Source organism: Streptomyces sp. NPDC030840, assembly GCF_055572015.1.
In genome coordinates this window covers 1-111,123 of sequence record NZ_JBVIEE010000014.1, presented here as the reverse complement: position 1 = coordinate 111,123, position 111,123 = coordinate 1, and the positions used below count along the sequence as shown (strand labels likewise).

At 71.6% G+C, this 111,123-nt stretch carries 103 protein-coding genes and 5 pseudogenes (1 of these 108 only partly in view); 49 read left to right on the top strand and 59 right to left on the bottom strand.

Going from position 1 to position 111,123, the window contains the following annotated elements; genetic code table 11:
• Both dnaK and ACZ49J_RS27720 read right to left on the bottom strand, forming a co-directional pair.
• Positions 1-1,846, bottom strand: partial view of a molecular chaperone DnaK gene (gene dnaK / locus ACZ49J_RS27725; RefSeq protein WP_467452401.1) — the 5' portion only. Its footprint begins 65 nt before the window's first position; the window shows 1,846 of its 1,911 coding nt (coding positions 1-1,846); its start codon is at positions 1,844-1,846; its stop codon lies beyond the left edge, outside the window.
• Positions 1,847-1,863: 17 nt separating this feature from the next.
• Positions 1,864-2,868 (bottom strand): LysR family transcriptional regulator, encoded by a 1,005-nt coding sequence (locus ACZ49J_RS27720; RefSeq protein WP_467452400.1) that lies wholly within the window; start codon positions 2,866-2,868, stop codon positions 1,864-1,866.
• Between the two features lie 84 nt (positions 2,869-2,952).
• Here ACZ49J_RS27720 and ACZ49J_RS27715 point away from each other — a divergent pair, with 84 nt between their 5' ends.
• The 7 genes from ACZ49J_RS27715 (at position 2,953) to ACZ49J_RS27685 (ending at position 9,014) form a co-directional block, all read left to right on the top strand.
• A complete protein-coding gene (locus ACZ49J_RS27715) occupies positions 2,953-3,717 on the top strand; it encodes a sulfite exporter TauE/SafE family protein (protein ID WP_467452399.1) in 765 nt (254 codons plus the stop codon).
• A gap of 339 nt (positions 3,718-4,056) precedes the next feature.
• Positions 4,057-4,542 (top strand): hypothetical protein, encoded by a 486-nt coding sequence (locus tag ACZ49J_RS27710; RefSeq protein WP_467452398.1) that lies wholly within the window; start codon positions 4,057-4,059, stop codon positions 4,540-4,542.
• An 88-nt stretch (positions 4,543-4,630) separates the two neighbouring features.
• Positions 4,631-5,227, top strand: a complete 597-nt coding sequence (locus ACZ49J_RS27705; RefSeq protein ID WP_467452397.1) for a copper resistance CopC family protein — start codon at positions 4,631-4,633, stop codon at positions 5,225-5,227.
• Positions 5,228-6,361: 1,134 nt separating this feature from the next.
• Entirely contained in the window at positions 6,362-7,015 is a 654-nt protein-coding gene (locus ACZ49J_RS27700; protein ID WP_467452396.1) for a DUF3105 domain-containing protein, read from the top strand.
• Positions 7,016-7,145: 130 nt separating this feature from the next.
• Positions 7,146-7,988 (top strand): phytanoyl-CoA dioxygenase family protein, encoded by an 843-nt coding sequence (locus ACZ49J_RS27695; protein WP_467452394.1) that lies wholly within the window; start codon positions 7,146-7,148, stop codon positions 7,986-7,988.
• Positions 7,985-8,269 carry a hypothetical protein gene (locus ACZ49J_RS27690; RefSeq protein WP_467452393.1) on the top strand — a complete coding sequence of 95 codons (285 nt, stop codon included), beginning with the start codon at positions 7,985-7,987 and terminating at the stop codon, positions 8,267-8,269. Before ACZ49J_RS27695 ends, ACZ49J_RS27690 begins: the two co-directional genes overlap by 4 nt.
• Before the next feature lie 43 nt (positions 8,270-8,312).
• Complete coding sequence (locus tag ACZ49J_RS27685) at positions 8,313-9,014, top strand: phosphotransferase family protein (protein WP_467452392.1); 702 nt, start codon at positions 8,313-8,315, stop codon at positions 9,012-9,014.
• A 178-nt stretch (positions 9,015-9,192) separates the two neighbouring features.
• Here the strand turns inward: ACZ49J_RS27685 and ACZ49J_RS27680 are convergent, their stop codons facing one another.
• From ACZ49J_RS27680 to ACZ49J_RS27665, 4 genes are all read right to left on the bottom strand, one after another.
• Positions 9,193-10,209 (bottom strand): LacI family DNA-binding transcriptional regulator, encoded by a 1,017-nt coding sequence (locus tag ACZ49J_RS27680; RefSeq protein ID WP_467452391.1) that lies wholly within the window; start codon positions 10,207-10,209, stop codon positions 9,193-9,195.
• A 659-nt stretch (positions 10,210-10,868) separates the two neighbouring features.
• On the bottom strand, positions 10,869-12,149 hold the full coding sequence (locus tag ACZ49J_RS27675; RefSeq protein WP_467452390.1) for a sugar ABC transporter permease: 1,281 nt from the start codon (positions 12,147-12,149) through the stop codon (positions 10,869-10,871).
• Positions 12,146-12,919, bottom strand: coding sequence for an ATP-binding cassette domain-containing protein (locus ACZ49J_RS27670; RefSeq protein WP_467452389.1), 774 nt, complete (start codon positions 12,917-12,919; stop codon positions 12,146-12,148). The genes ACZ49J_RS27675 and ACZ49J_RS27670 overlap by 4 nt, the downstream gene beginning before the upstream one ends.
• Before the next feature lie 327 nt (positions 12,920-13,246).
• Positions 13,247-14,335, bottom strand: a complete 1,089-nt coding sequence (locus ACZ49J_RS27665; RefSeq protein WP_467452388.1) for a substrate-binding domain-containing protein — start codon at positions 14,333-14,335, stop codon at positions 13,247-13,249.
• 327 nt (positions 14,336-14,662) lie between these two features.
• Here ACZ49J_RS27665 and ACZ49J_RS27660 point away from each other — a divergent pair, with 327 nt between their 5' ends.
• Both ACZ49J_RS27660 and ACZ49J_RS27655 read left to right on the top strand, forming a co-directional pair.
• Positions 14,663-14,881 carry a hypothetical protein gene (locus tag ACZ49J_RS27660; RefSeq protein WP_467452387.1) on the top strand — a complete coding sequence of 73 codons (219 nt, stop codon included), beginning with the start codon at positions 14,663-14,665 and terminating at the stop codon, positions 14,879-14,881.
• A 294-nt stretch (positions 14,882-15,175) separates the two neighbouring features.
• Positions 15,176-18,043 carry a type 1 periplasmic-binding domain-containing protein gene (locus ACZ49J_RS27655; protein WP_467452386.1) on the top strand — a complete coding sequence of 956 codons (2,868 nt, stop codon included), beginning with the start codon at positions 15,176-15,178 and terminating at the stop codon, positions 18,041-18,043.
• Between the two features lie 53 nt (positions 18,044-18,096).
• Here ACZ49J_RS27655 and ACZ49J_RS27650 read toward each other — a convergent pair whose 3' ends face one another.
• Positions 18,097-19,302 carry a GDSL-type esterase/lipase family protein gene (locus ACZ49J_RS27650; protein WP_467452385.1) on the bottom strand — a complete coding sequence of 402 codons (1,206 nt, stop codon included), beginning with the start codon at positions 19,300-19,302 and terminating at the stop codon, positions 18,097-18,099.
• Complete coding sequence (locus ACZ49J_RS27645; RefSeq protein ID WP_467452384.1) at positions 19,289-19,915, bottom strand: TetR/AcrR family transcriptional regulator; 627 nt, start codon at positions 19,913-19,915, stop codon at positions 19,289-19,291. The genes ACZ49J_RS27650 and ACZ49J_RS27645 overlap by 14 nt, the downstream gene beginning before the upstream one ends.
• A 155-nt stretch (positions 19,916-20,070) precedes the next feature.
• Between ACZ49J_RS27645 and ACZ49J_RS27640 the strand changes: the two genes are divergently transcribed.
• Entirely contained in the window at positions 20,071-21,030 is a 960-nt protein-coding gene (locus ACZ49J_RS27640) for a hypothetical protein (protein WP_467452383.1), read from the top strand.
• A 198-nt stretch (positions 21,031-21,228) separates the two neighbouring features.
• The gene (locus ACZ49J_RS27635) at positions 21,229-21,939 is read left to right on the top strand and encodes an alpha/beta fold hydrolase (RefSeq protein WP_467452382.1); all 711 of its coding nucleotides are present in this window, start codon (positions 21,229-21,231) and stop codon (positions 21,937-21,939) included.
• Positions 21,940-22,018: 79 nt separating this feature from the next.
• Here the strand turns inward: ACZ49J_RS27635 and ACZ49J_RS27630 are convergent, their stop codons facing one another.
• From ACZ49J_RS27630 to ACZ49J_RS27620, 3 genes are all read right to left on the bottom strand, one after another.
• A complete protein-coding gene (locus tag ACZ49J_RS27630) occupies positions 22,019-23,404 on the bottom strand; it encodes an LCP family protein (protein WP_467452381.1) in 1,386 nt (461 codons plus the stop codon).
• Positions 23,405-23,660: 256 nt separating this feature from the next.
• Complete coding sequence (locus tag ACZ49J_RS27625; RefSeq protein WP_467452379.1) at positions 23,661-24,611, bottom strand: M56 family metallopeptidase; 951 nt, start codon at positions 24,609-24,611, stop codon at positions 23,661-23,663.
• 6 nt (positions 24,612-24,617) lie between these two features.
• The gene (locus tag ACZ49J_RS27620; RefSeq protein ID WP_467452378.1) at positions 24,618-25,007 is read right to left on the bottom strand and encodes a BlaI/MecI/CopY family transcriptional regulator; all 390 of its coding nucleotides are present in this window, start codon (positions 25,005-25,007) and stop codon (positions 24,618-24,620) included.
• Between the two features lie 165 nt (positions 25,008-25,172).
• On the opposite strand from ACZ49J_RS27620, the gene ACZ49J_RS27615 reads away from it, so the two are divergent.
• Positions 25,173-25,475 carry a hypothetical protein gene (locus ACZ49J_RS27615; RefSeq protein WP_467452376.1) on the top strand — a complete coding sequence of 101 codons (303 nt, stop codon included), beginning with the start codon at positions 25,173-25,175 and terminating at the stop codon, positions 25,473-25,475.
• Between the two features lie 52 nt (positions 25,476-25,527).
• Here ACZ49J_RS27615 and ACZ49J_RS27610 read toward each other — a convergent pair whose 3' ends face one another.
• Both ACZ49J_RS27610 and ACZ49J_RS27605 read right to left on the bottom strand, forming a co-directional pair.
• Positions 25,528-27,021 (bottom strand): flavin-containing monooxygenase, encoded by a 1,494-nt coding sequence (locus ACZ49J_RS27610; protein ID WP_467452375.1) that lies wholly within the window; start codon positions 27,019-27,021, stop codon positions 25,528-25,530.
• A gap of 1 nt (position 27,022) precedes the next feature.
• Complete coding sequence (locus ACZ49J_RS27605; RefSeq protein ID WP_467452374.1) at positions 27,023-28,027, bottom strand: patatin-like phospholipase family protein; 1,005 nt, start codon at positions 28,025-28,027, stop codon at positions 27,023-27,025.
• 153 nt (positions 28,028-28,180) lie between these two features.
• Here ACZ49J_RS27605 and ACZ49J_RS27600 point away from each other — a divergent pair, with 153 nt between their 5' ends.
• Complete coding sequence (locus ACZ49J_RS27600) at positions 28,181-28,774, top strand: TetR/AcrR family transcriptional regulator (protein ID WP_467452372.1); 594 nt, start codon at positions 28,181-28,183, stop codon at positions 28,772-28,774.
• Between the two features lie 9 nt (positions 28,775-28,783).
• Here the strand turns inward: ACZ49J_RS27600 and ACZ49J_RS27595 are convergent, their stop codons facing one another.
• The 6 genes from ACZ49J_RS27595 to ACZ49J_RS27570 all read right to left on the bottom strand — a co-directional run bounded on the left by ACZ49J_RS27595 (position 28,784) and on the right by ACZ49J_RS27570 (position 37,160).
• Positions 28,784-29,467 carry a DUF2238 domain-containing protein gene (locus ACZ49J_RS27595; RefSeq protein WP_467452371.1) on the bottom strand — a complete coding sequence of 228 codons (684 nt, stop codon included), beginning with the start codon at positions 29,465-29,467 and terminating at the stop codon, positions 28,784-28,786.
• 103 nt (positions 29,468-29,570) lie between these two features.
• Complete coding sequence (locus tag ACZ49J_RS27590; protein WP_467452370.1) at positions 29,571-31,643, bottom strand: RICIN domain-containing protein; 2,073 nt, start codon at positions 31,641-31,643, stop codon at positions 29,571-29,573.
• A 108-nt stretch (positions 31,644-31,751) separates the two neighbouring features.
• On the bottom strand, positions 31,752-33,797 hold the full coding sequence (locus ACZ49J_RS27585) for a beta-galactosidase (protein ID WP_467452369.1): 2,046 nt from the start codon (positions 33,795-33,797) through the stop codon (positions 31,752-31,754).
• A 63-nt stretch (positions 33,798-33,860) separates the two neighbouring features.
• Positions 33,861-35,204: an ABC transporter substrate-binding protein gene (locus ACZ49J_RS27580; protein ID WP_467452367.1), complete on the bottom strand. Its 1,344-nt coding sequence runs from the start codon at positions 35,202-35,204 to the stop codon at positions 33,861-33,863.
• Positions 35,205-35,281: 77 nt separating this feature from the next.
• Positions 35,282-36,229 (bottom strand): carbohydrate ABC transporter permease, encoded by a 948-nt coding sequence (locus tag ACZ49J_RS27575; protein ID WP_467452366.1) that lies wholly within the window; start codon positions 36,227-36,229, stop codon positions 35,282-35,284.
• Positions 36,230-36,233: 4 nt separating this feature from the next.
• The gene (locus ACZ49J_RS27570) at positions 36,234-37,160 is read right to left on the bottom strand and encodes a carbohydrate ABC transporter permease (RefSeq protein WP_467452365.1); all 927 of its coding nucleotides are present in this window, start codon (positions 37,158-37,160) and stop codon (positions 36,234-36,236) included.
• Between the two features lie 244 nt (positions 37,161-37,404).
• Between ACZ49J_RS27570 and ACZ49J_RS27565 the strand changes: the two genes are divergently transcribed.
• On the top strand, positions 37,405-38,484 hold the full coding sequence (locus ACZ49J_RS27565; RefSeq protein WP_467452364.1) for a LacI family DNA-binding transcriptional regulator: 1,080 nt from the start codon (positions 37,405-37,407) through the stop codon (positions 38,482-38,484).
• Positions 38,485-39,073: 589 nt separating this feature from the next.
• On the opposite strand, the gene ACZ49J_RS27560 is transcribed toward ACZ49J_RS27565, so the two are convergent.
• From ACZ49J_RS27560 to ACZ49J_RS27550, 3 genes are all read right to left on the bottom strand, one after another.
• On the bottom strand, positions 39,074-40,030 hold the full coding sequence (locus ACZ49J_RS27560) for an MvdC/MvdD family ATP grasp protein (protein WP_467452363.1): 957 nt from the start codon (positions 40,028-40,030) through the stop codon (positions 39,074-39,076).
• 12 nt (positions 40,031-40,042) lie between these two features.
• Positions 40,043-40,234, bottom strand: a complete 192-nt coding sequence (gene tgmA / locus ACZ49J_RS27555) for a putative ATP-grasp-modified RiPP (protein ID WP_131566970.1) — start codon at positions 40,232-40,234, stop codon at positions 40,043-40,045.
• A 239-nt stretch (positions 40,235-40,473) separates the two neighbouring features.
• Complete coding sequence (locus ACZ49J_RS27550; RefSeq protein ID WP_467452362.1) at positions 40,474-40,680, bottom strand: hypothetical protein; 207 nt, start codon at positions 40,678-40,680, stop codon at positions 40,474-40,476.
• A 52-nt stretch (positions 40,681-40,732) separates the two neighbouring features.
• Between ACZ49J_RS27550 and ACZ49J_RS27545 the strand changes: the two genes are divergently transcribed.
• The 4 genes from ACZ49J_RS27545 to ACZ49J_RS27530 all read left to right on the top strand — a co-directional run bounded on the left by ACZ49J_RS27545 (position 40,733) and on the right by ACZ49J_RS27530 (position 43,846).
• A complete protein-coding gene (locus ACZ49J_RS27545) occupies positions 40,733-41,041 on the top strand; it encodes a hypothetical protein (RefSeq protein WP_467452361.1) in 309 nt (102 codons plus the stop codon).
• Positions 41,042-41,344: 303 nt separating this feature from the next.
• Complete coding sequence (locus ACZ49J_RS27540) at positions 41,345-41,473, top strand: hypothetical protein (protein ID WP_467452360.1); 129 nt, start codon at positions 41,345-41,347, stop codon at positions 41,471-41,473.
• Positions 41,474-41,571: 98 nt separating this feature from the next.
• Complete coding sequence (locus tag ACZ49J_RS27535) at positions 41,572-42,462, top strand: Gfo/Idh/MocA family protein (protein WP_467452359.1); 891 nt, start codon at positions 41,572-41,574, stop codon at positions 42,460-42,462.
• A gap of 187 nt (positions 42,463-42,649) precedes the next feature.
• Positions 42,650-43,846 carry a cytochrome P450 gene (locus ACZ49J_RS27530; RefSeq protein ID WP_467452358.1) on the top strand — a complete coding sequence of 399 codons (1,197 nt, stop codon included), beginning with the start codon at positions 42,650-42,652 and terminating at the stop codon, positions 43,844-43,846.
• 6 nt (positions 43,847-43,852) lie between these two features.
• Here ACZ49J_RS27530 and ACZ49J_RS27525 read toward each other — a convergent pair whose 3' ends face one another.
• Complete coding sequence (locus ACZ49J_RS27525) at positions 43,853-45,106, bottom strand: epoxide hydrolase family protein (protein WP_467452356.1); 1,254 nt, start codon at positions 45,104-45,106, stop codon at positions 43,853-43,855.
• 62 nt (positions 45,107-45,168) lie between these two features.
• On the opposite strand from ACZ49J_RS27525, the pseudogene ACZ49J_RS27520 reads away from it, so the two are divergent.
• Positions 45,169-46,158 (top strand): annotated as a pseudogene (locus ACZ49J_RS27520) (helix-turn-helix transcriptional regulator); the annotation flags it as partial.
• Here the strand turns inward: ACZ49J_RS27520 and ACZ49J_RS27515 are convergent.
• From ACZ49J_RS27515 to ACZ49J_RS27500, 4 genes and pseudogenes are all read right to left on the bottom strand, one after another.
• A complete protein-coding gene (locus tag ACZ49J_RS27515) occupies positions 46,147-46,707 on the bottom strand; it encodes an HAD domain-containing protein (RefSeq protein ID WP_467452354.1) in 561 nt (186 codons plus the stop codon). The pseudogene ACZ49J_RS27520 and the gene ACZ49J_RS27515 overlap by 12 nt on opposite strands.
• 195 nt (positions 46,708-46,902) lie before the next feature.
• On the bottom strand, positions 46,903-47,139 hold the full coding sequence (locus tag ACZ49J_RS27510; RefSeq protein WP_467452352.1) for a hypothetical protein: 237 nt from the start codon (positions 47,137-47,139) through the stop codon (positions 46,903-46,905).
• Between the two features lie 146 nt (positions 47,140-47,285).
• Positions 47,286-48,224, bottom strand: a complete 939-nt coding sequence (locus ACZ49J_RS27505) for an MMPL family transporter (protein WP_467452535.1) — start codon at positions 48,222-48,224, stop codon at positions 47,286-47,288.
• A 141-nt stretch (positions 48,225-48,365) separates the two neighbouring features.
• Positions 48,366-49,535 (bottom strand): annotated as a pseudogene (locus ACZ49J_RS27500) (MMPL family transporter); the annotation flags it as partial.
• A 259-nt stretch (positions 49,536-49,794) separates the two neighbouring features.
• Here ACZ49J_RS27500 and ACZ49J_RS27495 point away from each other — a divergent pair.
• Positions 49,795-50,946, top strand: coding sequence for a glycoside hydrolase family 64 protein (locus ACZ49J_RS27495; RefSeq protein WP_467452534.1), 1,152 nt, complete (start codon positions 49,795-49,797; stop codon positions 50,944-50,946).
• 53 nt (positions 50,947-50,999) lie between these two features.
• On the top strand, positions 51,000-51,455 hold the full coding sequence (locus tag ACZ49J_RS27490; RefSeq protein WP_467452351.1) for an RpiB/LacA/LacB family sugar-phosphate isomerase: 456 nt from the start codon (positions 51,000-51,002) through the stop codon (positions 51,453-51,455).
• Here ACZ49J_RS27490 and ACZ49J_RS27485 read toward each other — a convergent pair.
• The gene (locus ACZ49J_RS27485) at positions 51,452-52,132 is read right to left on the bottom strand and encodes a Clp protease N-terminal domain-containing protein (RefSeq protein WP_467452350.1); all 681 of its coding nucleotides are present in this window, start codon (positions 52,130-52,132) and stop codon (positions 51,452-51,454) included. The two genes, ACZ49J_RS27490 and ACZ49J_RS27485, sit on opposite strands and share 4 nt — an antisense overlap.
• 174 nt (positions 52,133-52,306) lie before the next feature.
• On the opposite strand from ACZ49J_RS27485, the gene ACZ49J_RS27480 reads away from it, so the two are divergent.
• Together ACZ49J_RS27480 and ACZ49J_RS27475 are read left to right on the top strand one after the other, a co-directional pair.
• Positions 52,307-52,738, top strand: a complete 432-nt coding sequence (locus ACZ49J_RS27480; RefSeq protein WP_467452349.1) for an effector-associated constant component EACC1 — start codon at positions 52,307-52,309, stop codon at positions 52,736-52,738.
• Positions 52,735-54,810, top strand: a complete 2,076-nt coding sequence (locus ACZ49J_RS27475) for a caspase, EACC1-associated type (protein WP_467452348.1) — start codon at positions 52,735-52,737, stop codon at positions 54,808-54,810. The genes ACZ49J_RS27480 and ACZ49J_RS27475 overlap by 4 nt, the downstream gene beginning before the upstream one ends.
• Here ACZ49J_RS27475 and ACZ49J_RS27470 read toward each other — a convergent pair.
• The 6 genes from ACZ49J_RS27470 to ACZ49J_RS27445 form a co-directional block, all read right to left on the bottom strand.
• Positions 54,792-55,373 (bottom strand): zinc ribbon domain-containing protein, encoded by a 582-nt coding sequence (locus tag ACZ49J_RS27470; protein ID WP_467452346.1) that lies wholly within the window; start codon positions 55,371-55,373, stop codon positions 54,792-54,794. The two genes, ACZ49J_RS27475 and ACZ49J_RS27470, sit on opposite strands and share 19 nt — an antisense overlap.
• Positions 55,370-56,323 carry a M48 family metallopeptidase gene (locus ACZ49J_RS27465; protein ID WP_467452345.1) on the bottom strand — a complete coding sequence of 318 codons (954 nt, stop codon included), beginning with the start codon at positions 56,321-56,323 and terminating at the stop codon, positions 55,370-55,372. The genes ACZ49J_RS27470 and ACZ49J_RS27465 overlap by 4 nt, the downstream gene beginning before the upstream one ends.
• Before the next feature lie 228 nt (positions 56,324-56,551).
• Positions 56,552-57,361 carry an SAM-dependent methyltransferase gene (locus ACZ49J_RS27460; RefSeq protein ID WP_467452343.1) on the bottom strand — a complete coding sequence of 270 codons (810 nt, stop codon included), beginning with the start codon at positions 57,359-57,361 and terminating at the stop codon, positions 56,552-56,554.
• A 74-nt stretch (positions 57,362-57,435) separates the two neighbouring features.
• The gene (locus tag ACZ49J_RS27455) at positions 57,436-57,921 is read right to left on the bottom strand and encodes a hypothetical protein (RefSeq protein ID WP_467452342.1); all 486 of its coding nucleotides are present in this window, start codon (positions 57,919-57,921) and stop codon (positions 57,436-57,438) included.
• Between the two features lie 270 nt (positions 57,922-58,191).
• The gene (locus ACZ49J_RS27450) at positions 58,192-58,437 is read right to left on the bottom strand and encodes a DUF397 domain-containing protein (protein WP_467452341.1); all 246 of its coding nucleotides are present in this window, start codon (positions 58,435-58,437) and stop codon (positions 58,192-58,194) included.
• A 1-nt stretch (position 58,438) separates the two neighbouring features.
• Entirely contained in the window at positions 58,439-59,260 is an 822-nt protein-coding gene (locus ACZ49J_RS27445) for a helix-turn-helix domain-containing protein (RefSeq protein WP_467452533.1), read from the bottom strand.
• 305 nt (positions 59,261-59,565) lie between these two features.
• Between ACZ49J_RS27445 and ACZ49J_RS27440 the strand changes: the two genes are divergently transcribed.
• Positions 59,566-60,993: a hypothetical protein gene (locus tag ACZ49J_RS27440; RefSeq protein ID WP_467452339.1), complete on the top strand. Its 1,428-nt coding sequence runs from the start codon at positions 59,566-59,568 to the stop codon at positions 60,991-60,993.
• 29 nt (positions 60,994-61,022) lie between these two features.
• On the opposite strand, the gene ACZ49J_RS27435 is transcribed toward ACZ49J_RS27440, so the two are convergent.
• A complete protein-coding gene (locus ACZ49J_RS27435; RefSeq protein ID WP_467452338.1) occupies positions 61,023-61,232 on the bottom strand; it encodes a hypothetical protein in 210 nt (69 codons plus the stop codon).
• A 279-nt stretch (positions 61,233-61,511) separates the two neighbouring features.
• Here ACZ49J_RS27435 and ACZ49J_RS27430 point away from each other — a divergent pair, with 279 nt between their 5' ends.
• The 3 genes from ACZ49J_RS27430 to ACZ49J_RS27420 all read left to right on the top strand — a co-directional run bounded on the left by ACZ49J_RS27430 (position 61,512) and on the right by ACZ49J_RS27420 (position 63,266).
• The gene (locus ACZ49J_RS27430; protein WP_467452337.1) at positions 61,512-61,934 is read left to right on the top strand and encodes an ATP-binding protein; all 423 of its coding nucleotides are present in this window, start codon (positions 61,512-61,514) and stop codon (positions 61,932-61,934) included.
• Between the two features lie 14 nt (positions 61,935-61,948).
• Entirely contained in the window at positions 61,949-62,485 is a 537-nt protein-coding gene (locus ACZ49J_RS27425) for a DUF6624 domain-containing protein (protein ID WP_467452336.1), read from the top strand.
• 67 nt (positions 62,486-62,552) lie between these two features.
• On the top strand, positions 62,553-63,266 hold the full coding sequence (locus ACZ49J_RS27420) for a hypothetical protein (protein ID WP_467452335.1): 714 nt from the start codon (positions 62,553-62,555) through the stop codon (positions 63,264-63,266).
• Between the two features lie 16 nt (positions 63,267-63,282).
• Here ACZ49J_RS27420 and ACZ49J_RS27415 read toward each other — a convergent pair whose 3' ends face one another.
• The 3 genes from ACZ49J_RS27415 to ACZ49J_RS27405 all read right to left on the bottom strand — a co-directional run bounded on the left by ACZ49J_RS27415 (position 63,283) and on the right by ACZ49J_RS27405 (position 66,443).
• Positions 63,283-64,245, bottom strand: coding sequence for an aldo/keto reductase (locus tag ACZ49J_RS27415; protein ID WP_467452532.1), 963 nt, complete (start codon positions 64,243-64,245; stop codon positions 63,283-63,285).
• A 127-nt stretch (positions 64,246-64,372) separates the two neighbouring features.
• Positions 64,373-65,722, bottom strand: a complete 1,350-nt coding sequence (locus tag ACZ49J_RS27410) for an MFS transporter (protein WP_467452334.1) — start codon at positions 65,720-65,722, stop codon at positions 64,373-64,375.
• Between the two features lie 115 nt (positions 65,723-65,837).
• Positions 65,838-66,443, bottom strand: a complete 606-nt coding sequence (locus ACZ49J_RS27405) for a TetR/AcrR family transcriptional regulator (protein WP_467452333.1) — start codon at positions 66,441-66,443, stop codon at positions 65,838-65,840.
• Positions 66,444-66,512: 69 nt separating this feature from the next.
• Between ACZ49J_RS27405 and ACZ49J_RS27400 the strand changes: the two genes are divergently transcribed.
• The gene (locus tag ACZ49J_RS27400) at positions 66,513-67,523 is read left to right on the top strand and encodes a DMT family transporter (RefSeq protein WP_467452332.1); all 1,011 of its coding nucleotides are present in this window, start codon (positions 66,513-66,515) and stop codon (positions 67,521-67,523) included.
• Here ACZ49J_RS27400 and ACZ49J_RS27395 read toward each other — a convergent pair.
• Entirely contained in the window at positions 67,423-68,034 is a 612-nt protein-coding gene (locus ACZ49J_RS27395) for a LysE/ArgO family amino acid transporter (protein ID WP_467452331.1), read from the bottom strand. The genes ACZ49J_RS27400 and ACZ49J_RS27395 overlap by 101 nt on opposite strands.
• Before the next feature lie 67 nt (positions 68,035-68,101).
• Here ACZ49J_RS27395 and ACZ49J_RS27390 point away from each other — a divergent pair, with 67 nt between their 5' ends.
• A complete protein-coding gene (locus ACZ49J_RS27390; RefSeq protein WP_467452330.1) occupies positions 68,102-69,010 on the top strand; it encodes a LysR family transcriptional regulator ArgP in 909 nt (302 codons plus the stop codon).
• Between the two features lie 42 nt (positions 69,011-69,052).
• Here ACZ49J_RS27390 and ACZ49J_RS27385 read toward each other — a convergent pair whose 3' ends face one another.
• Positions 69,053-69,727, bottom strand: coding sequence for an NUDIX domain-containing protein (locus ACZ49J_RS27385; RefSeq protein WP_467452329.1), 675 nt, complete (start codon positions 69,725-69,727; stop codon positions 69,053-69,055).
• A 276-nt stretch (positions 69,728-70,003) separates the two neighbouring features.
• On the opposite strand from ACZ49J_RS27385, the gene ACZ49J_RS27380 reads away from it, so the two are divergent.
• The gene (locus ACZ49J_RS27380; protein WP_467452328.1) at positions 70,004-70,681 is read left to right on the top strand and encodes an AIM24 family protein; all 678 of its coding nucleotides are present in this window, start codon (positions 70,004-70,006) and stop codon (positions 70,679-70,681) included.
• Positions 70,682-70,791: 110 nt separating this feature from the next.
• Positions 70,792-71,418 carry an alpha-ketoglutarate-dependent dioxygenase AlkB gene (locus ACZ49J_RS27375; RefSeq protein ID WP_467452327.1) on the top strand — a complete coding sequence of 209 codons (627 nt, stop codon included), beginning with the start codon at positions 70,792-70,794 and terminating at the stop codon, positions 71,416-71,418.
• A gap of 30 nt (positions 71,419-71,448) precedes the next feature.
• Here ACZ49J_RS27375 and ACZ49J_RS27370 read toward each other — a convergent pair whose 3' ends face one another.
• The 3 genes from ACZ49J_RS27370 to ACZ49J_RS27360 form a co-directional block, all read right to left on the bottom strand.
• Positions 71,449-72,660, bottom strand: coding sequence for an FAD-dependent monooxygenase (locus tag ACZ49J_RS27370; RefSeq protein ID WP_467452326.1), 1,212 nt, complete (start codon positions 72,658-72,660; stop codon positions 71,449-71,451).
• Positions 72,661-72,798: 138 nt separating this feature from the next.
• Positions 72,799-73,515, bottom strand: coding sequence for a ribonuclease H family protein (locus ACZ49J_RS27365; protein ID WP_467452325.1), 717 nt, complete (start codon positions 73,513-73,515; stop codon positions 72,799-72,801).
• Positions 73,516-73,578: 63 nt separating this feature from the next.
• The gene (locus ACZ49J_RS27360; protein ID WP_467452324.1) at positions 73,579-74,376 is read right to left on the bottom strand and encodes a VOC family protein; all 798 of its coding nucleotides are present in this window, start codon (positions 74,374-74,376) and stop codon (positions 73,579-73,581) included.
• 144 nt (positions 74,377-74,520) lie between these two features.
• On the opposite strand from ACZ49J_RS27360, the gene ACZ49J_RS27355 reads away from it, so the two are divergent.
• From ACZ49J_RS27355 to ACZ49J_RS27345, 3 genes are all read left to right on the top strand, one after another.
• The gene (locus ACZ49J_RS27355; protein WP_467452531.1) at positions 74,521-75,561 is read left to right on the top strand and encodes a zinc-binding alcohol dehydrogenase family protein; all 1,041 of its coding nucleotides are present in this window, start codon (positions 74,521-74,523) and stop codon (positions 75,559-75,561) included.
• Between the two features lie 197 nt (positions 75,562-75,758).
• A complete protein-coding gene (locus tag ACZ49J_RS27350) occupies positions 75,759-76,436 on the top strand; it encodes a response regulator transcription factor (protein ID WP_467452323.1) in 678 nt (225 codons plus the stop codon).
• A gap of 17 nt (positions 76,437-76,453) precedes the next feature.
• Positions 76,454-78,100, top strand: coding sequence for a hybrid sensor histidine kinase/response regulator (locus tag ACZ49J_RS27345; RefSeq protein ID WP_467452322.1), 1,647 nt, complete (start codon positions 76,454-76,456; stop codon positions 78,098-78,100).
• Positions 78,101-78,124: 24 nt separating this feature from the next.
• Here the strand turns inward: ACZ49J_RS27345 and ACZ49J_RS27340 are convergent.
• Positions 78,125-78,311, bottom strand: a pseudogene (locus ACZ49J_RS27340) (ATP-binding protein); the annotation flags it as partial.
• Between the two features lie 297 nt (positions 78,312-78,608).
• On the opposite strand from ACZ49J_RS27340, the gene ACZ49J_RS27335 reads away from it, so the two are divergent.
• From ACZ49J_RS27335 to ACZ49J_RS27325, 3 genes are all read left to right on the top strand, one after another.
• Entirely contained in the window at positions 78,609-79,076 is a 468-nt protein-coding gene (locus ACZ49J_RS27335) for a hypothetical protein (protein WP_467452321.1), read from the top strand.
• Positions 79,077-79,170: 94 nt separating this feature from the next.
• Positions 79,171-79,806, top strand: a complete 636-nt coding sequence (locus ACZ49J_RS27330; RefSeq protein WP_467452320.1) for a DUF3105 domain-containing protein — start codon at positions 79,171-79,173, stop codon at positions 79,804-79,806.
• A 133-nt stretch (positions 79,807-79,939) separates the two neighbouring features.
• On the top strand, positions 79,940-80,881 hold the full coding sequence (locus tag ACZ49J_RS27325; RefSeq protein ID WP_467452319.1) for an SGNH/GDSL hydrolase family protein: 942 nt from the start codon (positions 79,940-79,942) through the stop codon (positions 80,879-80,881).
• Here the strand turns inward: ACZ49J_RS27325 and ACZ49J_RS27320 are convergent.
• The 8 genes and pseudogenes from ACZ49J_RS27320 to ACZ49J_RS27285 all read right to left on the bottom strand — a co-directional run bounded on the left by ACZ49J_RS27320 (position 80,850) and on the right by ACZ49J_RS27285 (position 90,346).
• Positions 80,850-81,530, bottom strand: coding sequence for a TetR/AcrR family transcriptional regulator (locus tag ACZ49J_RS27320; protein ID WP_467452318.1), 681 nt, complete (start codon positions 81,528-81,530; stop codon positions 80,850-80,852). The two genes, ACZ49J_RS27325 and ACZ49J_RS27320, sit on opposite strands and share 32 nt — an antisense overlap.
• A complete protein-coding gene (locus tag ACZ49J_RS27315; protein WP_467452317.1) occupies positions 81,527-83,545 on the bottom strand; it encodes a CocE/NonD family hydrolase in 2,019 nt (672 codons plus the stop codon). Before ACZ49J_RS27315 ends, ACZ49J_RS27320 begins: the two co-directional genes overlap by 4 nt.
• Entirely contained in the window at positions 83,542-85,314 is a 1,773-nt protein-coding gene (locus tag ACZ49J_RS27310) for a dipeptide ABC transporter ATP-binding protein (RefSeq protein ID WP_467452316.1), read from the bottom strand. The genes ACZ49J_RS27315 and ACZ49J_RS27310 overlap by 4 nt, the downstream gene beginning before the upstream one ends.
• Positions 85,314-86,210, bottom strand: a complete 897-nt coding sequence (locus ACZ49J_RS27305) for an ABC transporter permease (protein WP_467452315.1) — start codon at positions 86,208-86,210, stop codon at positions 85,314-85,316. Before ACZ49J_RS27305 ends, ACZ49J_RS27310 begins: the two co-directional genes overlap by 1 nt.
• On the bottom strand, positions 86,210-87,163 hold the full coding sequence (locus ACZ49J_RS27300) for an ABC transporter permease (RefSeq protein ID WP_467452314.1): 954 nt from the start codon (positions 87,161-87,163) through the stop codon (positions 86,210-86,212). The genes ACZ49J_RS27305 and ACZ49J_RS27300 overlap by 1 nt, the downstream gene beginning before the upstream one ends.
• Before the next feature lie 2 nt (positions 87,164-87,165).
• Positions 87,166-88,749 (bottom strand): ABC transporter substrate-binding protein, encoded by a 1,584-nt coding sequence (locus ACZ49J_RS27295; protein ID WP_467452313.1) that lies wholly within the window; start codon positions 88,747-88,749, stop codon positions 87,166-87,168.
• Positions 88,750-89,136: 387 nt separating this feature from the next.
• A pseudogene (locus ACZ49J_RS27290) lies at positions 89,137-89,670 on the bottom strand (TerC family protein); the annotation flags it as partial.
• Positions 89,671-89,863: 193 nt separating this feature from the next.
• Positions 89,864-90,346, bottom strand: a complete 483-nt coding sequence (locus ACZ49J_RS27285) for a VOC family protein (RefSeq protein ID WP_467452312.1) — start codon at positions 90,344-90,346, stop codon at positions 89,864-89,866.
• A gap of 181 nt (positions 90,347-90,527) precedes the next feature.
• On the opposite strand from ACZ49J_RS27285, the gene ACZ49J_RS27280 reads away from it, so the two are divergent.
• The 3 genes from ACZ49J_RS27280 (at position 90,528) to ACZ49J_RS27270 (ending at position 93,221) form a co-directional block, all read left to right on the top strand.
• On the top strand, positions 90,528-91,748 hold the full coding sequence (locus ACZ49J_RS27280) for an epoxide hydrolase family protein (RefSeq protein WP_467452310.1): 1,221 nt from the start codon (positions 90,528-90,530) through the stop codon (positions 91,746-91,748).
• Between the two features lie 214 nt (positions 91,749-91,962).
• Positions 91,963-92,616 (top strand): ATP-dependent Clp protease proteolytic subunit, encoded by a 654-nt coding sequence (locus tag ACZ49J_RS27275; RefSeq protein ID WP_467452309.1) that lies wholly within the window; start codon positions 91,963-91,965, stop codon positions 92,614-92,616.
• A 2-nt stretch (positions 92,617-92,618) separates the two neighbouring features.
• Complete coding sequence (locus ACZ49J_RS27270; RefSeq protein ID WP_467452308.1) at positions 92,619-93,221, top strand: ClpP family protease; 603 nt, start codon at positions 92,619-92,621, stop codon at positions 93,219-93,221.
• A 28-nt stretch (positions 93,222-93,249) separates the two neighbouring features.
• Here the strand turns inward: ACZ49J_RS27270 and ACZ49J_RS27265 are convergent, their stop codons facing one another.
• Positions 93,250-93,714 (bottom strand): helix-turn-helix domain-containing protein, encoded by a 465-nt coding sequence (locus tag ACZ49J_RS27265; RefSeq protein WP_467452307.1) that lies wholly within the window; start codon positions 93,712-93,714, stop codon positions 93,250-93,252.
• Positions 93,715-94,004: 290 nt separating this feature from the next.
• A complete protein-coding gene (locus ACZ49J_RS27260) occupies positions 94,005-94,910 on the bottom strand; it encodes a MurR/RpiR family transcriptional regulator (RefSeq protein ID WP_467452306.1) in 906 nt (301 codons plus the stop codon).
• Positions 94,911-95,036: 126 nt separating this feature from the next.
• Between ACZ49J_RS27260 and ACZ49J_RS27255 the strand changes: the two genes are divergently transcribed.
• The 7 genes from ACZ49J_RS27255 to ACZ49J_RS27225 all read left to right on the top strand — a co-directional run bounded on the left by ACZ49J_RS27255 (position 95,037) and on the right by ACZ49J_RS27225 (position 103,128).
• Entirely contained in the window at positions 95,037-96,248 is a 1,212-nt protein-coding gene (locus tag ACZ49J_RS27255; protein WP_467452305.1) for a C45 family autoproteolytic acyltransferase/hydolase, read from the top strand.
• 25 nt (positions 96,249-96,273) lie between these two features.
• The gene (locus tag ACZ49J_RS27250; protein WP_467452530.1) at positions 96,274-97,926 is read left to right on the top strand and encodes an ABC transporter substrate-binding protein; all 1,653 of its coding nucleotides are present in this window, start codon (positions 96,274-96,276) and stop codon (positions 97,924-97,926) included.
• A 7-nt stretch (positions 97,927-97,933) separates the two neighbouring features.
• On the top strand, positions 97,934-98,899 hold the full coding sequence (locus ACZ49J_RS27245; RefSeq protein ID WP_467452303.1) for an ABC transporter permease: 966 nt from the start codon (positions 97,934-97,936) through the stop codon (positions 98,897-98,899).
• Complete coding sequence (locus ACZ49J_RS27240) at positions 98,896-99,738, top strand: ABC transporter permease (protein ID WP_467452301.1); 843 nt, start codon at positions 98,896-98,898, stop codon at positions 99,736-99,738. Before ACZ49J_RS27245 ends, ACZ49J_RS27240 begins: the two co-directional genes overlap by 4 nt.
• Complete coding sequence (locus tag ACZ49J_RS27235; RefSeq protein ID WP_467452300.1) at positions 99,738-100,694, top strand: ABC transporter ATP-binding protein; 957 nt, start codon at positions 99,738-99,740, stop codon at positions 100,692-100,694. Before ACZ49J_RS27240 ends, ACZ49J_RS27235 begins: the two co-directional genes overlap by 1 nt.
• A complete protein-coding gene (locus ACZ49J_RS27230; RefSeq protein ID WP_467452299.1) occupies positions 100,691-101,521 on the top strand; it encodes an ABC transporter ATP-binding protein in 831 nt (276 codons plus the stop codon). Before ACZ49J_RS27235 ends, ACZ49J_RS27230 begins: the two co-directional genes overlap by 4 nt.
• 137 nt (positions 101,522-101,658) lie before the next feature.
• Positions 101,659-103,128: an esterase gene (locus tag ACZ49J_RS27225; protein WP_467452297.1), complete on the top strand. Its 1,470-nt coding sequence runs from the start codon at positions 101,659-101,661 to the stop codon at positions 103,126-103,128.
• A 31-nt stretch (positions 103,129-103,159) separates the two neighbouring features.
• Here the strand turns inward: ACZ49J_RS27225 and ACZ49J_RS27220 are convergent, their stop codons facing one another.
• Entirely contained in the window at positions 103,160-104,401 is a 1,242-nt protein-coding gene (locus ACZ49J_RS27220; protein WP_467452296.1) for a DUF6777 domain-containing protein, read from the bottom strand.
• A gap of 212 nt (positions 104,402-104,613) precedes the next feature.
• On the opposite strand from ACZ49J_RS27220, the gene ACZ49J_RS27215 reads away from it, so the two are divergent.
• Positions 104,614-105,897 (top strand): streptophobe family protein, encoded by a 1,284-nt coding sequence (locus ACZ49J_RS27215; protein ID WP_467452294.1) that lies wholly within the window; start codon positions 104,614-104,616, stop codon positions 105,895-105,897.
• Between the two features lie 25 nt (positions 105,898-105,922).
• On the opposite strand, the gene ACZ49J_RS27210 is transcribed toward ACZ49J_RS27215, so the two are convergent.
• The 4 genes from ACZ49J_RS27210 to ACZ49J_RS27195 all read right to left on the bottom strand — a co-directional run bounded on the left by ACZ49J_RS27210 (position 105,923) and on the right by ACZ49J_RS27195 (position 110,435).
• Entirely contained in the window at positions 105,923-106,858 is a 936-nt protein-coding gene (locus ACZ49J_RS27210) for a serine/threonine-protein kinase (RefSeq protein ID WP_467452293.1), read from the bottom strand.
• The gene (locus ACZ49J_RS27205) at positions 106,851-107,582 is read right to left on the bottom strand and encodes a hypothetical protein (protein ID WP_467452292.1); all 732 of its coding nucleotides are present in this window, start codon (positions 107,580-107,582) and stop codon (positions 106,851-106,853) included. Before ACZ49J_RS27205 ends, ACZ49J_RS27210 begins: the two co-directional genes overlap by 8 nt.
• A complete protein-coding gene (locus ACZ49J_RS27200) occupies positions 107,582-109,921 on the bottom strand; it encodes an FHA domain-containing protein (RefSeq protein ID WP_467452291.1) in 2,340 nt (779 codons plus the stop codon). The genes ACZ49J_RS27205 and ACZ49J_RS27200 overlap by 1 nt, the downstream gene beginning before the upstream one ends.
• A 103-nt stretch (positions 109,922-110,024) precedes the next feature.
• Entirely contained in the window at positions 110,025-110,435 is a 411-nt protein-coding gene (locus tag ACZ49J_RS27195; RefSeq protein WP_467452290.1) for a hypothetical protein, read from the bottom strand.
• A 477-nt stretch (positions 110,436-110,912) separates the two neighbouring features.
• Here ACZ49J_RS27195 and ACZ49J_RS27190 point away from each other — a divergent pair.
• Positions 110,913-111,083, top strand: a pseudogene (locus ACZ49J_RS27190) (DUF1905 domain-containing protein); the annotation flags it as partial.
• Positions 111,084-111,123 lie beyond the last annotated feature (40 nt).

The following is a 111,123-nucleotide window of genomic DNA, read 5'->3' as shown; positions in this document are numbered from 1 at the left end:
CCGCGTCGGGGGCGTCCGAAGCGCCCGTCGTGCCGGTGGCTCCGGTGGCACCGGTGGCACCGGCACCTGTCGCGCTCTCGGCCCGGGACTGGTCGTACAGTGCCGTGCCGATCTTCTGCGCGGCGGCGGCGAGCTTCTCCGTGGCCTGCTGGATGCCCGCGCTGTCCTCCGTTCCGTCCTGGCTGCTCTTCAGCTTCTCCTTCAGTTCGCCCAGCGCGGCCTCGGTCTCGCTCCTGGCGTCGGACGGGATCCGCTCCGGGTTGTCCTCGATGAGCTTCTCGGTCTGGTAGACGAGTTGCTCGGCCCGGTTGCGGGTCTCGGCGGCCTCACGGCGGCGGTGGTCATCCTCGGCGTGCTGTTCGGCCTCGCGGACCATGCGGTCGATGTCGTCCTTGGGGAGGGCCGAGCCGCCGGTGACGGCCATCTTCTGTTCCCTGCCGGTGCCGAGGTCCTTGGCGGTGACATGCATGATGCCGTTGGCGTCGATGTCGAAGGAGACCTCGATCTGCGGCACCCCGCGCGGGGCCGGCGGCAGACCGGTCAGCTCGAACATCCCGAGCCTCTTGTTGTACGCCGCGATCTCGCGCTCGCCCTGGTAGACCTGGATCTGCACCGACGGCTGGTTGTCCTCGGCGGTGGTGAAGATCTCCGAGCGCTTGGTCGGGATCGTCGTGTTCCGCTCGATGAGCTTGGTCATGATGCCGCCCTTGGTCTCGATACCGAGGGACAGCGGGGTCACGTCGAGGAGCAGGACGTCCTTGACCTCACCCTTGAGCACACCGGCCTGGAGCGAGGCGCCCACGGCCACGACCTCGTCCGGGTTGACTCCCTTGTGGGGTTCCTTGCCCGTCAGCTCCTTCACCAGGTCGGTGACGGCCGGCATGCGCGTGGAGCCGCCGACCAGGATCACGTGGTTGATGTCGGACAGTTTGATCCCCGCGTCCTTGACGGCCTGGTGGAAGGGGCCCGTGCAGCGCTCCAGCAGATCGGCGGTCAGCTGCTGGAACTGGGCGCGGGTGAGCTTCTCCTCCAGGTGCAGCGGGCCCTGCTCGGAGGCTGTGACGTAGGGCAGGTTGATGTTCGTCTCGGACGAGCTGGACAGCTCGATCTTGGCCCTCTCGGCGGCTTCGCGCAGCCGCTGCACGGCCATCTTGTCCTTGGACAGGTCGACGCCGTACGCGTTCTTGAACTGCTTGACCAGGTGGTCGACGATCCGCTGGTCCCAGTCGTCGCCGCCGAGATGCGTGTCGCCGTTGGTGGCCTTCACCTCGATGACGCCCTCGCCCATCTCCAGCAGCGACACGTCGAAGGTGCCGCCGCCGAGGTCGAAGACCAGGACCGTCTGATCGTTCTCCTTGTCCAGGCCGTACGCGAGGGCCGCGGCCGTGGGCTCGTTGATGATCCGCAGGACGTTCATGCCCGCGATCTCACCGGCCTCCTTGGTGGCCTGGCGCTCGGTGTCGTCGAAGTACGCCGGTACCGTGATCACCGCGTCCGTGACGTCCTCGCCGAGGTAGGCCTCCGCGTCCCGCTTCAGCTTCTGCAGCACACGGGCGGAGATCTCCTGCGCGGTGTACCGCTTGCCGTCGATGCTCCCGCTGTCGGGGAACCGCCAGTCCTTGACCCCCATGTGCCGTTTCACGGAGCGCGCGGTGCGTTCCACGTTCGTCACGGCCTGCCTCTTGGCGACCTCCCCGACGAGCACCTCGCCGTTCTTGGCGAAGGCCACGACGGACGGTGTCGTCCTGGCCCCCTCCGTGTTGGTGATGACGGTGGGCTCGCCGCCTTCGAGGACCGAGACCACCGAGTTCGTCGTGCCGAGGTCGATACCGACCGAACGCGTCATCAGGGCTCACCCTCCTCCTAGCCCCCATATCCCGGTTTACCCCTATTTTTCGCGCTGTGACGAATCAGCGCTCCCCGAGTGAGTGCGGTCGTACGCACGCCGGACTCCTCGGGTCCACCGAAGGACGCCGGCTCGGCCAACGCGGCTCGCCGTAGGTGTTCGGCGAGCGCCGCGGTGGCCGTCGACGGGGCTTGGTCCTTGGCGCCCCAGGCGAGCAGATGGTGGCGGCGGGCCCAGGGGTCCTGGAGTTCGCACACGTCGAGGGCCCGGCCGGGGTCGACGGCGCGCCGCGGCACGACGGCGAGCCCTACGCCGGCGGCCGCAAGGGCGACGAGGAGGCCGAGGTCGGCGACGGTGGTGCGGTACCGCACGGCCGGGGCGTGCGGTCCGAGGTGCCTCTCGATCCAGCGTCGCAGCGAGGAGCCCGGGTCGAGCCCGACGAGTGGGTGCTCGGCGACCTCGCCGTAGGCCAGCGCGCCACGGCCGGCGAGGATCCCGTCGGCCTGGCCGATCACCACGAGGGAGTCGTCGCCCAGAGGCTCCATGAGCAGGCCGCAGTCGCGGGCCTCGTCGTCGACGACGACGCCCAGGTCCGCCTCGCCGTCGGTGAGCTTCCGCACGGTCTCGGGGGTGCGGCTCTCGGACACCGTCACGTCGACGTCCGGGTGCGCCCGCAGGAACGCGACCAGGGCCTGCGGCACGAGTCGGTGCATCGCGGAGCCACCGCTCAGCAAGGTCAGTGGAGCGGACGGAGACCGGGTGTAGCTCGCGACGGCGCTCTCGAGACGCGCCGTCTGTGCGAGGACTTCGCGTGCGTGCCGTGCCAGAGTCGTCCCCGCCGGGGTGGGCCGCACGCCCCGCCGTTCGCGGATCAGCAGGGCCACACCCGCCTGTTGTTCCAGCGAGCGCACCCTGGCGCTGGCCGAAGGCAGGCTGAGGTGCATCCGACGAGCGCCCGCCGTGATCGATCCCTCCGAGACGATGTCAAGGAAGAGCCGGAGATCGTCGAGGTCATAGCGCACGCCGCTCAGCCTATGGCTCAGCCTTAGGCTGGGTTCGCCGATTACGCATTGTGGTCCGTCCGGTCACCGGGTGAAGCTCGTCCGGTGTCCGAAATCCTGTTCGTCCTGCTGGCCGGTGCCGCCGCCGGAGCGCTGAACGCCGTCGGGGGAGGCGGCACGTTCGTGGCGTTGCCCGCCCTGGTCGCTGTCGGCCTGCCCCCGGTGACGGCGAACGCGGCGTCGAGCATCGCCCTCGTCCCCGGGTCGGTGGCCAGTGCGTGGGTCTACCGGCACGAGGTCACGCAGGTCGGGTCGACGTCCACGACGGCGCTGACCACGGTCAGTGTGATCGGGGGCGGGCTGGGTGCCGGACTGCTGCTGGCGCTTCCCGCGTCGGCGTTCGACGCCGCGGTGCCGTGGCTCCTCGCGTTCGCCACTGTGGTTCTCGCCTTCGGGCGGCATCTCTCCCGTGCGGTGAGCACCACGTTGGGGCGCCCGGTCGGTATGAGTTCCCGGACCGTCCTCGTCGGCCAGTTCTTCCTCGCCCTGTACGGCGGATACTTCGGCGGTGCCGTAGGCATCCTGATGCTGGCGCTGTGGGGCGTCGGCCTGGGGCTCGACGCCGCGACCGGAAATCCGATGCGGGTCACCCAGGTCGCCGCCGTCTATCTGGGCGCGACCTCGCTGTTCCTCGTGGCTTCAAAGGCCCTGAGCGCTCCGCTTCTGCTCGTCGGCATGCTGGCCGGTGCGGTGGTCGGCGGCTTCGCCGGAGCACATCTCGCACGACGGCTTTCCGCGCGGTTGCTGCGGGGCGTCATCCTCGCCACCGCCGTGACCATGACCGTCCTCTACTTCCTGCGCGCCGGCTGACATTACCGAAGGTGACCCGAGAGCAGCCGCCGCACCGTTCACGGACGCGGCGCGAGCGCGGCTGGTGGCGGCCTACGAGGCGTGCGAGCCGGCCGACCTCGCCCGAGCCGCCGTTCCGGTCGGCGAGCACGAGCTGAACCCCGATCGCACCGTCGGCGTCCCCGGCGCGGTACTGAACCGGCTCGCCGGTGTCCGGGGTGCTGCGCGGGCTCAGGGCAGGTGTGCTCGCGGTGCTGTGCGTGCTGCTGCCGGTGGCCGGACATGCGTTGTCGCGGGGGCACGCGCCCCAGTGGGTCGTCGTGGCCGCCATGACGGCCGTCGCCGTGCCGGGGTGCGGTGGTGCTGACGCGGCACCGGCTGACGGACACGCAGGTGCTGGGTGTGCTCGTCATCGCGCAGCTCGCCTACCAGGTCGCGTACGCGCTGCCGGGCGCCTGCGCGGCGGTGACGGGGCGGGACGACTCGGTGGGCGGTCCGCTCCGGCTGATCGAGCACGACGCGGCCGTCGGGCCGCACTCCGGTGTGCTGCTCGCCGGCCATCTGGTCACCCTGCTGCTCGCCACCCGCCTCCTGGGCGTCACGGAGCGGCTGTTGTGGCAGAGCACGTCGCTCCTGGTGGTCGTGCGGCATCTGTTGCTGTTCCTCTGGCCGTTCCTCGGTGGCCGGCACGGGAGCAGTCCGCGGGTCGTGGCCCTGGAGAGTTCCTCGCCGCCGGCGCCGGCGCCGCTGGTGCGGCTGCACGCGGGCAGGGCGCCGCCGCGCCGCGGGCACGGTCCGTCCGTCCTTCTCCGGCCGACGCCGGTCGGCGCTCTTCACCTGCTCTGACGAGGTGACGCGAGGGCCGCCCGGCGGGCCGGTCCTCCTCGTCCCGTCGGCTCGGTTCCGGTGGGTGTCCCGGAGAGTTTCCCGCATCATGCAGACCACCGGCCGGCGTGTCCTCCGTACGACGGCACGCGTTCTCGTTCTGCCCTCAGCCCTGGCGGCCCTGGCCGTCTCCGCGCCCGAGGCCGCCGCCCACACCGAGCTCGACACCGGCAGCCCGCATGCGAACGCCACGCTCGCCGGGCTGCCACCGCGCGTCACGCTGACCTTCAGCGACACGATGACCGAGAAGTACGCCAAGGTCGCCGTCACCGGCCCCGAGGGGAAGCCTGCCGCCACGGGAGAGCCGGAGGTCTCGGGGAAGACGGTCACTCTCGCGCTGGATCCCGCCTCCTCCGCCGGGCGTTACACGGTGGGGTACCGAGTCGTCTCCGCCGACGGCCATCCCGTCTCCGGGTCCTACTCCTTCACGGTCAAGGCTGCCGGTACTCCCAGCCCGTCGCCGCGCGGGCAGGAGTCGGGCGGTGCGGCGGCTCCCCGCGCCGCCGGGGAGGCCGCGCCGGACAGGACCGGGGCGACCGGCGGGGAGGCGGGCGGCTCACGCGTTCGCGTCCTCTCAGCGATCGGTGTTCTGGTCCTGGCCGGCGTGGGGGCGTCCGTCGCGCGTGGACGGGAAGGAACGGGTTGAGGGCCCCGGCCCGCCGGATCAGCCATTGCCTGGCTGGTTCCAGACACGCGTTCACCAGCCTGGCGGGCAGCTCACAGGCACTGCGCAGCAGCCAGGCCAGGGCCAAGGCCGCCACCAGGTTGAGGCCGCCCATGAGGGGACCGCTGTGGTGCCACGCGGGCGGCAGCCGGAAGTGGTCCTCCCAGACGGTCCGCGGCTCGGTGGTGTCGAGCCAGAGCGGCAGAAGTGCCTGCGCGGCCGCGAGCACCCCGACCGTCGTACGCGGCGAGCAGAACGCGAACACGGCGAACGCGCCCAGGAACAGCACACACGCCGCGAGACCGACCGCCGGGAGCGAGACCGGCGAGTCGCCCGTAGCGTGGTGCAGGCCGGCCGCCAGAGCGCTGCCGAGCACCGCGAAGACGGTCGCCCGCAGGGCGCTGCCCCGCACGGTGCGGTCACGGCTCGGTCGAGGGAACATGTCGAAGCCAGTATCCCCGTCCGGTTCACGACGCGCGGCGTGCTGCCCGATCCCGTCACCGGCGCAGCCGCGGGCTCACCGGTGACCACCGCATAGGATCAGCGGTGATGAGGAGTCAGGCCGAGGACACGACCCGCGCGGCGTGGAGACCCACGCGGATCGCGGCGCTGTGCCCTTCCCTCCTCGTACTCCTCGCCGCGCTGGTCATGTGTCTGGGGTCCGTGTCCCACGTCACCGGCGAACCAGTCGGCGCCTCGGTGTCGGCGGGAGGGCCGAGGGGGCCGATGTCCGTCGACGCGGCTCCAGGGCACGTCCCGACGCCTCACCACGGGCCGGCGGGCGCGCATTCGGCCGACTGCCCCGAGGGCGACGTCTGTTGCGGTCCGGCCGTCGACAGGGCGCGGGCTGTGCTCGCCGCTCCCGTCCAGCCGATGCCGGCGGTCCTGCCACGCATGCCGGACACGCCCACGCCGGGCATCTCCTCGCCGTGCGCCGGCCCCGCGCCAAGCGGCCGCGCCCCTGACCTCCACGTCCTCCAGGTGCAACGAACCTAGGCGGCCCCACGGCACCGAGCGCTCGCGCGTACGGGCGGCCGTGCCGGTCCCTCCACCAACTTCTCTGCATCCACCGCCCGCGGCGCCACACCGCCCGGCGGAGACGAGGAACACACAGCCATGAGCAAAACCAGCAAGAAGGCCGCATCGGCCGCGCGGCGGGCCAGGATCGAGGAGATGCGCCGCGCCGAGAAGGCCCGCGAGCGCCGCAACCGTGTCATCACCGTCGCCCTCAGCGCGGTCATCGTCGCCGGGCTCGTCGGCTGGGCTGGGTACGCCCTCAACAGCGCCAACAAGAAGGACGAGCAGCAGGCCGCCGAGGCGAAGAAGCCCGTACGCGGGGAGAAGACCTGGGACAAGAAGAAGCTGACCCAGAACCACGTCCAGGGCACCGTCGACTACCCGATGAACCCGCCCGTCGGCGGTGACCACAACCAGGCGTGGATGACCTGCGACGGCACCGTCTACACCAAGGCCATCGGCAAGGAGAACGCCGTCCACTCCCTCGAACACGGCGCGGTGTGGATCACGTACAACGACGAGGCCGCCGAGGCCGACGTCAAGTCGCTGGGTGACAAGGTCTCCAGGACCCCGTACACGTTGATGAGCCCGGACAAGGAACAGCCGGGCCCCATCATGCTGTCAGCCTGGGGCAAACAGCTCACCGTGTCCAAGGCGTCCGACCCCCGTGTCGAGCAGTTCCTGTCCAAGTACGTGCAGGGCGCGCAGACGCCCGAGCCGGGCGCCGCCTGTACGGGCGGTCTGACCGCCTGATGTGCCGGCCACGGTCCGTGGGGCGTTCGTCCCGGTCGGCGCAAGGCCCCACGGACCGTGGTGAGAAACCACCAGCAGTGGTGAACCGTGCCCACGCGCCGCACCGGCGTCGGCGCCTACCGTCGGGGGCATGACGAACAGCAGCCCGCCACTGCTGAGTTCACAGCAGATGGCCCGCTTCGTAGCCCATGGTTCCCTGCGCCTCGACGGAGTCGTTCCCCCGGAGATGAACGAGGAGGCGCTTACCTTCCTGGCCGCCGGAGTGCCCGACGTCCCGTACGGGACTCCCGTGCCCGACGCCTACCCCGGGGACTCCTTCCCCCGCCGGCTCCTCCGGATTCCCCAGGTGGCAGGCGCTCTGCGCAGCCTCGTGGGCCCCGACCCGCTCGTCGACCACCACGCCGTCCACGTCCGCGGGGCGAAGGAGGGCAGCGCCCAGCCGCTGCACGGGGACGCGATCATCGACGTGCGCACCCGGGCATTCGACGTACAGCTCATGTACTACCCGCAGGACGTGACCCTGGACATGGGCGGCACGCTGAGCGTGCCCGGCAGTCATCTGCGCCGCACCAACGAGACGGACACCGGGCGCTACCAGAACCTGCTCGGCCAGAGCCGTCTGGTCTGCCCGGCCGGCACGGTGGTGTTCCTGCACCACGGCCTGTGGCACGGCGGCAGGCGCAACGACAGCGACACCGTGCGCTACATGTTCAAGATCCGCTTCAACCCGACCGTGCGCCAGCGGCTCCTGTGGGACACCTCCGACCTGCACACGCCCGCGGTGCGTGAGGAACTGACCCGCACCTTCCCCTGGTACGAACAGGCAACCGGCCGGCTGGAGCTGTACAACCGGGCGTTGCTGTGGCGTGAGTTGACCGGAGACGACCGCTTCGACCTCGACCACTGGGTGACCCGCGTGACCAATGAGCCGACGGCTGTCGCCGCCGACCCCGCAGGAGTGGACGGATCATGACCACACGTCAGCGCGTGCTCGTCCTGTATCTGGCGACCTCCGCCCTCGACAGCAAGGTGGTCGGCTGGTCCGAGTACGACGGGACCGGGCGTACCACCCCGACGTCGGGCGACAGCGACGAGCCCCCCTACACGACCGGCCTGGACGCTCTGCTCGACGGCTGGCGCCTCATCCAGGCCTCCCAGCTGCTGCCGCCCTCCCCCGGCCACGAGTACGACGTGTCGTTCCTCAAGCACGAGTTCTTCTTCGAGCGGCTCGTCGAGAACGGTCCCCAGCGGTGATCAGGAGGTGCCCCTGACCGGAGGGCGCGTCACGGAAGGAGTGGTGAGGGTCGCGGACACCGTGCGCCGGCCGTCCACGGCGGCCTCGCCGTTCGTCGCGGCCCTTCTCACTCACCTCGCACACCGCGGGTTCACGGGCGCGCCACGCCACCTCGGCACCGACGAGGAGGGACGCGACGTCCTCGGTCACATACCGGGATGGGTGCCCGCCAGGTTCCGTCGCTGGGCCGATCCGCAGATCACCGCTGCCGGCGGCCTGCTGCGGGAGCTGCACCGGGCCACCCGCACCAGTGGCCTCACCGGTGAGCATCCCGTCGTCTGCCATCACGACCCGGGCCCCAACAACGTCGTGTTCCGCGGAGAGAGGCCCGTCGCGTTCATCGACTTCGACACCGCGGCGCCCGGCGATCCGCTCGAGGACCTGGGCTACATGGCCTGGACCTGGTGCGTCTCCTCACGACCCGACAGGGGCCCCGTCAGCGTCCAGGCCGCCCAGGTACGGCTGCTCGCCGACGCCTACGGCCTCGCTCCCGGGACGCGTCCGCGCCTGATCGACGCGATGCTCGACCGGCAGGCCCGCAACGCCCGCTGGTGGCGGGAACACCTGCACAGGCCCGGGCCGCGCGGCGCCGGCGATGAGGAGATCGCCGCCCGCGTCGCCTGGTCCGAGCGGGAGCACGACCACACAGCCGCTCACCGCGCCGAGTTCGTGGCGGCGTTGCGGCCCGGGCCGCACGAGGTGTGACGTGACCGCTTCACCACCGCGTGCCGGGCCCGGAGCGGGAGTGGCTCGTGGCCCCGGCACGGAGCCGGCCGCCCGTCTCGATGGGCGGCCTGTCCCGGCACCTCACCGCGACAGGAGATGAGGCCGGGACGTTGTCCGATACGGCCTCCGCCCGTACGGAACGCCGCGTGGACGCCGTTCAGCGGGGCCGCAGCTCTCCGGAGCCGCGGGGAACGAGCCGGGTGGGAATCTCCGTCGAGCGGGCCCTGGAGCGGTCGCCGTCCAGTCGGGACAGCGCGATCGTCGCCGCCGCGGCACCCATGGCCGCCGGGTCCTGGGCGACCACGGTGAGACCGGGTTCGAGGACCCCGGCGAGCGGAATGTCATCGAAGCCGACGAGCGCGACGTCCTTGCGGCCGGCCCGGGCGAGGCCGACGACGGCGCCCATGGACGCGAAGTTGTTCGCCGCGAGCAGCGCGGTGGGCGGGTCCGCCAGGGTCAGCAGGCGCTCGGTCTCGTCGGCCGCCGCCTGTTCGTCGTGGCCGCCCGCCACCAGCGCCCTGTCGTACGGCAGTCCGGCCTCCGCGAGAGCGTCGCGGTAGCCGCGCAGTCGCATCCGGCGGGTGTAGAGGGCGGTGGGCGTGTCGCCGATGAAGCCGATCCTGCGGTGGCCGTGCCGGATCAGGTGCGCGACGCCCTCCTGTGCTCCCCGCCGGTTGGAGCTGAGCACGCTGTCCGCGGTCAGTCCGGATCCGGGGCGGTCGAGGAAGACCACGGGCAGGCCGGCGGAGCGTTCGGCCTTGAGGTAGCCGTGGTCGGCGCTCGGGGTCGGTGCCATGAGCAGGGCGCTGACCCGGCGGGCCAGGAACGTGCCGACCAGCGAGCGTTCGCGCTCGGCGTCCTGGGCGGACGAACCGATGAGCAGAGTGAGACCCCGGCCGTGGGTCACCGACTCGATGCCGCTCACCACGGTGGCGAAGAACGGGTTGCTCATGTCCGGCACCACCAGGCCGATGGCACTGTCGCTCTTGCCGAGCCGCATGTGGCGCGCCATCAGGTTGGGCCGGAAGCCGAGCCGCTGGACGGCCTCCATCACCCGCTCACGGGTCTCGGCGGAGACCGGACCGTCGTCGTTGAGCACCCTCGACACGGTCTTGGCGCTGACGCCGACCTCCTGGGCCACATCGCTGAGCGTGGGGCGGCGAGCCACAGGCATGGTCATATCTCCTCATACGCGGCAGCGGGGGAGATTCCTCCCGCCCGTGCCGCCGACGGCAGCTGTCGGTTCCGTGCTCCGCGAGGCCCGGCACTCGGGCGGCCTCGACGTCAGCGACGACAGTACCTGTGCCGACCGCCTCCACCTGGAGGGCACCCGCCTTGATCGTCCCGAGCAGAAGCGGGGACGCCGGCGAACCGTGGCCCCTTGCGAATCCCACACGCCCCCTGCCCGGGGACACGGCGCGGGCGGCCCACATCTGCCGGGGCCGCCGACACGAGCCCGCCCGTGAGCCGTTCTTCCCCGCGACGCGGCGGCGCCTCGGTGCGGCCGACGGCACCGGCCAGGCCGTCCTCGGCGTTGGCTGCGGCACTGGAACCCTCGCCGCACACCCGGCCGAGGTCCGGGACCGCACCGACGCCGGCCAACCCGCCGTCGGGGTGCCGGTTCCGGACACGGCGGCATGCCGCTTCCCGCTCGGCAAGACGCCGGCGGTTGCGGAGAGCCACCCGCGAGGACGGCGTCGTTGCGCGTGACGGGCTCATCGCTGCGTGCCGCGCGGTCGCGTCGCACGGGCGTGCCCGGGGGCTCGGCTTCCGCCCCCAGGCACGGATTGTGGGCTCGCAGACCTTGGGCATCGGGTACCCCGGAAGGTCCTTTCAGGCGCGGCCGTGGGCTTCCTGGGAGCGTCGGGCGAAGGAGTCGATGACCACCGCGGCGAACAGGACACCGCCGGTGATCATGAACTGGACGGCGACAGGGGTGTCCGTGATCGCCATGCCCGAGGCGACCGACTCGATGACCAGCATGCCGAGGACCGCTGACCAGGTCGTTCCACGTCCGCCGAACAGGCTGGTGCCGCCGATGACCGCCGCCGCGATGGCGTTCAGCAGCAGGACGCCGGAACCCGAGGCCTGGCTCACGGAAGTGATCCGCGAGGCGAGGAACAGGCCTCCGACCGCCGCCATCGTGCCGGAGACGGCGAGTACCGCCGTCTGCACGCGGATCACCCTGAGGCTGGCGCGGCGGGCCGCTTCGACGCCGCCGCCGAGTGCGTAGACCTGCCGACCGTAGTGCGTGCGACGCAGGACGACGTCCAGGCCCGCCACCACGACGAGGAAGATCAGGAAGGCCAGGGGCAGCCCCTGGAACCGGTTGAGCACGAACGCGGCGGCGAACGCGACCACCGCGAGTACGCCTGTGCGCATCCCGATCTCGAGGAGCGAGCGGTGCGGCATGCCGACCGCCTGGCGGCGTTGCCTGTCCCGGTAGGACGTGAGGAAGACCAGGCCCGCACCGATCGCCGCCACACCGTAGGCGGCGATGTCCTGGCGGAAGTAGTAGCTGGTCAGATCGGCCACGAGGCCGTTCTCGTCGAGATTGATGGTGCCGCTGGTGCCGAGGATGTAGAGCATCAGGCCGTTCCAGGTCAGCAGCCCCGCGAGCGTGACCACGAACGCGGGCACACGCGTTCTGGCGAAGGAGAAGCCCTGGATGGCCCCCACGACGGTGCCCGTGAGCACCCCGACGATGAGCGCGAGCCACTCAGGCACGCCTTGGTTCACGTTCAGCACGGCGAAGACGGCTGCCGCGAGACCGCTGACGGAGCCGACCGACAGGTCGAGCTGGCCGGTGAGCAGCACGAAGACGATGCCGACCGCGATCAGGCCCGTACCGACGATGTCCACGCTGAGGTTGGAGAGGTTCCGCGGTGAGAGGAAGTTCTCGTTGAGGGACTGGAAGACGATCCATACCGCGACGAGAACGAGGACGACCGGGAGCGAGCCCAGTTCGCCGACGCTCAGCCTGAGCCGGAAGGCGGCGGCCCGGCTCTCCAGGGTGTCGGCGACGCGCCGCCCGAGGTGCGGCCGGCGCGGGGGTGTGCCGGCGGTGTCGGGGCCGGCCGGGGAATCGTCCTCCGTTCGGCGTCTCTCCTTCACCACTCCTCCTCCCGGGAGACCGTACGGCGGGGCACGTTCTCCGTGGCGCCGGTGATGGAGGAAATGATCTGCTCCTGGGACACGGTGTTCACGTCGAAGAACCCGTTGTTCCGGCCGAGCCGCAGGACGGCGGCCCGGTCCGCGAGGGCCTTGACGTCACCCATGTTGTGGCTGATCAGCAGCACACCCAGGCCTCGGTCGCGCAGCCGGTCGACGAGGTCAAGAACCTCGTTGGTCTGCCGGATTCCCAAAGACGCGGTCGGTTCGTCCAGAAGGAGTACCCGCGGGTCGCCGAGGAGCGAGCGGGCGATGGCGACCGTCTGCCGCTGCCCGCTGGACAGCGAGACGACCGGGGCCCGCAGATCGGGGACACCCGTCGCCAGGTGCTCCAGCAGTTCCCTGGTGCGGCGTTCCATCTCCACCTCGTCCAGGAACCCGAACCTGCGGATCTCCCGGCCGAGGAAGAGGTTGCCGACGACGTCGAGGTTCCCGCACAGGGCGAGGTCCTGGTAGACGGTGGCGATGCCGAGGTCCCGGGCGTCGTGGGGCCGTCTGATGTGCACCGCCCGGCCCTCCCACTCGATGACGCCCTTGTCCGCGGGCGCGACGCCCGAGATCACCTTCACGAGGGTGGACTTTCCGGCCCCGTTGTCGCCGAGAAGCGCGACGACCTGGCCGGCGCGCACCTCCAGCTCGATGTCCTTGAGTACCTGGACGACGCCGAAGCGCTTGCACACGCCGCGCAGCGCCAGCAGAGGTGGAGGCGGCACGGGACATCTCCTTCCCGATTTCTCGACAACTCGACTTTCCGACTTGGGGTTCGGCCTCCCGGCTTCTGGGCTTCCTCGGCTCCCGACCTCTGGGCTTCCCGGCTTCCTCGGCTCCCAGCCTCCCGACCTCCGGGCTTCCCGGCTTCCTCGGCTCCCGGCCTCCCGACCTCCCTCGGCTCCCGGCCTCCCTCGGCTCCCGGCCTCCCGGCCCTCCTGACTTCCCGGCTTCCCGACCTCCTCGGCTCCGGCGCCTCTCAGCCTCCGGGCCGCCTGACTTCACGGCCTCCCGGCCTCCCGATGCAGCCCCGTCGATGGGCCACCTGGCTGTCAGGTGAGTCCGGCCCGCTCGCAGGCCGCCCTCAGCTGCGGGGTGCAGATCTGCCGGACCGTGTACACACCGTCCTTCACCAGCGTGTCCTTGATCGTGCCGGCGGTCACCGACACCGGGGTGAGCAGGACCGCGGGAACCGTCCTGCCGCCGCTGGTGCGTACCGATTCCTTCGCGATGCCGTCGAGATTCTCGCCGCGGGCCGCGGCCACGGCCATGGCGGCGCCCGCGGAGGCCTCGGGCCCGAAGGGCTTGTAGACCGTCATGTACTGGTCACCGGCGACGATGCGTCGTACGGCGCTCAGTTCGGCGTCCTGCCCGGTGACCGGTGGCAGGGGGGTGACCTGGTTCGCCCGGAGCGAGGAGATGCTGCCGGCGGCGAGGCCGTCGTTGGCCGCGTAAACGCCGTCGATGCTGTCCGCGCCCAGGGCGGAGATCGCCGAGGACATGTTCATGTTGGCGACCTCTGCCCGCCAGCCGGGCGTGTCGTACGACTTGCCGATCTTGACCTTGTCGCCGAGCACGGACAGCGCGCCCTTCTCGAAGGCGATCGCGTTGGGATCGCTGGGGTCGCCGTTCATCATGACGATCTGGTCGCCGTCGGCCTCGTCGCCCATGGCCTCGAGGAGTGCCCGGCCCTGGAGCCTGCCGACCTCCTCACCGTCGAAGGTGACGTAGCCGGAGATCGGACCCTCCACGAGACGGTCGTAGGCGATCACCGGGATATCAGCCTGCTCCGCCTTCTGGACCGCCGCGCCGAGCGATCTGGCGTCCACGGCCACGAGCACCATCGCGTCGACTCCCCTGGTGATCATGGAGTCGACCTGTTGCTGCTGCGTGGCCACATCGCCCTTGGCGTTGGCATGCTCCACCGTGCAGCCGTCGCAGAGCTTCTTGATCTCCTTCTCGATGAGGGGCTTGTCCTGCTTCTCCCAGCGAGCCGTCGTGGCTTCCGGCAACAGCAGACCGATGCGCGCGTCGCTTTCGCCGTCGGCACCACTGCCCCCGCCCTGTCCGCAGTCCGCGAGAGCGACGGCCGCCGACACCGCGACGACGGCGACGGCAGCGTCGCGAATACGGGTCTTCATCCGAGAGACCTCCTCTGTCCTTCCCCGGGATGCGAGGCCCGATCGGAGGCCTCAGAGGGCGGGGTACCGGCAGGACGCCGCAGCGCCGGCGAGGAGGTGCCCTGGCAGGACCGCCGGGCAGACAGCACCGGTGCGGGCACCGGACGCGGCGTGCCGGAAACGTACCGCCCGGGAGCGGCAAGACGGCCACGTGGTAAGTGTGGCACCCGCTGCGGTGACCTGCGAGCGCGCGGGTCCCGCCGTCGCCTGTCCGGGGGGCTCACGGCCGCCCCATCCGCCTGGGGCTGTGGAACTGCGTGACGGCCCGTTCCAGTGCATGGTGGTGGCATGGACAGCCGTGCCCCCGTGGTCGTGCTGCCGCCCTCCCCGGACGGTGGGCGGCAGGTGACGATCCATGGCGAGGACGTGGGCACCGCGTACAGCCTGTTCGACGTGCTCGACCTGCTGCACGGCGCCGACCTGCCGACCGAGGACCGGGCCATCGACGACCCCGAACTGATCGAGTGGCGCGGCGGCGGACCGTACGACTGGAACGGCACCGCCTGACGCCGCGCCGACCTGGTGCGGGCCGGGAGCCCCCAGTCGGCCAGCGCCGCCGCCCTGCGCGGCACGGTCCCCCACCGCCTGCCCTGCTCCCCCACGGCCTCCCACCGCCGCCCTGAGTCCCGTTGCCGTTTCGTCGCCCCCGAGTCCGTTTAGTGCACGCGGGTACGAGGGAAAGCACTCCTGTCCCACAGGAAGTCGGTTGAACTTGTCGGTGGGCGACGCGGGACGGGGGACGGGGACGTGCGCAACGGGGATCGTGACAGACTGCCGACCTGCTCGGCGGATCATCCCGGGATGTCGACCGAGGGCGGGATAGAGGTTCAGCGGCAGCTGGAAACCCTCATCAGGGACTTCCGCACCAGTGAGCCGCCCATGCCTGTGGTGGTCCTGCACTCGGAGGAGGAAGCCGACGACGCTCAGGTCACCGAGCTCGTCGGCGAGCTGCGCAAGGGGCAGAACACCCACGGAACGCGCTGTGCCGTAGCGCCGGCGACACAGGATGGTCCGACAGAGGTCCTGCGGGCCACACACCTCGTACGCGACCTCGGCGACCCGAGGCAGTGGGGCGGGCGGCATTCGATCTACCGGCGGTACGCGTTCCCGCGCGTTCGGCTCGTGCACGCCATCGAGGACGCCGTCCGCGCTCTGGGCGCCGACTGGCCCGGCCGGCCCGCCGGGTCCGCGGCACCGGAGACGGGGCACGATCCCGCGCAGGCCCTGCTGAACCAGCTGGCCAAGCAGCGGTGGCGCCCCGAGGGGACCGCGCGCTGGCACTCGGGACTGCCCATGTTCGACATGGCGCACATCCTTCCGGCCAGCCTGGTGACGGTCCTTGCCGCGCTCCTCGCCCGAAGCGACTGGTACATGGCGGTGGCGTCCGGCGTCGGCTTCCTCCTGCTGCTGGCGGTGCTCAACTACGTACTGCCCGGGCGGGCACCGATCTTCCTGTGGCTGCGCCGGGAGAGCCGCTGGTTCATGACCACGACCTTCCTCAGGGCGGCGGCCCAGGATCGTCCCACCGAGGTGTCGCTGTTGCGGCCGGTCCGCTCCTGGAAGGCGATCGCGGCGCGTGCGTACGACGTGGCGGAGGCCCTGAAGGCGGGCCACGAGTTCCAGCTCCAGCTCTATGTGCTGGCCCTGTTCGAGGATCTGCGGGACAACCACCGCCGCCGGAGCTGGGATCTGCGCGGCTTCAAACGCCTGCGGCCCCCCATGCTGTTCCTGCCGGAGGCCGGCACCGCCAACGGCGGCATCGAACTGATCAAGGCCGTCAGCGACGTGCGCAGCCGGCGCAGCGAGCTGGACCCGCTGCTCGTCGTCGCGGCGGTCAGCGCCGCCGACGTACGGCGGCTGGAGCGCAGCGTCGTCCAGGGTGCGCGCGCCGACGGGCCCGACCAGGGGTTCCAGGCCCGCCTGCGGGGCTGGTACGACGAGTGGGCGAGGAACCTGCGTGCGGAGCAGTCGCCGAGCCGCGAGCGAGCGGTCCTGCCCTGGGTGCTGAAGATCCCGTTGCCCGAGGGCGAACTGAGACCGCTCCCGGACAGACAACGGCACTGCGTGAGGGCCTCCACCCGCCCCTCGGTCGCCCGTGTGGTCTGGGCCCTGCACACGCTCGCCCTGGTACTGGCCCTGACGGTCGCCACCGCCGCCTGGCGCACCCAGGGACTCTCCGACGAGTACTGCTCGTCGTCCGTGCTGACCGCCAACCGTGACACGGAGCGCAGACCCGCGCCGGACGGCGGCACCGAGTGCATAGGGATCGCGACGGGTGACGTGCGCTTCGCCGACTGGCTGCCGGACGACGCCAAGGAACCCGCCGCCAGGGCGCTGTCCGACGGGCGCGGGACGCCCTGGTCCGTCGGCGAACTGGAAGGGCGCATCGCCAGGGAGAACGACGAGGTCCTCGCCAAGCACCGGGACCGCTACGTCACCGTGGTCTACGCGGGCCCGCTCAGCGCCGACCCCGACGGTGGCTCCTCGCCGGTGAAGGGCCTCGAGGAACTGGCGGGGGTGTACCTGGCGCAGGCCGTGATCAACGACAACTCCACGGTGAAGCTGCGCGTCCTGGTCGCCAACGGGGGCGTCGATCTGCACCACCAGGCGGACATGGCCGACGCCATAGCCGCCTACGCGGCGAAGGACCCGACGGTGGTGGGTGTCGTCGGTACCGGACGCGACCTCAAGTCCAGTACCACGACGACGCGCAAGCTCCAGAACGCCGGGCTGCCCGTGGTGTCCGGGACGAACTCCGCGACCTACCTGCCGCGCGACTTCGCCAACTGGTTCAGCCTGGCCGCCACGGACGAATGGCAGTCCGCCCAGCTCGGCCTGATCGCGAAGCAGTTGCGCACGCCCGGCACTCCGCAGTACGCCCTGGTACTGGCCCGTGACACCAAGAGGACCGACGACCGCTACACCACCGAGCAGGCGCACTACGGCGGTGAGATGCTCGACAGGTACGGCTTCACGCCGCTGCCCGAGCGCCGCTACACCCTCAACGGCGGAAAGCCCGACTTCCGTGTGCACACGGAGGTGATCTGCCGCGGCAACCGCGTACCGTCCGTGATCTACTTCGCGGGCCGTGTCGAGGACATCGATCCCCTGATGAACCATCTCAGCGCGGAAGCCGGCTGCGCGCGGAAGAAGATCTCCGTCATCACGGGCGACGACGTCTCCAAGGCCGACTTCTCCCAGGGCGAGGACGCGGTGGCCCCGAACGTGACGCTGTACCACGCGGCCCTCGCCGAGCTGCAGGAGGCGGCCTCCGGGACGAGGTTCTACGAGCACGCCCGCAAGTACCTTCCGGGTCTCGGCGGACAGCGCGTCCGCTACGACACGCCCGCGTTCGCCAGCGGCCAGACGGCCCTGTCCCACGACGCCACCCGTGCTCTGTACTGGGCGGCCTCCCACAAGGGCGTCCCGCAGAGCCGGGCGGCCACCTGGGTGAACCTCAGGACGGTCATGCTTGAGGGCATGGCGACGGGAACGATCGACTTCACCGACGCACCGCTCTACGGCGACAGGAAGGGCCACAGCATCGTCCTGAAGGAGGTCTGGCGCACCGGCGACGGGGACTCGCGGTCGCGTGTCGTGTGCCGGAGGGTGGCCGGCGACGCGCGTGCGCTGACCGAGAAGGAGTGCGCCATCAAGGGCCGTGGCTGAGCCGCACCCCGCCGCGACGGTGCCGGGCCGTCCCCGTTCCGTACGTCGCCGCCTCAGCCGCTGCGGTCCGTGAAGGCGCCGGGGGCGTCGAAGGCCAGCCGGGCGAAGCGTTCGCCGATGCGGCGGTGGGTGGCGGCGTCCGGGTGGAGCTGGTCCGGCAGCGGGAGTTCGGCCGCGTCGGACTCGCCGTAGAGGTCGCGGCCGTCGAGGTAGTGCAGGTTCGGGTCCTCGGCCGCCCGCTGCTCCACGATGCGGGCCAGCTCGTCCCGTATGACGCCGAGGGTCAGTTTGCCGGCGGACCGGTCCGCGGGGTCGCCCATGGCGACGAACCGCAGTCGTCCGGCGCTGAGGTCGGTGAAGTCCGGGGCGCTGGGGCCCGGCGTGTCCTCGTGGATGGGGCACAGGATGGGCGAGACGACCAGCAGCGGTGTGGTGGGGTGCCCTTCGCGGATGGTGTCGAGGAAGCCGTGGACGGCCGGTGTGAAGGCGCGCAGGCGCATGAGGTCGGCGTTGACCAGGTTGATGCCGATCTTGACGCTGATCAGGTCGGCGGGGGTGTCGCGCATGGTGCGGGCGGTGAACGGGTCGAGGAGGGCACTGCCGCCCATGCCCAGGTTGACCAGTTCCACGCCGCCGAGGGCGGCGGCGAGCGCGGGCCAGATGCTGGTGGGTCCGGCCGCGTCGGAGCCGTGGCTGATCGAGCTGCCGTGGTGCAGCCACACCCTTCGGCCGGGGTCGCGCGCGGGCTCGACGGGGGCGTCGGTGCGCAGGGCGAGGATTTCGGTGGTCTCGTTGTGCGGAAGCCAGATCTCGATGTCCTTGGGGGCGTCGGACAGGCCCGTGAAGCGAACGGTGCCGGACGGACCGGGGCGCGTCTCGGCGGTTCCGGCGGTCATGTCGATGGTGATGGTGTTGCCGGCCGTCACGCTGCCCTGATCGGCCAGGCGGCCGTCGACGAGCAGCTCGTACAGGCCGTCCGGGCGGGGCGGGGCGCCCACGTAGACCCTCTTGGTGGGCAGCGTGTCCAGTTCGACGGCGGTGGCCCGGCTGCGGAACACCAGCCGTACGCCCGACGGCTGGGCCTCCGCCATGGCCAGTTGCCCGTCGGCGCACTGGGCGCGGGCCCAGGCGGGCAGCCGGTGCGGCAGGACGCCGTGCTCGGTGCGCTCCACGTCGAGGGCACCGCGCAGCAGATCCGCGGTGACGGGAGTGGTGATCCAGTTGGTGTCCATGGTGTGCGGTGCCTCAACCCTGTTCATCGGTGGTCGGTGTGCTGGGCCGTGCGGACGGCGGGACCGGTGCGGCCGGTGCGGGCCAGTTGCGCAGCAGGGCGTCCAGGGCGTCGATGACCCGTGTCCAGGTTTCCTGCGTGTCCGGCGCGCTGTGGCTGAAACCTCCGCCGAGTTCGAGGCTGACGTAGCCGTGGAAGACGCTCCCCAGGAGCCGGACCGCGTGCGTCTGGTCGGGCTCCGTCAGGTCGTAGCCGCGCAGGATCGCCCGCGTCATCTGCGCGTGCCGGACGCCCGCGCTCGCGGCCGCCGTCTGCGGGGCGAGCCTCAGCTGGGTCGCGGCGTAGCGGCCGGGGTGCTCGTGGGCGTAGTCGCGGTAGACGTTCGCCAAGGCTGCCAGGGCGTCCTTGCCCGCCCGGCCGGCCAGGGCGGCGGCTCCCCGGTCGGCGAGTTCTTCCAGGGCGAGAAGCGCGATCCGGGTCTTCAGGTCGTGCGAGTTCTTCACGTGCGAGTAGAGACTCGCGACCTTGACGCCGAACCGTCTGGCGAGCGCCGAGACGGTCACCTCGTCGAAACCGACCTCGTCGGCCAGTTCCGCACCCGCCTGGGCCAGGCGTTGCGGGGTCAGTCCCACGCGTGCCATAACCACCCCCTCTTCGAGCCGTATCGATAATGCATTTACCTAAACCCTTTAGGCAAATGGAGTGCCGAATGGAGTGCCGCTCGAGCCAAGGCCCTCAGCCGGCCACGCCCGGCGTCCGACGTGCGCGGACGTTCTGCCCGGTGGAGCCTGGGTTCATGGAGCGCAAGGGTGGTGCGCGCCGTCGCGACGGCGCGGAGCACGAGGTGGAGGCGGCGCTCGACGAGCTCTACGCCACTGCTCCCGCCCACTTCGTGCCACGCCGCGAGGAGCTGGCCGCCGCCGCGAGGACAGCCGGCCGCGCCGAGGACGCCCGCCGGATCCACGCGGCCCGCCGCCCCACGCTGGCGGCGTGGGCCGCGAACCTGCTCCTGCGCTCCCAGCCGCGGGAGAGCCGGCAGTTCCTGGAGCTGGGGAGGTCACTGCGCGAAGCACACCGCGCCCTGGATCCCGATGCGGTCAGGGACCTGTCCGCGCAGCGGCGGCGCGTCGTCGCCGCCATGTCCCGGCAGGCCGCACAGCTCGCCCTCGACGCCGGGCACCGACTGTCGGACACGGTGCGCAACGACGTCGAATCCACCCTGAACGCGGTGCTCGCCGACCCGGACGCCGCCGATCAGTGGGCCACCGGCCGGCTGCACAGCACCCTCACCCCACCGGCCGCCTTCCCCTCCGCCGCCGCCCCGGGAGCCGCCGCTGCGGCATCGGGCACCCGGCAGAAGACGGCACGGCAGAAGGCGGCAGGGCAGACGGGGACACCGACACAGCGGACGGACGAACTCGCCGAGCGCCGACGGGCCCGGCAAGAGGAACTCTCCCGGGCCCGCAGGGCGGTCGAGGTGGCCGAGCGGCTGCTGCGGGACCAGCGCGCGGAGCACGCGGACGCGGAGGCGTCCCTGGAGCAGGCGCGCCGCAGTCGGGAGCAGGCTCACCAGCAGGTCGAGACCACGGAGCAGCGGTTGCGCCAGGCGCGGGAAGCTCTCACAGAAGCCGACCGCGACCAGGCGCAGGCAGAGAAACACCTCCATGGCGCCGCCGACGCGCTCGCCCGTGCCGAACGGGAGGCACGCGAGGCCGCCCGTGAAGTGGAGCGGCTCAAGGGCCGGCGCGGCCGATAGACGGTTCGTCAGGTACGCGGTTCGCCAGGCCGGCGGTTCGTCGGGCGGGCGGTGGCCCGTACGCCGCCGGTGTGCGCGGTCGGTGCGACGCCCGTGCGCGGAGAGGCAAGTCGGGTGCGGGATCCGTTGGTGTCATGAGGGCCTGGGCGCGGCAGCCGGCGCGGTTGCCGCGCGAGTGATGATCAGGAGAAGTGATCGATGTCTGGTAAGCCGACCGTCGTTCTCGTGCACGGCGCGTTCGCCGAGTCCTCCGCGTGGAACCCCGTCACCGAGCGGCTGCGGGCAGCCGGGCACCGCGTGATCGCGTTCGCCAACCCGCTGCGCAGCCTGTCCGGCGACGCCGAGGCCCTGCGGAGCCTGCTCACCTCGATCGAGGAGCCGGTCGTGCTCGTCGGCCACTCCTACGGCGGGGCGGTCGCGTCGAACGCGGCCGTCGGGGTGCCGGGGGTCCGTGCGCTGGTGTTCGTCGCCGCGTTCGCCCCGGAACCCGGCGAGAGCATCGGCGCGCTCACCGGCCGGTTCCCCGGCAGCACCCTGCCCGATGTCCTTCAGTTCGTGCCGCAGGCCGACGGGACCAACGACCTCTACATCCGCCAGGAGGCATTCCCCCAGCAGTTCGCCGCGGACCTGCCCGCCGAGGAGGCGGCGCTCAACGCCGCCGCCCAGCGCCCGTTGCGCGACACCGCCCTCAACGAGCCCTCCGGGGAGCCCGCTTGGCGGACCGTCCCATCCTGGTTCGTGTTCCCGGAGCTGGACCGCAACATCCCCTTGGCCGCGCACCGGTTCATGGCCGAACGCGCGGGCGCCAAGGAGGTCACCGTCGTGCCGGGCGCCTCCCACGCGCTGCCGACGTCCAGCCCCGAAGCGGTCACCGCCACGATCCTCGACGCCGTCGGCGGCGTCGCCTGACCCGTTCCCCGGACTCCGGGCTGGACACCGCGAACCCGCGCGCCCCGCGCGACCCCGTGTGGTGTCCAGCCGGCTGGCGTCACCGTATGGCGTCGAGGTCGAGGTCCGTGCCGACGACGAGCGTCACCACGCCGGCCGCGGCACCCGCGTCCTGCGTCGCCTTGGCGTCGGGCAGCCGGGAGGACAGGACCTCGGCCTGCTCGCGCAGGTCCTGCGGGTATGTGACCTTGGTGGTGCGGGAGTTCTCGGGGGCGTTGCCCGTGCCCACGACGGTGAGCCCGGCCTCGCGCAGCCTGTCGGCGACGGCGGCGGCCCGCCCGGTGACACCCGTGCCGTTGAGGACCTGGACGCGCACGGAAGAGGCGTAGAGCGGGTTCTTCGCGTCCGCGGTCAGCTCCTTCTTGTCCACCTCCTTGTCGGTGGCCAGCGAGGTGAACAGCTCGGCGGCCTGCGGGTACTGCCACACGACGTTCGCCTTGTCGGTGGCCACGTCGGCCTCACGCGGGTAGTTGGGCACGGTCAGGAAGGTGAGCCGGTCCTTCGGAATGCCCTTGAGTTCGGAGGCGAGGCCGTAGAGCGGCTTGATGCCCGCCAGGTCCTCGTCCGTGGTCAGGGACTTCGTTGCGGACTGAAGGAAGTCGTACAGCGCGCCGGGGCTCGTCAGTTTGGACTGCGCCTTCTCGGCCAGGGCCTCCATGAACTCCTGCTGGCGGCCGATGCGTCCGATGTCGGAACCGTCGCCGACCCCGTAGCGGGCGCGCACGTAGCCCAACGCCTTCTCGTCCCTGACAGTCTGGCAGCCGGCTTCCAGGTCGAGGCGGGCCTTCTCGTCGTGGATGGCCTCCTCGGGGCAGACCTCGATGCCCTCGAGGGCGTTGACCATCCCCTTGAAGCCCTGGAAGTCGACGGACATGAAGTGGTCGATGCGCAGCCCGGTGTTGGCCTCGACCGTCCGGATCGTGCAGGCGGCGGCGGAACCGACCTCGCCGGTGCTGCCGCCGATGGCGAACGCCGCGTTGATCTTCGAGCGCTGGGCGCTGGAGGTGGCGCCGTCACCCTTGTCGCACTCCGGTATCTCCACCCACGAGTCACGCGGGAAGGACACCACGGTCGCCCACTTCCGGTTCGCCGGGACGTGCATCACCATCAGCGTGTCCGACTGCATGGTGGTCAGGTCCTTGCCGTACTTGGCGTTGGCTCCGTCGCGGCTGTCCGAACCGACGACCAGGATGTTCTTCGACCCGGGGCTGAGGTTGACGGGCCGGCCCTCACCGAGCTTGTCGTCGAGGTCGGCCGACCCGATGTTGTCGTTCAGATCCTGGTACAGCCAGGCGCCGACACCGCCGGCGCCGAGGACGAACACGGCCAGTCCCCCGGCGCCCCAGACGACGATCCGTCCCCGGCGTGTCAGCCGCGCCGGCCCGCCCCCGCCCGGCGTACGCCCCTGCTTTCCCCTGTTGCCCACCGGCACCCCTCCCCCGTCTCGGCCGCACCGGACCGGTCGACTCCCCGAGCGTCCGATGCCGGTGCGCACCGGACGCGGTAACTCTACAATCATGTAGAGATACGTACGTCGGACGGGTCCGTCTCACGGCACCCGCACCCCAACGCCCCACCACCCCTGCCCGCGGACGTCGAGACGTCGAGAGATCGAGAGGTCGAGACGCAGAAGCCTACGCTCCGTCGGGCGTCCGCCGCTTCCGCCTCTTCCGCCCCCGCGCTCACAAGGGTGTCGCGGCGTACAGGATGAAGAACATGGTCACGGCCGAGTTCGCCGACGACATCGCCGACACGGCCGCGCCCACCGCCGCTCCCCACGCGGCCAGGCCCACCGACGTGAACAAGGAGGGCCAACTGCGCGCCGAGGGCGCGGGATCGAGCAGGGCGGCCACCCGCCGGGGCACCGGCCCCGCGGCGGCGAAGCCGGCGAGCGTCGCCACCGGAGTGCCACGGGACACCAGCGCCGCCTTGCCGATCGCGCGCGCCACGGCTCTGCGGCTGCCGACGGCCTGCGCCGCGTCCTCGTCGGCCCACCGCTCCGCCGTGTACGACACGGCCGTACCCAGCGGGCGCAGGAACGGATTGGCGCGCGCGGCCAGTTGGACAGCGAGCAGGAACCGGTGATGCCGGGCCGTCAGGTGGGCTCGCTCGTGGGCGAACAGCGCACGTCGCTCGGCCGGATCGAGGGAGTCCAGCAAGGCCGTGGTCACCACGACACGGCCAGGACGGCCAGGACGGCCACGACCGCCACCGGGCAGCGCGTAGGCGTACGGCATCGCGTCGGGCAGCACCGCCACCTCCGTGTCCGGCAGATCCGCCAGCGCCCGGTGGGCACCACGGCGGACCCGGCCGTGCCGCCCCAGGGTGCGGGCACAGGCGAGCAGGACCGCGAACAGGGCCGGGATGGCCAGCCTGCCGGCGAACTCGTCGTACGGCACCGCCTCGCGCACCTCGGGGTCCGACCAGCCGTCGGGCAGCGGGTTGCCCGGCAGTTGGGCCGTGCCGACCACCATGAGCAGCCCCAGACACACCGTGCTGCACGCGGCCATCACCACGGCCACCGCGGTCAGCAGACGGGTCGCGGTCCTCGGATGCAGGTGCTGCTCGGCCAGCCGCGCGATCGGCCACGCCGTCAACGGCAGCACCAGCGGAAGAAAGACGAACACCCCCATCAGGCTTCAGCCTTCCCCTTCACCCTTGGCGCGGCCCAGCAGTTCGCGCAGCAGGCGCTCGTCGTCAGGCCCGAGCCCGGTCAGGAAGCTCGCCAGCACCGCCTCGCGGTCGCTCTCGCCGTCGAGCACCTTGCGCATCTTGTGCGCGGCGAGCCCGGCCTGGTCCGAGGCGGGGGTCCACGCGAAGGAGCGGCCGGCGCGCTCCCGGGTCACCGCGCCCTTGGCCAGCAGCCGGGTCAGAATCGTGATCACCGTCGTATAGGCGAGATCGCCACCCAGGTGCTCCTGCACCCACCCCGCCGTCGCGGGCCCGTCCGCCTCACGCAGGGCGGACAGGACCAGCGCCTCGAGTTCGCCCTGTCCCCGCCGCCGGGCACGCTGCGGGTGGTCCGTCACGCCCCGTCTCCCTTCCGCTGCCGATCGTCTCCCGAGCGGACATCGTATAGACGGCGGCGAGGTCAGCGCACACCGCACTTCTACAGTGTTGTAGATTCTGAGTAGTGGGCCGCTCCCGCGGTCTTCGCTCACCTCCGCTCAACCGATCGCCCGTCAGGAGACCATGTGCCCCACCCGACCGGCCGGACCACGCGACGCCGGCACACCCATCGCGACCTGCTGGCCGCCCTGGCCATTCTGACTCCGCCGCTGGCCGTCGCCTCCGCCGCGGCCCTGCTCGCGCTCGGCCATGCATTCCAACTGGCCGGAGTACGGGGCACCTTGCCCGGCTCCCTCGTCACCGCGGCCTGGGTACTGGCGCTCGTCGCCGGTCTGAGCGCTCTCGTCGCCTTCGCCGCGTTGCTGGGCACGGCGATACGCGACCCCGCGCGACCCACGACGCGACAGAACCCCCCTCGTGCGGACTGAAGGGCCAGGCCGCCGCCCTCATCACCCGCGTCGCCGCGTCCCCTCGTCGCCGTCAGGAGGTGATGTCGTAGGCCTCGGGGTCGAACCGGGCCAGACGCCGCCGCATCCGGCCCGTCGACCAGGGCCAGCTGAAGCTGTTGCCGCCGTTGCTGTCGAGGTAGTAGCTGGAGCATCCGCCCGCGTTGTAGACGGTGGACGGCAGTGCCTGCTGGACCTCGGCGTTGAAGGCGGCCTGGACTTCGCGGCGGACGCTCATGCTCTCCCAGCCCGACGAACGGAAGTGGCGCACCGCGCCCGCCATGTAGTCCAGTTGGGCTTCGAGGACCATGTAGGCGGAGGAGTGCCCGGTGCCCAGGTGGGGCCCGAGGAGGATGAACGCGTTGGGGAAGCCGCTGACGGTGGTGCCCAGGTAGGCGTCCGGGCTGCCCTTCCAGTGGTCGTCCAGACTGGCCCCGTCGGCGTCGAACACCCGCTGGGCGACGGGCATGTCGAGGATGTGGAAGCCGGTACCCAGGATGATGGTGTCGACGTCGGCGCCGCTGCCGTCCGCGCCGATGACACGGCTGCCGTGGACGGCCTCGACGGCCGTGGCGTGGACGGTGACGTTGGACCTGGTCAGGGCTGGATAGTACGTGTTCGACAGCAGGAGCCGTTTGCAGCCCAGGGTGTAGTCGGGGGTCAGCGCCCGGCGCAGCCGTGGGTCCCTGACCGTCGCCCTGAGATGGAGGGAGCCCAGCTTCTGCACCGCGCGCAGGAGGGACGGGTGGCGGAATCCGACGCCCAGGGCTTCCATCGCCCCGTACTCGGCGTTGCGCAGGGCCTGTTGGGCTGCCGGGAAGCGCCGCATGAGCCATCGTTCGGCGCGCGGCACATGATGGTCGGGCTTGGGCAGCACCCATTGGGCAGTGCGCTGGAACAGGTGCAGCCGGCCGACGCGGGGCTGGATGGCGGGCACGAACTGCACGGCCGAGGCGCCGCTGCCGACGACGGCGACCCGTGCGCCGGTGAGGTCGTGATTGTGGCGCCAGCGCGAGGAGTGGAAGACCGCGCCGGGGAACTCGGCGAGCCCGGGGATGTCGGGGAGCAGCGGTTCGTGCCAGGGTCCGGCTGCGGCGATCAGGAAGCGGGCGGTGTAGCGGTCGCGCGTCGTCTCGACGTGCCAGCGGGCGTCACGCGGGTCCCATTGCGCGCGCGTGGCCTCGGTATCGAAGCGGATGAGGGGCGTGATGCCGTACGTATCCGCCGTGCCGTGGAGGTAGGCGCGGATCTCGGGCTGGCCGGCGAAGGCGCGGGTCCACTCCGGGTTGGGCGCGAAGGAGTAGGAGTACAGGGCGGAGGGTACGTCGCAGGCGCAGCCCGGGTAGGTGTTGTCCCGCCAGGTGCCGCCCAGGTCGTCGGCCTTCTCGATGAGGACGAGGTTCCGTACTCCGGCCTGGCGCAGCTTGATGGCCGCTCCGATGCCGGACAGGCCGCTGCCGATGATCAGCGCCTCGACGTCGTGGGTCTCGCGGGTGACGGGCGATGCGGGGCCGTCGGGGTGCGCCATGTCAGGCTCCTGTCCGGGCGTCGGGGCGGCTGACGGTTCGGGAGTGCGCCGCCGGTGGGCGGAGGCTGTCGCGGACGACGGCCCGTGTGGAGCGCAGGGCGGTTTCCAGGACGGCGGGGCGGCGCCGGGCGTCCATGAGGTTGCCGCCCATCACGTGCAGATCGGCGGGTGTGGGCTCGATGCGGACGACGCGGGTGCCCGCGGCCCGCAGCGCGGCGCACTCTGCCGTGAGGGTGCGGGTCATGGTGCGGCGCAGCAGCGCTTCCGCCCGGCCGAGCCCTCGGCGCGGTCCGGGAGAGAGCGAGCTCATCGGCGCGACGACGTACACCTCGTCGAGCCCGCTGGGCACCAGGAGGTCGGCGGACGCGGTGGAGAGGATGCCGCCGTCCGCGTAACGCCGGCCGTCGATGCGGACGGGCGGGAACCATCCCGGGACCGCCCAGGACGCCCGCAGCGCCTCGCGCAGGGCGACCGGCGGGGTGTCGGGGTGCCCGAAGACCGTGCGCCGGCCGGTGTCGAAGTCGGTGGCCACGAGCCAGGTCGCGGGATGACGGACCCACTGTCCGGCGGGTGTCAGCAGGTCCGCCAGGGCGGCGAGCCGGCCGGTGTCGCCACGCCCCTGCGGCAGAAGACCGGAGAGGCCGGCCAGTACGGGAACGGTCCGGCGCAGCGCGTGCCGTGCCAGCCCCGGCGACCCGGCGAAGAGCGCCGGCCGGGGCGGGACCCCCCGGGGCGGGGCAGCGAAGTGACGGACGAGTTCCGGGCGGGCGTCAGGCCCGCCGAGTTGCGCGGCCAGCAGTTCCTCCACGCCGACGCCGCCGCCGAGCAGGGCCGCCAGCTCCGCCCCGGCCGAGGTGCCCACCAGGACCTCGGCGTCGCGCGGGTCCCAGCGCAGGGCCTGCTGGAGCGCGTGCAGGGCACTGATCGTCCAGGCCGCGCCGAGCGTTCCCCCGCAGCCCAGCACCAGTCCGCGGGAAGGGGTCGTGCGTGTGCCCGCTGCCGTCACCGAGATTCTCCGCCCATTCGACTTCGGATACCAAGGGAATCCGGATACTAGTGGCATCCGAGAGGGCTGGGACAGCCCTGGGCGGGGATAAGATCCGAGAGATCTCAAGGCACTTCAGCGGAGCACCGCGCAGGACGGGAGAGGGAGCGAGACATGGCCCGCCTCAGCCGCGCCGAGACTCAGGAACGCACGCGCGAACGGCTCGTCGCCACCGCGCGGGAGTTGTTCCTGCGCGACGGCTACGGCGCCACGTCACTCAGCGACGTCGCGGAGACGGCCGGCTACTCCAAGGGCGCCGTCTACTCCAACTTCCGCGGCAAGGACCACTTGTGCCTCGCCGTCCTCGACGACATCCGGGCCGAGCAGCTGGCCCTGCTCACGGACTCCGTCATGCGCGGCACCCGGATCGAGGACCGTCTCGCGTCGTTCACCGCGTGGGGCGAGGCGCACATCGGTGACGAGGCCTGGACGACGCTCGAGGTCGAGTTCCTCACCCGGGCCCGTCACGACGAGGAGCTCCGGCGTGAGATCACGGCACGGGTCGCCGCGATCCGCGAGGCGCTGGCCCAGCTCCTCGAAGCGCTGGCCCAGGAGTTGGGCGTCTCCCTGGCGATGCCCGCCGACCGGGCGGCGACCACCCTGCTCAGCCTCGGCATCGGGCTCGGCGTCCAGCGCATCGCCGACCCCGCCCTCCCCACCGCCGTCCTGACCGACACACTGCTTCTCGTCCTGGGCATGGGCCCGTAGGCGCCTGCCTCAGGGGCGCCCGATGGAGTGCCCGAGGCGGGCGAGATGCCGGTCGTGCGTCCGGCTGAGGAGCAGCAGGGAGCAGGTGGCGCCGATCAGGGCGCAGAACATGTCCCACTGGGTGTCCCAGACGTCGCCCTGGGTGGCGAGGAACGCGTCGGCGGCGTGGCCGCCGGCGACGGCCGCCGCCCACTCCAGCATCTCGAAGACCGCGCTGAAGGCGAGGCAGGCGCTGACGGTCAGCGGGGCCAGCCAGCGGCTGCCGCGCAGCGGCGAGGTGCGGACCAGGATCTCCCGGACCAGGATCGCGGGGACGAAGCCCTGCATGAGGTGGCCGAAGCGGTCGTAGGGGTTGCGCTCCAGACCGAGCCAGTCGCGCACCCAGTCACCCGCGGGCACCTCCGCGTAGGTGTAGTGGCCGCCCACGATGAGGACCAGGGCGTGCGCGGCGAGCAGGCAGCACAGCAGGTCGCTGAGCGGGAACCGCCGGCGGAGCAGGACCGCCAGCGGCAGACCCACCATCACCCAGACCGTCTCCAGCACCCAGGTGGCCGGGTCCTTCGGGTGCCACGCCGACACGGCGAGCGCCAGGGCGACGACGGCCAGCAGGACCGCCGGGAGGCGCCGGCCGGAGCGGTCGCCGGCGGTCCGGGTTTCCGCCGGAGCGCGGACGGCGGTCGGGAGAGTGGACATGATGGCGGCCTCCTCGTGTCGGATTGGCCCTCATCTTCCGGTCGCTCCCGACCGCCGGGCATGAGTACGGGTACTCATCGGCACCTGTGCTGGTGCCCGGGTGCTACTCGGTGGCGTCGCTCACCTGCTCCGTCACGTCGACCACCTTCCACCGCTGGTTGGACCCGGAGTTCGGGGTCCACATCGTGACGGCCGCGCCCTCGTTGGTCGCCTGGCCGCCGACTTCAAGGAGGCGGTGGGTGGCGACGTTGACGAGGGTCCAGGTGCCGTCGCCGGTGGTGGACATGACCCACTGCGTGGCCTCGTCGCGCTTGCCCTCGTCGGGCTCGACCACCGGGGATCCGTCACGGACGGCCAGCCGCTTGCCCTCGACGGGGTTGGTGAAGACGTACCGGTCGAGGACGCCCGAGTCGGAGCGCACGGAGCGCAACTGCCACTGCTGCCCGGCCGCGGGAGCGTCCGCGGAGCCGGACCGGATGACCAGGCTGGTGCCGTTGTCCGCGACTGTGACGGCCTTGCCGCTCTGGACGCCGGTCAGGGTGTAGGTGTGACCCTTGCGCAGCAGCGGGGCGTCCTTGGCGACACCGGACACGCCCTTGACCGCGAAGGACGTCACGGACTGCGCGGGCACGGTGAACGTGGCCGTGCGGCCGGTGACCCTGATCGGGTCGTGCTTCTTCAGCTTGCCGTTCGCGTCGGTCACCACGGGGGTGACGGTCGCGCCCCGGCTGACGTCGCGGAACTTGGACAGGTCGATCGTGACGCTGCGGGCCTCGGTGGTGCTGTTGACGTGGACGACGGAGGCGCCCTTGCCGTTCCTCGTCACCGCGGCGGCGCTGGAGGTGTCGTTCACCTTGATCAGCCGGTCGCCGGGCTTGATGAAGTGGGTGAAGTTGCGGGCGGTGTCGAACTTGGTGTTCGTGTAGATCGGGCAGGTCTCCAGGGTGTCCTTGGAGGTGCAACTGAACGGCAGCTGGATGCTGCCCCAGTTGCCGCCCTTGGCGGACTCGCCGCCCGGCTTCATGTTGTCGTAGTCCTCGACCGGCTGCCAGAACACCCAGGCGCGCGGCTCCAGTTCACGCAGGTCGTCGACGATGCGCTGGGCGAGACCCAGGCCGGGCCGCATGTCCGTGAAGCTCTGGCCGTCGCCCCAGTCGCCCTCGACCTCGCTCATCCACAGCCGCTTGTTCTCGGCCTTGGAGATGTCGCGGACGGTGGTGCGCTGACCGGTGCCGTAGGTGTGGACGTTCATCTGGTCCACGAGGTCACGGGACTCGGCCGAGTAGCCGTTCCAGTTCGTCGCGAAGGTGCCGGGGTTGGTCTCGTCCATCGCGGAGATCTCGGCCTTGGTCTTCGCCTTCCTCAGGGCGGGTGCCAGGGCCTTGATGACCTTGTCCTGGAGCGCGGGACCCATGTGGGCGCCCTCCTGGCGTCCCCCGACGGGCTCGCCGTCGGCGCCCAGGCGGGTGCTCCAGTAGTTGGTGTTGGGCTCGTTGAAGGGGTCGACGGTGTCGACCTTGATGCCCTCGGCCTTCTCCAGTCGCTTGGTGGCGCCCGCCATGTAGGCGGCGAAGTCGTCGATGGACTCCGTCTTGAGCTGGTCGTCGGTGGCGTTGAAGCCGCCGGAGACGTAGCCGCTGACCGTCATGAACCACGGTGGGGAGTTGCTGAAGGTCTCCCAGTGGTCGATGTCGTCCTTGATGCGGTCGACCCACCAGCGCTGGGTGAGGTCGGCGTCCTTGTTCCAGTCGGCCGGGTCGTCGGCGCTCCACCAGTCGGTGTCCTCGCGGGTGGTGCCCGCGGGGGCCTTCCACCAGCCCTCCACGGCGCCGCCGGCGCGCAGGTAGTCCTTGACGTCGGGCGCGTTGCCGCCGCCGATGTTGTAGCGGGCGATGTTGAGGGCGAGTCCGTCGTCGTCGAAGAGGAGCTTCGCGAGCTTCTCGCGTATCTCCTTGGGGTAGTCGCCGGTGGCGTTGGCGAACCAGACGAGGCTGGTGCCCCATCCCTCGAACCTCTCCTGTTTGTAGGAGGGGTCGGGCTGGACGGTGACGGAGGCGGCGTCCGCCGCTGTCACCTGTGCCGTGGACGACGGGGCGGAGACCAGAGCGGCCCCGGTCGCCAGAGCGGTGAGACTCGCGGCTCCGAGGAGCCGTCTGCTGCGGGTACGGCGTGCCATCGTGTGCTCCCAACTCAGGTGTGGTCGCTGTGGTGGACCCTCCCGCCCGTCGGGGGCGGAAGGGGATGGCCCTCGAACGGGTGCGGAGCCGTCCGAGGAGTCAGGGGATCAGGTGCTGGGCTGCCGCAGGACGGCGACGGCGCGGGGGTCAAGGACGAGCGCGCCGTCGGCGTCGGTGCTGCCGACCAGCACCTCTCCGGTCAGCCCGGTCAGCGGCACGGTCCCGTCGGTGCGGTTGACCAGGAAGAGGAAGCGGGCCTCGGGGCCGCGGCGGACGGTCAGTTCGACCAGTCCGCGCGCGCCTTGCGGAAGTTCGCTCTCGACTCCGGCCGGAGCGAGCAGCCTCGGCAGCAGCGCGGTGAGCCCTTCGACGCCGAGCCGGGTGGAGACGTACGCGGCCGAACCGCTGCCCGTGGACCGGCGGGTGACCGCGGGGCGGCCGGAGTGCACACCGGTGCGGTAGGCGGACACCGTCTCCGTCTCCGGGTCGGCGACGGTGATCCGGTCGGTCCACAGGCTGCCGGTGGTGGAGTCGTCCAGTTCGACGGTCTCACCGGCGAGCAGCGGGCCGAACTCCTCGATGCGGATGCCGAGCAGGTCGCGCAGGGCGCCCGGGTAGCCGCCGAGCCAGACGTGGTCGTTCTCGTCGACGATTCCGGAGAAGTACGTGGTCACGAGGTGGCCGCCGTTCTCGGCGTACCGCGTGAGCTCCTTGGCGAGGTCGGCGGGGACGACATGGAGGACGGGCGTGATCAGTACCCGGTACCGGTCGAGATCGGTGCGGGTGGTGATCACGTCGGCGCGGATGCCGAGGGCGAGGAGCGCCGAGTACCAGTCGAGCGCTTCCTGGCGGTAGTCGAGCAGGGAGGTCGGGTGCGAGTCCTGCTCGCTCGCCCACCACGACTCCCAGTCGAAGACGATGCCGACGGGGGCCGCCTCGCGCTCTGAACCGGCGACGGGAGCGAGGGTCTTGAGGGTGTCGCCGAGGGCCACGACCGCGCGGAAGAGGTCGCTGTCCTCTCCGGCGTGCGGCACCATCGCCGAGTGGTACTTCTCGGCACCGGCCGCGGACTGCCGCCACTGGAAGTAGCAGACGGCATCGGCGCCGTGGGCCACGTGCAGCAGCGAGTCCCGGGCCAGATCGCCGGGCCGCTTGGCGACGTTGACAGGCTGCCAGTTGACGGCGCTGGTGGAGTGCTCCATCAGGAACCAGGGCCGGCCGCCGGCGATGCCGCTGGTGAGGTTGGCGGAGAAGGACAGCTCGTCGCGGTCCTGCGGGCCGGGGTGGACGTAGTGGTCGTTGGAGACGAAATCGATCTCGTCCGCCCAGTCCGGGTAGTTCATGCCCTTGGTGCCGCCCATCACCATGAAGTTCGTGGTGACGGGGATGTCGGGAGTGATCTCCCGGAGCACCTCCCGCTCCGCCCGCAGGTAGTCCTTCAGCGCGTCCGACGAGAAGCGCTTGAAGTCCAGCTGCTGGGTGGGGTTGGGGTGGGAGGCGGCCAGCCGGGGCGGCAGGATCTGCTCCCAGTCGCTGTAGCGCTGCGACCAGAACGCCGTGCCCCAGGCGTGGTTGAGGGCGTCGAGCGTCGTGTAGCGGGCGCGCAGCCAGTCGCGGAAGGCGCGGGCCGCGTCGTCGGAGTAGTCGTAGATGTTGTGGCAGCCCAGCTCGTTGGAGACGTGCCAGGCCACCAGGGCCGGGTGGCCGGCGTACCGCTCGGCCATCGTCCGCACCAGACGCAGGGCGTGCTCCCGGAACACCGGCGACGTGGGGCGCCAGTGCTGCCGCGCGCCCGGCCACAGCGTCTCGCCGGTGGCCGTCACCGGGAGGATCTCCGGGTGGGCCGTGGTGAGCCAGGGCGGCGGGGACGCGGTGGCGGTGGCCAGGTCGACCCCGATGCCGCCCTGGTGCAACAGGTCCATGACATCGTCGAGCCAGGCGAAGTCCCACGCGTCCGGGGCCGGCTGGATGCGGGCCCAGGAGAAGATCCCCACGGAGACGACGGTGACGCCGGCCTCGCGCATCAGCCGGACGTCCTCCTCCCACACCTCGCGCGGCCACTGCTCGGGGTTGTAGTCGGCGCCGTAGCCGAGACGGGGGGTGGAGTCACCGTCCGGCCCGCTCAGCACGCGGGTCAGGCGGGTGGAGGTCATGGTGGTCCTTCCGGTGTGTCGCACGGGGGGCGGCGCCGGACGCCGCCCCCTCGCACGGCGGTCCTACTTCTCGACGGTGAAGCCCTGCTCGTTGCCGTACTTGACCGACGCGTCCTGCCAGGCCTTCAGGCCGTCGGCCAGCTTCGTGTTCGACACGTAGGCCTTGCCGACGGTGTCGTTGAAGATCGAGTTGGCGTACTGCTGGAAGGGCAGGTACGACCAGTCGTCGGCGACGTTGGCGGCGGACTCGGCGAAGATCTTGTTGGCCTGCTGGCCGCCGAAGTAGTCGAACTTCTTGTCCTGGAACTCCGTGGACTGCAGCTCCGCGGTGGTCGCCGGGAAGGCGCCCTCGTCGATGCGGGTCTTCACACCGTCGCCGGCGTTCGCGTACTCGACGAAGGCGTAGGCGAGTTCCTTGTTCTTGCCCAGGGCGGGCAGGGTCAGGGAGCTGCCGCCGTTCTCGGCGCTCGCCTTGTCGCCCTTGGTCCAGGCAGGCATGGGGGCCGCGCGCCAGTCACCGGAGGCGTTCGGCACGCCGGTGACGAAGTTGGCGGGCATCCAGGCACCGGTGACCAGGGTGGCGATGGTGCCGTCGCCCAGGCCCTTGTACCAGTCGTCGGTCCAGCCGTTGATGGGCGCGAGGAGCTTCTCGTCGATGAGCGGCTGCCAGGTGTCGGTGAACTTCTTGGCGCCCGCGTCCGAGAAGTCGATCTTCACGTTGGTGCCGTCGACCTTGTAGGGGCGCGAACCGGCCTGCCAGAGCATGCTGGTGGTGAAGCCCGCGTCGCCGGCGTCGGCGGCGATGAACGACTTCGGGTCGGCCTTGTGCAGCTTGCGGGCCGCCTCGACGTACTCGTCCCAGGTGGTGGGGACGGCGATCTTGTTCTTGTCGAAGACCTTCTTGTTGTAGAACATCGCCATCGGGCCGGAGTCCATCGGCAGGCCGTAGACGGCGTCGCTCCCCTGGGTCACCGCGTTCCAGGGCCCGGCCGTGTACTTGTCCTTCAGCTTGTCGGCGCCGAAGGGCTTCAGGTCGGACAGGCCCTTGGTGAGCGCGTACTGGCCCAGCGCGAAGTACTCGACCTGCGCGACGTCGGGCACGCCCTTCTTGGCCTCGATGGCGTTGGACAGAGCGGTGTAGTGCTTGTCGCCGGACCGCTCGCTGACGAGGTTGATCTTGACCTTGGGGTACTTCTTCTGGAAGTCGGCGGCGACCGACTTGAGCGTGGGCTCCCAGGCCCAGACCGTGACCGTGCCGCCCTTCTTCAGGGCCGCCTGGATGTCACCGGCGGAGACCGGCTTCTGGTCGGAGCCCTCGTCGTCGGAGCCGCCGCAGGCGGTCGCGCCCAGGGCGAGGGCGGAGAGGAGGGCTATGCCGCGCAGCAGGCGGCTGGTCTTTCTGCGCATGAGGATGCTTCCACTTCTTCGTGGGTGGGACAGGTGAGGGTGTGATGCGTGAAGCCGTGAGGGCGTGAGCGGGAGGGCTACTCCTTGACGCTTCCGGCGGCGAGCCCGGACTGCCAGTACTTCTGCAGCAGCAGGAACGCGGCGATCAGCGGCACGATGGTGAGCAGTGAACCGGTGATCACGAGATTGAAGATCACGTCGCCACCGATCGTCTCGGCCTGGGAGTTCCAGACACTCAGGCCCAGGGTCAGGGGGTACCAGTCCGAGTCCTTCAGCATGATCAGCGGAAGGAAGTAGTTGTTCCAGGTCGCGACCGTCGTGAACAGCAGCACGGTCACGATGCCGGGGGCGAGCAGCGGCAGGGAGACCTGGAAGAAGGTGCGCGCCTCGCTCGCTCCGTCCATGCGGGCGGCTTCCAGCAGTTCGGTGGGGATGGCCTCGGTGGCGAAGACCCACATCAGGTACAGGCCGAACGGCGAGACCAGCGACGGGATGATCACCGCCCACGGGGTGTCGGTCAGCCCCATCTTGCTGAACATCAGGAAGGTGGGCACCGACAGGGCCGTGGCCGGCACGGCGACGGCTCCGATGACCACGGCGAACACGGCGCGCTTGCCGGGGAAGTTGAACTTCGCCAGCGCGTAACCGCCCAGGATCGCCAGGAAGGTGGCCCCGCCGGCGCCGAGCACGACGTACAGCACGGTGTTCAGCAGCCAGCGCGTGAAGACGCCGTCGTTGTACGTGAACGTGTCCCTGATGTTGTCCCAGAGGGCGAAGTCGTCGGCGAACCACAGCCCGTTGGAATCGGCCAGGCCCTCCTGGGTCTTGGTCGCGCTGATGACGAGCCAGATCAGCGGCACCACGGTGTACAGCAGCATCAGGCCCGTGAGCACGGTCAGCAGAACGCTGCGCCTGGGTCGCCCCGGAGTGTGCCGGCGGGGCGTACGCAGGCGGGACGCGCCCTTGCCGGCGCCGACGGCCTGAGCGGGTGCGGACTCGGAAGCGGTGGTGACGGGGGTGCTCATCGGGTCACGCTCCCTTGCGCATGCCGCGCAGCTGCACGATGTAGGCGATCACCATGGTGATCAGGCCCATGATGATGGCGACCGTGGCGGAGTAGTTCTGCTGCTGGCCGTTGAAGGACAGCGAGTACGTGTAGAAGTTCGGGGTGTAGTCGGTCGTGATCGCGTTGCGGGCCAGCTGCCGCAGGATGTTGGGCTCGTTGAACAGCTGGAAACTGCCGATGATCGAGAAGATCGTCGCGATGACGAGGGCGCCGCGGATGGCGGGCAGCTTGATGGCGGTGATGACGCGGAACTGTCCGGCACCGTCGATCTCCGCGGCCTCGTAGAGGGAGTGCGGGATGACCCGCAGCGCGGAGTAGAAGATCAGCATGTTGTAACCGACGAACTCCCAGGTGACGATGTTGCCGATCGACGCCAGCACCAGGTCGGGCGAGAGCGGGTCGGGCAGGGTCACACCGAAGGCGTCGTTGATGTCCCCGACGAGGCCGTAGCGGGTGCCGTACATGAAGCCCCACATCAGGGTGGCGACCACGGCGGGTACCGCGTACGGCAGGAAGATCGCGATGCGGAAGAAGTCCTTGCCGTAGAGGCGGCCGCTGTCCAGGGCGAGGGCGATCAGCAGGGCGATGCCCAGCATGATCGGCACCTGGACGACGAGGAAGAGGGAGACCCGGACGAGGGACTCCCAGAACCGGTCGTCCTCGAGTGCCTGGGTGTAGTTGTCCAGGCCGACGAAGGTGTTGCCGCCGATCAGCTGGTCGCGGAAGAGACTGAGGTAGATCGAATACGCGATCGGCGCCAGGAAGACGAGGGCGAACACGGCCACGAAGGGGCCCAGGAAACCCCACCCCGTCCAGGAGCGGCGGTCTCGCCTCGCCGGGGGCGGTGCCGGCCGCGGTTCCACGGCCGCGGGCGGTTGTTGCGTCGTCATGTCGTTCCTCGTTCGTCACCTGCCGGAACCAGCGGCGCCGCCCAGCATCCGCATGGCCGCTCCGCCGCGATGTTTACGCAAACATCCACTTCGGCAGGGGACTCCGCGCTGTTATGTTTACGTAAACATCCAGTGGCGGCATGTCTACACTGCCCCGATCACGGTGGTCAAGGGACCATTGGTGAAACGGCGGCCCAAGCGACGAAACCGTGATGCAACAACGCAGAGAGGAGGCGGCCGAGGGATGGACACGGCTGACAGAACCCCGACGAGCGTCCCTGGCGGTGGGCGCAGACGGCCCCGTGCCGGGACCAGGACCCAGACCGCCTCCATGGCCGACGTGGCCCGTCTGGCGGGGGTGTCCTCACAGACCGTCTCACGTGTGTCCAACGGCTACGCCGGGGTCACCGAGGAGACCCGGCAGCAGGTGCTCGCCGCCATGAAGGAGCTGGGCTACCGGCCCAACAGCGCCGCCCGGGCCCTCAAGCGCGGTGAGTTCCGCACGATCGGCGTCATCACCTTCTCGCTCTCCACCACGGGCAACGTCCGCACCCTGGAGGCGATCGCCAACTCGGCGGCCCACGAGGGGTACGCGGTGACCCTGCTGCCGGTCGCCGTGCCCACGCAGGACGAGGTCCGCGGCGCGTTCTCCCGCCTCGAGGAGCTCGCGGTCGACGCGGTGATCGTCATCATGGAGGTCCATCTGCTCGACGCGGCGACCATCGCGCTGCCGCCGCACGTCCAGGTCGTGGTCGTCGACTCCGACGCCGGCGACCGCTACACCGTCGTCGACACCGACCAGGCCGGCGGGAGCCGCGCCGCCGTCCGGCACCTTCTCGACCTCGGCCACACCACGGTGTGGCACCTGGGCGGACCGGACGGGTCCTTCGCCGCCCAGCGCCGCGCGGACGCCTGGCACGCGGCCCTCGTCGAGGCGGGCCGCACGCCACCGCCGCTGGTCAGGGGCGACTGGTCGGCGGAGTCCGGCTACCGCGCCGGGCTGGATCTCGCGGCCCGTGAGGACTGCACCGCCGTCTTCGCGGCCAACGACCAGATGGCGCTGGGCCTGCTCCGGGCCCTGCACGAACGCGGCCGGCGCGTCCCCGAGGACGTCAGCGTCATCGGCTTCGACGACATCCCCGAGGCGGGCGAGTTCCAGCCCCCGCTCACCACGCTCCACCAGGACTTCGCCGAGGTGGGAAGGCTCTGCGTCGAGAACGTCCTGCGCAAGATGCGCCTCGGCGGCCAAGAGCGCGGTACGACCCTGGTGCCGACCCGCCTGGTGGTACGTCGGAGCACGGCGCCGCCTCCTTCGCGGGCGTAGGGATCGCGCAGGCCGCGCACAGCAACCACGCGGCGCCGGGCACGCTTTGGCACTGCCCCAAGGGCGTGGGAGGTTGCCCCACTCGCCGCACCGGCCGAAGACCCGAGCGGCTCCTCCCCCACTCTCGGCTTCGCTCGTGCGAGGAGACCCCCGTCGAGGGCCTTCGCCCGGCGTTCCCCGGCCTCCGCCCGGCCCTCCCCCGGCCTCCGGCCGGGGCCCCGGGGCACGCATCAGCGCGGCCGGCTGGTGCCTGGTGACGGCCGTCCCCGGGTTCCGCGACCGGCCAGGCGAACCGGGGTCGTCCGCCCTGGACCGGCCCGGACGCCGACGGGACCTGCTCGCGTACTGCGTCGCCGCACTGCCGCTGTACGTGCCGCACCAGCCCGTGGTCGTCCCCTTCGCGTACGCGGTGGTGGGGTGGCCGGCACCGATCGCGGTGAAGTACGCGGCCACCGTGACCGGTTCCCCGGCCGTGCTCCGCACCGTCCACGAGTTCTCCGTGCGGGGGCCCGCCTGCCGCGCCTCCGGTACGGCATGCGCCCCGAGGCCGCCCCCGTGCGGACCCGGAGCACCTCACCCGCCCGCGCTCTCACCAGCGAGGACTGGGCACCCGCGCCTCCGGTCGGCGCCACGACAGCCACAGGGCCACCGCTTCCGCGATGGGCTGCTCCGTCTCCAGTTCGATGAACCCGAACTGCCCGCCCTGGTTGCACTCCAGGAACCACCACACCCCCTCCTCGTCCTCGGCGAAGTCGAAGGCCGCGTAGGCGAGGCCGGCCAGGGAGAGGTATTCGACGGACGACTTGGCGATGCGGTCGGGCACGGGGACGGCCTCCCAGCCGTACCCGGTCTCGCCGTAACGGCCGTCGACCTGCCCGGGAGCGGCCCGCTTGCGGGCGGCGAACAGGCGGTCGCCGACGCAGGTGAGTCGGATGTCGGCCCGCTTGGGCACGTACCGCTGCAGCAGCGCGGGGCCGGCCGCCACCGCGGAGAAGTCCGCGTCGGGCCCGATCAGCGTCGTCGGCAGGGCGACGGAGGGGTCGTCGGGCGGCGGGCCCGAGGCCGACTTCACGACCACGTCCCGGTGCAGCTCGACGAACTGCTGGGCCACCTTCGGCGCCGTGGTGAAGGTGGTCGGCGGTACGGCGAAGCCGCTGAAGTGGGCGACCCTCAACTGCCAGGGCTTGTGCCGCGCCTGGTCGGCGTTGCCCGGATGGTTCATCCACGCGGGCGAGGCCGAGTAGAGCATGCCGTAGAGCGCCTGCCGCGTCTCGGCGGTCAGCCACGCGGACGGCTGCGGCGCGTGGGCGGCGGGGTCGCCCGGCCTGCGGACCCAGACGGAGCGCAGGCCGCCCATGCTCAGCACGTGCCCGTTGACCGACAGATGTCCGTCGAAGTCGCCGTGCGCGTAGTCGGCCGACAGCACGGCCTTGCCGGGGATGTCGGCCGGATCGAGACGCATCACAGGCGCGCCCAGCCTGCCCAGCTCCGCCACCACCATGTCGGCGGTGACGTCCTGCTCCGACGTGAGAATCAGTACGGTCACCGGCTGCTGCCGTCAGTCGTCGAAGTGCGTCTGCGAGCCCGCCGTGGACGTCGTGGTGCCGACCGCGAGCAGGAGGTCCCGGTCGGCCACGGCGGGGCGGCCGTCACCGAGCACGTTCAGCTGCAACGAGGCGTCGAAGCTGTAGGGCTCCACCACGATCGGCAGTGCTCTGGGCCGGACGTAGTTGAGGGTGAACGGTCGCAAGGCGAACCTCCCAGGTCGAACGCTGTCTATACGCGTTCCTGTACGTCCGACTCGCGTAAGGAATTCATCACTTTCCGCCACATCAGGGTGAAGGTCATCACATCAACCTCGGGACCGTTTTTCACGTCCGCACCCTGGCGGCACACCCCCTGAACGAGAGTCAGGGATGGAGGGAAGGTACGCCGTCGACGGCGCCCCGTCACCGGAAGTCGGCGCATATGAGCCAAGCCCGCCTGGTTTCAGTCGCGGCCGGGGACGCCAGCGCCCCGCCCGTAGTGGTGACCTGAGTCACACGCGTCGAAAGCGAAGACCTGGTCGCCGTTGTCGAGCACGAGCGCGGGCAGGTACGGCAGGAGCGGCCGGCCGGTGTGCTTCTCGAAGGCGTCCGGCAGCAGGGGCGTCCACTGCAGTCCGTCGGTCTCCAGCTCGATGGAGTCCTCGAACACACGGAGCGGACCTGTGGTGCCGTAGGCGCTGGACCCGTGGACCGGCAAGGCCGTGCGCGTCGCCCGGTACGCCGAGGACGGCGACGGCGTCACCCTGCGCGTGCCCCTTCAGCCGGGGCAGACCACGATCGTCGCGCTGGGCCGGCCCGGCCTGTTCGGGGACCGCCTCGGCAGGCGGCCGCACGTCGCTGCCACCGACGCCGACGAGGTGCTGTTCACGCCGAAGGGAACCGTCGTGCGCGCGAGCAGGGCGGGCACCTACACGACTCGGCTGTCCCAGGGCCGTACGTTCACCACGAGGATCCCCGAGGTTCCCGAACCCGTCGTACCGGACCGCTGGCTGCTGGACGTGGAGGACTGACGGCCCGGCGCCAGGGCGACGCAGACCGACGTCGTCCGGCACACGCTGACGCTCGACGCGCTGCTGCCCTGGTCACGGATTCCCGAGCTCGCCGACGTCTCCGGCATCGGCCGCTACCGGACCACGCTCACCCTGCCGCCGGACTGGGGCTCGGGCCACGGCGCGCTGCTGGACCTCGGAGAGGTCTCCGGCACCTGCCGGGTCACCCTCAACGGCACCCGGCTGGGACCGGTCGACCGGCTCCGGCCCGTCCTCGATGCCGGCCCGTGGCTCCGGCGCGGGGACAACACCCTGGAGGTGGAGGTGGCCACGCCCCTCGTCAACCGTCTCCGGGTGGCCCGCCCGGAGGTCTTCGGTGCCCTCGCCCGTCAGGCCTGCGGACGGACGGGGCCCGTCCGGCTGCTGCCGTACGGGCAGGCGAGCCTGACGTAGGCCCCACGGAAGGTGGTGCAGGTCAGGGGCCGCGTGAAAGGCTCACCCCGCACGGTCACCGGCACGGGCCGGGGCATTGGCACAGGAGAGGCGGCGGCATGCGCATCGGACTGCTCGGTACAGGACCGTGGGCCGACATGGCCCACGCGCCGGCGTTGAGCGGGCATCCCGGACTGGACTTCGTGGGGGTCTGGGGCAGGCGCCTGGAGGCGGCCGAGGAGATCGCCGACCGGCACGGCACACGGGCGTACGACGACGTGGACGCCCTGCTCGCCGACGTGGACGCGGTCGCCGTCGCGCTGCCGCCGTCCGTGCAGGCCCCGCTCGCCGTACGCGCCGCGCGGGCTGGATGCCATCTGCTGCTCGACAAGCCGGTCGCGACGAGCGTCGAGGACGGGCGGGCCGTCGTCGGGGCGGCCCGCGAGGCCGGGGTTTCCTCGGTGGTCTTCTTCACCTCGCGTTTCCAGACCGCGACAGAGGCCTGGATCAGCGAACAGGCCGCCCTGGACGGCTGGTTCACGGCGCGGGCGGAGTGGTTCGGCTCGGTGTTCACCGGCGACAGCCCGTTCGCGACGCCGTGGCGCCGTGAGAAGGGGGGCCTGTGGGACGTCGGCCCGCACGCCCTGTCGCTGCTGCTGCCGGTGCTCGGCGACGTCACGCGGGTGGCGGCCGCCGCGCGCGGCCCGGAGGACACCGTCCACCTCGTCCTCGACCACGCCGGCGGGGCGTCGAGCACCCTGACGCTCAGCCTCACGGCCCCGCCCGCGGCCGCCGGAACCACGGTCGAGCTGCGCGGCAAGGCGGGTGTCACCGTACTGCCCCAGTCCTCCGAGGGAGCGGTGGAGGCTCTCACACGGGCCGCCGACGCCCTCCGCGCCTCGGCCGCGACCGGGCGTGCCCACGCGTGCGACGCCGCCTTCGGCCTGCGGGTCACGGAGATCCTCGCCGAGGCCGAGGGGCAGTTGGGCGGTGGAGGCGGGCGGAGCTGACCGCGCCGCGGTCGCGTCCCGGACGGCACGTGCCGGATGCCGCCCCGACTTGGCTGTTCTGAGGGCTGGTCGGCGCACGCCGTGAGGACGCATGCTGTGGGCCGCACTCGTTCATGGCACACGTATGCGTGTCACGCAGGACGGCCAGAGAGGCCGCCCGCGGCCGGCTGGGGGGGGATCGGGTCCGATGAGCGACGTCGAGGACACCGCGAGGAAAGTCGACAGGGGAGGAGCCCGGCCGGGCTGTCCCGTGGGCCGGGCGGCCGATGGCACGTTGCAGGTGCACGGTTACTCGGCCGCCCGGTCGGTACTGCGGAGTTCCGGGACCGTACAGGCCGGGCTGGGCATCGAGACCGTGGAGAAGCTGCCGCCGAGCATCCGCCGCCCGGTGCTGTACCGGGACGGCCCCGAGCACCGGGAACACCGGCGGCGGACCGCGCGCTTCTTCACCCCGCGCCGGGTGGACGAGCACTACCGGGGCCTCATGGTGCGCGTCGCCGAGCAGCAGTTGGAGACGCTGCGCACCCGTGGTGAGGCGCAACTGGCCGACCTGGGCTTCGGCATGGCCATCGGAGTGGTGAGCGAGATCATCGGCCTGCGGTACAGCAGGCCGGGGATCCGCCGGCGGCTGGAGCGCTTCTTCCCGGAGAAGTTCGGCCGGCCGGGCCTGACCAGTGCGCGGGGCGTCTACTGGCTGGTCCGGCAGAACGCCAACTGGCTCCGCATCCATCTCGCCGACGTCCGCCCCGCCATCCGGGCGCACCGTCGCCGTGAGCACGACGACCTGATCTCGCACCTGATCGCGGAGGGCTGCTCGGACGCCGAGATCCTCGGCGAGTGCCTGACGTTCGCCGCCGCCGGGATGGTCACCACGCGGGAGTTCGTCTGTGTCGCCGCGTGGCACCTGTTCAGCGACCCGGAACTGCTGGACCACTACCGCGCGGCGGACGAACCCGGACGGTTCGCCGTCCTGCAGGAGATCCTGCGGCTGGAGCCCGTGGTCGGCCGGCTGCGCCGGCGGGCCACGGCCGAACTGCGGGTGCCCACCGACGACGGGCCCGTCGTCGTGCGGCCCGGGGAGATCGTCGAGATCCACGTCGACGACGCCAACACCGACGCGAGCGCGGTGGGTTGCCTGCCCCTGCGGGTCCGGCCGGGCCGGGACCTTCAGGAGGGCCCCGGCCCCGCCGGTCTGGCCTTCGGCGACGGTGCGCACCGCTGTCCCGGGGCGGTCGTCGCGATGTACGAGGCCGACATCTTCCTCAGCCGTCTCTTCGCGCTGGACGGCATCCGGATGGCCACGCCGCCCCGTGTCTCGTTCAAGGACGACATCGGGGGCTACGAGATCCGGGGCCTGAGGGTGGCACTGGGTGGCGGTGCCTGACCGGCGTCAGCGCACCTTGGCGAAGAACTCGCGTACGTCGCCGACGAGGAGGTCCGGTGCCTCCATGGCGAGGAAGTGTCCGCCGCGGTCCAGCTCGGTCCACCGGACGACGTTGTGATCACGTTCGGTCCAGCGGCGGACGGTCACGTCGTGGGTGGAGAGGAGCACGGCGGTGGGTACGGTTCCGCGTCGGCCGACGGACCAGTCGTTCCCGGCGCCGTCCCGGTCCGTCGTGTCCTCGTCCCCCGCCCCGTCCCACTCTGTCGCGTCCTCGCCCGCGGCGTCGGTCCAGGTGGTGGCCGACATCTCCTCGTAGTAGACCTGCGCGGCCGAGGCGGCGGTGGCCGTGAACCAGTACAGCGAGACGTTCGTGAGCATGCGGTCGCGGTCGACGCTGTCCTCGGGGAGCCCGTCCTCCGGGTCGGTGAGCTCCTTGAACTTCTCCACGATCCAGGCCAGTTGACCGGCGGGGGAATCGGTCAGGGCGTACGCCACTGTCTGCGGGCGTTGTGCGTTGCACCGCAGGTAACCGTCGTTGAAGTCCCGCATGGACTGCCAGCGGCGCTGTTCGGCGGGGGTGAGGCCGTCGGTGTCGCCCTCTCCCTCGGGGAACGTGATCATGGCGTTGAGGTGGACGCCGATGACCTGGTCCGGTGCCTGCCTGCCCATCTCGGGGGCGACCCATGTGCCGGTGTCGTAGCCCTGGACGCCGTAGCGCGCGTAGCCAAGGCGTGCCATCAGGTGGTTCAGGACCGTGGCCATACGAGCCGCGTTCATGCCGGGCCCGGCCAGGGGGGTGGAGTAGCCGAACCCGGGCAGCGACGGGACCACCAGGTGGAAGGCGTCCTCGGGGTCGCCGCCGTGGGTGCGGGGGTCGGACAGGGGGCCGAGGACGTCGAGGAAGTCCACCACCGAGCCCGGCCAGCCGTGCAGCAGCATCAGCGGTGTCGCGTCGGGCTCCGGGGACCGCACGTGCAGGAAGTGGACGGTCTGCCCGTCCACGGTGGTCAGGAACTGGGGGTGTGCGTTGAGCTCCGCCTCGTGGGCCCGCCAGTCGTAGGTGGTGCGCCAGTGGTCGGTGAGATCCCTCAGGTAGGCCCTCGGGACGCCACGGCTCCAGCCGACGCCGGGCAGTTCACCGGGCCAGCGGGTGGCGGCCAGGCGGTTGTGGAGATCGTCGATCCGGTCCTGCGGGACGGCGATGCGGAACGGGCGCACCTCGGAGGTGACGTGGGTGCTGTCGGGTGTCGCGTTGGTCATGACGGTGACGCTAGGGACCGGTTGGGTCAGTCGCGGTCCTAACCTTCCGGCATGCTGACGGCATGGTGGAGACCTCCGGGCGGCTGCTGAGACTCCTCGCGCTGCTGCAGACCCACGGTGAGCGGTCCGGTGCGGAACTCGCCGAACGCCTCGGCGTCAGCCGGCGTACTGTGCGCCGTGACGTGGAGCGGCTGCGCGAGCTCGGTTATCCGGTGCGGGCGTCCAGGGGCTCGGCCGGGTACCGGCTCGGGGCGGGGACGCGTCTGCCGCCGCTGCTGCTCGACGACGAGGAGGCCGTCGCCGTCGTGGTCGGGCTGCGGACCGCGGCCGGTGGTTCGGTCGCCGGTATCGAGGAGTCCTCGCTGCGCGCGCTCGCCAAGCTGGAGCAGGTGCTGCCCTCCCGGCTGCGGCACCGGGTCGGCACCCTGCACGCCGCCACCGTCCGGGCCGGTACCGCCCCCGGCCCCGAGGTCTCGCCGGACACCCTCATGGCCGTCGCCGAGGCGTGCCGCCGGCGCGAGCGGCTGCGCTTCGGCTACGCCGCCCCGCGGGGCGGGACCGGCGTCCGTTCGGTCGAACCGCACAGTCTGGTCAGCTTCGACCGCCACTGGTACCTGGTCGCCTGGGACACCGACCGTGGTGACTGGCGCACGTTCCGCGTCGACCGGCTCACCCCGCGCACGCCGACCGGACCGCGATTCGCGCCGCGTGAGCCTCCCGAGGGCGACGTGGCCGCCTACGTGGCCCGTCGGCTCTCCTGGCGGGCCTGGCGGTTCCAGGCGACGGTCACGCTGCACGAGTCCGCCGAGGCGGTCGCCGACCGGGTCTGGCCCGGCATGGGCGTCGTCGAACCCCTCGACGACCACAGCTGCCTGCTGCACCTGGGCGCCGACACACCCCGCGACCTCGCCTGGATGGTCACCTCGGTCGACGCCGACTTCACGCTCACCCATGCCCCGCCCGAACTCGCGGAGGCGCTGCGCGTCCAGGGCACCCGCTGTCTCGACGCGGTACGTGCGGCGAGGCCCGACTCGGCCGGGTCAGGCGGGGCCGCCGAATCCCAGGGCGCCTGCGAAGGCCGCGACGGCCTCGAAGTCGCTGTCGCGGAGGCCGAGCCGTGCGTCGACGTGACGCAGCAGGGCATCTCCCGCGTGGTGTGTCCGTACGAAGGCGCGGTCTCTGTCGCCGAGTTCGTCGTCGATCCAGGCGAAAGGCCGGCCGGAGGCGTGTGCGACGAGGAGGCGGGTCTTCCAGAACGTCCCGTCGGGGGCCGTGTCGTGCGTCATGGGCCAGTCCACGACGGGAAGATCGGGCAACCCGAGGACCGGTGAGATGTAGTCGTTGGCGTCCCGGCCCCATGTCGTCGCCCACACCAGGTCGTACCGGTCGCTCAACTCCAGGAGGCGCCGTCCGTGGCCGGGGTTGAGCCAGACCCGCAGCGGCTTCACGTAGGCCCGCGGCTCGCCCGGGTGCTGGGACAGCCAGCCCGGGGGCTTCATCCGGTGGGTCCCGTAACCCTCCGGGCGCCGCTCCGGCTTCGCCGCGTACGGGTTGAGCGGCCCGTCGACGTCGAGGTAGAGCAGAGGACGGCTCGCCACCACGGTGTTCCCCCTCCGTACCGGACCGCTCGTCGTGCGAGGAGCGTAGCTCCTTCCCGAGCCTCGCTCCGCGTGGTTCCGTGCGCCAGTGTGCGTCCGTGCGGGCACGGAACGGGTACGGGCCGGCGTGCGGCCCGTACCCGTTGCGCCCGTTTCACCGTGGGGGCACAGGACACAGCCCCCGCTGGATGCGCTTCGTCAGCTGCCCTGCAGACGCGTGCGCAGGAGTTGCTTGCCCAGTTCGGCTCCCTTGCGGCTGTCGGCCTGCGCCTTGCGGAACAACTCCACGACCTCGGTGTCCTTGTTGCGCTCCGCGTCCTGGATGTAGTTCTCGAGACGCAGCGCGTTGTCCAGGCACGCCTCGACGTACCAGATGAGGTTGTAGTCCTTGTCCGGCGTACCGGTGATGGCGCCGGTCTCCGCAGTGCTGGTCACGCTGGACCCTCCTCGTATGTCGTGAGCTGCGAGTACTCGGTTCCGGAACGCCGTCCGGGTACCCGGGGCGTCGCCGCGTACACAGGGTCGGCGCGCGCTTCTGCGTGGTCGGCGGTCGTCGGCCGTCGTCACCCGCTGCCGGGCGCTCAGCGGCGCTCCCCCTCCCCCTCGGCGTCGATGTGCGGCAGCACCTTGTCCAGCCGGCGCGGCGTCCACCAGGCGTGCCGGCCCATGAGGGTCATGACCGCGGGGACGAGGAGGAGGCGGACGACGGTGGCGTCGATCAGTACGCTGACCGCCAGTCCCAGGCCCAGCATCTTGACCACGATGTTGTCGCTGATGATGAACGCGGCGAAGACGCTCACCATGATCAGCGCCGCGCAGGTGATGACCCGTGCCGTGATCTCCAGCGCGTGCGCGACGGCGTCCTGGGCGTTACCGGTGCGCAGCCAAGCCTCGCGGACGCGCGAGAGGAGGAAGATCTCGTAGTCCATGCTGAGCCCGAAGATGATCGCGAACATCATCATGGGTACGTAGCTCTCGATCGGCACCTTTCCGTTGACGCCGAGCGCGGGCCCGCCCCAGCCCCACTGGAAGACCGCGACGACCACGCCGTACGAGGCGGCGATCGACAGCACGTTGAGGACGGCCGCCTTGACCGCGACGAGCAGACCGCGGAAGACGGCGAGGATGATCAGGAAGGCCAGCGCGACGACGACGGCGATGATGAGGGGCAGCCGGCTCGCGACGATGTCCCGGAAGTCGACCTGGGCCGCCGTGGTGCCCGTGACGTACCCCTTGGCGTCGGTGCCGGAGACCGCGTCGGGCAGCGTCGTGTCCACGAGGCGGTTGACGAGGTCGGTGGTGTCCGCGTTCTGCGGGGACTTGGTCGAGTAGACCGTGGCGATGAGGACGTCCCCGTCCGTGGTGGGGGTCAGGGGGGTGACGGCCGCGGCCCCGTCGACGGCGTCGAGTGTCTTCTGCGCCTGGCTCTGCAGGGTCGCGCGCTGGGACGACGGTACGGAGGTCTGGTCGATCACGACGGTGAGGGGGCCGTTGGAGCCGGGTCCGAAGGCGTCGGTCATCAGGTCGTAGGCACGCCGGTCCGTGAAGGACGTGGGGTCGGCGCCGTCCCCGATGTGGCCGAGCTGGATCCAGAACACGGGGACCGCGAGGACGAGCACCGTGGTGACACCGCCCGCGAGGAACCACCATGGCCGGTGCTCCACGCGCTGCGCGTAGCGGTGCCAGGTGCCCTCCGGCTCGGCGCCCTCTCCGGTGCCGCTCTCGGCCACGGGGCGGCGGACGTGGTACCGGTCGATGCGCCGGCCGGCCAGACCGAGCAGGGCGGGTACGAGAGTCAGCGCCCCGAGGACCGCCGAGACCACCGTGACGGCGGCGGCGATCCCGAGCTTGCCGATGAAGGACACACCGGACACCCACAGGCCCAGGAGGGCGACGATCACCGTGCAGCCGGAGACGAGTACGGCGCGGCCGCTGGTGGCCGCGGCGTGGCCGGCCGCCCGCTCCGGGTCCATGCCGTCCATCAGGTTCTGCCGGTGACGGGTGATCAGGAACAGGGCGTAGTCGATGCCGACGCCGAGCCCGATCATGGTGGCGAGGGTCGGCGACACCGTGGCGAAGACGAAGGCCGCGGCGAGCAGCCCGAGGCAGGCAAGGCCCACGATGACGCTGATGAGGGCCGTGACCAGGGGGACGACCGCGGCGATCACGCTGCCGAAGCCGATGAGGAGGACGACGATCGCCACCCCGAAGCCGATCAGTTCGCTCACGCGGTCGTCGGCCGCCGGACGCGCCAGTTCGCCGAGCTGTCCGCCGTACTCGACCTGGGCTCCCGCGGAGCGCAGCGGCTGTACGGAGCTGTCCACCCCGTCGAGGTAGCCGTCACCGAGCAGGGAGGGCTGCTCGTCGAAGCGGATGGTGATGTACGCGGTCTTCCTGTCGGTCGACAGGGGGCCGACGTTCGGCTGCGACCCGTCACCCGACTGCTGTGGGCCGGAGGCGGTGAGCGGGTTCTGGACCGACAGGACGTGCGGCAGCTTCTGCAGGGCGCCGACCGCCTGGGACATCGGGGAGCTCAGCTCGGTGAGCTGCTTCTGCGGGTCGTGGACGACGATCTGGCTGCTGTAGCCACCGGCCGCCGGATCGTGTTCCTCGAGCACGTCGAGGCCCTCCTGGGACTGCACGTCCGACAGGGCGAAGTCGTCCTCGTACTCCCCGCCGACGGAGCGGTCCAGCGCCTGCAGGGCCCCCAGGGCCGCGAGCCAGACGACGATGACGACCACGAAGTGGCGGGCGCACCATCGGCCCAGTCTGCGTAGCCTCCCCTCTGAGGCCTGCTCACCGCCCTCTGCGCGGGAACGGGTTGAACGCATCGGGTCGGCCTCTCCAGCAGGAGACACGTCGGGCATCAGCCATTAAATGCCCCAGCCGCCACACCAGCATCCCGAACCACATCTCGCCGGGCGGGTGCTGGCGCCCGGGCCGTTGACATGCACGCACCACGGCGGGACGCTGAGAGCGCTCTCAGGAAAGGTACGGACCAAACCCCCACCACGGCTCTCGTACAGGAGGCGGAGAGTGCTGACCGGACGAATCGAGCACCGGATCCTGGCCGCCGCGGCGGCGCTCGGCATGGCCGTCGCGCTGGCCATCGGCGCGCCCGCGCCGGGGCCCGCCCATGCGGCGGTCCCCGACACCATCCCCCTCAAGATCACCAACAACTCGGGCCGGAGCGAACCGGTCTACGTCTACACCCTGGGCACCCAGCTCTCGTCGGGCCGGCAGGGCTGGGCCGACGCCGGCGGCGCGTTCCACGCGTGGCCCGCCGGCGGCAATCCCCCCACCCCGGCACCGGACGCCTCCATCGCCGGTCCGGCCGCCGGGCAGTCCAGGACGATCCAGATCCCCAAGCTCTCGGGGCGGATCTACTTCTCGTACGGCCGGAAACTCGACCTCAGGCTGACCACCGGCGGACTCGTGCAGCCCGCCGTGCAGAACCCGGGCGACCCGAACCGCGACACCCTCTTCAACTGGTCGGAGTACACCCTGGGCGACTCCGGCCTCTGGCTCAACAGCACCCAGGTCGACATGTTCTCCGCGCCGTACGCGGTCGGTGTGCAGCGCGCCGACGGCAGCACGGCGAGCACGGGCCACCTCGAGCCGGGCGGCTACAACGGCTTCCTGGGCGCCCTGCGGAGCCGGCCGGGCGGCTGGGCCGACCTCGTCCAGACCCGCTCCGACGGCACCGTCCTGCGGGCGCTCTCCCCGCTCTACGGACTGGAGACCGGCGCCCTGCCGAGGTCCGTGATGGACGACTACGTCAACCGTGTCTGGCAGAAGTACGCCAGCACGACACTGACGGTCACGCCCTTCGCCGACCGGCCCGCCACGAAGTACTACGGCCGGGTCTCGGGCGGCGTCATGAACTTCACGAACGGCGCCGGAGCCGTCGTCACCAGCTTCCAGAAACCGGACGCGGACAGCATCTTCGGCTGCCACAAACTGCTCGACGCCCCGAACGACGCGGTGCGCGGTCCCATCTCCCGCACCCTGTGCGCGGGCTTCAACCGGTCCACCCTCCTCGTCAACCCCAACCAGCCCGACACCACCTCGGCCGACTTCTACAAGGACGGGGTCACCAACCACTACGCCGCCGGCATCCACGACCGGATGGCCGACGGCAAGGCGTACGCCTTCGCCTTCGACGACGTCGGGAACCACGAGTCGCTCGTCCATGACGGCTCCCCCCGGCAGGCGTACCTCACGCTGGATCCGCTGAGCTGAGCCCGTCCCGCCGGCCGTGCCCCGCGGCCCCGCCATTGAGTAGGCTCCATGACATGCGGATCTCCGTTTCCTCCGACATGGACGAACCGGTGGCGCGCTTCCTGCTCGCGGAGCTGCGGGGCCGCGGCCACGAGGTGGTGACCCACGGGGCGCTGGCTCCCGGCGACGACCCCCAGTGGGCGGCCTGCTCGGAGGCGGCCGCCCGCGAGGTCGCCTCCGGCGCGTCGGACCAGGCGGTCGTGTGCTGCTGGACCGGCACGGGCGCGTCGATCGCCGCGAACAAGGTGCCCGGGGTCCGGGCCGCCCTGTGCACGGACGCGTACACGGCGGACGGCGCGCGCCGCTGGAACGACGCCAACGTGCTGGCGCTCAGCCTCCGGCTGACGTCCGAGCCGCTGCTCAGGGAGATCCTCGACGCCTGGTTCACCGCCGAGGCCAGCCAGGACACCGACGACCGGGCGAACGTGGCCCGCGTCGGGCGCATGGACGACGGCAGGAGCGCCCTTTAGCCTGCCAGCGCGGGGACGAAACCGCAGCCCGTGAGGACCGCGGCGGCGGCCCCGCGACCGACCTGCGCGAGGCCGACGAGGAGGTCGTCGCAGTCGATGAGGTCGCTGCCGCCCTCTGCGGAGCGCGCCTCCGCCAGGGCGATCGCCTTCCGCGAGTAGGGCGTCCATGCGATCCGCTCGGCGGCCTGGGACGCTCCCATGCTCAGCCGGGTCGCGACGGACTGGTGGACGGCCTCGGGCGCGACTCCCGCCTCGCGCAGCAGCCGGGTGGCGCTGTTGTCGTCCACGGTGAGCCCCCACAGGAGGTGCTCGGTGCCGATGTAGTTGTTCCGGTTCTGCACGGCCGCCCGCTTGACGTGCGCCATCGCCTTGTGGAGGTCTTCCGTCATCGCCTCGGGGCTGTAGCGCTTGTGGGGGGCGTGGAAGCGCTGCTGCACGGCCTGCCGGGTCACTCCGAGGGCCGCACCGATGTCCGTCCATGAGCAGCCGTGCATACGGCAGTGCTCGACGTAGTCCTCGACCAGGTCGTCCGCGAGCGCCTGGAGTTGGCCCGATATCTGCGCGGCCGCTGTCAACAGGGCGAGCCAGTCGGGTTGTTCCTGTCCGCCGGGGCGGTGGGCAGTGGCGCAGGTGCGATCCACCTCTGCGATGAGGTCGTCAAGGTCCGGGAGAGACATGAGGCAAGTACGCCTTGACAGTTCGGAATTGTCAAGGCGTACTTGCCTTCTTAAGTCAGTGACGCCAAGTGAGCCCGGCAGGAGGCGAGTTGAACGAGAGGAAAACCCGCCCGAGCCCGCGGCAATCTCCGCGAAACCACCTCACAGGGACATGCTTCATGACACCTTACAAAGGTGGATATCACCATCGCAGTTGAGTCCGATCAGGGTGAAGCGGACCTTCGGTCGTTACAGCAGTGGCTGCTGCGGGACGCGGGCCTGCGCCAGGTTCGCTTCACTCGTCCCGCCGCGGCGCCCCGGCCGGGTGACATGGGGGCGGTCAGCGAGATCCTGTTGGCGTCGCTGGGCGGCTCGGGCGCCGGGGCGGTGCTGGCGAACTCGGTCTCGGTGTGGCTGCAGAGTCGGGCAAAGCCGGTCAGGGTGCGGATCGAAGGGCCAGGGGGCAGCGTGGAGGTGGAGGTCGGCGACGCCGACGACCCCGCGGCCCTGATCAAGCGGATCCTCGACGAACGTCCCAGCATCGACGCTTCACCGCCCGATGGCGGGAATGGCGGGAACGGCGGGAACGCTGGCGACGCTACGTCGCCCACTGACAGCGCATCATGAACGGTCCCGCCGACCCGCTCCGGTCCAAGGCCGTGCTGATCGGCACCAGCACGTACGACGAACTCCCGCCGCTGCCCGCCGTCGGCAACAACCTGACGGATCTCGCCGCGGCGCTGTGCGCCCCGGAGCAGTGGGGCCTGCCGGAGGAACGCTGCGTGGTGGTGGGCGACCGGCGGGACGCCGCCGACGTCAGCACCGTGCTCGCCCAGGCCGCGGACGAGCCACTGGACACCCTGATCGTGTACTTCGCCGGACACGGACTCGTCGATCCGGGGACCGGTGAGCTGGTCCTCGCCACCGGCAGGACCACCTCCCGGTCGCCGGTCCTGACCGGGCTGAGATACCCGGACGTCCGCGACATCCTGAGGAACCGCCGGGCCGGACGGCTGGTGCTCATCCTCGACTGCTGCTTCAGCGGCCGGGCCACCGGCGTCATGGCGGACCCGTCCTCGGTCGTGGTGGGCCAGCTCGACATCACGGGGACGTACGTCCTGGCGTCGACAGGGGCCACCGTGCTCGGCAAGGACTCGGACGGCCATCGGCACACCGCGTTCACGAGTGGTCTGCTGGAGGTCATCGCCCGCGGTGTCCCCAGTGGGCGGCCCTTCCTCACTCCCGGCGACCTCTTCGAGTACACCCAGAGGATCATGGCCGGTCGCGGCTGGCCGCAGCCAACGCAGAGCCACGAAAACACGATTCGGGAGCTCGAGCTCATGCGCAATCGATGGTCCGGCGTGCTCCGCTGGTTCTCGCAGCGCCGTCTCCCCGCCCCGAAAGCGGAGACGGAGGCCTCGGACCTCGTCGTGGGGATCCATGTGGGCGTGAGCGCGGTGCGGCCCGTGTTCGGGCCCGGGGGACGGGACTCCCTCACCGAACTCGAAGCGGCGATCGACAGGGCGGACCGCCGGTGGATGCCGGGGATGGAGCTGGTCCACGCCGTGATGACGGCCATGCGCCGGGACTACGGCGACGGGGCGGCGACCGCTGCGATCGTCACCGGCGAACTGCTCTCCGGCATCCATGATGCGGTACGAGCGGGTGCCCGGTGGGAGGAGATCGCCGACCGCGCGGAAGAGGAAGCCGCCGCGGTCCTCGGCCTGTTGACCGCGCCGGCTCCTGGCCGGGGCCGGCCCTCCACGAGCGAGCTGGACGCGGCCGTGGCCACGGCTGTCGGACACGTCCCGGAGCGGGCCCTGGTCATGTCGGCGCTCGCCACCGTGGGCGCGGACCGCGTCGAGATCGCCACCGGCACACAGGCCGCCGCCCCCGGGCCGGGACTGTCCTTCGTCAGCCGGCTCGCCCTGGACACGTCGGTCCTCGTGCCGAACTCCGCCACCCGTCCCGTCACCCTCCACGAGCCCTACGTCCTGGTCGCGCCGCAAGGGGACATACCGGTCGAGGAGTTGCAGCGGATCGGCTGGCGGGACCGGGCGCCTCTCCTGATCATCGCGCCACGGGTCGATTCCTTCGCCATGAGTTCGCTCCATCGCCTCTTCGCGGACACGGTCGTCGTGGTGTGCCCCACGGACGCCTCCATGGACTGGGACACGCTGCGCACCAGGACCGGCCAGACCCTCCTTCCCGGCCGGCCCCTGGGCCGGGCGGGCCGGGCACTGGTCACCCCCGCCTCCACCACGGTGACCGGACTTCCCGCGGACGCGCCGGCCGACAGCGAGCGTGTCCGGGTGCACGCCGGCCCGACAGGAGGAGCGGCACACACGGCAGCGGTACGGGCGCTGGCCGTGGCCCGATCGGCGGCCCGCTCCGGTGTGCTGCCCGGCGGCGGGACCGGGCTGTACCGCGCCGGGCGGACTCTCGGAGCGGAGGCCGGTCTGTTCCGTGCCGCACTGACCGCCCCGCTGCGGCAACTGGTCCGCAACGCGGGCCGGGACGCCGGCAAGGTGACGGACCTGCTCGACGTGGATCCGGCCGACGCGTCCGCCGGGTTCGAGTGCGTGAGCGGTTCGGTGAGCGATCTGCGCGCGGCGGGAGTGCTGGACTGCATGGCGACCGTGCGCGGCGTGGTGGAGAACGCGGTGGCCACGGTCTCCCGTTACGTGGCCGCCTTGTGATCCACGCTCCGGGCGCCGCACTTCGTGCAGAAGCTGGCGTCGGTGGGCCGCGCGTGGCCGCACTGGTGGCAGTAGCTCCGCGCCCCGTCGAGTGGCTGCGCCCCGTTGGACGGCTGGGCCCCGCCCCGTGTGGGCCCACCGGGAGCCTCCGAATGGCTGGCGAGCCGGGACAGGCGGTTCAGGCTCAGTTCGGCCACCTTGATCGCCTCGTCGTCCAGCCCGGCCTGGTTGATGAGCCCCCACATCTGGGTCAGCAGCACGGGCCATGTGACCAGCATGGCGATGGCGAACGGCAGCGCCTGTTTGCCGAAGATCCCGACCCCCGCGCGGACCAGGGTTCCCGTCGGCTGCGGCAGGAGTTCGATCTTGAGCGCGGTGCGCAGGCCCAGCGCCTTCTTGAACACGCCGCCCTTGGTGATGCTGACCTCCTGCCCGCCGTCCGTCCGCACGATGTCGGCGGTGTCGTAGCCCCGTTCCTGGAAGTGACGGACGAGATCGGCGGCCACGGGCGCGAGGTCGGCGAGCGCGACGGGGATGAGCTTCTCGCTGCTGAAGGCGCTCATGACCCGGCCCCCGCGGTCTGCTTGAGGTCTTTCCCGCAGCCCTGGCAGAACAGCCAGTCGGCCCTGACCGTACGACCGCAGTCGCCGCACGCGTCCGGGCGCCGCCCGCCGATGCCGAGCGGGTGCGAGGACTTGGCGATCTCCATGACCTGCCGGAACGTGTCGGAGTCGGCCCACCGCTGGATCTCCCGCAGCCGCATCGCCGGATTCGGGTGGGTCGCCTCCCGGTCCAGCTGGCGCATCAGGAAGCGGTCCAGTTTCGACTCGCTCATCGCCGCGTCGAACTCGTCGGCCTGCGCCGCGAACGCCGCGTAGCTGATCTGCTCCTTGGGCAGCCATTTGGGGATGCCGTGCAGGTGGAAGAGGGCCCGTTCGAGCTCCTCAGGACCGCCCATGAACGCCACGGCGGCCCGGTCGGCGGTCAGTTCGCTCTTGCGGTACCAGTCGAGCAGGGCCGCCTTCAGCGGCTCCGAGACCAGGGCGGCCACCACACCGGCCTTACCGCTCAGGGCACCCATGCCGCTGAACACGGCCAGCGCCATCTGCCGGTAGAGGATGTGCTCGGCGAGGATGTGGCCGCACTCGTGGGCGAGCACCGCCTGGATCTCGTCCTCCGGCAGGTCGAGGAACAGCTCGTTGTGGATCACCACGCAGGTCCTGGAGTGCCCCATCGTCACCGCGTTGGCCGGTCCCGGCATCAGATACAGCTCGGGCTCCTCGATGCCGAACGCCGCGCAGATCGGCGGCAGCAGCTTGTGGACGTCCGGCACCTGGTGCGGGCCCAGCCGGATCGCGTTGGACAGCAGCCAGGCACGGTCGCGGCGGTCCGCGATCGTGCTGCGGTACTTCTTCGCCAGGGTCTGGAGCCCCGGGATCTTCTCCAGATGCTGACGCGCGGCGAGATCGAGCGGATGGAGAAAGTCATGGATGTTGAAGGACGCGGACGTCACGGTTCCCCCTAGTGGCGCAGACCATGGAAAGCCGACACCCCGGGAGCCCCCGTCTGTGCCAGGCCTGCCCACATCGTTGCGCGAGGGAGCGCACGCCCGAGCCCGCTTCGGCGCGAATCTACGCCTGCCCGTCCACCGGATCAGTCCGTCTCCGATGGACGAGTACGGCGATGAGGTGACGAGAACTCATCCGTCCTCCCACCTGCGTGAAGTCGTGGCCAAGGATGCTCAGGGCTTGTACGCCACTCCCCCGTACACATCCGTCGGCACCGGGTTCGTGCCCAGCTCCGGGCGCCACAGCGGGCAGGAGACGATGCCGGGTTCAAGGAGCTCCAGGCCCTCGTAGTACGCGGCGAGCTGTGCGGGGCTGCGCAGGACGTACGGGATGGCCCCCGTGTCGTCGTAGCCGTCCTGGGCGCGCTTGAGCTCCTCGTCGGTGTCCGTGCTGTCGTAGTGCACGAAGTAGCTGCCCGGGGGGAGCGCCGCCTGGAGGCGGCGGACGATCGACTTGGCCTCCTCGTAGTCCTGGATGTGCCCGAGGATGCCCATGAGCATCAGCGCGACGGGCTTGTCGAAGTCCAGGATCTTGCCCGCCGACTCGAGGATGGCCTCCGGGTCGTGCAGGTCGGCGTCGACGTAGTCGGTCACGCCCTCGGCGGTGCTGGTGAGGAGGGCCTGGGCGTGGCGCAGGACGAGGGGGTCGTTGTCGACGTAGACGATGCGGGACTCGGGCGCGATCTTCTGGGCGACCTGGTGGGTGTTGTCGTACGTGGGCAGCCCGGTGCCGATGTCGAGGAACTGGCGGATGCCGCGCTCACGGGCCACGAAGGTGACCGTGCGGATCAGGTAGACCCGGGAGGCCTTCGCCATCGTCTCGATGTTCGGGGCGATCTCGCGGTAGGCGTCGCCGGCGATGCGGTCGACCTCGTAGTTGTCCTTTCCGCCCATCCAGTAGTTCCAGATGCGCGCCGAGTGCGGCACCGTGGTGTCGATCTTCGCCAGCGCTTCCTGGTCGGGGGTGGGCCGGCCGTCTGTCATGGGGGATCTCCTGCCTTGCATCGCGGTCATCGTCAACCTACCGTCAACTGCCCTGCATCTCAGCAGAGTTGGTACTACTGAGCCGAGTGGGCACGGATGGGGTGCGCCGGCTCCCCGACGTCGAGTGTCACCACGGGAACATGCTGGGCGAGGGTGACGAACACGCGGGCGTACGCGGCCGTCACGTCCGCCGCCTCCGCACCGTGCTGCCGCTCGCACGAGACGGGGAGCGACACGGTGAGGTGGAGCATGACTCCGTCGCGCTCGGCCACGGCCTCGGCGAAGTCGAGGGCCTGGATCCAGGTCACCCGGGAGTGTCCGCGGCGCAGCGGTCCGTGGACCAGCTCCCTGATGATGCTGCCGTCCACGGCGAGACGGCCCGGGGCGGAGAGCAGTTCTCGGTAAGGCAGGGCGGGATCGAGGTGGTGCGGGGTCACCGGCATGCGGCGGACCAGGAAGCCGAGGTGGGCGAGCTCATCGACGAGGCCGTCCCTGCGGGCGCCTTCATGGCCCTCGACGATCACGGTCCGGTACCGGGTGAGAGGAAGCGGCAGGGTCATCCCCGCCCCTCGGAAGCGGCCCGGCCGGGGACGCCGGCGCGCCCACCGGGCGGCAGCGCGCGTCCCGGGTCGCGCGGCGGCATGGGCATGCCGCTCCCTTCGAGTAATGCGGGGCGGGTGACAGCTCTCCCAGTGTGAACGGCACTTCAGTGCCGCGGCAGTCCGCGTTCGGGGTGTCCGGTTGTGCGGGCGTAGTGGCGGAGCAGCTGCTTCCGGTGTGGCGGAGGCTCCGCTTCGACGCCCGCACGGGCCGGGCGGCGGGCCGGGCGCTCAGGCGACCAGGAAGTCCGCCTGGCCCGCCTTCGCTCCTTCCAGGAAGGTGATCATCTCGTCCCGCGAGTAGACCAGGGCGGGGCCCGTCGGGTCCGTGGACTGCCGGAAGGCGACGCTGCCGTCGGGCAGGCGCTTGGCCTCGACGCAGGACCCGCCGTTGGTGCCGCTCCAGGGCTTGTGCCAGCCCTCGGTGCCGAGGTCGCCGGCGGGCATGCCGTTGTAGATGGGGCCGTCGGTTGCCATGTCACAGCTCCTTACGCAGTGCTGCCAGGATGTCCCTGGTACGGGAGACCGGTTCCGCCTGCACGGACATCCGGTCCAGTACTTCCAGGTAGGTGACGACGTCGGCGGGCTGGTCGACGTACTGGGAGCCCGCGAGGCTCTCGGTGTAGACGATGTCCGGCAGTTCGGAGAACCCGAACCGGAAGTAGTGGAAGGGGCCGAAGGCTCCCGGGTGGGGTCCCGCGGCGAAGCGCATGATCTGGATCCTGACCCTCGGGCTCGCCAGTATCTCGATCATCCGGTCGATCTGGGCACGCATCACCTCGGGACCGCCGACGGGCCGGCGCAGCACCGTCTCGTCGAGGATGGCCCAGATGGATGGTGCCTCGGGTTTGGCCAGCAGGTCCTGGCGCCTGAGGCGCAGCGAGACCCTGCGTGCGATGTCCTCCTCGGTCGCGTTGGGGAAGCCGACGCGCATGAGCGCGGCGGCGTAGTCCCGGGTCTGCAACAGGCCGGGGACGTACTGGGGTTCGTAGAGCCGGATGACCGCGGCTTCGCTCTCCAGGCTGACGTAGGCGCTGAACCACTCGGGCAGTACGTCGCGGTACTTGTACCACCAGCCGGGCTGGTTGGCCTCGCGGGCGAGGGAGACGAAGTCCTCGATCTCCGTGGCGGAGACCCCGTAGGTGCGTAGCAACTCCTTCACGTAGGGGATGCGGAGGCCGACCTCGGCCTTCTCCATGCGCCGGACCGTCAGTGCGGTGACCTCGATGGCCCGCGCCGCCTCCTCGAAGGACACTCCGGCCTGTTCACGCAGCTGTCTGAGCCGCTTGCCGAGCACCATGCGCAGGACGGTCGGGGCCGCCGGGGCGCCGCCTCCTGAGCGGGTCTCACTCACGTGCTGCCTCCCGGGACGGGATTCACAGCGTGCAGTGTGCCACGCCGTCCGTTGACACCGACAGATCCGTGCGGTTCATTCTGAAATTATCAGAACGCTGGTTGCGAGCTGAGTCTGTCGGCCACCATAGTGATCGAGTGACCTGGCGCACATTCGCGGCAGCGTCGAACGAACTCATCCGGCCCGCCCGGGAGTTGGCGCCTGAAGCGGGTACGGGCCAAGCCGCTGCGCCGACATGGAGCGAGACCTGGATGGCCGCCGTGACGAACGGACAACCACGAAACCCTGGCAGGGGCGCCAAGGACTCCGGCGGCCCCAACAAGGCCTTGGCGGCCGCCCTCAAGGAAGCGGGGTGCTCGTACGCCTCGCTCGCTCTCCGGGTCAACGAACTGGGCCGCTGCCAGGGCGCGGACACGAACTACGACAAGGCGTCCGTCACGCGCTGGCTCCAGGGCCAGCAGCCCCGCGGAAACACGCCGGAGGTCATCGCGGCCGTCCTCGGCGAACGGCTGGGGCGCCGGCTGACGCCCGCGGACCTCGGTTTCGCGCTCGACGGCGGACGGCCCGTGGTGGGGCGGGCACTGGTGTACGGGGAGAACGTGGCGGAGACACTGCACACCCTGGTCGAACTCGGTTCCACCGATGTCTCCCGTCGCACCCTGCTCGGTGCGGTCCCCTTCGTGCCGGACGCCCTGATGGGCCCTCAACGTTCGTGGCTGTTATGGCTGGTGGAGAGCCTGGACGGCAACAGCGGCCGGCTCGCGTCCGTGTCCGGTTCGGGACCGGTGGAGCAGGTCCACGCGATGATCGCCATGTTCGACGAGATGGACAACCACTACGGCGGCCGCGGGGTGCGCACGAGCATCGTGCAGTACCTGTCGGCCGAGGTCGTCCCGATGCTGCAGCAGCGCGGCACGACCGAGCGGCAGCGGCGGGAGCTGTTCGCCGCGGGGGCCAGGCTCGCGGCCATGGCGGGCTGGAGTTCGTACGACGCCGGGGAGTACGGCCTGGCCCAGCGCTATATGACGCAGGCGCTGCGGCTGTGCGCGGAGGGCCGCGACCGTGTACTGGGCGGGCAGATCCTCGCGGGTCTGTCCCACCTGGCGACCAGCCTGGGCCGGCCCGACGAGGGGGTGGCGCTGGCCCGGGCCGGTATCGCCACCGCACGCGACGCGGGCAGCCCGCTCGGGCTGATGCGCCTGTACGCCATGTCGGCCCGTGCCCACGCGGCGCTCGGCCGGCCCCGCGAGACCTCCGAGGCCCTGCGCACCGCCGAGAAGCAACTCGACGCGAGCCGCGGGGCCGCCCAGGAGTCGCCGTGGGTCCGCTTCCTCGACCACCACTATCTGCAGGCCGAGTCCGCCGTGTGCTTCCGCGATCTGGGTCTCGCCGCGCAAGCCGAGCAGACCGCGGGTGAGTCCGTTCGGGCCCACGCCTCCCGCCGTCGCCGCCAGGCCATCAGCCGGTCGGTGCTGGCGACGGCGCACCTCCAGCAGAACCGGCTGGACGAGGCCGTCGCCACGGCCACCGAGGCGCTCGACGCGCTGAGCGGTGTCCACAGCGAACGGTCGATCCAGGCCCTGCGCGACTTCAGAGGCCGCCTGGCCTCCCGCCGTGACGAGCCGCTGGTGAGGGAGTTCGACCGGAAGTCGCGGCTGGTGCTGGGGGTGGCGGCATGACCAGCAAGCCTGATGGCCTGTCAGGGACCCTACAGAGCAGGCGCGTTCCGCGCGCGGTCGACCGGGAGGCTGGCGCCGGAGATCCCGCCGACGGGCAGCGGCCGCACGATCGGTTCGCCGAGGCCCCGGCTGCCCCCGGTGATCAGGGCCCGCTTGTCCCGCACCGCGGACCCTCCGGCGCCGCCGCGCCGCTCACGGGTGGAGGCCCCGTCGTTCAGGTTCGTCCTCGCGGCGAACACCCGGCGCAGACCATTCCCTTCCCGCGACCGAGCAACCCCTTCACCGCCTCGCTCCGGCTGTGTCCGGTGCCGCCGTCCTCGACGGCAGCACCGGCGGCCGCAGAGGCGGGCCGTAGACGTAAGGAGGCAATCGATGACGGCAGCCAGTGTCGGCGTACGTCGCCGCCGGACCCCTGTTACACCCGGCCACGACCTCGGGTGGAGCCCTCGCGCCGCTCGTGCCGCCGCCCCCGGGCAGGGGGACGGATCGGCACTGTTAGTCGGCGGGGTGACGATCCCTTGATCTCGCTGAGCAGGGCGCCCCGTCTCGTCCAGGTCACCGTGGCCGCGCACCCCTCGTGCGCCGCCGGGGTGCGGCGCATGGTCGCCGCCCATCTCAGACTGTGGCGGCTCCCCCATGTCGTCGACGACACCGTCCTGGCCACGGACGAGCTGGTCGCCAACGCGGTACGGCACGCGAGCGGGAATGACTCCGACACCGTCGGCGTGTCGCTCGAGTACTCCGGTGGGGAGATACGCGTCACCGTCGCCGACTCCTCCCCCGTACCGCCCCGGCACCGGACGCCGGACGCCGGCGCCGAGACGGGCCGCGGGCTGTCGATCGTCGAGGCGCTGGCTGACGACTGGGGTACCGCCCCGCCCGGGCCCGGTGGCCTCGGCAAGAAGGTGTGGTTCTCGATCGCCGTCCGGGGGACGGCATGAGGGGCGCGCCGCCGATGGGACACGAACGGAGGGCCCCCGTACGGGAGCACGCGCTCGCCGCCGAACTGGTCCGCAGGATCGAGGAGGAGCACCGGCTGACGCGCGAGGCAGGGTCGGTTTCCGCCGCGCTCGGCCGGCACCGCGTCGCCCGCTGCCGCAAGGACAACGCCGAGGCCCTGGAAGCGCTGGTCGCCCGCCACGGCTGGCCCACCTCCGACATGGTCGGCGAACCCGCGTCGACGGCCGCGCTGATGATCCTGCTGCACGCCTCGCACCTGGGCTTCCAGCTCACCTGCCGCGACCTGATCGCGGAGGCCGTCGCGGACGGTGCCTGCCCGGCCGTGCACCACGCGTACATCGCCGACCACTGCGCCGTCGAGCTGGGCCAGCCGCAGTTCTACGGCACGCGCATCAACCCCCGTACGCTCCGCCCGTATCCGATCCGGCATCCGCAGACCGTCGACGAGCGCCGCCATGATGTGGGGCTCGGCCCGCTCGGCGATCATCTGCGGGCGCTGCGCGGCGGCCTGGGAGCCGCGGGAGGACCCTGACGGGCGGGAAAGAGCGGGTGGGCCGGTCGTGGTGGCGGACGGCCGCCCGCTGGGTGAGGCTGTGCCGATGGAACAGCAATGGATCGCGGTGGTGGGCAGCAGCCCGGGCGTCGGCAAGTCCACCCTGTGCCGTGCGGTGGCCGGGTGGTTCACGGCCGGCGGAACCTTGGTCGATCACTTCGAGGAAGCCGACATCCTGTCCCGCCCGTCCTTCCGGGCCGTGGCCGAGGAGTTCGCCGGAGGCCGCGGCACCGTGCGGCCGCGGACGCTGGTCGACGCGAGCCGTGCGTACGCCGAGGAGACCCGGGCGGCCGGGGTGGACGTGCTCGTGACCGACGCACTCATCCCGTTCGTGCCCTCACTCGTGGCCTGGGGACACGACGAGCGGGCGATCGCCCAGGTCGTCGCCGACCTCGAAGAGGCGGTCAGGCCGACTCGGGTGACGGTCGTCTACCTGCGGGACGTGCCCGAGAAGGCACTGGGGCGGGCGATCGCGCGCGAAGGCCCCGAGTGGGCCCAGTGGTACGTCGGCAAACTCGGCGACTCACCCGGCACGCGTGCCGTCAGGGACGTGGCCTCGGCCGCGGACCACCTGCGGGCCGAGATGGAGCTGACCTTGCGGCTGCTCGCCGCCACGCGGTGGAACGTGATCGTGGTCGACGTCGCCGAGCAGGGCGCCGAGCAGACCGCGCGTCACGTCCTCCACCGGCTCCGGGACCTGCCGGGTGACGCGCGGCGGTACGGATCGCCCGGCGCGGAACCCGGTGCCGGCGATCCGTAGGGCCGCGGACCGCCCCTCAGTGGCCGCTGATCGCCCGTGGTGTGTAGGCGCGTTCGAGGTCCTCGATCTCCTTGTCGGTGAGGTCGATACCGGGGGCGGCGATCGCGTCCTCGAGGTGGCGCGGCCTGGTGGCGCCCACGATGGGGGCCGTGCTCCGGCGCAGCAGCCAGGCGAGGGCGATCTGCGCACGGGGGACGCCGCGTTCGGTGGCGACGCGGCCGACGGCCTCGACGATGTCGCGGTCGCCCTCCCGGTAGAGGGAGCTGCCGAACTGGTCCGTGCGGCTGCGTTCCGTGGCCGTGTCCCACTCGCGGGCGAGGCGGCCCCGGGCGAGCGGGCTCCAGGGCAGGACGGCGACGCCCTGGTCCTCGCACAGTGGCAGCATCTCGCGCTCCTCCTCGCGGTACAGGAGGTTGTAGTGGTTCTGCATGGACACGAACCGCGTCCAGCCGTTCAGCCGCGCCGTGTACTGGAGCTTGGAGAACTGCCAGGCGTACATCGAACTCGCTCCGATGTAGCGGACCTTGCCCGCCCTGACCACGTCGTGCAGGGCCTCCATGGTCTCCTCGACGGGAGTGCCGGGGTCGAAGCGGTGGATCTGGTACAGGTCCACGTAGTCGGTGCCCAGGCGGCGCAGACTCTTGTCGATCTCCGTCATGATCGCCTTGCGGGAGAGGCCGTGGGCGTTGGGGCCCTCGTGCATGGCGCCGTACACCTTGGTCGCGAGGACGACCTCCTCACGCCGCGCGTACTCGGCGAGCGCCCGGCCGACGATCTCCTCGCTGGTTCCGTCGGAGTAGACGTTCGCGGTGTCGAAGAAGTTGATCCCGGCCTCCAGCGCCTGCCGGATCAGCGGGCGCGACGCCTCCTCGTCCAGCGTCCACTCGTGAGGACCGCGGTCGGGCAGCCCGAAACTCATGCAGCCCACGCAGATCCGTGACACGTCCAGACCCGTCGCACCGAGCTTCACGTACTGCATCGTCGCCACTCCTGTCATCGGGGGTGCTCCTGGGAAGCAGCGTACGAAGCGCACGGGGCGGGAGACGAGGAGTTCCGGGCGCGGGCGGCGTGCCGGAGGAGCGGGTACGCGTCGGCGGTGCCGCCGTTCAGACCCGGTAGCGGCGCAGTGCCGGCGTGGCCGTGGCCAGGAGGACGGTCGCCGCGACGACGAGGAGGCCTCCGCCCGCGACGGCCGCGCGGGGGCCGAAGGCCGATCCGGCGGTGCCGTGCAGGACGTCGGCCAGGCGGGGGCCGCCCGCGACGACGACCGTGAAAACGCCCTGCATCCGGCCGCGCATCTCGTCCGTGGCGGCCGAGAGGAGGATCGCGCCGCGGAAGACCATGGACACCATGTCGGCGGCCCCGGCGACGGCGAGGAAGGCGACCGCGAGCCACAGGCTCGTGCTCAGCCCGAACCCCGTGATCGCCGCACCCCAGGCCACGACGGCCGCGATGACCATCAGCCCGTGCCGGCGCGCACGCGAGAACGTGCCAGAGAAGAGCCCGCCGAGCACGGCGCCGACAGGGATCGCCGCGAACAGCAGGCCGAGCGCGAGCCCCTCGCCGTACGAGGCGTATGTCTCCGCGGCGAGTTGGGGGAACAGGGCGCGGGGCATACCGAGGACCATCGCGATGATGTCGGCGAGGAACGACAGCAGCAGCACCTTGTGCAGCGAGATGTAACGGAAACCCGCGGCCACCTCGCGCCAGCCGGCCCGGCGCCCGGCGCCGGGGGAACCGGCCGTGGTCAGCGGTGGGAGCGCGGGGAGCCGTACGACCGCCCAGAGCGTCACGCACAGGGCGAGCGCGTCGATCAGGTAGAGCTCCGCGAGGCCGATGACCGGGATGAGGGCGCCGGCCAGGAGTGGGCCCGCCACCAGGCCGGTCTGCATCACGGTGGAGCCCAGCGCGTTGGCCGCGGCGAGTTCACCGGCGGGCACCAGGCGGGCGATGGAGGCGTTGCGGGCCGGTGAGTTGAGACCGAAGAAGGCCTGCTGGAGGGCGAGCAGCGCCATCAGCACCGCTACCGAGTCGAGTCCGGTGACGGCCTGGAGCCAGAAGAGGACCGAGGTGACCGCGATGCCCGTGTTGGTGATCAGCATGAGCGTGCGGCGGTCCATGCTGTCGGCGACCGCGCCGCCCCACAGCGCGAAGACCATCAGCGGCAGGAGCCCGGCCAGGCTCGCGTACCCGACCCACGCCGAGGAACCCGTGATGTCGTAGATCTGCTTGGGCACCGCGACAGCGGTCAGCTGGCTGCCTACCGCCGTGACGATGGTCGAGGACCACAGGCGGCGGTAGGCGGGGCGGCGCAACGGGCGGGTGTCCATCGCCCAGCGGCGCCAGCCGCGGCCACGGGACGCGCCCGGCCCCGCTGAACTGCCCGCATCGCCGTCCGGTCCCGTACCGCCGTCCGGTCCCGTACCGCTGCTCGTCCTGTTCTCGCTCTTGTCCACCGGCGTCCTGGTTGCTCGTTACATCTTTCGTACGCGCATCACTATCGCCCACACGGCGGCGGACCCGGCAGGCGGGTGGCGGGCTTCGGCCACCGTCTGCCGGACAGGTGGGCGCTCAGTCGCCGGTCGCGCCTCCACCGGCCGTGGTGAGCAGCAGGCGCGCCCTCTCCCGGGCCTCCTCCATCGGCCGCGGGAAGATCCCCAGCCCGTGGGCCACGAGGGCGCCCTCGTGGAGCAGCATCAGGGTCCGTCCCAGGCCGTCGGCGGTGGCCGGCGCGAGGGGGCGTACGAGGTCGGTGAACAGGCCGAGCATCCACGCCTTCTGGCCGGTGATGACCGCGGAGGCCGGATGCGCGGGGTCGTCGATCTCCGCGTGGGCGTTGACCATGCTGCACCCCCTGCTGCCGTACTCCTCCATCCAGTCCCGGGAGGCATCGAAGACGGCCAGGACCTTGTCCTGCGGGGTCCCGGCCACCTCCAGGCGCGGCGCGAGGAAGGCGCGCCAGCGCTCGTCGCGGTCGGCGAGGTACTCGACCACGATCTGGTCCTTGGAGCCGAACCGGTCGTAGAGCGTCTTCTTCGTGACGCCGGCCTCCGCGGCGATCAGATCGACACCCACGGCGTGCAGGCCCCGCTGGTAGAACAGCCTGTCCGCGGCCTGGAGGACGCGACGCGCTCCGGGCGTCAGGACCACTCGGCGAGGGGGTTGTGCGGTCGTCATGCACCCCAGTGTAGACCGATCTGTATACTCGGCGATGGGTATACAGATCGGTCTACTCAGGGAGGTGTGATGAACGCCCTGCTCTCGATCGCCTTCGTCGTCTCGTGGAGCTCCGGGTTCATCGGTGCCAAGCTCGGGGCGGGGAGCGCGGCCGCTCTCACCCTGCTCATGTGGCGTTTCCTGCCGCTCGCGCTCGCCCTCGGCACGTGGGGCCTGCTCGTGGACCGGCTGTCGTGGCGGGGACTCGGCGCCCGTGAACTGGGACGGCAGGCGGTCGTCGGGGCGCTGTCGCAGAGCGGTTACCTCCTGACCGTCTACCTCGCGATCCAGCTGGGCGTCTCCAGCGGCACGACGGCTCTGATCGACGGCACGCAGCCACTGGTCGCCGCCGCGCTGGCGGGGCCGCTGCTGGGCGCGCCCGCGTCCCGCACCCAGTGGGCCGGACTCGGGCTCGGCCTGGGTGGCGTGCTCGTCGTGACGGCGGCGGACGCCGGGGCGGGGACCGGCACGGCGTGGTGGGCGTACCTCGTGCCGTTCGTCGGGATGCTGTCCCTGGTGGCGGCGACCATCCTCGACCGCCGCTCGTCCGGCGAGCTCGCGCCGACGGTGACGATGACGGTCCACGCGGGCACGAGCGCCGTCGTGTTCACGGCACTCGCCGCGCTGACGGGTGGGGCGGCGCCTCCGGCGAGCGGGTCCTTCTGGGTGGCCGTGGCCTGGCTCGTCGTCCTGTCCACGTTCGGCGGGTACGGGCTGTACTGGCTGATCCTCCGGCGGTCCGGAGTGACCCGGGTGAACACGCTGATGTTCCTCATGGCGCCGGTCACCACCGTGTGGGGCGCCCTGATGTTCGGTGAGCCGTTCGGGGCGCAGACGGTGGCCGGCCTGGCACTCGGCGTCCTGGCGGTGGTCGTCGTCCACGTCGGCGAGCGCCGGGACAGCGCTGACGGCACGGTGCGAGGGGGCACCGGCGCATCCCTCACGCCCCGGCGATCAGGGTCACGCCCAGAGTCAGCATGGTCGCGGCGACGAGACCGTCCAGTACCCGCCACGCCGCCGGCCGGGCGAGGAAACGGCTGAGGAGCCGGGCGCCGAAGCCGAGCGAGGCGAACCAGCACAGACTCGCGGCGACCGCGCCGAGGCCGAACACCCAGCGCAGGGAGCCGCGTTCGGCCGCGACCGAGCCGAGCAGGAACACGGTGTCGAGGTAGACGTGCGGGTTGAGCCACGTCAGCGCCAGGCAGGTGAGGACCGCCCGCCGGCGCGACCCCGTCGAACCCGGCTCCACGCGCAGCGCCGCCGGGCGCAGGACGCGCCGCGCGGCCAGGACGCCGTACACCACGAGGAAGGCGCCACCGAGCAGAGCCACCGCCGTCAGGGCCGACGGCCAGGCCACGACCACGGCGCCGACCCCGCCGACCCCGAGCGCGATCAGCACCGCGTCGGAGAGCGCGCAGATCGCCACGACCGGAAGCACCGCGTCCCGGTGGATGCCTTGGCGGAGAACGAACGCGTTCTGAGCGCCGATCGCGACGATGAGGGACAGGCCGGTGCCGAACCCGGCGGCCAGGGCGGTGAGAGAGGTGGTCACCCCCAGGACGCTAGGGGCGCGCCCGGACATCAGTACAGCTAAAGATTCTTACGTACCCTTAGCTCTCGTGATGACAGATCTTCCGATGGACCTGGTGCGCACCCTGCTCGCGGTGGTGGACGAGGGGACGTTCGACGCGGCGGCCGGCGCTCTGCACGTGACGCCCTCGGCGGTCAGCCAGCGGGTCAAGGCTCTGGAGCAGCGCACGGGCAGGGTGCTGCTGATCCGCACGAAGCCGGTGCGGCCCACCGAGTCGGGGGCGGTGATCGTACGGTTCGCCCGGCAGCTGGCCCGCCTCGAGCAGGACGCCCACACCGCCCTCGGCATGACGGGACCGGCACAGACCACGCGGGTGTCGATCGCGGTCAACGCCGACTCGCTGGCCACGTGGTTCCTTCCCGCCCTCACCCGGGTGCCCGAGGAACTGCGCGCCTGCTACGAGCTGCGTCGCGAGGACGAGGACCACACGGCCCGGCTGTTGCGCGAGGGGCTGGTGATGGCCGCGGTCACCTCGTCGCCGGACGCGGTGGCCGGCTGCTCGGTGCGCGCCCTGGGACGGATGCGGTATCTCCCCGTCGCCTCCCCCGTCTTCGCGGAGCGATGGCTCGGCGTGGGGTCCGGCGTGCCGTTGCGGGAGGTGATCGCCGACGCGCCGGTCGTGGCCTTCGACCGGCGGGACGACCTCCAGGACGCGTTCGTGCGCGGGCTGAGGCCGGGGCGGCGGGCAAGCTCCCGGCGTCATTTCGTGCCGACGTCGGAGGGCTTCGTCGATGCCGTCGCCGCGGGCCTGGGCTGGGGCATGCTTCCCTCCGCGCAGGCGGAGCCGCTGCTGGACGCCGGCCGGCTGGTCCGTCTGGTGCCGGACCGGAACACGGACGTGCCCCTGTTCTGGCAGCAGTGGAAACTCGACTCCCCCGCGCTCACCGCCGTGGCGGAGGCCGTCGCGGCCGCGGCGGCCGAGGCGCTCGGCACCTGACGCCGGCGCCCCGCCGCGCGACCGCGGGACCGGGCCCGGGGTTCAGGCTCCGCCGCCCGCGCTGAACGGCCCCTCCAGCGCGGCCCATTGCAGCAGCATGATGGTCTTCGCGTCGGCGATCTCGCCCGTGCGGATCATCTCCAGGGCCCGGTGGAAGGGCAGTTCGACGATCTCGATGTCCTCGCCCTCCTCGTCCAGTCCCCCGCCCTCGTGCGTACGGGTCGACGGGCCGTACGAGGCCGCGTAGAAGCTCACGCGCTCGGTGACGGAACCGGGACTCATGTAGACGTCGAAGACGTGCTGGATCTCGCCGATGGTGTGGCCCGTCTCCTCGACCACCTCGCGCCGCACGGCGACTTCGGGATGCTCGTCCTCCTCGTCGAGCAGTCCGCCCGGCGTCTCGACCAGCATTCCGTCGGGGTGGCCGTTGACGTACACGGGGTAGCGGAACTGCCGCGTCAGCAGCACGGTCCGGCGCTCGCCGTCGTACAGCAGCATGGTGGCGCCGTTGCCCCGGTCGTGGGTCTCGCGCTCCTGGGTGCTCCATGTGCCGTCGGCGTGCTGGAAGTCGAAGGTCGTCGTGCGTTCGACGTACCAGTGGCAGGACAGCAGTTTCACCTCCCGCACCCTGACCCGCGGGTTGCCCGTCAGGTCGCGCCCGACGCGGTCGAGTCCGGTACGGCCCCGGCGGTCCGGGGTGTCGAGGCCCGCGGTCATCGCGTGCGGGCCGGGTGCGAGCAGACAGGACAGGGCGAGGGAGAACAGGGCGAGGAGGGGGAACAGGCGCTGTGGAACTTGGTCATGGGCCCGCTTCTACCATTTCGGTCGGGCCGGTGTCAGGCGTTCGTGTGCGGGGTTCCAGGCGCCCGTGTCCGCCGCTTCCGGCCCGCGAGCCCCGGGGCGGCGTCCGGCAGCCGGGCACGGACGGTGCCCGCGTCGCGATCCGGTGCGGCGAGCTTGGCGGAGGGAGTGCCTCCGGGACAGCATGCTTGCATGAAGGGTGATCTCTTTTCCAGCGAGCACATGGTGCAACCGGCGTACGCGCCGGGGATGAGCGTGCAGAACGCGAAGACCATCAGGTACGCCGTCAACGGGGAGATGCTCGCGCGGCAGGGGGCGATGATCGCCTACCGGGGGAATCTGCAGTTCGAACGCAAGGGCCAGGGTGTGGGCGGCATGCTCAAGCGCGCGGTCACCGGCGAGGGACTGCCGCTGATGACGGTGCGCGGGCAGGGCGAGGCCTGGTTCGCGCACGAGGCGCAGAACTGTTTCGTCGTCGACATCGACCCGGGGGACGCGCTCACCGTCAACGGGCGCAACGTCCTCTGTTTCGATCCCACACTGGCGTACGAGATCAAGACGGTGAAGGGCGCGGGCGTCACCGGCGGCGGTCTGTTCAACAGCGTGTTCACGGGCCAGGGGAAGCTCGGTCTGGTCTGCGAGGGCAATCCACTGGTCATCCCGGTGTCGCACCAGCAGCCCGTGTTCGTCGACACCGACGCCGTCGTGGGCTGGTCGGCCCAGCTGCAGACCTCGCTCCACCGGTCGCAGTCCTTCGGATCGATGATCCGCGGCGGTTCCGGTGAAGCCGTGCAGCTGAAGCTGGAGGGCGAGGGCTTCGTGCTCGTACGGCCGAGCGAGGCGACCCCGCAGAAGGCCCAGCAGCACTGACGCGAGAGTGCCCCACCGCGGCCCGGCGGGGCACTCGACCGAAGAACTGCGTGAGGTTGCCCCGGAGTCTTGATCGAACACATATCCGAGCACGGAGTACGCTGGCGGCTATGGCAGCGCACCTCCAGGGCTCGCTCTTCGACCAGTCCGACACCGTCCGGCTCTCACCGCTGGACGGGACACGCCGGATCGAGCTCGGCGCGGGGGCCTGGATCGACCTGCTGCCCGGGTGGCTGAGCGGGGCCGACGCGCTGTTCACCCAGCTCGCCGAAGAGGTGCCCTGGCGGGCCGAGCGGCGGCACATGTACGAGCAGGTCGTCGACGTACCCCGGCTGCTGGCGTACTACGGGGCCGGCGATCCGCTGCCGCACCCCGTGCTCGACGAGGCCCGCGACGCGCTCACCGCGCGTTACGCCGAAGAGCTGGGCGAACCGTTCGTCACGGCCGGCCTGTGCTACTACCGCGACGGCCGGGACAGTGTCGCCTGGCACGGGGACCGGATCGGCCGGGGCGCACGCCAGGACACGATGGTGGCCATCCTGTCGGTGGGGACCGCACGGGACCTGGCCCTGCGCCCGCGCCGCGGCGGCGACACCAGGCGGTTCCCGCTGGGCCACGGCGATCTGATCGTGATGGGCGGCTCCTGCCAGCGCACGTGGGACCACTCCGTGCCCAAGACGCACCGCGCGACGGGACCGCGCATCAGCATCCAGTTCCGGCCGGAGGGCGTGAACTGACGGTCCCGGCGCACCGCTCCGGCGCGGACGCTACTTCCCCGAGGCCAGTGCCCGGGTCTGCGCCGTGCGGGCGAGACGCGGGCCGAGCCAGCGCTTGAAGCGGCGCAGTACTTCCAGCTGCCCGGCGGCGCGGTCGAGCCGGTAGTACAGCTGCGGCGGTACGTACGGCAGCAACGGGGAGTGCCGCTGGCCGAGGAGGGCGAACATCTGCCGTGGGGGCAGGTGGATGTAGCGCGGGAGGTTCTCGTACCACTGGGCGCTCAGGCGGGCCGCGCTCTGCAGCCGGAGGAGTTCGGCCTTGCGCTCCTGTTCGTACCGGGCGAGCGCGGGCCCGAGTCCCGTACACGCGCGCAGGGCTCCGGCGAGGGAGATGGCGTCCTCCAGGGCGAGGGTGGTGCCCGCGCCGATGGAGTAGTGCGTGGTGTGGGCGGCGTCGCCGATGAGGACGAGGTTGCCCCGGGACCACGTGCGGTTGGTCAGGGTGCGGAAGTTCAGCCACTGCGCGGCGCCGTCGGTCCGGTCGCGGCCGATCAGCGGGTGGCCGTCGAGGATACCGGCGAACACCTTCTCCAGCAGGGCCAGTCCTTCGGCCTGGTCGGCGCGGTCGAGCCCGAGTCCGGTCCAGGTCTCGGGCGAGCACTCCACGACACAGGTGCTCTGCTCCCCGCTGAACCCGTAGGCGTAGGCCCAGATCCAGCCGTGGTCGGTCTCCTGGAAGGAGAAGGTGAACCTGTCGAAGACCTGGGTGGTGCCGAGCCAGATGTAGCGGTTGCGGCCGAGACGCACGTCGGTGCCGAAGTGGCCGGAGTGGCGCTCACGCAGGGCGCTGTTGACCCCGTCGCCCGCCACTACCAGGTCGGCGTCCGGGACGCGGTCCGGCGTGATCTCGTGCTCGAACTCCAGCCGGACCCCCAGGGATTCGGCACGCGCCGCGAGCAGGTGGAGCATGCGGCGCCGGCCGATACCGAAGCCCTCGTCGCCGCGGTGGACCGTGCGGACGTCGCGGACATGTGCGACTCCGTCGGTCCAGCGGACCGCGTTCTCCCCGACGGCCGCCGCCGACTCCGGGTCGTTCTCACGGAGCTTGTCGAGCAGCCCGGCCCAGTAGGTCACGCCCCAGCCGTACGTCGAGCCGGCCGGGTTGCGCTCGTACACGGTGATGTCGCAGGACGGGTCCTGACGCTTCATCAGGATCGAGAAATACAGGCTTGCGGGGCCACCGCCGACGCACGCGATCTTCATGCACACTCCCTACACGACACAGAGCGACATAACGAGCACGTAACGTAACAGCAGTGGGCGGTGGCGACGCCGGTCGGCGCGAGCCCGTTCCCCCATGTGCCCGCCGCCGCCGGGATGACAGCCGGAGGTGCCCGCCTGTTACGCGCCCGCCGTCGCCGCCGTACGGCACTCCGGGTGGCCCCACCCCTGGTCGTTCTTCGCGATGGGCTCGCCCGCCGCGTAGGGGCGGCCGCACACGCAGCGGCCGGGGAACTTCGCCTTGATCGTGCGAGAGCCCGCGCGGGAGCCCGTGCGGGACGGGGCACCCTTGCGCGGGGAGGGCTTCTTCGGCTTCGACGACGTGAGGGTGCCTGCCGGGGCGGGGGGTGGCTCCGGGGAGCCCAGGGAGCTGCCGGCGGGTTCCTGGACGGTGGCCGCCTGGCTCGCGGCGCGGTCGGCGAAGTCGTTGAGGCGGTCGCCGTCGACCTGGTGGGCGGGGACGTAGCGGAAGTCGACCGAGCGCCCTTCGAGCAGTTCGTCGATGCGTACGACGAGCTCCTGGTTGGCGACGGGCTTGCCCGCGGCCGTCCTCCAGCCGTTGCGTTTCCAGCCCGGCAGCCAGGTCGTGACCGCCTTCATCGCGTACTGCGAGTCCATCCGGACCTCGAGCGGTACGTCCGGGTCGGTGGCCGTGAGCAGCCGCTCCAGGGCGGTGAGTTCGGCGACGTTGTTGGTGGCCCTGCCGAGGGGACCGGCCTCCCAGCGACTGGGGGTCTCCCCGGCGTCGGCGACCACCCAGGCCCATCCGGCCGGTCCGGGGTTCCCCTTCGACGCCCCGTCACAGGCGGCCACTACGCGTTCCATGGGTCCGATCATGCCACGACCCGGGAAGCGGGCCGCCCACGGGTCCGCCGTCCGGCTTCGGTGCTCCGGGAGGACTCAGGTCACCTCCCTCGCCTTCGGCGCCTCTCCCTCGGTGGTGGTGAGGTCGATGACGGAGAACGCGGCGCCCTGGGGGTCGCTCAGAGCCGCGAAGCGGCCGAACGGGGTGTTCATCGGGCCGAAGCGGAGGACACCCCCCAGCTCGGTCGCCGTCTTGATCGCCGCGTCGCAGTCGTCGACGGTGAAGTAGACGTTGATGTACGGCGGAATCTCGGGCGGGAAGTCCTCCGTCATCTTCATACGGCCCAGGACCGTCTCCTCGCCGACGTCGAACATGCGGAAGTCGACCTCGGGGTCCTCCATCTGCTTCGCCCGGAAGCCGAAGACGGCGGGGAAGAACGCGTCGGACTTCTCGGGCTCGCGGGTGAAGACCTCGGCCCAGGCGTACGCGCCGGGCACACCCCTCGCCTCGAAGCCCTCGTGGGTGCCGGCCTGCCAGGCACCGAAGACGACACCGCTCGGGTCACGGGCCAGCAGCATCGAACCGAAGTCGGCGACCTGCATCGGCTCCATCAGCACCTCGCCGCCGTTCTCCCGGACCTTGGCCGCGGTGGCCTCGACGTCAGCGGAGGCGAGGTAGAGACACCAGGCGGACGGTCCCTCCTGGCCGGGCATGGGCGGGACGACAGCCGCGACCGCCTTGCCGTCGACGTACGCCTGGGTGTAGTTGCCGTATTCCGCCTGCGACTCGCCGAACGTCCAGCCGAGTACATCACCGTAGAAGCTCTTCGCCCCCTCGATGTCGCTGAACATCGCGTCGGCCCAGCAGGGCGTTCCCTCTTGTTGTCCGGCCATGGCTGTGGCTCTCTTCGGTACGACGGATGGTTCTGTCCTCGCCCCACGCTAGCCAGGGTCCGCCCGCGCCGCGCGCCGAAAGGGAAGGACTGCAGCAAACTGGTAGCGGCACGGGCGGCCGTCGAGGGGACGGGGCAGGCGATGATGCACACATGGGAGGTGGCCCGGCCGGGGCCGGTCGAGGGCGGACCGCTGCGGTTCGTCGAGAAGCCGGTGCCGGTGCCCGGGCCGGACGAGCTGCTCGTGCACGTCCGCGCGTGCGGTGTGTGCCGCACGGACCTGCACGTCAGCGAGGGCGACCTGCCCGTGCACCGCCCCGGTGTGACACCGGGGCACGAGGTCGTGGGCGCGGTCGCGGCGATCGGCGAGGACGTCGGCGGTTACGCACCGGGCGACCGCGTGGGCGTGGCCTGGCTGCGGCGCACCGACGGAACGTGCGCGTACTGCGTGCGCGGCTCCGAGAACCTCTGCCCGCGGTCGCGGTACACGGGGTGGGACGCCGACGGCGGTTACGCGGAGTACACGACCGTTCCGGCCGCGTTCGCCTACCCGCTGCCCGCGGACGCCGACGACGTGACGGTGGCGCCGCTGCTGTGCGCGGGCATCATCGGCTACCGGGCGCTGCGGCGTGCGGCGCTGCCGGCGGGCGGACGGCTCGGGCTGTACGGGTTCGGCGGCAGCGCGCACCTGTGTGCCCAGCTGGCGCTGGCGCAGGGCGCGTCCGTGCACGTGATGACCCGGGGGGCCGCCGCCCGCCGGCTCGCTCTGGAGCTGGGGTGCGCGTCGGCGGGCGAGCCGTACGCGACGCCGCCGGAACCGCTGGACAGCGCGATCCTGTTCGCGCCGGTGGGTGGCCTGGTGCCCGTGGCGCTGCGCGCCCTGGACCGGGGCGGGGTGCTGGCGGTCGCCGGGATCCACCTCAGCGACACGCCTCCGCTGCGCTACGAGAGCGAGTTGTTCTACGAGAAGGAGTTGCGCAGCGTCACGTCCAACACCCGTGAGGACGGCAGGGAGTTCCTGGCGCTCGCGGCGCGGCACGGCGTGCGGGCGACGACCCACACGTATGCGCTGTCCGAGGCGGAACGCGCGCTGCTGGACCTCAAGGCGGGCCGCTTCGACGGTGCGGCCGTGCTGGTCAACGACCTGCCGGCGCGGCACGGACCACAGGTCCGGCCACGCCGGTGAACTGCCGATGCGCCGGTGTGGGCTCGTGCGGCGGCACGCCGTCCCCGTTCCGCACGAGTCCACACCGGAACTCCCCCCGATCGGCTCCCCCTTGAACCGTGGGCAGTTCCGTTCTACCGTCCCCACATGGTCGGGGCCTCAACGGCCGCTCACCAGGGCCACAACATGTGGGCGGCGGCCGTACCCGGCGAGGCGGGATGATGCGCCCCCGTCTCGCCCTGATCGACGACGACCTCGACTTCGCACTCATGTGCCGTTCCTATCTGGAACGTGAGGGTTTCATCGTCACGTGGGCGATGGACGCCCGGGCCGGCAAGTCCGTCCTGCACGACGACGCCATCGACCTCGCCGTCCTCGACCTGGGCCTGCCGGACGGCAGTGGCCTGGAGCTGCTGCGGGGCCTGCGGTCGGCGAGCCGTCTCCCGGTGATCGTCGTCAGCGGTCACGGCGAGGAGGCGGACCGGGTGGCGGGGCTGGAGATCGGCGCCGACGACTACCTCGTGAAGCCGTTCTCGCAGCGGGAGCTGGTGGCCAGGATCCGGGCCGTGCTGCGCCGCTCCCAGCCGCCGGACGAGCTGGACGTGCTCCAGGTCGGGGCACTGCGGGTGGACACCGGGGCGCGGCAGGCCAGCGTGGCGGGCTCCCTGCTGACGCTGCGCCCGAAGGAGTACGCGCTGCTGGAGGCCTTCGCCCGCTCCCCCGGCCGGGTCCTGTCCGCCGAGCTGCTGCTGGAGCGGATCTGGGGGGCGTCCTGGCAGCAGCCCGCGACGGTGATCGAGCACGTGTACCGGCTGCGCGGCAAGCTGGCCCGGCTGCCCGCGCCCGCGCCGCGGATCACCACGGTGCGCGGCTACGGCTACCGTCTCGATCCGTGACGGGGGTGAGTCCGGACATGTCCGCTCCCCGTTCCCTTCCCGCCCCGGACTTCCGGCTTCTGTTCGACGCGGTGCTCTCCCCGTTGCTCGTCCTGGCGCCGGACTTCACGATCGTGGAGGTCAACCGTGCGTATCTCGCGGCCACGCAGACCACCCGCGCCATCGTCGGGCGGACCGTCTTCGAGGTGTTCCCCGACAACCCTGACGACCCGTCGGCCGACGGTGCGCGGAACCTGCGCCGCTCGCTGGAGGCGGTGGTGGCGAGCGGCCGCACGGACACGATGGCGCTGCAGAGGTACGACATCCCCACCGGTGACGGCGTCTTCGCGGAACGGTACTGGAGTCCTGTCAACACACCGGTCCTGGACGCCGAAGGAAACGTCACGCACATCATCCACCGGGTCGAGGACGTCACCGAGTTCGTGCGTCTGCGCCGGGTGGGGCGGACGCGGGAACGGGTTGAGGGCATGGAGATCGACCTGTTCGTACGGGCCCGGGAGATACGGGAGGTGAACGAGCAGTTGCACCGGGCCAACCTGGAACTCGACGCGGCGGGGCGGCAGTTGCGGGAGGAGCAGCGGGCCAAGGACCGGTTCATCGCCACGCTCTCGCACGAGCTGCGCAATCCGCTCGCCGCCGCCACGGCGGCCACGGAACTGCTGTCCCTGGACCTGTCGGACGGCCACCCCGCGCTGTCGGTGCTGGAGCGCCAGCTGGCCGCGCTCGCCCGGATGAGCAACGACCTGCTGGACGGCTCCCGGGCGGTGACCGGGCGGCTGGAGCTGGTCCGCGAGCGGGTGGACCTGCGGACGGTCGTGGACAGCACCTGCGCCGACGTCCGGGGGCTGTTCGCGCACGAGGACCGCACGCTGGACGTGCGGGTGCCGGCGGAGCCGGTCCTGGTCGACGGGGACCGGCTGCGACTGGCCCAGGTCCTGACGAACCTGGTCTCCAACGCGCTCAAGTACACGCTCCCTGGCGGCCACACGACGGTCCGCCTCGCCGCCGAGGGCCAGTTGGCCGTCCTCCTCGTCCAGGACGACGGGATCGGGTTCGCACCCGGCCAGGCCGAGGACCTCTTCGGAGTCTTCATGCGCGCGGCACCCGCCGGCCCCCGGGCCCCCGAGGGCCTGGGCCTCGGGCTCTCCGTCGCCCGCACCATCACCGAACTCCACGACGGCACGATCACCGCGCGCAGCGACGGTCCGGGAACGGGCGCCGCGTTCACCGTACGGCTCCCGCTGCCCTCGTCCACGACTCCGGAACCGTCTCTCCCACAGCCCCGGGGACGCAGGCGGCGTGAGCTCGCGATCCTGATCGCCGAGGACAACGCGGACCTCGCCGCGACGTACCGCACCCTCCTCGAACGTCACGGCCACAACGTCACCGCCGTGCACACGGGCGCCGACGCCCTCACCGCGACCGAGTCCCAGCTCTTCCACGTCGTGCTGTGCGATCTGGGCCTGCCCGACATCGACGGCTGCGCGGTCGCCCGCGGCATCCGCTCCCGCCCCCACGGCGCGAAGCTGCGCCTCATCGCCGTCTCGGGTTTCAGCCACCCCGCCGACCACGCCCGCTCCCGCGACGCCGGTTTCGACGCCCACCTCGCCAAGCCGCTGCCGCTGGCGGAGCTGCTGGAGCTGCTGGACCCGGTGGAGGACTGAGGCGGCGGTCGGGGCACGCGGAGGTCACGGCAGGGACTGTTCCGCCCAGATGATCTTGCCGCCGGGGGGTGTAGCGGGTGCCCCAGCGGTCGGTGAGCTGGGCGATGAGGAAGAGGCCCCGGCCGCCCTCGTCCTCGGTCCGGGCGCGGAGCAGCCGGGGGGAGGTGCTGCTGTCGTCGAAGACCTCACAGATGAGGGTGCGGTCGCGCAGCCCGGCCAGAAAACGCTCATGGGCATCGGCGAGGCCGCCGATGTCGTCCCAGGCGACGGACAACGGGATCACTTCCCTCGCCCGGGGGCGGCCCCGTCGCGCACCGACGCTCGGCTTGCCTGGCGGGAAATTCCTCCGAACGACATAACCCTGGTTCTCGTGTGATGCAAGCCACAGATTGTGCACGTGGTCCGGAGGCCCGTCCTGCGCACGGCAGCCCGTCGCCGGTCTGGTAATTTCGGCGGCGCCCGCTCTCGTGTGCGAGCGCTTCCGTCCCCCGAGTCGTCAAGGCCTCACATGTCCCCTGCGTGGTCGCGCCGTACGGCGCTGCCGCGTGTCCTGGGCGAGTGGGGTCGCCTGTTGCTGGTGCTCCTCGTGGTCTCGGGGACCTTCGCCCTGTTCTGCGTGAGTGCGCCCGAGGCGAGTGCCACCGAGCGCCGGGTGCCGTTGTCAGTGCCGTCCCTGGTGGCCGCGCCGTCGTCCGCGCCCCTGACGGCCCTCTCCCCGACCGCGGACGAGCGTCCGGAGGCCGTGACACCCCGGCAGGCGGAACGCGAGCCCTGTGAGGAGGGCCCGGGCCACCACCGCTGCGACAGCCCTGATCATCACGGTGTGCTCGGCCACACGCCGCTCCTGGGCGCCGACCGGGCCGCGTCGCCCGGGCAGCCCGCGACCGCACCGGGACCCGGGGCGCTCGACCCGTCCCGTCAGCCGGGGGCCGCCCGCCCTCCGGATCTCCACGAACTGCAGCTGCTTCGGATCTAGGCCGGCCCGCGCACACCAGCCGGTCATCCCACTCGAACAGAACGTGCAGCACCGCCCTGCCCTCGGACGGCACGGCGGGGAGAAGGACATTTCCATGGGTAAGTCGAACGCCAAGGCCAGGAGCGCGGAGCGGCGCGCCCGCGTCGAGGAGATGCGCAGAGCCGAGCAGGCCCGTGAGCGGCGTGCCCGCCTGCTCACCCTCGGCGCGGCCACCGTGATCCTCGCCGGGCTCGCCGGCGGCGGGTGGTTCCTGTTCGCCGCCGCGGAGGACAAGGACGAGGCGAAGGCCGCCCCGGTCAAGGGCGTGAAGAGCTGGTCGAAGCTGACCCAGAACCACGTGACCGCCAAGGTCGACTACCCGATGAGCCCGCCCGTCGGCGGCGACCACAACCAGGTGTGGGTCAACTGCGACAAGCAGGTCTACACGAAGGCCGTGCCGAACGAGAACGCGGTGCACGCGCTGGAGCACGGAGCCGTCTGGATCACATACAACGACAAGGCGTCCGAGGCGGACGTGTCGGAGCTGGCCGACACGGTCAAAAGGACGACGTACACGTTCATGAGCCCGTACGAGGAGCAGACCTCGCCCGTCGTGCTCAGCGCGTGGGGCAAGCAGTTGAAGGTGGACTCGGCGTCCGACGCGCGGGTCCAGAAGTTCCTCGACAAGTACGTGCAGGGCGAGCAGACACCGGAGCCGGGTGCCGCGTGCAGCGGAGGCATGACTCCCTGACAGCCGTCACCGAGGACCGCGGGGCGTCCGGGACTCGACCGGGCGCCCCGTGGCCGACGGGTGTCTTCCCCCTTGGGCCCTCCTGTGCTTGCCTGGGGAGCCGTTTTTCGGTCGCCGGGGCGGGAGTCGCCGTATGCGGAAGCCGTGGATCGTGGGAGTGCTGCTCGCCGGAGTGCTGCTGGGCGCCTGCGGGGATCCGGCGTCCGCGCCCGAGGCGGCACCGACGCCGGGCGAGCCGGGACCGACGACCACGCGTCAGCGGGCGGCGGCCTCCCCGGCCGCCTCCGGCACACCGACCGAGCGGACCGCGCCGACCGCGCCGAGCGCCCCGGAGAAGGCGCCCGTCGTGCTCTACCTCGGTGACTCCCTCGCCATGGAGAACCAGAAGGTGCTCGGGCAGCAGTTCCGCGACGATCTCGGCGCCCGCTACACCAGCGCCCCGTACTCGGGCACCACGCTGTGCGACTACCTGGAGGGCACCGGCGACAGGTCACTGGTGCCCCCGCAGCACAAGGCGGCGGCCCTGGTGCGTGAACTCCGCCCGGACTTCGTGGTGTTGCAGTTCTGGGGCAACGCCTGGGGCTACACACCCTGTATGGACGGCATCACGTACGACAAGTCCGCGGGCACGTACTTCTCCCGGTACGCCGACGACGCCGGGCGGCTGACGGAGCAGATCGCGGACGCGGGCGGAGCACGAAGGCCGGTCATCGTGTGGGTGCTGCAGGGACCCGACCCGATCACTCCCGACCGGGTGCGGCGCGTCAACGCCCTCTACGGGAAGCAGGCAGACGCCTCGGGCGACCTCGTCGCCGACGCGGGCAGGGTGGTGAGTCCTGCCTCGGCCCGCTACACCTGGGTGGAGGAGCTGCCCTGTACGGCGCACGAGCGGGCGCATCCCGCGTACTGCACACAGCCTGACCGGGGCCGCACCGCCCTGCACCGCGACGACGACTACCTGCACTTCTGCCTGGCGCCCACGACCTCGAAGCCGAAGCCGTGCCCGGTCCGCTCCCCCGGCATCCTGCGCATGGCGCGGGAGATCACGCGGACGGTCGGGGAGCACGTCCGGTGAGCCGGAGTTCCGTCCCGATGAAGCGGTTGAGGTGGCGTCGGGCTTCCTCCGTGCTGAGGGGCGGCGCCTGGCGCAGGCGCTGAAGGGCCAGCCCGTCGGCGAGCGCGGCGAACCGGACGGTGAACCCGTCGAGGTCGTCGCAGGCGAACTCGCCCTCGTCCACGCCCCGCCCGGCGAGTGACCTGATCCGCTGGTGCCAGGCCGCGTACCGCTGGGCCTGGCCGCGGGCGAAGCCCTGGTCGGGGGCCTGGTCGGCGGCGTTCCAGTAGTCGAACCACATGCGCCAGTGCCGGTCGGTGTCCTCGGTGAACAGCGCGTCGACCAGCAGCCGCAGCGCCTCGGCCGAGCTCGTGGCCCGCTCGGCGGCCTCGCTGAGCGCGGCGTAGTACCGCTCGATGTGCAGCACCATCGCCTCGGTGAGGACTTCCTGGACGCTCGCGAAGTGGTAGGTGACCGTGCCCACCGACACGCCGGCCGCGGCGGCGACGTCGCGGACGCCCACCGATGCGTAGCCCCGCTCGGCGATCAGCGGCACGGCCGCCTCGACGATGAGACGGCGGCGCACCTCGGTGGGCTGGCGGGTCCGGTCGGCGGCGGCGACGGCACGGCGGGGCGGACGGGTGGACGCAGGGGGCTCGGCGGCCGTCATCCGGACGTCCTCGGGGTGGTGCGGTGCCACTGGCGCTTGGCCACTGTCTCTCCGTTCGACCGTGCTTCGACGCGGCTGTCCATGATGAAGTCCGCGCGCGTCGCCCGCAGCTCCGTCCGGGTAACGATCTCGGCGTCCCAGGCGTCCCCGTGCTCCTCGCCGCGTCGCAGCCGGATCGTCCACGTGGAGACCGCCGCGGCGGACAGCGGGTCGCCGGAGCGGATCGTGTAGGTCTCCAGCGCGCTCTCCTCGTATCGCAGACCGTCCGGGTACGTGCGGGAGCCCCCGTAGTCGGGGTCGACCTCCAGCCGCCACTCCCCCGTGGCGACGTCGTGCGTCACGAGCCGCTCGGGGCGCGGGTCGGCGGGCCGGTCGTAGGTCACGGGCAGCGGGGCGGCCTGCTCGGGCCCCTCGAAGCGGATGGGATGCTCGTCGGCGGTCTCCCGCACGGGCAGCAGTACGGCGCTGTCGGCGGGGACCACGCTGAGCGCGCCGCGCTCGCCGTGCGGCCACACCCACGGCCAGTACGCGTTGGAGACGGCGACCCGGATGCGGTGGCCGGGCGGGAAGGCGTACCCGGTGCCGCTCAGCTCGAACTCGACCGTCTCGTACGTGCCCGGCCTCCACTCCGCGCTCCGGTCGCGGCCGTGCCTGCTGAGCAGGTTGAGGACGCCCCGGTTGACGAGGGTGGAGGAGCCGTCGGGTGCGACGTCGCAGAGGCGGGCGATGACGTGGGCGCGCGCTGTGGTGCTGTCGAGGCGGAGCCTGAGGCGCGGGCGGCCGAGGATCTCCACGCGGTCCGTGAGGGGCGCCGTGTCGAAGCAGACCGACCGGCCGTCCTCCTCGCGCTGGTCGGGCGGCAGGTCGGCGGCGTTGCCGAACGGGAAGAAGCGGCCGGCGTCGACGCCGGTGTGCTGCGGGGACCGTACGAGGACGGCGGTGTGGTCCGGGCCCAGGGCGCGCTCGTCCCACGTGACCGTCGGTGAGGGCCAGTGGTGCTCGGCCACCCAGCGGCCGGGCAGGATGTCGTAGGACGTGGCGGGCGGCACCGGCTCGGTCAGCCAGGCGCGCAGCAGGGGTTCGTCCATGATCCCGGTGTCCTGGTCCTTCAGGTGCTGGTCCCACCAGCGCAGCGTCTCCTGGAGGAAGCCGATCGCGGGGCCGGGCGGGAGGCCGCGGTCCGGGTACTGGTGGCACCACGGGCCGATCAGCCCGCGGACGTGGTCGCCGGGCAGGTGTTCCACCAGCCGCAGCACGGTGTCGCGGTACGGGTCGTTCCAGCCGCCCACCGCGAGGACGGCCGCGTCGATGGCGCCGTAGTCCTCGCAGACGCTGCCGTGCCGCCAGTAGGCGTCGCGCTGCTGGTGGTCCAGCCAGGTGTGGAGGAACGGTTCGAGTGCGGCGAGGCGCTCGCGCCACATGGGCAGCCAGCGGTCGGCGCCGACGTTCGCCGGGTCCGGCGGGCGGGACGCGAAGGCGAGCATGGTGCCGGCCCAGGCCAGCATGTCGATGCCGAGGACGGCGCCGCCGGTGTAGTGGACGTCGTTGTCGTAGCGGTCGTCGGTGGAGCAGACCGTGACGATCGCCTTCAGGGGTTCGGGGGCCAGGGCGGCGATCTGGAGGGAGTTGAACCCGCCCCAGGAGATGCCGAACATGCCCACCTTGCCGGTGCACCAGGGTTGCACGGCGAGCCAGTTGACGACGTCGACACCGTCGGCGAGTTCCCGCGCGTCGTACTCGTCGCCGGGGGTTCCCTCGCTGTCGCCGTGCCCGCGGATGTCGACGCGCACGGAGGCGTAGCCGTGTCCGGCGTACCAGGGGTGGCGCTGGGCGTCGCGGGGCGCGGTCCAGTCGCTCTTGCGGTACGGCAGGTATTCGAGGAGGGCGGGCACGGGGCTGATCTCGGCGTCGGCGGGCCGCCAGACGCGGGCGTGCAGCCGGGTCCTGCCGCCCTGGGTGGGGATCCAGACGTCCTCGCGGACGACCTCGCGGTCGAACCGCTCGCGGTACTTCACGCGTCTCCTTCCGTGACGGTGGGGCTCCAGCGGCGGACCCGGTGGCCGTCACCGTGGTCCGTCCACATGTCGTCCGGTTCGGCGGCGTCGGCCCAGTCGCTGACGTCGTAGCGATACGGCCGTGCGTCGGGGTCGGGTTCGAGGGCGGCGGCCATCAACTGCCGGGTGTAGGGGTGTCCGGGCGAGGCGAACACCGCCTCCGTCGGGCCCTCCTCGACGACCACACCGTGGCGCAGGACGGCCACGCGGTCCGCGATGCCCCGGACGACGGCCAGGTCGTGGCTGATGAACAGGCAGGCCAGTCGGCGTTCGCGCCGCAGGTCGTCGAGGAGGCGGAGCACTTCCGCCTGTACGGAGACGTCGAGGGCGGTGGTGATCTCGTCGGCGATCAGCACGTCCGGTTCGCCCGCCAGCGCGCGGGCGATGCCGATGCGCTGGCGCTGGCCGCCGGAGAGCTGGGCGGGCAGCCGGTCGGCGAGCGCCGGGTCGAGGCGTACGTCCGAGATGAGCTCGCGGGCCCGTACCGCGGCCTCGGCCGCGCTGGTCGCCGCGCCGAAGAACCTCAGCGGGCGGCGGACCGCGTCGCCCACGGAGCGGCGCGGGTTGAGGGAGGTGTCGGCGTTCTGGAAGACGAGCTGGACCCTGCGCCGCAGCGACAGGGGCCGCCGTTCGGCGGGGCGCGCCAGGTCGCCCGACGCGTGGGTCAGGGTGCCGCCGGAGGGGGTGCGCAGGCCCGCGAGCGTCCAGGCGAGTGTGGACTTGCCGCTGCCCGACTCGCCGACGAGAGCGAGGACTTCGCCCCGGCGGACGTCGAAGGACACGCCGCGCACGGCGCGCGAGGAGCCGTAGTCGACGCTCACGTCCCGGGCCGACACGGCCACCGGCGCTCCGGCCGTCACCCGCGCCCTGTCCCGCACCTCCCGCTCCCCCGCCTCGCTCACGAGCGCGAGCCCCGTGTCGTCGAGGCGCGGGACGCTGGCCAGCAGCCTTCTGGTGTACGGGTCCTGGGGCCCGGCGAAGAGCGTCCGCGTGGGCGCCGACTCCACGACCCGGCCGGAGCGCAGCACGGTGACCTCGTCGGCGAGGTGCGCGACGACGCCCAGGTCGTGGCTCACCAGCACGACGGCGAGGCCGAGTTCGTCGCGCAGTCCGGCGATCAGGTCGAGGACGCCGCGCTGGGTGACGACGTCGAGGCCGGTCGTCGGCTCGTCGAGGACGAGGACGTCGGGGCGGACCGCGACGGCCATGGCGATGGCTACGCGTTGCTGCTGGCCGCCGGAGAGCTCGTGGGGGTAGCGGCGGGCGAGTTCGGCCGGGCGCGGCAGCCGTACCTGCTCCAGCAGGTCGGCGACGGGGACGCGGCCGCCCGCCTCCGCGATCTGCCGCCCGACGCGCATGGACGGGGTGAGCGCGTGCCCGGCGTTCTGGGCGACCAGGGCGACGGTTCCGCCGCGCAGCCGTCTCAGCTCGCGTGCGGGCAGGGCGAAGACGTCGCTGCCCTTGACGTGCACCGAGCCGCCGGTGATCCGGGACCCGTGCCGCAGGTGTCCCAGCAGGGTGGCCGCCACGGTCGACTTGCCGCTGCCGGACTCGCCGACGAGAGCGAGCGTCTGCCCCTCGGCGACCTCCAGGGACACCTCGCGCACCACCGGCACCTCGCGGCCGCCCGAACGGTAGGCGACGGACAGGGAGTTCACGGCGACGACCGGCGTGGCACCACTCGACGCACCCCTCGTGGCAGTCCTCGGCTCCGCGTCGCTCCCGCTCATCAGGATCCCTCCCTGATCCGGTCCACGCCCCAGGCCTTGGACAGCCCGTCGGCGGCGAGGTTGAGCCCGATCACGAGCGTGGCCAGGGCGATGATCGGCGCCAGGCTCGCCATGGGGACGACGGTGACGGCGGTGCGGTTCTCGGCGACCATCAGTCCCCAGTCAGGGGTCGGCGGGTCGGCGCCGAAGCCGAGAAAGGACAGCGAGGAGATCAGCAGCACGACCCACGAGGCCCGCATCGCGAACTCCACGCACACGACGTCGGTGATGTTGGGCAGGATCTCGCGGCGCAGGATCGCCCAGGTCCCCTCGCCGCGTGCCCGCGCCGCCGTCACGTAGTCCTGGGGTACGACGGCCAGGGCGGCGCCCCGTACGACCCGTACGACCTGGGGGACGAACACCACGGCGATCGCGAGGACGATGACCGCCGGTGCTGTGCCCAGCGCGGTCACGACCACGAGCAGGGACAGGACGGCCGGCACGGACAGCACCGCGTCCAGGACCCGGCCGAGCACGTCGTCGAACCAGCCTCCGCGCAGGGCGGCCGCGCATCCGATCACCGTGCCGAGGGCGACGGTCAGCAGGGTCGCGGTGACGGAGACTCCGAGCGCGTACCGGCCGCCGTACAGCACGCGGGCGAGGACGTCACGGCCGTACTGGTCGGTGCCCGCCCAGTGGGTGCCGCTCGGCCCGAGCAGTGCCTCGTCGGAGCTGTTGGCGATGGGGTCGTAGGAGGTGAGCAGCGGTGCGAGGAGCGCGATCAGCACGTGGACGGCGACGGCGGACAGACCGGTGACGGCGGCGCGCGAGGAGCGGAGGGTGCGCCAGACGCGTACGGCGGCACGAGCGGGGACCGCAGCCGGGGCGGCGGCCGGGGCGGTGTCGAGGGTGGTCATCAGGTCCTCCCGCGCGTACGGAGCTTGGGGTTGAGGGCCATGGCGGCAAGGTCGGCGGCCAGGTTGCAGGCCACGTAGACGACGGCGCTGACGAGGGCGATGGCCTGGATGACGGGCAGGTCCCGGTTCTGCACCGAGGACAGCATCAGCTTGCCGATGCCCGGATAGTTGAAGACGTTCTCGACGACGGCGACGCCGCCCGCGAGCCAGGCCACGTTGAGCGCGATGACGTGCAGCGTGGGCAGGAGCGCGCCCGGAAGGGCGTGCCGGGTCACGACCCGCCAGGTCGACAGGCCCTTGAGGCGGGCCGTCGTGACGTACTCGCTCGCCATCACGTCGATGACGGAGGTGCGGGCCATGCGGACGATGTACGCGGCCATGACGACGGCGAGCGCCAGGGCGGGCAGCCAGACGGCGGGCAGGAGCTGACCGACGCTCGCCTCCGGGCCGTACAGGACGACGGCCGGGAACCACGGCAGCGCGATGGAGAAGCAGAGCACCAGCACGGTCGCGACGACGAACTCGGGGACGCTCATGCCGACGAGGCTGACCGTGGAGATCACGTGGTCCGGCCAGCGGTCGCGGTACAGGCCCGCGAGTACGCCGAGGACGATCGAGCCGGTGACGGCGAACAGGACCGTGACGAGGGCGATCAGCGCGGAGTTGCCGAGGTGCACGGACACCTCGCCGCCGACCGCTTTCCCGGAGACGAGCGAGGTGCCGAAGTCGCCGTGGAGGGCGCCGCCCGCCCAGTCGGCGTACCGCTCCCAGGCGGGCCGGTCGAGCCCCAGTTGCCCGCGCAGGGCGGCGACGGCGTCGGGGGTGGCGTCCTTGCCGAGGACCTGGGTGGCGACGTCGCCGGGCAGTGCCTGGACGGCGAGGAAGACCAGGACGGAGGCGAGCAGAAGGGTGCCAAGGGCGGCGGCGATCCGGCGGGCCAGGAAGGACAGCATGCTCAGGCTCCCTTCAGGCCGATGCCGAGGTAGTCGAACTCGAAGCCGTGCTCGGCGTATCCACGCACCTTCCGGGAGATCCCGACGAGCCGGTCGGCGAACATCGGGGTGATCGCCCCGCCGTTGTCGATGACGAAGGTCTGTGCCTCGCCGTGGAGTTCGCGCCGCCGCTGGTCGTCAGTCTCGCGCCGGGCGCGGTCGAGGAGGGCGTCGAAGTCCTTGTCGGACCAGGCGGTCTCGTTGTACGAGGAGCCGCTGCGGAAGACCTGGGTGAAGAGCTGGTCCACGGGTCGGCCGGTGTACCAGTAGGTGGCCATCAGCGGTTTCCTCATCCAGATCTGCGTGTAGTAGGAGTCCGCGGCGGCCGTCCTGACCCGGACGCGGATGCCGGCGCGCCGGGCCGAGTCCTGGTAGGCGAGCGCCATCGGCGTGAACACCGGGTCGTAGGAGGACGTGTAGAGGTCGACGGCGAGCCCTTCGTGCCCCGCCCGCTTCAGCAGGTACCGCGCCTTCTCCGGGTCGTGCTCAGGGTGCGCGGAGATGTGGGCGGGGTCGCTCGGTGGCACCGGGTTGTCCCAGCCGGCGGTGCCCGCGCCCTGCAGGGCGACCTTCACGACGTGCTCGGGGTCGTAGGCGAGCTTCATGGCCTGCCGTACCCGGACGTCGGTGAACGGCTTCTCGGTGGTGAGCATCGGCAGCACGTACCACTGGGCGTTCTCGACGCGGGCGATGGTGGCGCGGTCGGAGGCGGCGATGACACGGGCGGTGGCGAAGTCCAGGTTGGTCTGGGAGAGCAGATCGACCTGCCCGGCGAGCAGAGCGTTCGAGCGGGCCGACATGTCGGCGACCGTGGAGAAGGTGAGGGCGTCGAGCACGGGGCGGCCCTGCCAGTGATCCGTGTAGGCGGTGACGCGACCGGGCCCAGCGGGCGTGAAGGACTCCAGTTTGAAGGGGCCCGTGCCGATGCCCGTCCGTCCGATCGAGCGGGCGCTGCCGTCGGGGACGACGTAGCAGTTGTAGTGCGTGAGCAGGCTCGGGAATTCGGCGTGGGGGCTCTTGAGGGGGACGACGAGGGTGTGGTCGTCGGGGGTGCGCAGCCGGCCCGGGTCGATGAGCGGGGCGAGGACGGCGGCCTGCGGGGAGGCGGTCCTCTTGTCGAGGATGTGGCGCAGGGTGTAGGCGGCGTCGGCCGAGGTGAAGTTCCGCCCGTCGTGGAAAGTGACGCCCTCGCGGAGGCGGAAGGTCCAGGTGCGGGCCTCGGCGTCGGAATCCCAGGACTCGGCGAGGTCGGGGGCGACGGCGCCGTCCTTGTCGACCCGGACGAGCCGGTTGTAGAGGGCGCCCAGGTATTCGTATGCCGACAGCGCGCTGGCCGGATCCAGCGTCTCGGCGTCGGAGGCGGGGGGCCGCGCGATACGGAGGGTGCCGCCCCGGTCGGGGGCGCCCTGCCGGGCGGCGACGGGCAGGACGGGTGCGGACGAAGCGCCCGTGCAGCCCGTGAGCAGCCAGGAGGCGCCGAGCGACGCCGCCCCGGCGGCGCCCGCGGCGAGGACCGACCGCCGTCCCGGTTGGTGGATGCCGGACATGACCGACCGCCCTCCCCGCTATTCGTTCAGCGGAACGATTGAGTGAAGTCCGTGAACGATAACGATGGGGCGGTTTCACGCCAACCCCCGCTACCGGGAAATCAGCCGCAGGACCACACGGCCGTCACAAACCGCCCCTCACCGACACGGCACGCGCACACAACGCGGTACGCCCCGGTCGTTCGACCGGGGCGCACGGCGAGCGGTCCGGCGGCGGACAACGCGTGACGGTGGCTTGCGGTGCGGCTCAGCCGACGCGGTCCGACCGGGGCCGCCGCGGCTCCTGCGCGGTGGTCTCGCCGCTCGCGGACTCCTCCCCCACCTGCTTCCTCGTCGACCACAGACTGGTCGCCGTCGTCACGGCGAGGACCAGGACGATGAAGCCGAGTCGGCCACGCCGAAGCGCTTCTCGACCGCCTTGAGCAACGTGTCCTCCTCGTACTCCTCGTCGTGGCCGCCCCTGCGCACGTCCTGGACGAGCTTCCAGGCGGTCCACACGAGGAAGGCCCCGAAGAGGTAGAAGACCCACGAGAACGTGGAGATGATCGCCGCGCCGGCCGCGATGAAGATCGCGCGCAGCACCAGCGCCATCAGGACGCCGATCATCAGCACGCGCTGCCGGTACTGCGAGGGCACGGCGAACTTCGCCATGATCAGCACGAACACGAACAGGTTGTCGACGCTGAGCGACTTCTCGGTGATGAATCCGGCGAAGAACTCACCCGCGGGCTTGCCGCCGGCGAGGGCCGGCACGCCGAGTCCGAACGCGAGGGCGAGGGCGAGGACGATCCACACGGCCGACAAGATGCCGGCCTCCTTGATCGACACGTCGTGGGGCTTACGGCCGATGAAGAAGTCGACGGCGATGAGCACGCAGAGCACTGCGATGGTCAGCACCCAGACGGTAAGGGAGACGTTCACTGTCCCTCCGGGGTCACTTCCGCCCAGGAAAGGTGAACAACAGCAGTTGTCCCGGCCTACGGCCTGTTCGTAACCGGTGTACGGGGTCCGCACTGCGGCCGGGGCGGTCCGCGGACACGCGTGGGTCACCCTGTGCCGCACGGCGTGCGGACGACAGAGCGACCAACCGCCGGCGTGCCGTCGCGGAGCACCGCTACTCGCCCGCGTACGCCTTCTCCAGGGTGGGGAGGTCGAGCTTGCCCATCGAGAGCATGACCTTGGTCGCGCGCCCCGCCTTCTCCGCGTCCGGATCGTTGATCATGTCGAAGAGCCTGCTGGGGACGACCTGCCAGGACACCCCGTACTTGTCCTTGAGCCAGCCGCAGGGGCCGCCCTCGCCGCCGCCTTCCGTCAGCTTGTCCCAGTAGTGGTCGATCTCGGCCTGGTCCTCGCAGAGGACCTGGAAGGAGATCGCCTCGTTGAACGTGAACTGCGGGCCGCCGTTCAGCGCGACGAACCGCTGGCCGTTCGCCACGAAGTCCACGGTCATCACCGCTCCGGGCGTACCCATCCCTCCCTCCGTGTAGCGGCTGATCCGGCCGATGCCGGAGTTCTTGAAGACCGAGACGTAGAAGTGCGCGGCCTCCTCGGCCTGGCCGTCGAACCACAGACAGGTGGTGAATCCGTTCGCGGGCATGCATGCCTCCTCGGGCGCGAGAGTGTCGTCACCTGTATCGACCGGTCCTCGTCCGCGAACTCATCGGTGGCGCGGGCACATTTTTCCGGCGGCGGGGCGAGCCGGAAGGTCTCGTGATCCGACCGGCCCGTGGCCGAATACCGGTCTGCCGGATCGTCTGGCGGAACTAGCATCGCCGTACATGATCTCTTCGAACCCGGACGGGACAGTCGATCCCGGCGCCGACGCCATCCACTCGTTCCGCCTCGCCATCCCCCAGGCCGACCTCGACGACCTGCACGCCCGGCTCGACCGCACCCGCTGGCCCGAGGAGCTGCCCGGAGTGGGCTGGGCGTACGGCGTTCCCCGGGACCATCTGCGGGAGCTCGTACGGTACTGGCGGCACGACTACGACTGGCGGGCCGCGGAGGCGCGGCTGAACGCGTGGCCGCAGTTCATGACGGAGATCGACGGCGCGACCGTGCACTTCGCCCACATCCGGTCGCCGGAGCCCGACGCGACACCGCTGGTGATCACCCATGGCTGGCCGGGGTCGATCGTCGAGTTCACGCACATCGCGGGGCCGCTGACCGACCCGCGGGCGCACGGCGGTGCCCCCGCCGACGCCTTCGACCTGGTGATCCCCAGCATCCCGGGCTTCGGTCTGTCCGGGCCGACGCGCGAACCCGGCTGGGAGTTCCGCCGGGTGGCGGCCGCGTGGGCGGAGCTGATGGAACGGCTCGGCTACCGGCGGTACGGCGTGCAGGGCGGGGACTGGGGCGCCGCGATCTCCAGGGAGCTCGGCCGGATCCGCCCCGACCACGTCATCGGCGTCCACCTCAACCTGCTCCCGGACTCCGCCGCCGTCGCACCGCCCACCGAGGAGGAACTGGCCGCACTGAGCCCGAAGGAGCGCGAGCGCACGCTGGCCTCATGGGCGCGCACCGAGGAGTGGGTGCGCGAGCGGCAGGGGTACGGCGTCGTCCAGTCCACCCGCCCGCAGACGCTGGCCTACGCGCTGAACGATTCACCGGTCGGCCAACTCGCCTGGATCGCCGAGAAGTTCGCGGAGTGGACCGACTCCGGGGACCGTCCCGAGGACGCCGTGGACCGCGACCTGCTGCTCACCAACGTGATGCTGTACTGGCTGACCGGAACGGCCGGTTCCTCGGCGCGCATCTACTACGAGCGCGCCCACGCCGACGGCTGGGGCGCGCCGCCGGATCCCTCCACGACTCCGACGGCGCTGGCCGTCTTCCCGGAGGAGAACTTCATACCGCTGCGGCACATCGCGGACCGTACGAACACGATCGTGCGGTGGACGGAGTTCGACCGGGGCGGGCACTTCGCGGCGCTGGAGGTGCCTGACCTGCTGGTGGGCGATGTGCGGGCGTTCTTCCGGCAGTTGCGGGGGACCGTCTAGGTACCGCGCGGGGAGGAGCCACCCCGCGGCCTCGCCGTGCGGCAGGCCCGCCTCGCGGAATCCCGGGCCGACTGGGCCGACATGCGCGCCGTGGGGGCTCCTCTGCTCGTAGCTAATCTGCCGCGGGCAGAGAAACCCCATGTCAGGGGCCCCTCTTGGCGAGAGTGGAGGTGGCGGGGTCACCGCCGCGCAACCGTTCACAACAGGAGGACTCATGACGTCGCTGATCACCGGCTGGGAGCCGACTCTCGCTCCCCGGGCCGAGGAGGGGGACACTCCTCCGTCGCGGTTCGACGACCATCTGGCCGCGCAACTGCTGGCGCAGCGGATCGTGCTCCTCGGAACGCAGGTCGACGAGGTCTCCGCCAACCGGGTCTGCTCCCAGCTGCTGATTCTGTCCGCGGAGGACCCGCGCACGGACATCAGCCTCTACATCAACAGCCCCGGCGGGTCCGTGACCGCGGGCCTCGCGATCTACGACACCATGCGGCTGATCCCGAACGACGTGGCCACGCTCGCGATGGGCTTCGCGGCGAGCATGGGGCAGTTCCTGGTCACCGTGGGCACGCACGGGAAGCGGTTCGCGCTGCCGAACGCGCGGATCATGATGCACCAGCCGTCAGGGGGGATCGGCGGCACCACCGCCGACATCGAGATCCAGGCGGAGAACCTGGAGTTCGCCAAGCGGACCATCGAGCGGATCACCGCGGAGCACACCGGCCAGAGCCCGGAGACGATCTCCCGGGACGGCGACCGCGACCGGTGGTTCACGGCCGAGCAGGCGAAGGAGTACGGAATGGTCGACCAGGTGGTGGAGTCACTCGCCGACGTCCGGCCGACCACGACGCGACGCAGGATGGGGCTGTAGACATGGGGACGTACACGATTCCGAACGTCGTCGAGAGGACCCCGCAGGGCGAGCGGTCGTACGACGTCTTCAGCCGGCTGCTGAACGAGCGGATCATCTTCCTCGGCACCGAGATCGACGACGGCGTCGCCAACGTCGTCATCGCGCAGCTCCTCCACCTGGAGTCGTCGGCGCCGGGGAACGAGATCGCGATCTACATCAACTCGCCCGGTGGATCGTTCACTTCGCTCATGGCCATCTACGACACGATGTCCTACGTGCAGGCGCCGATCTCGACGTTCTGCGTCGGGCAGGCGGCCTCCACCGCGGCGGTGCTGCTCGCGGGCGGCAACCCCGGCCGGCGCTTCGTCCTCGAACACGCGCGGGTGCTGCTCGGCCAGCCCGCGAGCGGCGGCCGCCAGGGTACGGCCTCGGACCTGTCCCTCCAGGCGAAGGAGATGGTCAGGATCCGCTCCCAGGTGGAGGAGGTGCTCGCCCGGCACACCCACCACGAGATCCCCACGCTCCGCGCGGACATGGACCGCGACAAGGTCTTCACCGCCGAGGAGGCCGTGGCGTACGGGCTCGCCGACGAGGTGCTGAGCCGGCGGCTCGTGGGGGCCTGAGCCCTCCGAGCCGCCGGGCCACGGGGTGTCAGGCGACGAGGCAGAGTCCGTTGTACGGCGGCGTGGCGGCGGTCGGGGTGCCCGTCGTCGCGCGCGTCGCCCGCGTGTGTCGCGTGAGTTCGCCGTGGACGCGGGAGAGCAGGTCACCGAGGCCCAGGCCGAGGGCGTGGGCGGCGGCCGCGAGGACCTCCGAGGAGGCCTCCTTGCGGCCCCGCTCCAGCTCCGAGAGGTACGGCATCGAGATCCGCGCCGCCTCCGCGACGTCCTTCAACGTCCGCTCCTGGGCGAGCCGTTCCCGCCGCAGCACGTCACCGACGAGGTCACGCCAGAGAGGTTCCCTGGCGGGGGCCGGCGCCTGGGGCTCGCGGGCCGGATGGGCCCGCGGGGCCAGGGCCTGTCGCGGTGTGGCGGAGGGAGCGGCCGAGCGGACCTGACGGTCCGTCAGCGGGCGCAGCGGAATGACACGAGCTTCGTTCGACGCTTGATTCGTCACTCCATCAGATTAGGAGCCGAGGGCTCGACGGGAAGGGACCGGCGTTCCGCCCTCAGTGGAATCACGGCCCGGCCTGGAGATCGGTCCCGGAACCGCCGGCTCACCGCGCCGCCGGCGGAGTCGGGCCGCGACGTCAGGGCCGTCGAGCTCGGCCCGCAGACGGCGCGGCCCCGTCGCCGTGCGTGCCGGTGATCCCGACGTGGCGCCTCGTCCGCGAAGCTTTCCACGAAGACGACTTCGGTGCGCCACGTCTCCACCTGCTTTCCGTCCCCGCGGGCCGTGGCGGACCCTCAGCTCTTGCGGTTGCCCTTGTGCGACAGCAACTGCTCCCTGAGCACCGTCAGTTGGTGCGAGGTGTCCACCGCCCGGGTCTCGTCCAGGGTCGTGAGGGCGAGGAGCAGCACGTCCGCGACGACGAGCGCGGTGAGCGCCTCCGAGGTGATGCCGGTCGGGGTGTGCGGCGCCGTGAGGACGGCGTCGACGCGGTCGCCGAACTCCTCCGCGAGTTCGTCGGTGACGAGGACGATCCGCGCGCCGACGGCCCGCGCGCGCTCGATGAGGACGGTGAGTTCGGTCAGCGCCCGCCCGGGCTGGAAGATCACCACGGCGTCGTCCCGGCGCAGTGCGAGGAGGTGGTCGGCGAGCGCGAACCCGGTCGCGTCGATGAAACGGGAGCGGCGGCCGATGCGGCCCAGCGCCAGCGACAGGTGGCGGGCGGCCGGTTCGGAGGCGGCGATCCCGAAGCAGTGGATCTCCCCCGCGTCGGCGAGTGCCGTCACCGCGGCGCGCAGGGCGTCCGGCTCGGTCAGCCGCCGGGTCTGCTCGATGCGCTCCTGCGCCTCGTCGATCACATCGCCCCAGATGCCGTCCAGGTCCCGGCCGACGTGGGCGATGCGCTGCTTCAGACGCACCTCGGGCGCGACCGCCGCGGTGAACCCGGACGCCAGTTCCCGCTTGAGGGCGGGCAGGCCGGCGTACCCGAGGCGCTGGAGTGCGCGGACGACGGTGGCGTTGCTGGTCCCGCTGGCCGTGCCCAGCTCCTGGGCTCCGGAGAACAGGAGCTGTTCGACGGGCGCGTTCGCCAGGTACTGGGCGACCGCGCGCTCGGACGCGGAGAGGTTCTCCCAGTTGTCGCGGACGGCCGCACGGAGCCGGGCCAGGCCCTCCCCGGGATCCCCGTGATCTGAAATTTTCATTACGGACATTGACTTCCTCGTGACGGCCGTTACTCTCCTGGACAACGCATTCCAAGAGGAGAGCGTCTCGTAACCGACGTTACAGCACGTCGGAACTACGGGCTGCTCTCCGTCGCGAGGAGAAGAATGACACCCCCCTCATCCGCCTCACCCCTGGCATCCCCCTCACCCCGCTCCCTGCCCCTCGTCGAGATCTCCGGCACCCCGCTGGAGCGCGGACGGCAGTACGGCGAGGCGGTGCGGCCCCAGCTTCTCGCCGCTCTCGCCTATTACGAGGAGGCGTTCGGGCACGCCGCCGGGCTGACCTGGGACCGGGTCACCGCCCGCGCCGCCCGCTGGCAGGAGCCGGTGGGCTCGTACGCCCCGCATCTGCTGGAGGAGATGCGCGGGATCGCCGACGGGGCGGGCGTCACGCTCCTCGACGTGCTCGCGCTCAACGCCCGTGGTGAGGTTCTCTACGACCAGTCGTTCGCGGACATGTCCGAGTCCGACGAGGTCGGCGGGGAGGAGCGGGTCGAGGGCTGCACCTCGTTCGCCGTGTACGGGAACGCCAGCGGCGACGGGCACGTGTGGGCCGGGCAGAACTGGGACTGGCGGGCAGGAGTGGCCGACACGGTCGTCATGCTGCGGATCGTGCAGCCGCCCGCACCCACCCTGATCATGCAGGTCGAGGCAGGGCAGGTCGGCCGTCAGGGCGCCAACTCGGCGGGTGTCGCGCTCAACGCCAACGGCCTGGGCGGGCGTTTCGACGACGCGGTCGGCCTGCCGCAGACCGTCGTCCGCCGCAGCGTCCTCGACCAGTCCTCCATCACGGACGCGCTGGACGTGCTGTGCCGCACCCGCGCGCACATCGCCTCCAACGCCCTGCTGACCTGCCGCGAGGGCTTCGCCGTCGACCTGGAGACCACACCCGCCGGGCACGGCTGGCTGCACGCGGACGACGGGCTCCTGGTGCACGGCAACCACTACCAGGCGGGCGTCCCCGCGGCCATCGCCGCCGGCTACCGCCCCCTGTCCTCGGACTCGCTGGTGCGCGTACCCCGCGCCGAGCAGGGCCTGAGGGCGCTGCGCGGGTCCACCGGGCCCGACGAGTCCCGGAAGCTGATCAAGCAGGCCATGTCCGACCACCTCGGCCTGCCCGAGTCGCTGTGCACCCACCCCGACCCCCGCCGGCCCGTCGTGGAGCACTGGACCACGCTCGTCTCCTCGTGCGTGGACCTGACCAGCGGCGACTACCACGTGACCGCGGGCACGCCCTGCGACCGCGACTACCAGCACCTGCCCTGGAACCTCTACGACGGCCCCCATGGCGACACACCCACCGACTGTCCCAGCTGAGAGCACGGGAGTTCATCCGATGGCGATGACGACGAAGACGAACAAGCGGAGAGCGGTGACCGCAGGGCTGGTCACCGCGGGCCTGCTCACGGCAGTGGGCTGCAGCGGCGCCGACACGGCCACCACCGGCGGCGCGCCGGCCGACGCCGCCAAGCTGAAGCTCACTCCCACCACACCCACCGCCAATGGCACGGTCCAAAAGGTGAACTGGCTGCTGGAGGACGAGCCGGACTCCCTGGACGTCGACACCCAGGGCTCCAGCGCGGGCCGTGTCGTCCTCACCAACGTCTGCGAGCGGCTCTACCAGTTGCAGCCCGACATGACGGTCAAGCCCTTCCTCGCCGAGAAGGCCGCCACCCCCGACGACAGGACCCTCGTCCTGACCGTCCGCGACGGCGTCACCTTCCACGACGGCTCGAAGCTGACCGCCGACGACGTGCTGTGGAGCCTTGAGCGGCACGCCGACCCGGACATGGAGCAGAGCGACGAGTTCCCCAATGTCGCCTCCATGAGGAAGACCGGTGCCGACGAGATCACCATCCGCTTCAAGAAGCCCGACGCCCTGTTCACCAAGGCGCTCGCGGGCGACGCCGGCATCGTCTGGAACAAGGAGCAGGTGGAGAAGGCCGGCGAGGACTTCGGCACACCCGGCCAGGGCGACGCCTGCTCGGGCCCGTACGAGCTGACGGGCTGGAAGTCCGGGGACTCGATCACCATCCGGGCGTACGACGACTACTGGGGTGCGAAGCCGCTCACCCGGCAGGTCGACTTCCGCTGGGCGTCGGACAGCGCACTCGTCAACGCCCTCAAGACCGGGGCCGCCGACGGCACGTTCGCCGAGTCGCCCAACACCGCCTCCGCCCTGCGCGGCGCCAAGGGCCTCAGCCAGTACTACGGTCCCTCGACCGCCACCCTCGACCTCATCCCCACCGAACGCGGCGGCCTCAAGGACCCGAGGATCCGCCGGGCCCTGTCGCTCGCGCTCGACCGGTCGGGCATCGCCAAGTCCGGTTACGGAGGGCTCGTCGAGCCCTGGGCCAGCCCGGTGGGCTCCGGTTCCTGGGGTTACGCGAAGGCGGAATTCAACGCCGCGCAGAAGGAGTTGGCCGCCACGGCCCCGGCGTCGCCCGACGCCGGCGACATCACCGAGGCCAAGCGGCTGGTCAAGGAGGCCGGGACGCCCACCGAGCCGATCATCATCGGCACGGACGCCACCCAGGGCCGTACCGTGGTCGCCAATGCCGTCCGGGCCGCGCTCCAGCGCATCGGGCTCAAGGGCACCATCAAGACCGTCCCCACCACACAGTTCGAGGAGTTCTACAGCGACCCGCGGGCCCGGGCCGAGATCGACGTGCTCGTCGGGGACTGGTACATCTCCAAGTCGGACCCGATGGGCTTCTACGACAACGGCCTGTCCGACTCGTCCAACAACTGGGTCGGCTTCAAGGACGCCACGTACGACAAGAAGGTGAACCAGGCGCTGGCCACCCTCGACGACGCCGAGCGGGCGGGCCTCGCGGTCGACGTGCAGCGGCGGTTCGCCGACGCCGCCGTGTGGATCCCCGTCGCGCAGGTGCCGTCGGTGCTGGTGCTCAGCGACGAACTGACCGGCGCGCCCGCCTCGCAGGCGTATCTGTACTACCCCTGGGCCGCCGAGCTCGGCGCCAAGAAGGGCTGACACCGCCATGCACGCCCTGATCGCGCGCCGGATCGTACGGCGTCTGGCCGGATTCCTGGCCACGCTCCTCGCAGCGTCGTTCGTCATCTTCGCCGCCGTGTACGCGGCGCCCGGCGATCCCGCCGTCTTCCTCGCCGGAGGCCGCGACAAGCTCACCCCCGAGCGGCTCGCGGCCGTCCGCGCCCAGTACCACCTCGACGAGCCGCTGGTCGTCCAGTACGGCCGCTGGCTGTGGGACTGCCTCCACCTCGACCTCGGCCGCTCCTTCAAGTACAGCGACCAGGTGGCCGACCTGGTCGCGGCCCGCCTGCCGACGACCCTGGCACTGGTCGCCTACGCGACACTGCTGTTCGTCGTGCTCGGCGTGGGAGCGGGCATCCTGGCGGCGGTGAGGCAGTCGAGCTGGGTCGACTCGGCGGTCGTGGGCGGTACGACGCTGGCCGCGTCCGTGCCGTCGTTCGTCGCCGCCATCGCGCTCGTCTCGCTCTTCGGAGTGCGGCTCGGCTGGTTCCCGGTGACGGGCGGCGGCAGCGGTTTCACCGGCACACTGCACCATCTGACGCTGCCCGCCCTGTCGTTGGCGCTCGGCGCCCTCGCCCTGATCAGCCGGGTCACCCGGCAGGCCATGGCGGACGCCGCCGCCTCCGACCACGTCGAGGCGGCCCGCGCCTCGGGCATCCCCGAGCGGGACATCATCCGCCGCCATGTGCTGCGCAACGCGCTCGGCCCGATCATCACCATGTGCGGTCTGGTCATGGCCGGGATGCTCGCCGGAGCCGTGGTCGTGGAGACCGCGTTCGGCATGAGCGGCATCGGTTCGCTGCTCGTCGGAGCGATCAACACCCATGACTTCCCCGTGGCGCAGGCCGTGCTGCTGCTGATGGTCACCGGCTACATCGCCGTCACCACCGTCGTGGACCTGGTCCATCCACTCCTCGACCCGCGCGTCCGCGAGGAGGCCCGTACCGCATGACCGCGCTCACCCTCACACCCGTCCGCGTACGGCCCCGCCGTCCCGTCGGTGTCACGGTCGCCGCCGGAGTCCTGGCCCTGGTGGTCCTGGCCGCGGCGCTGGCGCCCCTGCTCGCGCCGTACGCGCCCGACGCCATCGACCTGTCCGCGTCGCTCGCCGGCACCGGCTCCGGCCACCTCCTGGGCACCGACGCCTCCGGTCAGGACCTGCTCTCGCGCGTCCTGTACGGCGCCCGCACGAGCCTGATAGCGCCCCTGCTGCTCCTCGCGGTGGCCGCGCTGCTCGGGGTCACCCTCGGCGTGCTCGCCGCGTGGCGCGGCGGCTGGGTCGACGCGTTCGTCTCCCGGCTCACGGACGTCATGTACGCCTTCCCCGGACTGCTGTTCACCGTCCTGATCATCGCGGTGTTCGGCACCGGCATGACCACGTCGGTGCTGGCCCTGGGCCTCGCGTACACGCCGACCGTCGCCAAGTACACCCGCTCGCTCGCCCTCGCCGAGGCCCGCAAACCGTACGTCGACGCCTATCGGGTGCAGGGCATGGGCGGCGCCCGCATCTGCGCGTTGCATCTGGTGCCGAACCTCGGCCGGGCGGTGACCGGCTATCTGGTGGTGCTCTTCGGGGAGGCGCTGATGTCGCTGGCCACCCTGTCCTACCTGGGTTTCGGCGCCCAGCCGCCCAGCTCCGACTGGGGGTTGATGGTGCAGGAGGGGCAGGCGGCCGTCGTCCAGGGCGCGCTGCTGCCCGCTCTCGTCCCGGGCACGGCCATCGCCGCGGTCGTCGTGTCCTTCAACGTGGTCGGCGTCTGGGCGGCCGACCGGCTCGGAAGGCAGGGCTGATGCTGCTCACCCTCGACCACCTGACCGTCGGGATCCCGGGCGCCGCCCGGCCGGTCCTCGACGACGTCTGCCTGCGCGTCGCTCCCGGCGAGGTCGTCGGTCTGGTCGGCGAGTCCGGCTCGGGCAAGTCGACGACGGCGAAGGCCGCGCTCGGACTGCTGCCGGGCGGGGCGCGGGCCTCAGGCACGGTACGGGTGGGGGATGCCGACGTCCTCTCCCTCACCGGCGCGGAACTGCGCCGCCACCGCGCCCGCACCGTCGCCATGATCCACCAGGACCCGCGGGCCGCCCTCAACCCCGTGCGCCGCATCGGTGACTTCCTCCACGAGCGGGGAGCGGACCGGAAGGAGGCCGCCGAACTCCTCGGCGCCGTCGGGCTGTCCGAGCCCGAGCGGCGGCTGCGGCAGCGCCCGCACGAACTCTCCGGCGGCATGCTCCAACGTGTCGTCATCGCCGGGGCACTCGCCGCCCGGCCCCGGCTACTTCTCGCCGACGAGGCGACGAGCGCGCTCGACGTCACCACCCAGGCCGAGATCCTCGCCCTGCTGCGCACCCTGCGCGCAGAGCACGGCGCCGGGCTGCTGTTCATCACCCACGACCTGCACCTCGCGGCCGCGTACTGCGACCGGGTGTACGTCATGTACGCGGGCCGGGTCGTCGAACAGCGCACCGCCGGGGCCCTGTTCACCGACCCCGTCCACCCGTACACACGCGGCCTGCTGTCCTGCTCCCCGTCCCTGGGCGAGGCACCGCGCAGCCTTCGGCCCATCCCGGGCCGCCCTCCGTCCCTGAGCGACGCCTTTCCCGGCTGCCCGTTCGCGTCCCGCTGCCCCGACGCGCAGCCCGACTGCGAGACCTGGCGTCCGGAGGCGGTGGCGCTTTTGGACGGCGGGACGGCAGCGTGCCGCCGCGTGCCGGCCGCCGTGTCCGCCACGGCTGAAAGGACCACGACATGACCGACCACGGCGACGACCTGGACGACCTGCTGGTCGTGGACAAGCTGTGCAAGACCTACCCGCTGCCGGGACGGGGCCGTCTCACCGCGGCCGAGGACGTGTCGTTCGCCGTGGCCCGCGGCGGCTCCCTCGGTATCGTCGGGGAGTCCGGTTCCGGCAAGACGACGGTGGCCCGGATGCTCGTCGGCCTGGTGCGCCCCGACGCGGGAACGGTCGCGGTCGACGGCCGCCCGCGTGAACACCGCGCCCGCCGGCGCAGGGAGGCACGGCTGGCCCGCGCACGGGAGATCCAGATGGTCTTCCAGGATCCGTACGTCTCGCTCGACCCGCGGCTGACGGCGGGGCAGTGCCTGCGCACCGCCCTGCGACTGCACGGCCGGGACGAGCACCTGGCCACCGAGCTGCTCGACCGGGTCGGGCTCGGCGAGCGGGAGGCCGGCGCACGGCCCCGGCAGCTGTCCGGCGGCCAGCGGCAGCGGCTCGCCATCGCCCGGGCCCTCGCGGTCGACCCGCGTGTGCTGGTCCTGGACGAGGCGGTGGCCGCGCTGGACGTGTCCATCCAGGCCCAGATCCTCCAGTTGCTCGACGAGATCCGCCGCGACACCGGCGTCGCCCTCGTCTTCGTCAGCCACGACCTCGCCGTGGTCCAGCACATCACCGACGAGGTCCTGGTCATGCGGCGCGGGCGGGTCGTCGAGCAGGGCCCGACGCGGCAGGTGCTCGGCGAACCGGCCGATCCGTACACACGGTTGCTTCTGGCCGCCGTACCGAGGGAGGGCTGGAACCCCGACGACGCGCTCGCGGCGCGAAAGGCACTCGCCGGGTAGGGCCGTTCCGCCGCGGCTCCTGGCACCCGTACAACCCTTGCGCTCCATCCGGTGTCAAACAGGACGCCGGACAAGGAACGGGCCCTTTTCCGGACACCCCCGCGCAGCCCGGCCGTTTCCCTCTGTCAGGAGCCGCCATGCGCACCAACCGTTCGGCCGCCCTCGCGGCGGCCACATTCCTTCTCGTCTCCGGCGCGGCCATCGCCGCCGCCCCTTCCGCGTACGCCGGTGTGCCCGGCGGAACGCAAGCGAGCGACCGCAACAGCGACTTCAACGGCGACGGTTACGAGGACGTGCTGGTGGGCGCGCCCGGTGCCACCGTCAGCGGCAAGAAGGGCGCCGGCCTCGTCACCGTGCAGTACGGCTCGACGAGAGGCATCGGCACCTCCAACGTGGCGCGGTTCAGCCAGTCCACGACCGGGGTCGCCGGAGCCGCCGAGGCCGGTGACGGCTTCGGGAAGGCCGTCGCGACCGGTGACCTCGACGGGGACGGTTACGACGACGCCGTCGTCGGCATACCCGGCGAGGACCTCGGCACCGTCAGGGACGCGGGCGGGGTCGCCGTGCTCTGGGGATCGAGGTCCGGGCTCACCGGAGCCGCCAGCGACTGGCTCCAGACCCAGGAGCCCACCGCGGGCGAGAAGTTCGGCAGCGCCCTCGCCGCCGCCCACTTCACCAACGAAACGCCGGGTGACCTGCTGGCCGTCCTCACCGGGGACGACCTGGAGCTGTTCGCGTACGACTCCGGTACGCAGAACTCGCTCAGGCAGCGCTCCACGCAGCGCCTGTCCGCGCAGGCCGAACCGCGGAACATCCTGCCCAAGTCGCTGACCACGGGCGACTACGACAAGAACGGCTACGCCGACCTCGTCGTGTCCGGCCTCACGGTCGGCGACGAACCGGGCAACGGCTGGTCCGTCCTGCTGTCGGGCCACGCGGACGGTCTGGCGTACGCGCGCGAGTTCGAGGGCGGCCCGGTCGCCGCGTCCGGTGACATCAACAAGGACGGGTACGACGACCTGGTCACCGGTGAGCCGCACGGCCCGAGGGACGTCTACGGCGAGGTATGGGCAGGGGGTGTGATCGGCGTGCGCCTCGGCGGCCCCGACGGACTCACGGAGGACGCCGACTGGTGGACCCAGGCTTCCACCGGCGTGCCGGGCAATCCCGAGGTCGGTGACGGCTGGGGTACGGACCTGTCGGTCGCGGACACCAACGGCGACGGGTACGCGGACGTGGCGATCGGCGCCTCCGGCGAGGACATCGGTACGGTCGCCGACGCGGGCGCGGTGTGGGTGCTGCGGGGATCCGCCACCGGTCTCACGGCCACCGGCGCGAAGTCGTGGGACCAGAACTCGGCGAACGTGCCGGGCGTTGCCGAGAAGGGCGACAAGTGGGGCGCCCAGGTCCGCCTCACCGACCCGAACCGTGACGGCCGCTTCGGGCTGCTCGCCTCCGCGCCCGGCGAGAACACCGGCGACGGCTACGTCTGGGTGCTGTCGGCGGGCTCGGGAGGCGTCACGGCTTCCGGGTCGTGGACGTACAGCGCGGGGTCGCTGGGCGCCCCGTCCGCGGACGCCGCGTTCGGTGCGGCGATCGACGAGTAGTAGGGCGACTGTCGCGGGGCCCGCCGTGCTCTCAGGCTCCCGGAGACGGCGCGGTCGCCGTCTGTGGGGTGGTGAGGTCGCCGGACGCGGACGACGTTCCGGGTGAGCCCTGCGTCGGTGACGTCGCCTCCTGTGACGTCGGCGCCTCGGAAGTCGTCGGCGCCTGCGAGGTCGTCGGCTCGTCCGGGGTGGACTCCTCGGAGGTGGAATCCTCTGATGTCGGCTCCCGCGTCGTGGGTTCCGAGGGGGACTCGGAGGACGGTGACTCGCCCGTCGGCGTGCCCGGAGAGGTCGACGGCTTCGACGGCGTCGGGACCGGCGTGTGCTTGGGCGGGTCGGTCTTCTTGTCCTTGCGGCCGGTGTCGCCCTTGTGGCGTTCGAACCACTCGCCGTTGTCGACGTTGAGGACGACGAAGCTGTTGATGACCGTCGTGGACTCCTGGACGACCACGATGTTCTGCCTGCGGTATCCCGGCCAGCGCTCGCCGGTCTCCTTGAACCCGGCCTTCTGCGCGATGGGCGGGGTCAGCGGGTTGCCGCACGCGCAGCGCACCCGCGGCACTCCGCGGTCGTCGACGAGCACGGCCGTGCCGGTCTGGAGGAGTGCCTGGTAGGGCACGGCCCTGCCGTCCCGGAAGCCGTGGTTGGTGACACGCGTGTCGTACCGCAACTGCAGGGGGGTGAGCGAGCGGAGGTAGTCGGGGACCTCGGAAGGCCGGATGCCGTGTACGGAGGCGAACGCCCGGTTCCTGTCGGGGGCCGACCGGAGGAACTCGATCTGCTTGCCGATGTCGCAACTGGTCCTGTTGCGGGTCCCGCCGTAGAGGCCGGGCGTGTCGCCGCGCGCGGTGCGCACGACGTTGGTGTCCTGCGTCGGGGTGGCCGACGGCGTCTCGGCAGGCGCGGCGCTGTCGGTGGCCGACGAATCGGTGAACGGGCGGGGGCCGGTCTCGCCGGCCGGCTGGAGGAACACCTCGCCCTCGGAGGCGACTTCCTCGCCGGAGCCCGATCCGCCGCCGGAGGTGCTGAAGACGACGGCGAGCACCACCGCGGCGACGACGACGGTGGTGATGACGGCGACGCGAGGTGCGGACCTCCACCAGGGCCGTTCGGGTCCCTGACCTCCTGGCCCGGACGGACCACCGGGCCCGGACGGACCCCCCGGGGCTCCCCCGCCGGACCCGTCGGACCCGCCGGCCTGTCCGGGCCTGCCCGACAGCGGGCCTGACGGTGGTCCTGTGGGACGGCCGGAGGACGGCTCTTCGACGCTCACGGGCTTCTCTTCCCGCCGCAAGGGGCACGGCATTTGGGATATTCTGTGCCGTTTCTTACACAACAGACCCATTGTGTGCCCGAGGCCGGGCCGGCTCGCAAGCGGACGCGTCCCGTTCCCCCGGCGCCGGTCGCCGTCCGACACGGTCGGCCCCTCCCGCCGCGCGAACCGTCCCGGCGCTGCCTAGCGTGGGCAGCGTGCGTCCCCGGGCCATGCGCTCTCCGTCCCCCTCCGACCAGGCGCCGCTCGGTCGCGAGGCGGCCCGGCACGGGTGGGTACAGGCCGTGGTGACAGTCCTGTCCGGGCTGGTGGCCATGGCACTGGTCGCCGCGCTCGGGCTGTGGGCAGCAGGCGCCACGGACCTCCCCGACAACGCCTACCCCCGGGTCGTCGCGGCCACCGTCGCCGTGGCGGTCGGCGGCACGGTCGAGCTCTCGGGCAACGCCGGCGACTTCGCCGAGACCGAGGGCGGTCTGACCGTGATCCCCCTGTCGGTGACCCTCGCGGGAACCCTGGTGATCGCCGCCGGCTTCCTGCGGCCGCTCAGGCACCGGGCGGTGACCGGGGCGCCCGAGCTGGGCGGCTGGGCCGCGCGTCTCGCCGTGCTGTGGCTGGCCGTCCTGATCGTCCTGTCGCTCGTGGCCCGTGAGACGTTCCCGGTCTCGCTGGGGGACGACACGCTGGAGGACCTGGGCGATCTGTTCGGTGTCCCCGATCCCGAGGTCGGCTTCACGACCGACGTGCCGCAGACCGTGGTCTTCGGGATGCTGTGGCTGGCGGGCGTGCTCGTCCTGGCGCTGCTGGTCTCGCGCGGGGCGCCGCTGCCGGCCCGGCTGGTGCGCTTCCAGGAGTCGGTGCGTCCGGCCGCGTACGCCATGGTGGTGCTGCTGCTCGCGTGCGTCGCCGTGGGGCTGGTGATCGCGCTGGTGGTGGCGGCCACGCGGGGTCACGCCAGGGAGACGTTCGCGGTCATCCTGCTCGGGCTGCCCAATCTGGTGTGGCTGGCGTTCACGATCGGTCTCGGCGCGTCCTGGAAGGGCCATGTGGAGGGCCCGTTCGGGCTGCCCATGCCCCATGTGCTGGACGAGGTGCTGCGCACGCCGGAGGACACCACGCTGAACCTGGTGACGCTCGCCGAGTACGACGGCAGGGTGTGGTGGCTGCTGGTCGTGGACGTGGTGCTGGTGACGGCGGCGGCGTTCGTGATGGCCGCCCGTTCCCCGGCGCGCGTCCGATGGTGGCGGCACTCCGTGCACATGGCGATCGCTCTCGTACTGACCGTTCTGATGATCTGCCTGGTCGCGCGGATCGGCGCCCGCTTCGGTCTGTCGGTGCTCGGTATCGGCGACCTCGGCGGAGTGCTGTCCGGCGAGCTCTACCTCCGGTCCGAGTGGTGGACCGCACTGGGTTTCGCCGTGCTGTGGGGCCTGGTGACGGGTTTCCTCGGCTGGGCGCTGGCGAAGAAGGTCCGGCGGCGGGGCGAGGTCGGCGGCTGAGCGCGTCCCGGTGCCGGCGGAGCGCTCAGCCGCGGAAGACGGGGCGGGCCCACGACGGCGGCTCCGGTACGTCCGGGTGGCGCAGCGTGGGCAGAGCGGCGGCCCGCAGCGCGGCGACGAAGGCGCGGCAGGAGTCGTGCCGGTCGTCGGGGCTCTTGGCGAGGGCCTTCGCGAGGACTTCGTCGACCGCGGCGGTCAGGTCGGGCCGCCTCCGGGTCAGAGGCGGCGGCTCCTCGTTCTGGTGTGCCCACAGCACCGCCACATCGTCGTCGCGCTGGAAGGGCGGACGGCCCATGAGGGTCTCGTGGACGACGCAGGCGAGGCTGTAGACGTCACAGCGCCCGTCGACCGGCTTGCCGGAGATCTGTTCCGGAGCCATGTAGTCGATGGTGCCGACGAACTGGCCGACCGTCGTGAATCCCGTCAGCGACAGTGACCGCTTCGTCAGGCCGAAGTCGGTGAGGTAGACGTGTTCGGGGTGGTCGCTGTCGATGCCCGGCGCGACCAGGATGTTGCCGGGTTTGACATCCCGGTGCACCAGCCCGTGGTCGTGGGCGGCGTCGAGTGCCGAGGCCACCTGCGCGGCGATCCGGGTGGCGTCCTCGATCGGCAGCGGCCCTTCCCGGTCGAGCAGTTGGCGCAGGTCCCGCCCGTCGACGTACATCATGGCGATGTAGAGGACGCCGTCCGCCTCACCGGCCTCGAAGACGGGCACGATGTGCGGGTGGTCGATCGCCGCGGCCACCCGCGACTCGTGGGTGAAGCGACGGCGGAAGGTGTCGTTGCGCGCGAGTTCCGGGGCGAGCAGCTTCAGCGCGACGCGGCGGTCCAGCCGCAGGTCCCAGGCCTTGTAGACGACCGCCATGCCGCCGTGCCCGATCTCGCTCTCGACGCGGTACCCGGCGATCTGGTGTCCGACGAGGCCCGAGGGGTGCCCCGCGTGCGGCTGGGTGTCACTCATCGGGCGTCACCGGCCGGACCAGGCGCGTCGGTTCGTGGTTCTCTCCCCTTCCGCGCTCAGGTGCCTGTTCCGTTTCCCGGACCGGGCGGTTCGGCTCGTGGCTCTGTGTCCGCGCGGGCTCCTCGGGTCCCTGTGGGGGTTCGGGCGCCGGTGCGGACCGTGACGGGGGTGCGGGCTCGGGTCCCGCTTCCGGTACGACGCGGGTCGGCTCGGGAGGCGGCGGTGTCCGTGCCGCCGCTGTCGGGGTCTTCGGTGCCGCGTAGGTGCTCAGCCGCGTGCCGTCGCAGTACAGCCACCGTTCTTCGTCGGTGTCGTACAGCCACAGCGACTCGCCGTCGACGACGAGACCGATGCGCAGCCCCCGGGTGCCGTCCCGGAACGACTCGCCGTCCAGACGCCCCTCCACCAGGTCACCGACAGCTCTCCGGTAGCGCTCCAGCGTGTCCTCCGCGCGGTCGAGCAGCGGCCGGGGGTCCCGTACCCGGGAGGGAGCGGCCCCCGCGGCGGGCGGGTCCTGTGGTACGGCGACGAGGAGGCGGCCGTCCACCCAGGCCGACCAGCCGTTGGCGCACATCACCTGGCCCCAGTCACCGCGCCGCTCGACGAGTTGGACCGGCAGGAGGGCGTCGAGCGGCACGGTGGGCCGTGACGGGTCGGGGGTTTCCCAGGCGGGCAGGCCGTCCCGGGGGACGACGTGCGTGGGCCGGAAGCCGGGGGCGGTCATCAGGGCTGCTTCCGCATCACGGCGGGTTCGTGGCGGCGCAGCAGGCGGGCGACGGTGAGCCAGCAGACGGCGGAGAGGACGACCAGCATCCCCATGTCCAGCAGCCACACGCCGGCCGTGTGCTCGAACAGCGGGTCGTCACCTTCGGGCGCGATCCGCGCGAGGTCGATCGTGCCGGCCATCGCGGCGAACGCCCACCGGGACGGCACCAGCCAGGCCACCTGTTCGAGGCCGGGGACACCGTCCACGCGCAGCAGCGTGCCGCAGAAGACGACCTGGACGATGGCGAGGAGGACCAGCAGCGGCATGGTCACCTCCTCCTTGCGGACGACCGCCGACACGACCAGACCCAGCATCATCGCCGTGAAGGACAGCAGCGCCACCGCAAGGATGATCTCCACCAAGGGCGGCATGAGGACACCCTCACCGCCGGGGGCGCCGAGGTCGACTCCGAGCAGGGCGACCAGGGTGAGCACCACGGCCTGGAGGACCGTGACCGTCCCGAGCACCACCACCTTGGACATGAGGTACGCCGATCTGGAGAGGCCCACGGCACGCTCGCGCTGGTAGATCACCCGTTCCTTGACGAGTTCACGCACGGCGTTGGCCGCTCCGGTCAGCACGGCGCCGACGCACAGGATGAGCAACGCGTTCAGCGAGGTCTCGCGGTCCAGCCGGCCGCCGGCCAGGGCGCGCGTCATGCCGCCCAGGACGAACGGCAGCACGATCATGATGGCGAGGAAGACGCGGTCGGCGCTGAGTACGGCCGCGTACCTGCGGACCAGGGTGCCCAGCTGGGCGCCCCAGCTCTGCGGTTTCGGAGGACTGGGCGGCTGCTCCCCGGCGACCGGCTCGGCCCCGGGTACGTAGGGCCGGTCCATCGACGCCTCGACGTAGTGACGGTGGAACGGCGAGTCGCGGTACTCCCCCGCCCAGTCGCGGTCGAGATCCCGGTCGAAGGCCTCGAAGGCCTCGGGCCACTGCTCGAAGCCGAAGAAGGCGAGGGCGTCGTCCGGCGGCCCGTAGTAGGCGGTCCTCCCGCCGGGCGCGAGGAAGAGGAGCCGGTCGCAGACGTCGAGGCTGAGGACGCTGTGAGTGACGACGACCACCGTGCGGCCGTCGTCGGCGAGGCCGCGCAGCATGTGCATCACCGAGCGGTCCATGCCCGGGTCGAGGCCCGAGGTCGGCTCGTCGAGAAAGAGCAGTGACGGCTTGGTGAGCAGTTCCAGGGCGACGCTGACGCGCTTGCGCTGGCCGCCGGAGAGGCTGTGGATGGGCTGCCGGGCGCGCTGCTGGAGGCCCAGCTCGCGGATCACCTCGTCGACCCGCTCCCGGCGCTCGGCCCTGGCCGTGTCCTGGGGGAAGCGCAGTTCCGCGGCGTACGAGAGGGCGCGGCGCACGGTCAGCTGGGTGTGCAGGATGTCGTCCTGCGGAACCAGGCCGATGCGCTGCCTCAGCTCCGCGTAGTCGTGGTAGAGATCGCGGCCGTCGTAGAGAACCGTGCCCGTGTCGGCGGGGCGCTGTCCGGTGAGGGCGTTCAGCAGGGTCGACTTGCCGGCGCCGCTGGGGCCGACCACGGCGAGGAGACATTTTTCGCCGACGGGAAAGGTGACCCTGTCGAGCAGGGTCTTGCGGCCCCGGTCGACGGCGACGACCAGTTCCTGGACGTCGAGCGAGATCTCGCCGGTGTCGACGTACTCCTGCAACTGGTCGCCCACCAGACAGAACGCTGAGTGACCGATGCCGACGATGTCACCCTGGGTGATCCTGGCCCGTTCGACGGGCAGGCCGTTGAGGTACGTGCCGTTGTGGCTGCCGAGGTCGGCGATCTCGTACGTGCCGTCCGGGCGGGCCCGCAGCTCGGCGTGGTGCCGGGAGACGACGAGGTCGTCGATGACCAGGTCGTTGTCGGTGCCGCGGCCGATGCGGACGGTCCGCTCGGGCAGCGGGCGCACACTGGTGGGCTGCCGGAACGTTCCGGTGGCGGCCGGGTGGTGGACCCCGGAGAGGCGTTCCGGGGCGGGGCCGGTGAGGACGGCGCGGGGGCCGTCGGAGGGGCTGCCGAAGTGGATGACGCTGCCCGGTCCGACGTCCCACTCGTACACTCGGCGGCCGTCCGCGTAGGTGCCGTTGGTGCTGTTCTCGTCCTCGATCGTCCAGTGGCCGACCGTGGGCCGGAGCACGGCGTGGTGCCATGAGACCCGGTCGTCGTCCAGGACGATGTCGCTCAACGGATCGCGCCCGACGCGGTACTCGCGGCCCGGGCTCATCAGCGTGGAGCCCGTGTCGGTCTGGATGACGAGTTCAGGCGCGGTCGGCGCGGCCTGCCGTTCGGCCATGCCTGAATTCTATCGATTCGCCCCGACCCGCGCCCGACTGAAGTGGCCCGGGACGGCCGACGGCGACCAGGGACGGCCGGCACTGCTGGGGACGAAAGACCACTCAGGCCGCGGGGGTGGCCATCACCCGGCCGGTGCGCTGCATGCGGAGCGCGTCGATGGACTCAGCGAGCAGCTCGTACTCGGTGGTGTCGTCACAGGTGGCGACGCGCACCAGGTTCCCGGCGGCCAACTCCTCGGCCACCAGCTCCTGTTCGGCCGCGTTGCCGCTCCAGGCGCGAAGGACGCTGGGCACGTCCGGGACGTTGTCGGCGACCGGCACGATGGAGTTCGGGGGGTAGGTGGGATTGTCGGGGTGAGGATCGAGCCGCTCGGCGATCCATAACGCGCGATCTCGCATCCACCACAGGGCCAGGGCTAAGGTGGGCGCGCGGTAGGTTCCCAGCGGAACACCCACGCGTTGTCCACCGCATATGCCATATGCGGTGACATGGCACAGGAATTCGTCGTGCACGTTCGCTCCCCCATCGCACCGCTGACTGCCCGGTCCGGCACCGCTCGCCTTGCGCTCAGCTGGTCGTACACACGGGGCGACGCGCCGGTCGCGCACAGTGGCGCTGAATGTTCATGGCGCAATCACCCTTGGCATTCGAGTATCGCCACTCCTGACACTCTGTCACCATGCCATTCCAGCCAGTCTCCTGGCATATGCGTGACCGGAGTTGGCTGAAACGGTTCGTGATCGCGGTCAGCGGACCCTGGGGGTATGGCCCGAGGGTGATCGACGATGACGTGCGCGGACACCGGGCGTCACGAGAGCGCGGAGGCGTGGGCGGCGGGGCGGGCCACCGACGGCACTGCACCGGCCCGCTTGCCGAGTCCGCGGGCACGGGCACGGGCAGATCGTGGCCGCGGTCCCACGACACCGCCCCTTCGACTGGAGGGTGGTGCGTGGGGTCGGCGGGGCGGCGGGGCGGCGGTGGTCGCCGGGTCCTTCATGGCCCTGGGCGACGGTACGCACATGCTGCCGGTGAAGGCCGAGGTTCGCAGGGCGATCGGTACGGAGGCCGGGGAAACGGTGGCTGTGCGGCTGGAGGAGCGGCTCGGGGGGGGGTGCCTCTATGTCTTTCGTCAAGCGAGGCGTGGAGTTCTGGGTTCGTAGAAGGTGCCGTCGCGGAGCATCGCGAACAGCACGTTGATCC

Bases quoted from the DNA above. Each gene is read 5' to 3' on its own strand.
- ACZ49J_RS27230 (WP_467452299.1), top strand. From the start codon at position 100,691: ATGACCGACCACGGCGACGACCTGGACGACCTGCTGGTCGTGGACAAG.
- ACZ49J_RS27365 (WP_467452325.1), bottom strand. From the start codon at position 73,515: ATGATCGGACCCATGGAACGCGTAGTGGCCGCCTGTGACGGGGCGTCG.
- ACZ49J_RS27690 (WP_467452393.1), top strand. From the start codon at position 7,985: ATGACCACACGTCAGCGCGTGCTCGTCCTGTATCTGGCGACCTCCGCC.
- ACZ49J_RS27470 (WP_467452346.1), bottom strand. From the start codon at position 55,373: ATGAGCGCCTTCAGCAGCGAGAAGCTCATCCCCGTCGCGCTCGCCGAC.
- ACZ49J_RS27580 (WP_467452367.1), bottom strand. From the start codon at position 35,204: ATGCGCAGAAAGACCAGCCGCCTGCTGCGCGGCATAGCCCTCCTCTCC.
- ACZ49J_RS27325 (WP_467452319.1), top strand. From the start codon at position 79,940: ATGCGGAAGCCGTGGATCGTGGGAGTGCTGCTCGCCGGAGTGCTGCTG.
- ACZ49J_RS27680 (WP_467452391.1), bottom strand. From the start codon at position 10,209: ATGCCTGTGGCTCGCCGCCCCACGCTCAGCGATGTGGCCCAGGAGGTC.
- ACZ49J_RS27645 (WP_467452384.1), bottom strand. From the start codon at position 19,915: ATGGCACGCGTGGGACTGACCCCGCAACGCCTGGCCCAGGCGGGTGCG.
- ACZ49J_RS27335 (WP_467452321.1), top strand. From the start codon at position 78,609: ATGTCCCCTGCGTGGTCGCGCCGTACGGCGCTGCCGCGTGTCCTGGGC.
- ACZ49J_RS27235 (WP_467452300.1), top strand. From the start codon at position 99,738: ATGCTGCTCACCCTCGACCACCTGACCGTCGGGATCCCGGGCGCCGCC.
- ACZ49J_RS27370 (WP_467452326.1), bottom strand. From the start codon at position 72,660: ATGAAGATCGCGTGCGTCGGCGGTGGCCCCGCAAGCCTGTATTTCTCG.
- ACZ49J_RS27450 (WP_467452341.1), bottom strand. From the start codon at position 58,437: ATGGCAACCGACGGCCCCATCTACAACGGCATGCCCGCCGGCGACCTC.
- ACZ49J_RS27255 (WP_467452305.1), top strand. From the start codon at position 95,037: ATGACACCCCCCTCATCCGCCTCACCCCTGGCATCCCCCTCACCCCGC.
- ACZ49J_RS27275 (WP_467452309.1), top strand. From the start codon at position 91,963: ATGACGTCGCTGATCACCGGCTGGGAGCCGACTCTCGCTCCCCGGGCC.
- ACZ49J_RS27475 (WP_467452348.1), top strand. From the start codon at position 52,735: ATGAACGGTCCCGCCGACCCGCTCCGGTCCAAGGCCGTGCTGATCGGC.
- ACZ49J_RS27200 (WP_467452291.1), bottom strand. From the start codon at position 109,921: ATGGCCGAACGGCAGGCCGCGCCGACCGCGCCTGAACTCGTCATCCAG.
- ACZ49J_RS27285 (WP_467452312.1), bottom strand. From the start codon at position 90,346: ATGCCCGCGAACGGATTCACCACCTGTCTGTGGTTCGACGGCCAGGCC.
- ACZ49J_RS27655 (WP_467452386.1), top strand. From the start codon at position 15,176: ATGTCGACCGAGGGCGGGATAGAGGTTCAGCGGCAGCTGGAAACCCTC.
- ACZ49J_RS27350 (WP_467452323.1), top strand. From the start codon at position 75,759: ATGATGCGCCCCCGTCTCGCCCTGATCGACGACGACCTCGACTTCGCA.
- ACZ49J_RS27300 (WP_467452314.1), bottom strand. From the start codon at position 87,163: ATGCTGTCCTTCCTGGCCCGCCGGATCGCCGCCGCCCTTGGCACCCTT.
- ACZ49J_RS27320 (WP_467452318.1), bottom strand. From the start codon at position 81,530: ATGACGGCCGCCGAGCCCCCTGCGTCCACCCGTCCGCCCCGCCGTGCC.
- ACZ49J_RS27415 (WP_467452532.1), bottom strand. From the start codon at position 64,245: ATGCAGTACGTGAAGCTCGGTGCGACGGGTCTGGACGTGTCACGGATC.
- ACZ49J_RS27295 (WP_467452313.1), bottom strand. From the start codon at position 88,749: ATGTCCGGCATCCACCAACCGGGACGGCGGTCGGTCCTCGCCGCGGGC.
- ACZ49J_RS27205 (WP_467452292.1), bottom strand. From the start codon at position 107,582: ATGACCGCCCCCGGCTTCCGGCCCACGCACGTCGTCCCCCGGGACGGC.
- ACZ49J_RS27240 (WP_467452301.1), top strand. From the start codon at position 98,896: ATGACCGCGCTCACCCTCACACCCGTCCGCGTACGGCCCCGCCGTCCC.
- ACZ49J_RS27625 (WP_467452379.1), bottom strand. From the start codon at position 24,611: ATGGGGGTGTTCGTCTTTCTTCCGCTGGTGCTGCCGTTGACGGCGTGG.
- ACZ49J_RS27505 (WP_467452535.1), bottom strand. From the start codon at position 48,224: ATGACCGACGCCTTCGGACCCGGCTCCAACGGCCCCCTCACCGTCGTG.
- ACZ49J_RS27355 (WP_467452531.1), top strand. From the start codon at position 74,521: ATGCACACATGGGAGGTGGCCCGGCCGGGGCCGGTCGAGGGCGGACCG.
- ACZ49J_RS27590 (WP_467452370.1), bottom strand. From the start codon at position 31,643: ATGGCACGCCGTACCCGCAGCAGACGGCTCCTCGGAGCCGCGAGTCTC.
- ACZ49J_RS27635 (WP_467452382.1), top strand. From the start codon at position 21,229: ATGTCTGGTAAGCCGACCGTCGTTCTCGTGCACGGCGCGTTCGCCGAG.
- ACZ49J_RS27310 (WP_467452316.1), bottom strand. From the start codon at position 85,314: ATGAGCGGGAGCGACGCGGAGCCGAGGACTGCCACGAGGGGTGCGTCG.
- ACZ49J_RS27385 (WP_467452329.1), bottom strand. From the start codon at position 69,727: ATGACCGCGGGCCTCGACACCCCGGACCGCCGGGGCCGTACCGGACTC.
- ACZ49J_RS27420 (WP_467452335.1), top strand. From the start codon at position 62,553: ATGGAACAGCAATGGATCGCGGTGGTGGGCAGCAGCCCGGGCGTCGGC.
- ACZ49J_RS27445 (WP_467452533.1), bottom strand. From the start codon at position 59,260: ATGGTGCTCGGCAAGCGGCTCAGACAGCTGCGTGAACAGGCCGGAGTG.
- ACZ49J_RS27400 (WP_467452332.1), top strand. From the start codon at position 66,513: ATGAACGCCCTGCTCTCGATCGCCTTCGTCGTCTCGTGGAGCTCCGGG.
- ACZ49J_RS27665 (WP_467452388.1), bottom strand. From the start codon at position 14,335: ATGAAGACCCGTATTCGCGACGCTGCCGTCGCCGTCGTCGCGGTGTCG.
- ACZ49J_RS27700 (WP_467452396.1), top strand. From the start codon at position 6,362: ATGAGCAAAACCAGCAAGAAGGCCGCATCGGCCGCGCGGCGGGCCAGG.
- ACZ49J_RS27245 (WP_467452303.1), top strand. From the start codon at position 97,934: ATGCACGCCCTGATCGCGCGCCGGATCGTACGGCGTCTGGCCGGATTC.
- ACZ49J_RS27380 (WP_467452328.1), top strand. From the start codon at position 70,004: ATGAAGGGTGATCTCTTTTCCAGCGAGCACATGGTGCAACCGGCGTAC.
- ACZ49J_RS27210 (WP_467452293.1), bottom strand. From the start codon at position 106,858: ATGAGTGACACCCAGCCGCACGCGGGGCACCCCTCGGGCCTCGTCGGA.
- ACZ49J_RS27530 (WP_467452358.1), top strand. From the start codon at position 42,650: ATGAGCGACGTCGAGGACACCGCGAGGAAAGTCGACAGGGGAGGAGCC.
- ACZ49J_RS27455 (WP_467452342.1), bottom strand. From the start codon at position 57,921: ATGACCCTGCCGCTTCCTCTCACCCGGTACCGGACCGTGATCGTCGAG.
- ACZ49J_RS27490 (WP_467452351.1), top strand. From the start codon at position 51,000: ATGCGGATCTCCGTTTCCTCCGACATGGACGAACCGGTGGCGCGCTTC.
- ACZ49J_RS27360 (WP_467452324.1), bottom strand. From the start codon at position 74,376: ATGGCCGGACAACAAGAGGGAACGCCCTGCTGGGCCGACGCGATGTTC.
- ACZ49J_RS27585 (WP_467452369.1), bottom strand. From the start codon at position 33,797: ATGACCTCCACCCGCCTGACCCGCGTGCTGAGCGGGCCGGACGGTGAC.
- ACZ49J_RS27375 (WP_467452327.1), top strand. From the start codon at position 70,792: ATGGCAGCGCACCTCCAGGGCTCGCTCTTCGACCAGTCCGACACCGTC.
- ACZ49J_RS27260 (WP_467452306.1), bottom strand. From the start codon at position 94,910: ATGAAAATTTCAGATCACGGGGATCCCGGGGAGGGCCTGGCCCGGCTC.
- ACZ49J_RS27270 (WP_467452308.1), top strand. From the start codon at position 92,619: ATGGGGACGTACACGATTCCGAACGTCGTCGAGAGGACCCCGCAGGGC.
- ACZ49J_RS27705 (WP_467452397.1), top strand. From the start codon at position 4,631: ATGCAGACCACCGGCCGGCGTGTCCTCCGTACGACGGCACGCGTTCTC.
- ACZ49J_RS27600 (WP_467452372.1), top strand. From the start codon at position 28,181: ATGGCCCGCCTCAGCCGCGCCGAGACTCAGGAACGCACGCGCGAACGG.
- ACZ49J_RS27280 (WP_467452310.1), top strand. From the start codon at position 90,528: ATGATCTCTTCGAACCCGGACGGGACAGTCGATCCCGGCGCCGACGCC.
- ACZ49J_RS27440 (WP_467452339.1), top strand. From the start codon at position 59,566: ATGGCCGCCGTGACGAACGGACAACCACGAAACCCTGGCAGGGGCGCC.
- ACZ49J_RS27570 (WP_467452365.1), bottom strand. From the start codon at position 37,160: ATGACGACGCAACAACCGCCCGCGGCCGTGGAACCGCGGCCGGCACCG.
- ACZ49J_RS27695 (WP_467452394.1), top strand. From the start codon at position 7,146: ATGACGAACAGCAGCCCGCCACTGCTGAGTTCACAGCAGATGGCCCGC.
- ACZ49J_RS27215 (WP_467452294.1), top strand. From the start codon at position 104,614: ATGCGCTCTCCGTCCCCCTCCGACCAGGCGCCGCTCGGTCGCGAGGCG.
- ACZ49J_RS27495 (WP_467452534.1), top strand. From the start codon at position 49,795: ATGGCCGTCGCGCTGGCCATCGGCGCGCCCGCGCCGGGGCCCGCCCAT.
- ACZ49J_RS27565 (WP_467452364.1), top strand. From the start codon at position 37,405: ATGGACACGGCTGACAGAACCCCGACGAGCGTCCCTGGCGGTGGGCGC.
- ACZ49J_RS27330 (WP_467452320.1), top strand. From the start codon at position 79,171: ATGGGTAAGTCGAACGCCAAGGCCAGGAGCGCGGAGCGGCGCGCCCGC.
- ACZ49J_RS27640 (WP_467452383.1), top strand. From the start codon at position 20,071: ATGGAGCGCAAGGGTGGTGCGCGCCGTCGCGACGGCGCGGAGCACGAG.
- ACZ49J_RS27525 (WP_467452356.1), bottom strand. From the start codon at position 45,106: ATGACCAACGCGACACCCGACAGCACCCACGTCACCTCCGAGGTGCGC.
- ACZ49J_RS27425 (WP_467452336.1), top strand. From the start codon at position 61,949: ATGGGACACGAACGGAGGGCCCCCGTACGGGAGCACGCGCTCGCCGCC.
- ACZ49J_RS27345 (WP_467452322.1), top strand. From the start codon at position 76,454: ATGTCCGCTCCCCGTTCCCTTCCCGCCCCGGACTTCCGGCTTCTGTTC.
- ACZ49J_RS27575 (WP_467452366.1), bottom strand. From the start codon at position 36,229: ATGAGCACCCCCGTCACCACCGCTTCCGAGTCCGCACCCGCTCAGGCC.
- ACZ49J_RS27595 (WP_467452371.1), bottom strand. From the start codon at position 29,467: ATGTCCACTCTCCCGACCGCCGTCCGCGCTCCGGCGGAAACCCGGACC.
- ACZ49J_RS27660 (WP_467452387.1), top strand. From the start codon at position 14,663: ATGGACAGCCGTGCCCCCGTGGTCGTGCTGCCGCCCTCCCCGGACGGT.
- ACZ49J_RS27225 (WP_467452297.1), top strand. From the start codon at position 101,659: ATGCGCACCAACCGTTCGGCCGCCCTCGCGGCGGCCACATTCCTTCTC.
- ACZ49J_RS27485 (WP_467452350.1), bottom strand. From the start codon at position 52,132: ATGTCTCTCCCGGACCTTGACGACCTCATCGCAGAGGTGGATCGCACC.
- ACZ49J_RS27405 (WP_467452333.1), bottom strand. From the start codon at position 66,443: ATGACGACCGCACAACCCCCTCGCCGAGTGGTCCTGACGCCCGGAGCG.
- ACZ49J_RS27610 (WP_467452375.1), bottom strand. From the start codon at position 27,021: ATGGCGCACCCCGACGGCCCCGCATCGCCCGTCACCCGCGAGACCCAC.
- ACZ49J_RS27305 (WP_467452315.1), bottom strand. From the start codon at position 86,210: ATGACCACCCTCGACACCGCCCCGGCCGCCGCCCCGGCTGCGGTCCCC.
- ACZ49J_RS27460 (WP_467452343.1), bottom strand. From the start codon at position 57,361: ATGACAGACGGCCGGCCCACCCCCGACCAGGAAGCGCTGGCGAAGATC.
- ACZ49J_RS27535 (WP_467452359.1), top strand. From the start codon at position 41,572: ATGCGCATCGGACTGCTCGGTACAGGACCGTGGGCCGACATGGCCCAC.
- ACZ49J_RS27250 (WP_467452530.1), top strand. From the start codon at position 96,274: ATGACGACGAAGACGAACAAGCGGAGAGCGGTGACCGCAGGGCTGGTC.
- ACZ49J_RS27650 (WP_467452385.1), bottom strand. From the start codon at position 19,302: ATGAACAGGGTTGAGGCACCGCACACCATGGACACCAACTGGATCACC.